The organism is Pseudomonas sp. 05L36 (assembly GCF_056398125.1).
Genome location: NZ_JBFTOU010000001.1, coordinates 115,344 through 230,686, shown reverse-complemented (window position 1 = coordinate 230,686; position 115,343 = coordinate 115,344). Strand labels below are relative to the sequence as shown.

At 53.6% G+C, this 115,343-nt stretch carries 98 protein-coding genes and 4 pseudogenes (1 of these 102 only partly in view); 52 read left to right on the top strand and 50 right to left on the bottom strand.

From position 1 onward, the window contains the following. Positions 1 to 43 precede the first annotated feature (43 nt). The 11 genes from AC1DKH_RS01050 to AC1DKH_RS01000 all read left to right on the top strand — a co-directional run bounded on the left by AC1DKH_RS01050 (position 44) and on the right by AC1DKH_RS01000 (position 12,239). Positions 44 to 271 carry an AbrB/MazE/SpoVT family DNA-binding domain-containing protein gene (locus AC1DKH_RS01050; protein ID WP_477797135.1) on the top strand — a complete coding sequence of 76 codons (228 nt, stop codon included), beginning with the start codon at positions 44 to 46 and terminating at the stop codon, positions 269 to 271. A gap of 327 nt (positions 272 to 598) precedes the next feature. Beyond that, positions 599 to 2,875 carry a hypothetical protein gene (locus tag AC1DKH_RS01045; protein ID WP_223441502.1) on the top strand — a complete coding sequence of 759 codons (2,277 nt, stop codon included), beginning with the start codon at positions 599 to 601 and terminating at the stop codon, positions 2,873 to 2,875. 418 nt (positions 2,876 to 3,293) lie between these two features. Beyond that, entirely contained in the window at positions 3,294 to 5,711 is a 2,418-nt protein-coding gene (locus AC1DKH_RS01040; protein WP_477797134.1) for a tellurite resistance TerB family protein, read from the top strand. Next, the gene (locus tag AC1DKH_RS01035) at positions 5,708 to 7,003 is read left to right on the top strand and encodes an ATP-binding protein (RefSeq protein ID WP_477797133.1); all 1,296 of its coding nucleotides are present in this window, start codon (positions 5,708 to 5,710) and stop codon (positions 7,001 to 7,003) included. Before AC1DKH_RS01040 ends, AC1DKH_RS01035 begins: the two co-directional genes overlap by 4 nt. Then, positions 6,978 to 9,221, top strand: a complete 2,244-nt coding sequence (locus AC1DKH_RS01030; protein WP_477797132.1) for a DEAD/DEAH box helicase — start codon at positions 6,978 to 6,980, stop codon at positions 9,219 to 9,221. Before AC1DKH_RS01035 ends, AC1DKH_RS01030 begins: the two co-directional genes overlap by 26 nt. A 115-nt stretch (positions 9,222 to 9,336) precedes the next feature. Then, a complete protein-coding gene (locus tag AC1DKH_RS01025) occupies positions 9,337 to 10,413 on the top strand; it encodes a DUF2971 domain-containing protein (RefSeq protein ID WP_477797131.1) in 1,077 nt (358 codons plus the stop codon). 141 nt (positions 10,414 to 10,554) lie between these two features. Then, complete coding sequence (locus AC1DKH_RS01020) at positions 10,555 to 10,764, top strand: hypothetical protein (protein ID WP_477797130.1); 210 nt, start codon at positions 10,555 to 10,557, stop codon at positions 10,762 to 10,764. A gap of 120 nt (positions 10,765 to 10,884) precedes the next feature. Next, positions 10,885 to 11,169: a DUF7693 family protein gene (locus tag AC1DKH_RS01015; RefSeq protein ID WP_477797129.1), complete on the top strand. Its 285-nt coding sequence runs from the start codon at positions 10,885 to 10,887 to the stop codon at positions 11,167 to 11,169. Positions 11,170 to 11,263: 94 nt separating this feature from the next. Next, positions 11,264 to 11,545: a hypothetical protein gene (locus AC1DKH_RS01010; protein WP_477797128.1), complete on the top strand. Its 282-nt coding sequence runs from the start codon at positions 11,264 to 11,266 to the stop codon at positions 11,543 to 11,545. 65 nt (positions 11,546 to 11,610) lie between these two features. After that, complete coding sequence (locus AC1DKH_RS01005; RefSeq protein ID WP_477797127.1) at positions 11,611 to 11,838, top strand: AbrB/MazE/SpoVT family DNA-binding domain-containing protein; 228 nt, start codon at positions 11,611 to 11,613, stop codon at positions 11,836 to 11,838. Then, positions 11,835 to 12,239, top strand: coding sequence for a hypothetical protein (locus AC1DKH_RS01000; protein WP_223616278.1), 405 nt, complete (start codon positions 11,835 to 11,837; stop codon positions 12,237 to 12,239). The genes AC1DKH_RS01005 and AC1DKH_RS01000 overlap by 4 nt, the downstream gene beginning before the upstream one ends. 84 nt (positions 12,240 to 12,323) lie before the next feature. Here AC1DKH_RS01000 and parS read toward each other — a convergent pair whose 3' ends face one another. Further along, on the bottom strand, positions 12,324 to 12,785 hold the full coding sequence (gene parS / locus AC1DKH_RS00995; protein ID WP_223616279.1) for a type II RES/Xre toxin-antitoxin system antitoxin: 462 nt from the start codon (positions 12,783 to 12,785) through the stop codon (positions 12,324 to 12,326). A gap of 870 nt (positions 12,786 to 13,655) precedes the next feature. Beyond that, entirely contained in the window at positions 13,656 to 14,024 is a 369-nt protein-coding gene (locus tag AC1DKH_RS00990) for a hypothetical protein (protein WP_223616280.1), read from the bottom strand. 201 nt (positions 14,025 to 14,225) lie between these two features. Here AC1DKH_RS00990 and AC1DKH_RS00985 point away from each other — a divergent pair, with 201 nt between their 5' ends. Together AC1DKH_RS00985 and AC1DKH_RS00980 are read left to right on the top strand one after the other, a co-directional pair. Continuing rightward, positions 14,226 to 15,797 (top strand): hypothetical protein, encoded by a 1,572-nt coding sequence (locus AC1DKH_RS00985; RefSeq protein ID WP_223616281.1) that lies wholly within the window; start codon positions 14,226 to 14,228, stop codon positions 15,795 to 15,797. Between the two features lie 445 nt (positions 15,798 to 16,242). Beyond that, positions 16,243 to 17,133: a Fic family protein gene (locus AC1DKH_RS00980; RefSeq protein ID WP_223616282.1), complete on the top strand. Its 891-nt coding sequence runs from the start codon at positions 16,243 to 16,245 to the stop codon at positions 17,131 to 17,133. Positions 17,134 to 17,300: 167 nt separating this feature from the next. Here the strand turns inward: AC1DKH_RS00980 and AC1DKH_RS00975 are convergent, their stop codons facing one another. Beyond that, the gene (locus tag AC1DKH_RS00975) at positions 17,301 to 17,924 is read right to left on the bottom strand and encodes a hypothetical protein (protein ID WP_223616283.1); all 624 of its coding nucleotides are present in this window, start codon (positions 17,922 to 17,924) and stop codon (positions 17,301 to 17,303) included. Between the two features lie 222 nt (positions 17,925 to 18,146). Between AC1DKH_RS00975 and AC1DKH_RS00970 the strand changes: the two genes are divergently transcribed. Then, the gene (locus AC1DKH_RS00970) at positions 18,147 to 18,350 is read left to right on the top strand and encodes a hypothetical protein (protein ID WP_317851344.1); all 204 of its coding nucleotides are present in this window, start codon (positions 18,147 to 18,149) and stop codon (positions 18,348 to 18,350) included. A 251-nt stretch (positions 18,351 to 18,601) separates the two neighbouring features. Continuing rightward, positions 18,602 to 18,811 (top strand): hypothetical protein, encoded by a 210-nt coding sequence (locus AC1DKH_RS00965; RefSeq protein ID WP_223616284.1) that lies wholly within the window; start codon positions 18,602 to 18,604, stop codon positions 18,809 to 18,811. 755 nt (positions 18,812 to 19,566) lie between these two features. Here AC1DKH_RS00965 and AC1DKH_RS00960 read toward each other — a convergent pair. The 5 genes from AC1DKH_RS00960 to glnT all read right to left on the bottom strand — a co-directional run bounded on the left by AC1DKH_RS00960 (position 19,567) and on the right by glnT (position 25,454). Next, positions 19,567 to 20,895, bottom strand: a complete 1,329-nt coding sequence (locus tag AC1DKH_RS00960) for an ammonium transporter (RefSeq protein WP_223616285.1) — start codon at positions 20,893 to 20,895, stop codon at positions 19,567 to 19,569. A 201-nt stretch (positions 20,896 to 21,096) separates the two neighbouring features. Next, positions 21,097 to 22,431, bottom strand: coding sequence for an FMN-binding glutamate synthase family protein (locus tag AC1DKH_RS00955; RefSeq protein WP_223616286.1), 1,335 nt, complete (start codon positions 22,429 to 22,431; stop codon positions 21,097 to 21,099). A 15-nt stretch (positions 22,432 to 22,446) separates the two neighbouring features. After that, positions 22,447 to 23,130, bottom strand: a complete 684-nt coding sequence (locus tag AC1DKH_RS00950; protein ID WP_223616287.1) for a GltB/FmdC/FwdC-like GXGXG domain-containing protein — start codon at positions 23,128 to 23,130, stop codon at positions 22,447 to 22,449. Between the two features lie 11 nt (positions 23,131 to 23,141). After that, positions 23,142 to 24,047: a class II glutamine amidotransferase gene (locus AC1DKH_RS00945; protein WP_477797126.1), complete on the bottom strand. Its 906-nt coding sequence runs from the start codon at positions 24,045 to 24,047 to the stop codon at positions 23,142 to 23,144. A gap of 72 nt (positions 24,048 to 24,119) precedes the next feature. Then, the gene (gene glnT, locus AC1DKH_RS00940; protein ID WP_223616289.1) at positions 24,120 to 25,454 is read right to left on the bottom strand and encodes a type III glutamate--ammonia ligase; all 1,335 of its coding nucleotides are present in this window, start codon (positions 25,452 to 25,454) and stop codon (positions 24,120 to 24,122) included. A gap of 235 nt (positions 25,455 to 25,689) precedes the next feature. Here glnT and AC1DKH_RS00935 point away from each other — a divergent pair, with 235 nt between their 5' ends. The 9 genes from AC1DKH_RS00935 to AC1DKH_RS00895 all read left to right on the top strand — a co-directional run bounded on the left by AC1DKH_RS00935 (position 25,690) and on the right by AC1DKH_RS00895 (position 36,130). Continuing rightward, positions 25,690 to 26,295 (top strand): helix-turn-helix domain-containing protein, encoded by a 606-nt coding sequence (locus tag AC1DKH_RS00935; RefSeq protein ID WP_223616290.1) that lies wholly within the window; start codon positions 25,690 to 25,692, stop codon positions 26,293 to 26,295. Positions 26,296 to 26,603: 308 nt separating this feature from the next. Beyond that, positions 26,604 to 27,470: a formyltetrahydrofolate deformylase gene (purU, locus tag AC1DKH_RS00930; RefSeq protein WP_223616291.1), complete on the top strand. Its 867-nt coding sequence runs from the start codon at positions 26,604 to 26,606 to the stop codon at positions 27,468 to 27,470. Continuing rightward, on the top strand, positions 27,467 to 28,372 hold the full coding sequence (gene folD, locus AC1DKH_RS00925) for a bifunctional methylenetetrahydrofolate dehydrogenase/methenyltetrahydrofolate cyclohydrolase FolD (RefSeq protein ID WP_223616292.1): 906 nt from the start codon (positions 27,467 to 27,469) through the stop codon (positions 28,370 to 28,372). Before purU ends, folD begins: the two co-directional genes overlap by 4 nt. Beyond that, complete coding sequence (locus tag AC1DKH_RS00920; RefSeq protein WP_223616293.1) at positions 28,354 to 29,595, top strand: FAD-dependent oxidoreductase; 1,242 nt, start codon at positions 28,354 to 28,356, stop codon at positions 29,593 to 29,595. Before folD ends, AC1DKH_RS00920 begins: the two co-directional genes overlap by 19 nt. Before the next feature lie 13 nt (positions 29,596 to 29,608). Further along, positions 29,609 to 29,914, top strand: coding sequence for a sarcosine oxidase subunit delta (locus AC1DKH_RS00915; RefSeq protein WP_477797125.1), 306 nt, complete (start codon positions 29,609 to 29,611; stop codon positions 29,912 to 29,914). Further along, positions 29,911 to 32,808 carry a 2Fe-2S iron-sulfur cluster-binding protein gene (locus AC1DKH_RS00910; RefSeq protein ID WP_223616295.1) on the top strand — a complete coding sequence of 966 codons (2,898 nt, stop codon included), beginning with the start codon at positions 29,911 to 29,913 and terminating at the stop codon, positions 32,806 to 32,808. The genes AC1DKH_RS00915 and AC1DKH_RS00910 overlap by 4 nt, the downstream gene beginning before the upstream one ends. Position 32,809: 1 nt before the next feature. Next, positions 32,810 to 33,400 (top strand): sarcosine oxidase subunit gamma, encoded by a 591-nt coding sequence (locus AC1DKH_RS00905; RefSeq protein WP_223616296.1) that lies wholly within the window; start codon positions 32,810 to 32,812, stop codon positions 33,398 to 33,400. Between the two features lie 106 nt (positions 33,401 to 33,506). After that, entirely contained in the window at positions 33,507 to 34,286 is a 780-nt protein-coding gene (locus AC1DKH_RS00900; RefSeq protein ID WP_223616297.1) for an IclR family transcriptional regulator, read from the top strand. Positions 34,287 to 34,741: 455 nt separating this feature from the next. Continuing rightward, complete coding sequence (locus AC1DKH_RS00895) at positions 34,742 to 36,130, top strand: aldehyde dehydrogenase family protein (protein WP_223616298.1); 1,389 nt, start codon at positions 34,742 to 34,744, stop codon at positions 36,128 to 36,130. A 166-nt stretch (positions 36,131 to 36,296) separates the two neighbouring features. On the opposite strand, the gene AC1DKH_RS00890 is transcribed toward AC1DKH_RS00895, so the two are convergent. Then, the gene (locus AC1DKH_RS00890; RefSeq protein WP_411740510.1) at positions 36,297 to 36,410 is read right to left on the bottom strand and encodes a hypothetical protein; all 114 of its coding nucleotides are present in this window, start codon (positions 36,408 to 36,410) and stop codon (positions 36,297 to 36,299) included. Between the two features lie 146 nt (positions 36,411 to 36,556). Between AC1DKH_RS00890 and AC1DKH_RS00885 the strand changes: the two genes are divergently transcribed. Further along, positions 36,557 to 40,003 (top strand): adenylate/guanylate cyclase domain-containing protein, encoded by a 3,447-nt coding sequence (locus tag AC1DKH_RS00885; protein ID WP_223616299.1) that lies wholly within the window; start codon positions 36,557 to 36,559, stop codon positions 40,001 to 40,003. Between the two features lie 117 nt (positions 40,004 to 40,120). Continuing rightward, positions 40,121 to 41,170 (top strand): patatin-like phospholipase family protein, encoded by a 1,050-nt coding sequence (locus AC1DKH_RS00880; RefSeq protein WP_414877389.1) that lies wholly within the window; start codon positions 40,121 to 40,123, stop codon positions 41,168 to 41,170. Between the two features lie 174 nt (positions 41,171 to 41,344). Here the strand turns inward: AC1DKH_RS00880 and AC1DKH_RS00875 are convergent. The 7 genes and pseudogenes from AC1DKH_RS00875 to AC1DKH_RS00845 form a co-directional block, all read right to left on the bottom strand. Beyond that, positions 41,345 to 41,593 (bottom strand): annotated as a pseudogene (locus tag AC1DKH_RS00875) (histone-like nucleoid-structuring protein, MvaT/MvaU family); the annotation flags it as partial. 113 nt (positions 41,594 to 41,706) lie between these two features. Continuing rightward, the gene (locus AC1DKH_RS00870) at positions 41,707 to 42,471 is read right to left on the bottom strand and encodes a hydroxypyruvate isomerase family protein (RefSeq protein WP_223616301.1); all 765 of its coding nucleotides are present in this window, start codon (positions 42,469 to 42,471) and stop codon (positions 41,707 to 41,709) included. A gap of 80 nt (positions 42,472 to 42,551) precedes the next feature. Next, positions 42,552 to 44,954 (bottom strand): efflux RND transporter permease subunit, encoded by a 2,403-nt coding sequence (locus tag AC1DKH_RS00865; RefSeq protein ID WP_223616302.1) that lies wholly within the window; start codon positions 44,952 to 44,954, stop codon positions 42,552 to 42,554. After that, positions 44,951 to 46,024 carry a WD40/YVTN/BNR-like repeat-containing protein gene (locus AC1DKH_RS00860; RefSeq protein WP_263294428.1) on the bottom strand — a complete coding sequence of 358 codons (1,074 nt, stop codon included), beginning with the start codon at positions 46,022 to 46,024 and terminating at the stop codon, positions 44,951 to 44,953. Before AC1DKH_RS00860 ends, AC1DKH_RS00865 begins: the two co-directional genes overlap by 4 nt. A 136-nt stretch (positions 46,025 to 46,160) precedes the next feature. Further along, positions 46,161 to 47,513, bottom strand: a complete 1,353-nt coding sequence (locus tag AC1DKH_RS00855; RefSeq protein ID WP_223616304.1) for a DUF1329 domain-containing protein — start codon at positions 47,511 to 47,513, stop codon at positions 46,161 to 46,163. Positions 47,514 to 47,537: 24 nt separating this feature from the next. Then, the gene (locus tag AC1DKH_RS00850; protein ID WP_477797124.1) at positions 47,538 to 49,190 is read right to left on the bottom strand and encodes a DUF1302 domain-containing protein; all 1,653 of its coding nucleotides are present in this window, start codon (positions 49,188 to 49,190) and stop codon (positions 47,538 to 47,540) included. A 105-nt stretch (positions 49,191 to 49,295) separates the two neighbouring features. Beyond that, the gene (locus AC1DKH_RS00845; RefSeq protein WP_223616306.1) at positions 49,296 to 49,712 is read right to left on the bottom strand and encodes a GlcG/HbpS family heme-binding protein; all 417 of its coding nucleotides are present in this window, start codon (positions 49,710 to 49,712) and stop codon (positions 49,296 to 49,298) included. Between the two features lie 431 nt (positions 49,713 to 50,143). On the opposite strand from AC1DKH_RS00845, the gene AC1DKH_RS00840 reads away from it, so the two are divergent. Then, positions 50,144 to 50,830: a GntR family transcriptional regulator gene (locus AC1DKH_RS00840; protein ID WP_223616307.1), complete on the top strand. Its 687-nt coding sequence runs from the start codon at positions 50,144 to 50,146 to the stop codon at positions 50,828 to 50,830. 138 nt (positions 50,831 to 50,968) lie between these two features. Here the strand turns inward: AC1DKH_RS00840 and AC1DKH_RS00835 are convergent, their stop codons facing one another. The 3 genes from AC1DKH_RS00835 to AC1DKH_RS00825 form a co-directional block, all read right to left on the bottom strand. Continuing rightward, entirely contained in the window at positions 50,969 to 52,606 is a 1,638-nt protein-coding gene (locus AC1DKH_RS00835; protein ID WP_223616308.1) for a bifunctional 3-(3-hydroxy-phenyl)propionate/3-hydroxycinnamic acid hydroxylase, read from the bottom strand. Positions 52,607 to 52,731: 125 nt separating this feature from the next. After that, positions 52,732 to 53,292, bottom strand: a complete 561-nt coding sequence (locus AC1DKH_RS00830) for a VOC family protein (protein WP_223616309.1) — start codon at positions 53,290 to 53,292, stop codon at positions 52,732 to 52,734. A 40-nt stretch (positions 53,293 to 53,332) separates the two neighbouring features. Next, complete coding sequence (locus AC1DKH_RS00825) at positions 53,333 to 54,184, bottom strand: fumarylacetoacetate hydrolase family protein (protein WP_223616310.1); 852 nt, start codon at positions 54,182 to 54,184, stop codon at positions 53,333 to 53,335. Between the two features lie 127 nt (positions 54,185 to 54,311). Between AC1DKH_RS00825 and AC1DKH_RS00820 the strand changes: the two genes are divergently transcribed. From AC1DKH_RS00820 to AC1DKH_RS00805, 4 genes are all read left to right on the top strand, one after another. Continuing rightward, positions 54,312 to 54,893, top strand: a complete 582-nt coding sequence (locus AC1DKH_RS00820) for an amino acid synthesis family protein (RefSeq protein ID WP_218534761.1) — start codon at positions 54,312 to 54,314, stop codon at positions 54,891 to 54,893. A 69-nt stretch (positions 54,894 to 54,962) separates the two neighbouring features. Further along, on the top strand, positions 54,963 to 56,078 hold the full coding sequence (locus AC1DKH_RS00815) for an alcohol dehydrogenase catalytic domain-containing protein (RefSeq protein ID WP_223616311.1): 1,116 nt from the start codon (positions 54,963 to 54,965) through the stop codon (positions 56,076 to 56,078). A 95-nt stretch (positions 56,079 to 56,173) separates the two neighbouring features. After that, entirely contained in the window at positions 56,174 to 56,725 is a 552-nt protein-coding gene (locus AC1DKH_RS00810) for a cupin domain-containing protein (protein WP_263294429.1), read from the top strand. 40 nt (positions 56,726 to 56,765) lie between these two features. Continuing rightward, complete coding sequence (locus AC1DKH_RS00805) at positions 56,766 to 57,332, top strand: NADPH-dependent FMN reductase (RefSeq protein WP_223616313.1); 567 nt, start codon at positions 56,766 to 56,768, stop codon at positions 57,330 to 57,332. A gap of 340 nt (positions 57,333 to 57,672) precedes the next feature. Here the strand turns inward: AC1DKH_RS00805 and AC1DKH_RS00800 are convergent, their stop codons facing one another. Continuing rightward, a complete protein-coding gene (locus AC1DKH_RS00800; protein WP_223616314.1) occupies positions 57,673 to 59,028 on the bottom strand; it encodes a dicarboxylate/amino acid:cation symporter in 1,356 nt (451 codons plus the stop codon). Between the two features lie 107 nt (positions 59,029 to 59,135). Then, positions 59,136 to 60,191 (bottom strand): tartrate dehydrogenase, encoded by a 1,056-nt coding sequence (locus tag AC1DKH_RS00795; RefSeq protein ID WP_223616315.1) that lies wholly within the window; start codon positions 60,189 to 60,191, stop codon positions 59,136 to 59,138. 136 nt (positions 60,192 to 60,327) lie between these two features. Between AC1DKH_RS00795 and AC1DKH_RS00790 the strand changes: the two genes are divergently transcribed. Continuing rightward, entirely contained in the window at positions 60,328 to 61,251 is a 924-nt protein-coding gene (locus AC1DKH_RS00790; RefSeq protein WP_223616316.1) for a LysR family transcriptional regulator, read from the top strand. A 158-nt stretch (positions 61,252 to 61,409) separates the two neighbouring features. Here the strand turns inward: AC1DKH_RS00790 and AC1DKH_RS00785 are convergent. Then, positions 61,410 to 61,552, bottom strand: a pseudogene (locus tag AC1DKH_RS00785) (transcriptional regulator); the annotation flags it as partial. Between the two features lie 162 nt (positions 61,553 to 61,714). On the opposite strand from AC1DKH_RS00785, the gene AC1DKH_RS00780 reads away from it, so the two are divergent. From AC1DKH_RS00780 to AC1DKH_RS00760, 5 genes are all read left to right on the top strand, one after another. Then, a complete protein-coding gene (locus AC1DKH_RS00780) occupies positions 61,715 to 61,924 on the top strand; it encodes a hypothetical protein (RefSeq protein ID WP_223616317.1) in 210 nt (69 codons plus the stop codon). Between the two features lie 191 nt (positions 61,925 to 62,115). Then, entirely contained in the window at positions 62,116 to 64,326 is a 2,211-nt protein-coding gene (locus AC1DKH_RS00775; protein WP_223616318.1) for an ankyrin repeat domain-containing protein, read from the top strand. Between the two features lie 96 nt (positions 64,327 to 64,422). Continuing rightward, positions 64,423 to 64,662 (top strand): hypothetical protein, encoded by a 240-nt coding sequence (locus AC1DKH_RS00770; RefSeq protein ID WP_223616319.1) that lies wholly within the window; start codon positions 64,423 to 64,425, stop codon positions 64,660 to 64,662. Continuing rightward, on the top strand, positions 64,659 to 65,885 hold the full coding sequence (locus AC1DKH_RS00765; RefSeq protein WP_223616320.1) for a B12-binding domain-containing radical SAM protein: 1,227 nt from the start codon (positions 64,659 to 64,661) through the stop codon (positions 65,883 to 65,885). Before AC1DKH_RS00770 ends, AC1DKH_RS00765 begins: the two co-directional genes overlap by 4 nt. A gap of 1 nt (position 65,886) precedes the next feature. After that, the gene (locus AC1DKH_RS00760) at positions 65,887 to 66,453 is read left to right on the top strand and encodes a dTMP kinase (RefSeq protein ID WP_223616321.1); all 567 of its coding nucleotides are present in this window, start codon (positions 65,887 to 65,889) and stop codon (positions 66,451 to 66,453) included. A gap of 316 nt (positions 66,454 to 66,769) precedes the next feature. Here the strand turns inward: AC1DKH_RS00760 and AC1DKH_RS00755 are convergent, their stop codons facing one another. Continuing rightward, positions 66,770 to 67,183 (bottom strand): DoxX family protein, encoded by a 414-nt coding sequence (locus AC1DKH_RS00755; RefSeq protein ID WP_223616322.1) that lies wholly within the window; start codon positions 67,181 to 67,183, stop codon positions 66,770 to 66,772. A 323-nt stretch (positions 67,184 to 67,506) separates the two neighbouring features. Here AC1DKH_RS00755 and wrbA point away from each other — a divergent pair, with 323 nt between their 5' ends. After that, a complete protein-coding gene (gene wrbA / locus AC1DKH_RS00750) occupies positions 67,507 to 68,109 on the top strand; it encodes an NAD(P)H:quinone oxidoreductase (protein WP_223616323.1) in 603 nt (200 codons plus the stop codon). Between the two features lie 232 nt (positions 68,110 to 68,341). Further along, a pseudogene (locus AC1DKH_RS00745) lies at positions 68,342 to 68,464 on the top strand (phenylacetic acid degradation operon negative regulatory protein PaaX); the annotation flags it as partial. A 37-nt stretch (positions 68,465 to 68,501) separates the two neighbouring features. Here the strand turns inward: AC1DKH_RS00745 and AC1DKH_RS00740 are convergent. Beyond that, positions 68,502 to 70,607, bottom strand: coding sequence for a DNA recombination protein RmuC (locus AC1DKH_RS00740; RefSeq protein ID WP_223616324.1), 2,106 nt, complete (start codon positions 70,605 to 70,607; stop codon positions 68,502 to 68,504). 406 nt (positions 70,608 to 71,013) lie between these two features. Between AC1DKH_RS00740 and AC1DKH_RS00735 the strand changes: the two genes are divergently transcribed. The 4 genes and pseudogenes from AC1DKH_RS00735 (at position 71,014) to AC1DKH_RS00720 (ending at position 74,830) form a co-directional block, all read left to right on the top strand. After that, positions 71,014 to 71,808: an NYN domain-containing protein gene (locus tag AC1DKH_RS00735; protein WP_223616325.1), complete on the top strand. Its 795-nt coding sequence runs from the start codon at positions 71,014 to 71,016 to the stop codon at positions 71,806 to 71,808. A gap of 384 nt (positions 71,809 to 72,192) precedes the next feature. Further along, positions 72,193 to 73,052: pseudogene (locus AC1DKH_RS00730) on the top strand (patatin-like phospholipase family protein). 261 nt (positions 73,053 to 73,313) lie between these two features. Continuing rightward, complete coding sequence (locus AC1DKH_RS00725; protein WP_218432298.1) at positions 73,314 to 73,523, top strand: hypothetical protein; 210 nt, start codon at positions 73,314 to 73,316, stop codon at positions 73,521 to 73,523. Positions 73,524 to 73,639: 116 nt separating this feature from the next. Further along, a complete protein-coding gene (locus AC1DKH_RS00720) occupies positions 73,640 to 74,830 on the top strand; it encodes a hypothetical protein (RefSeq protein ID WP_223545221.1) in 1,191 nt (396 codons plus the stop codon). 1,613 nt (positions 74,831 to 76,443) lie between these two features. Here AC1DKH_RS00720 and AC1DKH_RS00715 read toward each other — a convergent pair. After that, positions 76,444 to 77,661: a DUF3422 domain-containing protein gene (locus AC1DKH_RS00715; protein WP_223507687.1), complete on the bottom strand. Its 1,218-nt coding sequence runs from the start codon at positions 77,659 to 77,661 to the stop codon at positions 76,444 to 76,446. Between the two features lie 456 nt (positions 77,662 to 78,117). Between AC1DKH_RS00715 and iolG the strand changes: the two genes are divergently transcribed. Both iolG and AC1DKH_RS00705 read left to right on the top strand, forming a co-directional pair. After that, positions 78,118 to 79,110 carry an inositol 2-dehydrogenase gene (gene iolG / locus AC1DKH_RS00710; protein ID WP_223507686.1) on the top strand — a complete coding sequence of 331 codons (993 nt, stop codon included), beginning with the start codon at positions 78,118 to 78,120 and terminating at the stop codon, positions 79,108 to 79,110. A 25-nt stretch (positions 79,111 to 79,135) separates the two neighbouring features. Beyond that, complete coding sequence (locus tag AC1DKH_RS00705; protein WP_223507685.1) at positions 79,136 to 80,098, top strand: Gfo/Idh/MocA family protein; 963 nt, start codon at positions 79,136 to 79,138, stop codon at positions 80,096 to 80,098. 151 nt (positions 80,099 to 80,249) lie between these two features. Here the strand turns inward: AC1DKH_RS00705 and AC1DKH_RS00700 are convergent, their stop codons facing one another. The 21 genes from AC1DKH_RS00700 to AC1DKH_RS00600 all read right to left on the bottom strand — a co-directional run bounded on the left by AC1DKH_RS00700 (position 80,250) and on the right by AC1DKH_RS00600 (position 102,373). Further along, positions 80,250 to 81,524 (bottom strand): NAD(P)/FAD-dependent oxidoreductase, encoded by a 1,275-nt coding sequence (locus AC1DKH_RS00700; protein ID WP_477797123.1) that lies wholly within the window; start codon positions 81,522 to 81,524, stop codon positions 80,250 to 80,252. A gap of 320 nt (positions 81,525 to 81,844) precedes the next feature. After that, positions 81,845 to 83,455, bottom strand: a complete 1,611-nt coding sequence (locus tag AC1DKH_RS00695) for a purine-cytosine permease family protein (protein WP_223545222.1) — start codon at positions 83,453 to 83,455, stop codon at positions 81,845 to 81,847. Positions 83,456 to 83,843: 388 nt separating this feature from the next. Further along, complete coding sequence (locus tag AC1DKH_RS00690) at positions 83,844 to 84,731, bottom strand: alpha/beta fold hydrolase (protein ID WP_223507682.1); 888 nt, start codon at positions 84,729 to 84,731, stop codon at positions 83,844 to 83,846. A 42-nt stretch (positions 84,732 to 84,773) separates the two neighbouring features. Further along, positions 84,774 to 85,547, bottom strand: a complete 774-nt coding sequence (locus tag AC1DKH_RS00685; protein ID WP_223507681.1) for an SDR family NAD(P)-dependent oxidoreductase — start codon at positions 85,545 to 85,547, stop codon at positions 84,774 to 84,776. A gap of 179 nt (positions 85,548 to 85,726) precedes the next feature. Then, on the bottom strand, positions 85,727 to 87,163 hold the full coding sequence (locus AC1DKH_RS00680; RefSeq protein WP_223616327.1) for an NAD(P)(+) transhydrogenase (Re/Si-specific) subunit beta: 1,437 nt from the start codon (positions 87,161 to 87,163) through the stop codon (positions 85,727 to 85,729). Beyond that, a complete protein-coding gene (locus AC1DKH_RS00675) occupies positions 87,160 to 87,516 on the bottom strand; it encodes an NAD(P) transhydrogenase subunit alpha part 2 (protein WP_008047189.1) in 357 nt (118 codons plus the stop codon). Before AC1DKH_RS00675 ends, AC1DKH_RS00680 begins: the two co-directional genes overlap by 4 nt. Positions 87,517 to 87,527: 11 nt before the next feature. After that, a complete protein-coding gene (locus tag AC1DKH_RS00670; RefSeq protein WP_223507678.1) occupies positions 87,528 to 88,649 on the bottom strand; it encodes a Re/Si-specific NAD(P)(+) transhydrogenase subunit alpha in 1,122 nt (373 codons plus the stop codon). A 53-nt stretch (positions 88,650 to 88,702) separates the two neighbouring features. Beyond that, on the bottom strand, positions 88,703 to 89,764 hold the full coding sequence (locus AC1DKH_RS00665) for a Gfo/Idh/MocA family protein (RefSeq protein ID WP_223507677.1): 1,062 nt from the start codon (positions 89,762 to 89,764) through the stop codon (positions 88,703 to 88,705). An 84-nt stretch (positions 89,765 to 89,848) separates the two neighbouring features. Beyond that, complete coding sequence (locus AC1DKH_RS00660; protein ID WP_223507676.1) at positions 89,849 to 90,826, bottom strand: Gfo/Idh/MocA family protein; 978 nt, start codon at positions 90,824 to 90,826, stop codon at positions 89,849 to 89,851. A gap of 91 nt (positions 90,827 to 90,917) precedes the next feature. Further along, positions 90,918 to 92,081, bottom strand: coding sequence for a Gfo/Idh/MocA family protein (locus AC1DKH_RS00655; RefSeq protein WP_223507675.1), 1,164 nt, complete (start codon positions 92,079 to 92,081; stop codon positions 90,918 to 90,920). A 135-nt stretch (positions 92,082 to 92,216) separates the two neighbouring features. Then, the gene (locus tag AC1DKH_RS00650) at positions 92,217 to 93,938 is read right to left on the bottom strand and encodes an acetyl/propionyl/methylcrotonyl-CoA carboxylase subunit alpha (protein ID WP_223507674.1); all 1,722 of its coding nucleotides are present in this window, start codon (positions 93,936 to 93,938) and stop codon (positions 92,217 to 92,219) included. Beyond that, positions 93,935 to 95,533, bottom strand: a complete 1,599-nt coding sequence (locus tag AC1DKH_RS00645; protein ID WP_223507673.1) for a 5-oxoprolinase subunit B/C family protein — start codon at positions 95,531 to 95,533, stop codon at positions 93,935 to 93,937. The genes AC1DKH_RS00650 and AC1DKH_RS00645 overlap by 4 nt, the downstream gene beginning before the upstream one ends. Next, on the bottom strand, positions 95,526 to 96,311 hold the full coding sequence (locus tag AC1DKH_RS00640) for a LamB/YcsF family protein (protein ID WP_223507672.1): 786 nt from the start codon (positions 96,309 to 96,311) through the stop codon (positions 95,526 to 95,528). The genes AC1DKH_RS00645 and AC1DKH_RS00640 overlap by 8 nt, the downstream gene beginning before the upstream one ends. Positions 96,312 to 96,359: 48 nt before the next feature. Then, a complete protein-coding gene (locus tag AC1DKH_RS00635; RefSeq protein WP_223507671.1) occupies positions 96,360 to 96,650 on the bottom strand; it encodes a putative quinol monooxygenase in 291 nt (96 codons plus the stop codon). A 30-nt stretch (positions 96,651 to 96,680) separates the two neighbouring features. Further along, complete coding sequence (locus tag AC1DKH_RS00630; RefSeq protein ID WP_223507670.1) at positions 96,681 to 97,130, bottom strand: OsmC family protein; 450 nt, start codon at positions 97,128 to 97,130, stop codon at positions 96,681 to 96,683. A gap of 26 nt (positions 97,131 to 97,156) precedes the next feature. Then, complete coding sequence (locus tag AC1DKH_RS00625; protein WP_223507669.1) at positions 97,157 to 97,960, bottom strand: putative hydro-lyase; 804 nt, start codon at positions 97,958 to 97,960, stop codon at positions 97,157 to 97,159. A 32-nt stretch (positions 97,961 to 97,992) separates the two neighbouring features. Continuing rightward, positions 97,993 to 98,406, bottom strand: coding sequence for a GlcG/HbpS family heme-binding protein (locus tag AC1DKH_RS00620; protein WP_223507668.1), 414 nt, complete (start codon positions 98,404 to 98,406; stop codon positions 97,993 to 97,995). Between the two features lie 15 nt (positions 98,407 to 98,421). Beyond that, complete coding sequence (locus AC1DKH_RS00615) at positions 98,422 to 99,177, bottom strand: SDR family NAD(P)-dependent oxidoreductase (protein WP_223507667.1); 756 nt, start codon at positions 99,175 to 99,177, stop codon at positions 98,422 to 98,424. A 72-nt stretch (positions 99,178 to 99,249) separates the two neighbouring features. Then, positions 99,250 to 100,371 (bottom strand): acetoin dehydrogenase dihydrolipoyllysine-residue acetyltransferase subunit, encoded by a 1,122-nt coding sequence (locus tag AC1DKH_RS00610; RefSeq protein ID WP_223507666.1) that lies wholly within the window; start codon positions 100,369 to 100,371, stop codon positions 99,250 to 99,252. A gap of 5 nt (positions 100,372 to 100,376) precedes the next feature. Then, positions 100,377 to 101,384, bottom strand: coding sequence for an alpha-ketoacid dehydrogenase subunit beta (locus AC1DKH_RS00605; RefSeq protein WP_223507665.1), 1,008 nt, complete (start codon positions 101,382 to 101,384; stop codon positions 100,377 to 100,379). An 11-nt stretch (positions 101,385 to 101,395) separates the two neighbouring features. Next, positions 101,396 to 102,373: a thiamine pyrophosphate-dependent dehydrogenase E1 component subunit alpha gene (locus tag AC1DKH_RS00600; RefSeq protein WP_223507664.1), complete on the bottom strand. Its 978-nt coding sequence runs from the start codon at positions 102,371 to 102,373 to the stop codon at positions 101,396 to 101,398. Between the two features lie 358 nt (positions 102,374 to 102,731). Here AC1DKH_RS00600 and AC1DKH_RS00595 point away from each other — a divergent pair, with 358 nt between their 5' ends. Next, a complete protein-coding gene (locus AC1DKH_RS00595; RefSeq protein WP_223507663.1) occupies positions 102,732 to 103,625 on the top strand; it encodes a LysR family transcriptional regulator in 894 nt (297 codons plus the stop codon). A 639-nt stretch (positions 103,626 to 104,264) separates the two neighbouring features. Here AC1DKH_RS00595 and AC1DKH_RS00590 read toward each other — a convergent pair. Further along, on the bottom strand, positions 104,265 to 105,731 hold the full coding sequence (locus AC1DKH_RS00590; protein ID WP_223507662.1) for an APC family permease: 1,467 nt from the start codon (positions 105,729 to 105,731) through the stop codon (positions 104,265 to 104,267). A gap of 335 nt (positions 105,732 to 106,066) precedes the next feature. Beyond that, the gene (locus AC1DKH_RS00585) at positions 106,067 to 107,002 is read right to left on the bottom strand and encodes a LysR family transcriptional regulator (RefSeq protein WP_223507661.1); all 936 of its coding nucleotides are present in this window, start codon (positions 107,000 to 107,002) and stop codon (positions 106,067 to 106,069) included. A gap of 132 nt (positions 107,003 to 107,134) precedes the next feature. On the opposite strand from AC1DKH_RS00585, the gene AC1DKH_RS00580 reads away from it, so the two are divergent. Genes AC1DKH_RS00580 through AC1DKH_RS00570 form a run of 3 tightly spaced genes read left to right on the top strand, consistent with a single transcriptional unit; the run spans position 107,135 to position 109,716 of the window. Further along, positions 107,135 to 108,139, top strand: coding sequence for a threonine ammonia-lyase (locus AC1DKH_RS00580; RefSeq protein ID WP_223545224.1), 1,005 nt, complete (start codon positions 107,135 to 107,137; stop codon positions 108,137 to 108,139). Between the two features lie 39 nt (positions 108,140 to 108,178). After that, positions 108,179 to 109,249, top strand: coding sequence for a glutamate cyclase domain-containing protein (locus AC1DKH_RS00575; protein WP_223507659.1), 1,071 nt, complete (start codon positions 108,179 to 108,181; stop codon positions 109,247 to 109,249). Beyond that, positions 109,246 to 109,716 (top strand): RidA family protein, encoded by a 471-nt coding sequence (locus tag AC1DKH_RS00570; RefSeq protein WP_223507658.1) that lies wholly within the window; start codon positions 109,246 to 109,248, stop codon positions 109,714 to 109,716. The genes AC1DKH_RS00575 and AC1DKH_RS00570 overlap by 4 nt, the downstream gene beginning before the upstream one ends. A 48-nt stretch (positions 109,717 to 109,764) precedes the next feature. Here the strand turns inward: AC1DKH_RS00570 and AC1DKH_RS00565 are convergent, their stop codons facing one another. Continuing rightward, the gene (locus AC1DKH_RS00565) at positions 109,765 to 110,667 is read right to left on the bottom strand and encodes a LysR family transcriptional regulator (RefSeq protein ID WP_223545226.1); all 903 of its coding nucleotides are present in this window, start codon (positions 110,665 to 110,667) and stop codon (positions 109,765 to 109,767) included. 109 nt (positions 110,668 to 110,776) lie between these two features. On the opposite strand from AC1DKH_RS00565, the gene gcl reads away from it, so the two are divergent. The 3 genes from gcl to AC1DKH_RS00550 all read left to right on the top strand — a co-directional run bounded on the left by gcl (position 110,777) and on the right by AC1DKH_RS00550 (position 114,351). Beyond that, a complete protein-coding gene (gcl, locus tag AC1DKH_RS00560; RefSeq protein ID WP_223616329.1) occupies positions 110,777 to 112,558 on the top strand; it encodes a glyoxylate carboligase in 1,782 nt (593 codons plus the stop codon). A gap of 23 nt (positions 112,559 to 112,581) precedes the next feature. Next, positions 112,582 to 113,364: a hydroxypyruvate isomerase gene (gene hyi / locus AC1DKH_RS00555; RefSeq protein ID WP_223616330.1), complete on the top strand. Its 783-nt coding sequence runs from the start codon at positions 112,582 to 112,584 to the stop codon at positions 113,362 to 113,364. A gap of 93 nt (positions 113,365 to 113,457) precedes the next feature. After that, entirely contained in the window at positions 113,458 to 114,351 is an 894-nt protein-coding gene (locus AC1DKH_RS00550) for a 2-hydroxy-3-oxopropionate reductase (protein ID WP_223616331.1), read from the top strand. A gap of 190 nt (positions 114,352 to 114,541) precedes the next feature. On the opposite strand, the gene AC1DKH_RS00545 is transcribed toward AC1DKH_RS00550, so the two are convergent. Continuing rightward, positions 114,542 to 115,343, bottom strand: the end of a protein-coding gene (locus AC1DKH_RS00545) for a DUF262 domain-containing protein (protein ID WP_223616332.1). 1,154 nt of this gene lie beyond the right edge of the window; the window shows 802 of its 1,956 coding nt (coding positions 1,155–1,956); its start codon lies beyond the right edge, outside the window; its stop codon occupies positions 114,542 to 114,544.

Below are 115,343 nucleotides of genomic sequence, written 5' to 3'. Positions count from 1 at the left end.
GCCGACTTAGACGCAATGGAGATCACACGTGAGAAAGCCACCCATGAAAATCATCATCGAAGAATGGGATGGTGACGGTGCGATTCGAATTCCCGATGAGGCGTTACAGGAGCTGGAGCTTGATGTTGGCGACTCGCTGTATTTGATAGAGGAATTTGTCGGCAACACGCGCTGCCTAGTCCGGTCAAAAAAGCCTCAAATCGCGGATCGAATAGACGAGCTCACAGAAGCATGGGATAGCGGACAGCACAGTAGCGCCGAGGACAAATGAGAGAGCCATAGAGCGTTTTATCGATCTACTCACGACACGCTCCAGTAGGGTATATGACCTGACCATGGTCTTGAGCCAATAGGGAGCTTCTGCTGGGGAAGCTATCAGTTCCATCCCATCACCCTCAGAAGGCCATTACATCTGCCATATCATTAACAAGGTGGGGCATCGACTACTGGCAGGATGCTATTGCTTAGCAAGTACAGACCCTCGTACCATTCGTGATCAGGCAACCCACTCGCGTGGGGGCGGTCGAGGGCTTGATATTAGATAACGAAGCATCTGTGAAGGGACGACGCGCATTGAATTTCGCAAAGGTTGGCCACCATGGCTAACCGACAGCTTTCTCCAGACATCGTGTCACTGATCCACCACGTGGAGTTGAACGAGTCTGGATGGTGGAAAAAAGGCGTCAGCCAGATCGTAAAAGGCGTGCTTTGGAAGAATCATGGTGTGTCGCTGGGGTTGAATGCGCTTCATGACGCAATTCGTGCTGAGGCTCCCGGGGCTCTGGGATCCGATGATGAGCTTGAAAGGCAATTGCAGACACTTCATGATCAGGGAACTGTTTCGATCTTGCCAGGCCCAGCCTACAAGCTGACCGAGCGCGCTTTCAACGAACTTTCAGCTCAGGCGGCCACTGCTCATGCGGAGCAGGATGCGTGCGAGAAGGACTTCATTTCCACCTGCCGGGAGTATTGCCCAACTCTTGATCCGGAGCGGGTATGGAAAGACTTCACTGAAGCGCTTTCGCGAGCGATCCGCGTCAGCGGTGCCAACCTCTTCCGGCTCCTAGTCGGAGGCAAGCTGCAAAATGATTTCGACTGGCTGAATAACCTTTTCCACAAAGTGGACTCCGACAACCGAGAGGGTCTGCGTAAAGTGCTGATGTTCTTCTTCAACCCGGGAAACCAGGTCTGTCGAAGCCAGATTCTCCGTTTCATGACGGCTTACTTTTTTGCCGAGGCAACCCGCCTCAACCCTGAAACCCTTGCTGCCATTAACCAGGCACGTAAGGTGAAAACCATCAAAGTGGTGTTGGACACCAATTTCCTTTTCTCAGTGCTCCAGCTTCACGACAACCCAGCTGACGCAGCAGCGTTATCGCTTGTTGATTTGGCTCACAAGAGCAACGGGAAGCTGGATATAAAGCTCTACGTGCTGCCGAGCACTTTGGATGAAGCCAAGCGTGTTCTCATCGCACAGCTGCACTTAATAGAGCGTATACGGGTCACTCAGGCAATGTCCCGCGTGGCAATGACTCAGCCGCTACCCAGCATCGCCAAAAAGTTCTTCAGCACTGTAGCCTCGACAGCAAATCTTTCTGCCGCCGACTTCTTCCGCCCTTACATCGATGAGCTTAGGTTCATCCTAGAGGAAAAAGGAATAAGCGTCCTCGACGCTCATCCAAGCATCTACCACATACGCCAGGACGTCATTGACGATGTGATGCACGAGGTTGAGCGGGAGACAAAAGAAGTCCCTGAGAAACGTCGCAAAGGGTACGAGGCTTTGCTGCACGACGCCGTTCTATGGCATGCCGTCAATGACCGACGCCTCCCCAATCATGAGTCGCCTTTTGAAACTGAGTATTGGGCAGTTTCCATCGACTGGCGCCTGATTGGCTTCGACCGAGCAAAACGCGCAGCCAATCGCGCGAAGCTGCCGGTGGTACTGCATCCAAGCAACCTAGTACAGCTCATCCAGTTTTGGGTGCCTCGCTCCCCAGAGCTCGAGGAAAGTCTAGTTGACTCCCTGCGCCTGCCGCTTTTCTTCCAATCGTTCGATCTTGAAGACGAAAGGGCGACATTGAAGGTGCTGGAGTCAATTTCGAGATTCGAAAATGTCGGAGACCTCCCAGAGTCCGCCATCCGCGTGGTGCTGACCAATAGGGCGCTTCGCGCACGGATCAGCAATATCGAAGCCTCCAACCAGGAGGTATTCGAGCTGGTACATTATGAGCTGTTGAGCCACCACCGAGACGTTTCCCAACAGCTTGATCAAGCCAAAGCCGTACTGGAAGAAAAGGAGCAACACTTGCTCCAGGAGCGGGCCGCCCGCTCTGCTGTAGAAGGCCTGCAGGACACCACCGCCAAGCAGATCGCTGATCTCGAATCCGAGCGGCAAATAGCTGAGCAAAGGGCTCAGGATCTGGAGACTTCCCAAGCTCAGCTGAAAGAACACCTGCAGGAGGCTCGTGCGGCCACAAGCGAGATCCAGGCTCATCGAGACCGTGCCGATGGCGCTGAGCGATCACTGACACGTATTAAATACGTCGGGATTTTTCTCGTGCTTCCCCTCCTGCTTGGTCTGGGGATCTACTACTCCAGCAGCGCTCTAACACCTAATATGCTGCCGGTGATATCCACTGACACGAGAGTACTGTGCTTGCGACTTTTCGCAGCCATACTTCCTCAGACCTTAGCTTTCTGCCTCTCAGCGAGGTATGTCGAGTCAAAGCCTCATCTGAGCTCTTGGAGGCTGAGCAACTTCCTAAGTTGGGTCGGCAAGAAAGTCATCATTGCCCCAGCATTGATCGCCGGCGAAGGTATCTTTACGGGCGGGACATGGGATGGGATCAAGGCGCTTTTCGGCATCATTTAGTGCCTACATCCGGCGTATCTCACGGCGCGCCCGGCTTCCCTATACCGCCCCTACGACGATAGTCACCCCATACAAGGCTTCGTGCGCGGGGCAGGTGAGCGATATAGAAGCTCGCTGATCCGTCGTACCCTTTCGGCCCGCGCTCAAGGCATTGATGGGGAGTGATGAGTAGTGTTGATGTCTTGCACTTCGGACTATTTTTTCGAGAGCTCAGAACTGCAGACGTGAGCGTTCGCAGTGGTTATGAGCTATAGCTCGATCAGTGCATATATGCGGCCAGCATCATGGGCGGTGTTTTTGGCGTCCATCTAGAAGGCATTTTTCCGATCAATAGCTCTGCGAGCCCCATGGCTCAAGCCATTTAATTGTCGGATACTGCCATTACGCCAGCCCCCATCTTTCAAGGTTGAAATGACTCATGGCAAGGAAGAAGGCAAAAAACTCCAGCGGCACCGGCATCCTGATTATTATTGCACTGGCTTTTGGTGCACTCGCTTCGATCCCGAAGAACGCCTGGATCGCTGTTGGCATCGTCGCGTGCATCGGCGCCATTATGTGGTTTTTAGCCACTCGCACTAAACGACAGCTTGAACAGCTGCAAAAGTCTGCTTCAGTGACAACGCACCTGCGGGAGCCGCGAAGCAAAGACGTAGCCTTCTCCATGCATGAGGTTTCGTTGAGCAATATGTCTGAAGAAACCTCCGAATTTTATACCGTCCAACTCGGCTCCCCCCCTTCCCCTTCCTTTAAGATTCCAGATGCAAGCAAACAAAAATCCGATACTCGCTGGGTGCCGGCGGGCGAATCGGTCACTGTGTCTGGTTTTTCTCTTCCCGGCGGAATGCTCTATGTAGGAAGTGCGTTGGGTCGATACGATGCGCAAGAGCCGTCACTGATCAATCCAAAACTGCGGATAGCCAAGTCGTACGTCGACATCGAAGAGCGGTTGATGTCCTATTGGCCGAGTTTTCACTCCATCTCGCCAGAGGCTCGGCGCGGATACCTGCAGTGGCTAGAGAGCGGACGTAGTGATCCGCTGGCAGACACCGGCTATGTCTTTTTGTTTTTCTATGGCCTTGAGCGCCGGGCTCTCGTTGATGCTGTAAGCGATCCGCAGTTGAAGGCTGAGATTCCACTGATCGTCAAAGAAGTCCAGCGACTGCTGAGTATCTATGGGGACAACAGATCATTCAGGGGATATGCAGAAGGCTTTCTGGATTACCTGAGTAACACCACGGTTGATCCAAACCTTTACCTTGGCCCGCCTCCTAAGGTTGCTGCTTACAGCTACGAAATGCCACTGCCGCTGCGCATAGGTTTAGGGCAACACGCGTCCAACAAGCGACCACTCGGCGCCGATTGGGCATTGGCATGGGCACTAGCCGACCCCAACATCAGCAAGCGCACCCCGGTGACACGCTGCAAAGAAGTCTTTTCAACGCTGTTCAAGTTGAAATACGAAAGCTCCCACCCTGCGGGACTCATCCTGGCGCAGAACAAGACCAAGCTTAAAACCAGCTATCGCGCAGCCTCTGCTGTGCTAATGGCCCCCTCGCTTAGCCTGGGTGATATTCCTGATGTCATGGCCACTTCGGGAACACGTAAAATCCTGCAATTGCTGGTGGAGCTTTGCACTAGTGAGCTTGAACCCTTTAGCCGTTATCTAGGCCGAAACCCTGAGAGCGCAGAAGCCCTTGAGGGTCTGTTACAACTTCCGGTTACCCTTTGGCCAACCGCAGCCCGTACGGAGCTGGATGAGCTTCAAACCAAAATCGGTGATGATCTGATTGTCATGAGCTTTGGCGAACTCGCGGGTCGATTCAAGAGCGCTGGTGCACTGTCTCGTGACAAGGTTCTCGCCCTTGCCCGTGCACTGGAATCGCTTCATATCGGCATGGAGCCCGATGTGCTCGCTGGCAGCAGGACTCCGAAAGCTGAAGATCGTATCGCGCTGTTCGTAACCCAGCCCGAAGATGGATCACTGCGGGCCTCAGCGGCCTACAACGCGGCCTCAGTCACACTTGATCTGGCCAGCGCAGTCGCATCTGCGGATGGCGACACTTCCAATGAAGAGGTCACATTGCTTGCTCAGCACATCGACTCCTGGAGTCACCTGAGTATTGCCCATCGCAAACGTCTCAAGGCGCACTTGCAAATCCAGATCCAGCAACCACCGACGCTTGCAAGCCTGAAGAAAAAACTTGATCCATTAACTGTCGAAGCCAAGCGCACGATTGCCAGCTTCCTGGCCCACCTTGCGCAAGCTGATGGCATCGTCAGTCCATCGGAAGTGAAGCTTCTTGAGCGCGTTTACAAGGCGCTGCAACTGGATAGTCAGCTGCTGTACAGCGATCTTCACCTGGCTGCATCCGGAACGAGTATTACCCCCGCTAAACCTGCAACAAGCTCCTCTCTATCCGAGTCCGGAATAGTGTCAGCTGCCATTGCGAAGCAAGGCTTCGTGCTCGATCACGAGCGAATTGCTGAGTTGCAACGTGAAACGGCAGAAGTTTCGGCCCTCCTCGCCCAGGTATTCACTGACGACCAGGTTGATGAACCGGAACAGTCATTTGAGGCTGTGGAGTCGGCGACAGAAACGAGTGCTGACGTTGCCGGTCTCGATCTGGAGCATTCTGCGTTCCTGCGCTTGTTAATCTCGCGTGCTGAATGGAGCCGATCCGAACTTGAAGCCGCCGCCAGCGACATGGAACTGATGCTCGATGGTGCCCTGGAACAAATCAACGACATGGCTTTTGAGCGTTTCGACATGCCCGTCACCGAAGGTGATGATCCCATCGAAATCAATACAGACATTCTGGAAGAGTTAGCCCTATGAGCACTATCAGAGCCAAGGATCGCGACGCGGTTATCCAATCATTGCGTGCTGGCGTTGTTCCTCGCGTCGGTCAACACTTGATTCAGGTCGGCCGGGTGGGCGAACTCGATGCACTGATCAAAGACGTCAATCGCCTAGTCGAAAGCGGATCGGCATTTCGAGTGGTGATTGGCGAATACGGTGCAGGCAAGACGTTCTTTCTGAACTTGGTTCGAGCCATTGCCATGGAGCGAAAACTCGTAACCATGCACGCTGACTTAAACCCAGATCGCAGGCTACACGCCACCGGCGGCCAGGCACGCTCGCTTTACTCCGAGCTGGCCAAGAACATGTCTACACGCACGAAGCCCGACGGTGGGGCCATGCAAGGCATCGTTGAGAAATTTATCTCGCAAGCCAAAATAGAAGCCAAGGCGGCAGGTACAGACAGCGAGACTGTCATCCGAACCCACTTGGCTGAGTTAACCGAGATGGTCAACGGCTATGATTTCGCTGAAGTGATCGCAGCTTATTGCCGAGGTTTCGAGGAAGGCAACGAGCAACTCAAGGCTGATGCGATTCGTTGGTTGCGTGGCGAGTTCACAACCAAGACCGATGCCCGAGCGGCCCTAGGTGTACGAACCATCATTGATGATGCCTCCGTCTACGATCAGCTCAAGCTGCTATCGAGATTCGTCAGACTCGCAGGTTTTGGCGGCCTGATGATCTGCCTCGACGAACTGGTAAACCTCTACAAATTGGCCAACACACAGGCACGCAATGCCAATTATGAACAGATCCTGCGCATCCTTAATGACTCACTGCAGGGATCCGCTGAGGGGCTTGGATTTGTCCTGGGTGGCACCCCCGAGTTTTTGATGGACACTCGCCGAGGGCTGTTTAGTTACCCTGCCCTGCAATCGCGACTGGCCGAAAACTCGTTTGCCAAATCAGGACTGGTGGATCTTTCGGGGCCGGTCATACGCCTCACCAGCCTCACACCAGAAGACTTCTACGTGTTGCTTCAGAAGCTCCGTCACGTCTATGCCGGTGGCGATGCTGAAAAGTACTTACTGCCTGACGAAGCGCTTCCATTATTCATGGCGCACTGCAACCAGCGCCTGGGTGAAGCTTACTTCCGTACGCCGCGCACGACGATCACAGCCTTCATCAACCTGCTGGCTATTCTGGAGCAAAACCCTGGAGCAGATTGGCGCACCCTGCTTGGGGCTGTCGAGGTGGCGAAGGACTTGGGTGGTGACGAGGATACAAAAGTCGACGCGGACGATGAACTTGCCACCTTCACACTCTGAATCATCGGGCTTCGACCAGCTAGAATCCCGAATCCAGCGATGGATTTGGGCTGAAGGCTGGACGTCCTTGCGCGACGCCCAAGAAAGGGCTGTGCCTGTGCTGATCGATGCCGATCAGGATGTCATTATCGCCGCAGCAACCGCGGCGGGGAAAACCGAGGCCGCCTTCCTTCCCATACTCACCAATTTACTCAAGATCAATGACCCGCCCGGTTCGGTGCTGTACATCAGCCCGCTCAAGGCCTTGATCAATGATCAATGGGACAGGTTAGGCCGACTCTGTGAGCAGCTTGAAATTCCTGTAGTGGCTTGGCATGGAGACATTTCATCGAGCAAAAAACATCGCTTCCTGAAGTCGCCTGAAGGGGTGCTACTGATCACTCCAGAATCGCTTGAGGCGCTGTTCGTCAATCGAGGCTCGAGTCTTGCCGGGGTGTTCCAGAATCTGCGCTATATCGTCGTGGACGAACTGCATGCGTTCATTGGAAGTGAGCGAGGCAAACAGCTTCAGTCCCTGATGCACCGTGTAGAGCTCGTTGCCGGGCGTCGACTCCCCAGGGTTGGGCTTTCGGCCACACTCGGCGATATGACGTTGGCGTCAGAGTTTCTGCGCTCAGGAGGCGTCGACGGGGTGACTGTCATTGAGTCCAAAAACTCAAACCAGACACTCCAGGTGCAAATTCGCGGCTACATCCAGCCGCCCATGAATGAGCTCAGAAAGGCTCCCGTCCAGCCTTCTAATGAGGAAGGCGATGAAGACGAAACGGAAAACAAAGCAAGCCCAGACTTCGCTATCGCTGATCATCTCTACAAGGTATTGCGCGGCAGCAATAATCTGATTTTCCCAAACAGCCGGCAGCAGGTTGAATGGTATGCAGACCAATTGCGTAGGCGCTGTGAGAATGATGGTTTGCCCAATGAGTTCTGGCCTCATCACGGCAGCCTTTCGAAAGACCTGCGGGAGCAAGCTGAGCATGCCCTCAAGGCAGGTAATCAGGCGGCATCGGCCATATGCACCACGACGCTTGAGCTTGGAATAGACATCGGCAGCATCAAGACAGTGGTGCAAATTGGCGCCCCACCATCGGTGGCGAGCTTGCGCCAGAGACTGGGCCGTTCGGGCAGACGCCCGGGGGAAAACGCAATCTTGCGCGTTTACTGCAAGGAGTCTCCACTCAAAGATGGATCGAGCATTTCAGATCAGCTGCGCCAGGGATTGGTTCAGACCATTGCCATGGTTCGTCTTTTAATTGGAGGGTGGTTTGAACCTCCCCGGGCTCAGGGTATTCATGCCTCCACTCTCGTTCAGCAATGCCTCTCCATAATTGCTCAGTGCGGTGGCGCTTCCGCTGCTGATCTTTGGAAAAGCCTTATCGCTGAAGGAGCATTCCAAAACGTCGAGAGGTCAGACTTCATCAAGCTGCTTAAGTCGCTAGGGGAGCATGAACTCATCGTTCAGGAAAGTTCGGGATTGTTGCTTCCAGGGACAGTTGGAGAGCGCCTGATCAACCACTATGAGTTCTACAGCGCATTCACCAGTGATGAGGAATTCCGACTGGTGTGCGACGGGAAAGCGCTTGGTTCAGTACCCGTAAGCCGGCCGCTGACCAAAGATCAACGCATTATCTTCGGAGGCCGAAGGTGGCAGGTTCGTGATGTTGATCTCCAAGCCAAAGTCATCATTGTTTCCGCCGCACGAGGTGGTGCCCCTCCTCAGTTCGATGGTCTGGGTGCGATGGTGCATGACAACGTGCGCCAAGAAATGCGAGCCGTCTTGGCAGATCCTGTCCCCTGCCCATTCATTGATCGCGATGCCCAAGCGTTGCTCGACGAAGCTCGCAAGACGTTTAACGCATTAGGCCTTGGTGAACGCTACGTCATTGAGTCTGGCGGTAAATGCTATCTAATCAGCTGGCTGGGTGATTACGCCAACGATGCACTGCGCCTGTTACTCAATCATGTGGGCCTTTCGTGTGACAACGCGGGCTTGGCGATTGAGGTTGACGCCAACATCCATCGGATACTGGCCGCACTCAAGGAAGTAGGTGACCTGGATGCAAACGATCTCGATTCGATTCTTGCAGATGTAGAGAATATGCTGCGGGAGAAATGGGATTGGGCATTACCGGAGTCATTATTGATGAAGTCGTTTGCTTCAATATCGTTGGATATCTCTACTGCAATCGGTTTTGCGCAGAATCTGACTTTGGCTGAGTAAATTGATAGGCCTTGAAGGTATGCAGGTGTTACGTCGAGATGGGCCTAGCTCGAAGGAGTGATTGCAACAATCAACGCTAGTTTCCACGGATGTCGGCAAGTCCTCATACCGAGGTATGACGAGCTCACTGAAGCTTGGAATAGCGAGAAATGAGGCAGCGCCGAGGACAAATGAGGAAGCTAGAAGGCACCTCTTTGAACCAGCCACGTCGGACTTAAATGCAAACACGCTAGGAGCGCTGAGAAAAATGGAAGCAAGGATGGGGACTCCCAAACGGCTATACAAGTACAGAGCATTCAGCGCGTTAACTATCGACTTACTGGTGTCGGACAAGGTCTACTTCGCCGATCCCGCGTCATTCAATGACCCACTTGATACTAAGCCATGCGTTCATCCAGACCTGCCCATCGACCAACTCGAACAAACACTCCGAAAGATAATAGAGAACCGAATTGCCACCGAGATGACAGCCGCTGTTAGGTCGATAATGTATCGTGGCCCCAAAACTATGGATCACATTGAGCGACACAGCAGGCGTCAAGCTGAACGCATCATTGCTGACATAGCCTACAACGCAACCAATCCCGAATTCACAACTGCGCCTCCTGGCCCCCAGCTCCAGCTCTTGGCGTACCGCCTACAGGATGAGCTCCTTAAGGCATACGGCAGGGGTGTGCTTTCACTCGCGGAACGAAACTCCTGCCCTCTTATGTGGAGTCATTATGGCGACCAACACCATGGTCTTTGTATCGGCTACGAGGTTCCTCTAGATGTACAGCAAAATCTTCATAAGGTTCAGTACGGTGGTAGTCGGCTCATTGAGGCAAGCAAGGTAGCAGCAATGCTCGATGCAGACGAAACAGCGCGCCACGAGGTGGATGCTGCGGCATTGCTGCGCAAAGCATGGGATTGGAGGTATGAGAAGGAATGGCGACTAATAGGGCATCGTGGACTCGCAGACTCACCACTGGAGCTCGCTGAAGTGACGTTTGGCACACGTTGTATGAACTCGGTAAAGCATTCGGTGATTAAGGCATTAGAAGGACGGGACAAACCGGTCAAGCTGTACGAGATGCGAGAGGTTCACGGCACTTTTAAACTAAAGCGATTCCCGCTGAATGAGCAGGAGCTAACAGCCTCATACCCTCACCGTGCTCGCTCTGCATCTGAATGCTTTGAGCAGATAGAGTAAAACGGTAGTTCGGCCCCGCGCGGAAGAGCTGTGTTGACGCCCGCAAGGCTCAACTGGTCAGCCAAGACTCTACAGCGTCGCAACCGTACCCGACTGTTTCAGACCTTTTGCTACGCTGACCTCTTTCACGGAGGAATCACAATGTCGAACGCAGACCTGCTCCCTTCCCTACTCTTCAAGATCAATCAGAACCAGCTAGCCCTCGAAGCCGCGATAATGGAGCTAACGCTCTGGGTCGAACAGAGAGGATCAGCGGAGGTTGCCGACAACGTTCGCGGCGCTTTGAACACAATCAGCAAGAACGAGGAGTTCATCAATCTGACGCTTGCGGTGCTGATGTCGCCAGAGTGATAGGTTTCGAGTTTGTAAGGCTAGCCGGGCCTGGTTTGCCCGAAGGCGCGACCTCTCCATTCACGCCACTTCATACCGCAGCCTGGCTATGGGCAAGCGACGACGCGAGCGCAGAACACTTTGAACACGACCCCTCTCCTACCGGCCCGCGAGGTCTACCAGATGCTGACGGACGTCGCGCTCGGCAAACGCATCATGATGCGAAGCTCCATCCAGTCCGGGAGCGAGATCTACCACGGCCTCATGCCCGTGGAGATTGATGGCTGGTTACTCACCTTCTTCAATGACTGTGACACCCTAGACTACTGCGAGTACTGCAGGTCGCCTGATGGTAGAGTCGGGACGCTCGAACTCTTGCAGCGCGACGGAGCCGATCCTGTCGAACTATTTAGCACCTGGGAGTGAGAACAGCTTGAGCGACTGCTCGCTGGACTCTTAGCATGCTGCTCAATGTACCAATCGAATAGCTAGTTCTTGGCTTCCGAATAGGAGTTACAAATTGCTTAAACGTCCCGACAAAGACGCGCTCCGTGCAATGCTGGAATCGCAAGTTCAAGAAAAGCTGCAGCACGATCCAGACGCGGTAACGACTTATGCAGCCCAGCCTGTACCTGACCGAAAACCGTACACCAGCAAACCCACGGTTCAGGACAAGGCATTTCACAAAGAGCTCGAGCAGATGCGTGCAGACGCCGAAGCTGGAGTGATACATACGCCTAAGCGCGAGCCGGAGGACGGAGGCGCTCCTAGCCTTAAGCTTGATGATTATCCGGATTTGTAAAAGGTGTCGCCGAGCTTCTAAGGGGATTGAATGGCCTGCCGAACCAAAGGCAATGGAGACCACCCGTGAGAAAGCCACCTATGAGAATCGTGATCGAAGAATGGGATGGTGACGGTGCGATTCGAATTCCCGATGAGGCATTGCAAGAGTTGGAGCTTGATGTCGGCGACTCGTTGTATCTGATCGAGGAATTTGTCGGCAATGCGCGCTGCCTTGTCCTATCAAAAACGCCTCAGATTGCGGATCGAATAGACGAAATCACTGAGGCCTGGAATGGCGGACAACAACGATGATTGACACGAATCGTCTCTGGCAGCGCGAACGCAAACGGCGCTATGCATTATGGGATTTAGAAAGGCTGCATCCTGGCTCTGATCAAGCAATACAGCTCCTCGCGATTCTTGATGAAATTGAGCAGCTAGATCGTGACGACCCCATTGGCGATGCAGTCGCCATTTCGGTTGATAAGCTACGAGAATGCGTTCCAGAAACCGAGATCGAAGGAGTCAGCGGATCCCACTTCGTAGTCATGCTTGACGAGCACATACCAGAACCATGGAAAACTCGTTTCGAAGAAGCGAGTATCGGATCTACTCGATTGCGGCAAGGCTGTTATGCGAGAGATTGGCATCGCTTTTTACGACTATGGACAGCCGAGATGCAGCACCTAGCAGCGCATAGGGAGATGCGTTAGAACCTGATGGGGTATTCGTCAGCCTGAGGATTGTCAGAGGACGCCAGGATGATGGAACCCATCAAATAGTCCGCCTGCCGAGTCTCACACAAGAACTCCCCTCTCCAGCTGGCCGATAAGATCCAGGACAGCTTTCGTTTCCACCCTCGTCCTCAGCATGTCGATTGGACGCTTCGACCCGAGCCCTCGAACCGGCGAGCTCATCCATTCCGTTGCTGCGGTCTTATCGTTTTCGAAGAGAGAAAGGGCTTCGTCAAACAGAACTACCAATGCAACCAGGCGGTCGCTTTCTACGGTGTCGAACCGCCCTGCTTTCGCCCTACGGGCCATCGTTGTGGGAGACATGCAAATAGCTTTGGAGACAACCCCGCGCTGCACCTGCAAGAGGCTCGCTATCCGTTCAAGGTATTCGAAAGGCAGTCCTTCGCGAACCAGGTCATGAAGCATGGAGCCGCGTGACGGCAGCCCTAAGGTAATCCAAATGCTCTTTGGGATCTGGGGCCCTGGTTGGTATTCTTTGATCGATGACAGCACTTTCACCTCCATCTGAAAAACCTACCACCAAGCCGGGCCAGGTGGCCCGAACCAGCGACATCTCCAACCGTGCGGCAAACCTATAGGTTTATCCAAGTGTCGAGCCTACAAATTCAGGCTGGCAGCAGGTTTTCACCTCCAACCGTGCAATGAACTACAGGTTTACCCCAGCAAATTCTCCCCGCCGTAATCGTCGTTGTGGCACGTGCAGGAAATCCTGCTGCATCTGCAGCACGCTCGCTATCCGCTTGAGGAATTCGAAAGGTAACCGGGGCGAATGAAAAGCGCTTCAAGCACGGATGTATCCCGGTACAAGGCACCGGAATCCTGTGTACGCCGACCGGAGTTTGGTGAGCGTTTCCTGGCCGAAGCAGCCACCGGAATTTGGTGTACGGCCCGGGTTACGTGGCCTGCAGCCGACCGGAGTCGAATATCGGAGGTTTTATCTCCCGCCCTCCATCAGCAGCATCTCTGGCACCGGATCGACATAGGGCACCGGAATCCTGTGTACGCCGACCGGATTTGCTGAGCGTTTCCTGGCCGAAGCGACCACCGGAATTTGGTGAGTGGCCCGGTTTACGTGGCCCGCAGCCGGCCCGAGTCGAATACCGGAGGTTTTATCTCCCACCCGCCATCAGCAGCTTCTCTGGCACCGTTCGGTGTGCAATCGGCCTCGGCACCGGAATCCTGTGTACGCCGACCGCAATTTGCCGAGCGTTTCCTGGCCGAAGCAACCACCGGAATTTGGTGAGCGGCCCGGTTTACGTGGCCCGTAGCCGGCCCGAATCGAATATCGGGGGTTTTATCTCCCACCCTCCATCAGCACCATTCGCCTTCCATTCACCACTTAATGTGAGGGCCTCTAACGCAAAAGATTGTACGTTACTGGGTGGCTACACTCGAACCAGGAGATGGGCCTTCGCTGAAGGTGTAGTTGATGACGACATCATTTCTGATCAGGACATCCAGAGTTTTCTGAGTACCCGTTGTCGTAACCTTCATCGTCACGATATAGCTTTGCGCATGAGCTGAGCCGTTCGTGTATGTGTAGATCCACTTCTCGTCGGTTTCACTTACAGCACTTTTCGTGTAAGGCTCACCAAAGAGCGATTTCAGCTCCGTAGTTGTCGTCTTCCCCTTCTCTAACCTAGTCACATTTTCCGAGGAGAAGTCTCGGCCAGCGGTGTAGTGGGAAGTGGCGCAGCCCCCGAGGATGAAGCACATTCCAATTGCTACGATGAGCTTGTTCATGGTCGTCCTTGATGAAGTGAAAACTGGAGACTAACGTTCTCAGCACCAAAATGCCATTACGTAAAGGCAAGTTTTGACAGGTGGCAAGCACCCTTCGGGGTTGACGAAAGCGCCCGAAGTTACTTGGGCTTTTCCTAGGGGGTCAGGTCAAATTTTAATCGGTATAATCCACCTTATTGAGCATAGGGATGGATAGCACTGTTGGCCAAGAAGAACCGGGACGATTTCCTTCAATCTACTATCACAGTTATGCGTCAGCGAGCGGGCGAAGTTTGCTCAAACCCCGATTGCCTAGTACCTACCGCCGCTCCGTGCGGTAGTGACAAGGTCACGAGCATTGGCGTGGCGGCTCACATTCATGCCGCAGCACCAGGTGGAAAACGCTATCTCGCAGGAATGACTCGGGAAGAGCGGATACACATAGATAACGGTCTCTGGCTGTGCTCGAACTGTTCGATCATGATCGACAGAGACGTTGAACTGTTTCCCGCAGAACGGCTTTTTGAATGGAAGGTAGCCGCTGGTAATAGGGCCACTGAGGCACTGGGCAAAAGGCCTGAGCGCTCTGAGGATACGATAAGCAAGTTGATTGAGGCCCTGGATAACAGGCAACCTAAGCTCAACCTTGCACAGGCGATTGCTAAAGCCCACCGTGATCAGGAAGAGTTCCTTGAGCGGCTAGATCATCGCTTTGCTGTCACATCCCACCTTATCGACGGCAAGCCCTGCATCGAGATCAAGGCCAAGGAAACCGTAAACGTCCGACTCCAGGTAAGCACGACGCCAAACAAAGGGTACGCAGAGGGGTTCAGGAATCTTTTCGATCATGGTAAGAAGTTTGAGATTGATCTGCTAGATGCTTCCGTCCATGGATCTGATCTTCTCTCTCACCTTTTTACCGAAGACGCCAAGGTGGGTGGAAAGATGGTCTTTAGCCCGTCAACCCGCACTGCATCTGCCCGAATCGAACTCGTTGATCCGAAAACCAATCTGGTCGACCACGTGACAGTGGTGACGGGCGAGATTACTGCCGGCAAAAAGTCGATGCAGTTTGAGGGCAAAGCCTTTGAGGGTTTATTCACCGTTGGCTTCAATAAAAACCTTGTAGAGGATGGTTCGCCTCAAACCATCACCATGCATATCGACCTTGGCCAATGGGAGAAGCGACCACTGGCCTCCCTTCCGTACCTATCGAAGGTGGCAAAACTTTACCAACGCCTGGCAGACGGCTGGGAGCTCTCACTAATCATGGAGCACAAGGGCGACGTTATTTTCAGTGGCACAGGTGATTTCAAAGCCTGTGCAGATGACATTCAAGTACTCAACGCCTTCATGATTTACACAACGAGAGCACGCAGTGTTTCGATGCTGCTTCAAAAGCCAATCACATTCACCAAAGACATCACGTTCGACAGTCAGGAATTGACTAATCTCGAAGACATTCGCCGAATCCTAGAGAATCAAGGCCAGGTTCCAAGGGAAAATCTAACAAAGCCGATGATCGTCGATGTGATCTATGATGACAGCATCGATCAGTTTGAAATCTTGGGGGCAAACAGTCCAGGAACCTTGCGATTCATTGAAAGCGAACATGGGGCGGTTGCGGTTTTCGGTCAGGTAATCAGGCTGCCAAAAAGGGTTCTGCTTGTCGAAGGGTTTATTCCTCAGATCAAGCAGAAGAAGAGAAAGTGGAAGAACGGAGACTTCATCAAGCTGACCCTAAAGCCTATCGAAGGCTACGCTGTGACTAATCTCTACGATCAAGGTATTTGACAGAGTTGAAATCGGTGTAGGGTCAAGCTTTGCTTTGCGGATATCTGGCACCGTTCGGCGTGCAACAAACCAAACTATCGACATAGGGCACTGGAATCCTTTGTTCGCCGACCGGAATTTGGTGAGCGTTTCCTGGCCGAAGCGACCACCGGAATTTGGTGAGCGGCCCGGTTTACGTGGCCCGTAGCCGGCCCGAATCGAATATCGGGGGTTTTATCTCCCACCCTCCATCAGCAGCATCTCTGGCACCGGATCGAAATAGGGCACCGGAATTCTGTGTACGCCGACCGGAATTTGCTGAGCGTTTCCTGGCCGAAGCAACCACCGGAGTTTGGTGTGCGGCCCGGTTTACGTGGCCTGCAGCCGGCCCGAATCGAATATCGACCCAAACTCATCGGTGATGGCGGATGATGAATGAAACAATATCCTTTTATAGATATCTCAGATGACCGCTGATCAATGGCTTATTCCGTCCCTGCCCGAATCGATTCCTCCGTTGATACTGGCGAAAGCAGACGTGCTTGTAACGAAAACAGCTTTCCTTGCCGGCCTGCTCGCACCTGAAAGTGCAGCATGCTTGAGCAGACAGCTGAAGGTCTCTGACGCTGAGTACTCGAGGATCATCGACGGGTACAACACTGACCTGAAGGTGCTAGAAGACGCAACCAACTTGGCTAGCACGCAGTCCATATTGAGGGAAATCACCGAGCTTCGTCGACGTCTCATTGCGGCGCTAGCCCACCACCATCACCTAGTACAAACTCAACCGCTATCTGACGGTAATGGGGCTGTGGCGAGGTTGATCGTTCATATGCATTTCGCTCAGATCGGACTGCATCCGCACTTGTGGTCGCTGCCTCGTGGCATAGCTCGTAGACGGGAGGAGTATCAGGCTGCACTGGGCCTAACTGGTGGCACGCAAGGGAGACAACCTTCTGGTGGTTTCCAGCGAACAGACAAAGCCCTTCTCGGCTTCATCGCGTTCATGCTTGATGTCTGCCATGAAGAGGTCGACTACATGACTGCTGCCCTGAATCGCCGCAAGCTTCGTGAGTCTGTTACGAATGCGTTCAACACAAACTCACGCTTAACAGAGGCCGGGATCAGAGCAGAAATTGCACCAGCTTTCCTGGCGCTGTTGATTCAGGGTGCGCTTCCTCGCTCTGAGTTCAATACCTTTACTGGGCTTCAGTCTGAAGCAGCAAGCAATCAAGTCGGCAGGTTGATCGACATCGGCCTGGTCGTGAGTCCGCCATCTGATCTCCTCACACTTGAGATCGCCTTACCAGACTGGTTTGTAAGGGAGCTTCTTCCGGATTTGCACGAGATTTGGTAGCTCTGATCGTCAAGATGCAGCTTGGCAGATACGACAGATGCTTCGGGCAGCATTGCCGTTCAGGGTTTACGTCGAGCCGGGCCATGAGGCCCGAAGCAGCGACATTTAGAAGTGCCTCGACTAGCCACACATCGTACCTGCAGTCCCCCACGGCCCCGTCCTAATAGCTAGTAGCATACGAGATGGCCGTCTTCGTCTAAATACGGAGCATACACCGTGGAGACAGTCGGTTGCTCGATCTGAGCCGCCAGATACCCAGCAACCCATAGCTGCTCCACAAGCCAGAACGCTTCCTCAAAGTTGAGCCGGAATGTCCTATCGTCAATGCCCAAGCATGGAAGATCGAGATCATCATCCAAAGCAATCACGAGCTTGTAATAGTCAGGCTCGCAGTGAGGAAATTCTGGGCGCCGAAAAGACCCTGATGCGCAGAACTCAAATCCTTTGTTCCTTGATTCATAAATTTGCAAGGAATCACGTTTAGTCGATAACGTTCGCGATTGGATCAATTGATACCAGGTAGCATAGGTTGCCAATCGCGATATAGATTCCGCACTACCTTCGCATATTCCGAGGTTCGAGTAGGTCAATAACATCTTCGCCAGACTTTTAGACACCTCAGCACACTGCTGCGCGGTGAAGCAATATTCGGAATCGTCAATGAGAAATGACACTTGGCCATCTATCACTTCGAGCGATGCCAAGTACGCTCCATCAGTACAACCGTGCCGCTTCATCGAGTGCTCGACCACAAAGACGACTTTGTTTTCATCAAAGTTCTTAACCGCCATGAATCATCCACCAAGCAAGATCACATAAATATGTAATCGGCTTGCTGCCGGTCAAACTTGAATAAAAACTAACAAATTCCAGCTCACTGAACAATCGCACCCACTATCGTTCATACTGCATTTAATATAATGCAAAAGATGAAAACTCGTTATTACAGTCTGTCGGTCTTCTCGCCCATGGAGCGTAGAGTTTTGAACGCTTGATCTCACCATCAACTAACGATTCAGGTAACGACTTATGCAGCCCAGCCTGTACCTGACCGAAAACCGTATACCAGCAAACCCACGGTTCAGGACAAGGCATTTCACAAAGAGCTCGAGCAGATGCGCGCAGATGCTGAAGCTGGACTGATTCATAAGCCAGAACGCGAGCCGGAGGACGATGGTGCTCCAAGCCTTAAGCTTGATGATTATCCGGATCTGTAAAACGTGCCACGGAGAAGCTACAGGCGAGAACGGCTTGCCGGCTCATAGCAATGGAGACCACACGTGAGACATTGAATGCTGAACATCCGAGGCAGTTGGGAATGCTCGCATCGCGTAGTACCCAACGAGCCGATACACATCTCAGCCCCTATTCTGAGCTTCCAGGATGAGTTCCCAATTTGGAAACAGTGACCCCTGAGCCAGGAGCTGCACCCGCCTGCTACGCTGACCTCTTCCACGGAGGAATCACAATGTCGAACGCAGACCTACTCCCTTCGCTACTCTTCAAAATCAATCAAAACCAGGTAGCCCTCGAAGCCGCAATCATGGAACTCACGCTTTGGGTCGAGCAGCGAGGGTCGGATGATATTGGAGACAATGTGCGCGGAGCACTGGCAACGATCAGCAAGAATGAAGAGTTCATCAACATGACGTTAGCGGTGCTGATGACGCCCGAGTGACAACTTCTTCATGTCAGACAGTTATCAGCCAAGAACAGGTGCACGAAACGTGGACTTTTTGGCCCCCTCGTCGACGTCCCGCCCATCGAACACAATCCCCATATCGCAGTAGTGAATCAATGACACATCGCTGGTATTCTCGCCGACAAGTTCGTCATTCATTAAGGGATGGAGGCGAAAATAGAAGCTCCGAAGCCGCGAACCTTCGGGGCTTTGCTTTTTATGTTTGGGGCTGCGCTGAGCAAATCGGTCATTCACAGCTCGGAAAACTCTTTCTCCCTCAAGCTCGCACTCGATTGACCAGGAACTGTGCCCAGCCATCCTCAGCTAGAGGAACAGCCTGAAGGGCAGACCTGCTCCCTTCCCTACTGTTCAAGATCAATCAAAATCAGTTAGCACTTGAAGCCGCGATCATGGAGCTGACGCTTTGGGTCGAACAACGCGGATCAGCAGAGATCGCCAGTAATATTCGAGGTGCTTTGGACACAATCAGCAAGAATGAATAGTTCATCAATATGACGCTAGCGTTGCTCATGGCGCCAGAGTGAGCAGGTCTCAAGTTAGGTTGGCTAGCCGGGCCTCGATGGCCCGAACGAGCGACTAGCCGCCCTCCTCTTATACAGCCTGTCGACGCATCCTCACAAAGGTAGCGGTCTATCCTGAATGACCTGCTCCATGACAAATGTTGAGGGCAGCTGCTGCACATTGGAACGTGGCTGTCTAAGTCACACAAGGTGACTTAGACACTCGAGCGATTATCGATAGTTGTAAGCGCTCTCATTATGCTCGGCCAAGTCCAGGCCCATCTCTTCGACATGCTCGTCTGCGCGCAAGCCAATCAACGCCTTGACCACTTTCAGAATGATCCAGCTGGCCGCGAAGCAATAGACCGTAGTGAACAACACGCCCTTGATTTGCGCGACCACCTGAACGCCCATGGTCACGCCTTCGACTAGACCGCCAAGCGACGGCACGCAAAACACGCCGGTCAATACAGCGCCGATCATGCCGCCGATGCCGTGCAGTCCAAACACATCGAGGCTGTCGTCATAGCCAAAGCGTTTCTTCAGCACCGTGACACTCAGGTAGCAAAACACGCCGCAGAACAAACCGATTGCCAGAGCACCACCGACACCGACGTATGCACACGCCGGCGTAATGCCGACCAGACCGGCCAAGGCACCACTGGCCAAACCCAGCGCACTCGGTTTGCCGACCCTGAACCACTCGGTGAACATCCAGCCGAGGATACCGGCACAGGCGCCCAGTTGAGTGTTCAGCATGACGATGCCCGACAGCCCATTCAACCCGCCACCAGAGCCAATATTGAAGCCAAACCAGCCGACCCAAAGCATTGCAGCGCCGACCATGGTCAGGCTGAGATTATGCGCGGGCATCGGCGCGTTTTCGTACCCTTTGCGCTTGCCCAGCATCAAGCATGCTGCCAATGCCGCGACACCAGCGTTGATGTGTACTGCGGTGCCGCCAGCGAAGTCCAGCACGCCCCAGTTATGCATCAAGGCCCCCGCCCCGCCCCAGACCATGTGCGCCACCGGCGCGTAAACCAGGGTGAACCAGATCGCCATGAACAGCAGTGCAGCGGAAAACTTCATGCGCTCGGCAAAGGCACCCGCAATCAGCGCAGGAGTGATGATTGCGAAGGTCATCTGGAAGGTCACAAACACGCCTTCGGGGATGTCGCCCACCAAGCTTTCTGGCGTCATGCCCGCGAGAAACGCACGACTCAAGCCGCCGACGAAGCTATTGAAGCTGACTTGGCCCTCAACCATGTTGGTGGTGTCGACCACCATGCTATAGCCATAGATCACCCACAACACTCCTACCAGCCCGGCGATACCGAAGCACTGAGTGAACAGCGACAACATGTTCTTGGCCCGCACCAGACCGCCATAAAACAGCGCAAGGCCCGGCAGACACATGAACAACACCAGTACCGCCGCCGTGACCATCCACGCGGTGCTGCCGGTATTGAGGGTTGGCGAATCGGCCGCATGGGCCAGAGGAATGCAGGCGCCGAGCGCCAGTAATGCGAGAAGAGATTTGCCGGGTAGACGGTTAACCATTGTCGAAGCTCCTGCGATGAATGGAAAAGTGTCTGGCAGAAAGCGAGGTAGAAGAGACGGGCCTTGGTGGCCTCTTGTTGTGTAATAAATAGAGCTGTCTTTGTGGGAGCGTACTCGCCCGCGATGGCGGCATGTCTGACAACACATGTGTTGCAGACAAATTTCTATCGCGGGCAAGTACGCGTTGAAGCGGTTATCGACTCAGTACTGCTGGCCTGGGATCCACGAGGTTCCTGCCAGTGGTACCCGAGCCATAGCTGCCGATTCCACGGTCAAGGCCACCAGATCCTCGGGATCGAGGTTGTGCAGGTGTGACTTGCCACAGGCGCGGGCCATGGTTTGCGCTTCCAACACCAATACACGCAAATAGTTGGCCAATCTGCGTCCACCCTCGACCGGATCAAGCCGTTTCGACAGCTCCGGATCCTGGGTAGTGATACCTGCCGGGTCACGGCCGTTCTGCCAGTCGTCATAGAAACCAGCGGCCGAACCGATTTTCTTCAGCTCCTCGTCCAGACGCGGATGGTTGTCGCCCAGGGCGATCAATGCCGCGGTACCGATTGCCACTGCATCAGCGCCAAGTGCCATGGCCTTGGCCACGTCAGCACCGTTGCGGATACCGCCGGAGACGATCAGTTGCACTTTGCGGTGCATGCCCATTTCCTGCAGCGCCTGCACCGCCTGTGGGATGGCTGGCAGAATCGGGATGCCGACGTGCTCGATGAACACTTCCTGGGTCGCCGCAGTACCACCCTGCATGCCATCGAGCACGATAACGTCAGCACCGGCTTTCACTGCCAGCTTGACGTCGTAGTACGGGCGGCTCGCGCCAATCTTCACGTAGATCGGTTTTTCCCAATCGGTGATTTCACGGATTTCAGCAATCTTGATCGCCAGGTCGTCCGGCCCTGTCCAGTCAGGGTGACGGCACGCAGAACGCTGATCGACGCCGATCGGCAAGGTTCGCATTCCAGCAACACGCTCGGTGACTTTCATGCCCAGCAGCATGCCGCCACCGCCGGGTTTGGCGCCCTGACCCAGAACGATTTCGATGGCATCGGCCTTGCGCAGATCGTCCGGATTCATGCCGTAACGTGACGGCAGGTATTGATAGACCAAATGCTGCGACTGACCACGTTCTTCCGGGGTCATGCCGCCGTCACCGGTGGTGGTGCTAGTACCAGCGATGGTCGCGCCACGGCCCAGGGCTTCCTTGGCGTTGGCGGACAGTGCGCCGAAGCTCATGCCGGCAATGGTTACTGGAATCTTCAGGTGAATCGGCTTCTTGGCGAAGCGGTTACCGAGAATCACGTCGGTGCCGCACTTCTCGCGGTAGCCTTCCAGTGGGTAGCGGGAAACGCTGGCGCCGAGCAGCAGCAGGTCATCGAAATGCGGCAGCTTGCGCTTGGTTCCGCCGCCGCGAATGTCGTAGATGCCGGTTTCGGCGGCACGCTGGATTTCCTGGATGGTCAGGCGATCAAAGGTGGCCGACTCACGCAGTACTGGAGGGGCTTTTGGATTAGTGGAATCGCTCATGTTCTTGCTCCTGGATCAGTACGCGGAGGCGTTATCGACTTTGAAGTTGTACAGCTGACGGGCCGAGCCGTAGCGCTTGAAGTCCGAGGATTTCTCGTTGAAGCCTGCACGGTTCAGCAGCTCCTGAAGCTCTTCCAGATGCTCGGCACGCATCTCTTTCTCGATGCAGTCCGAACCCAGTGATTCGACCTTGCCTTTGACGAAGATTTTGGTCTCGTACAGTGAGTCGCCCAGCGCATCGCCCGCGTCGCCACAGACAACCAGTCGCCCGGCCTGGCCCATGAAGCAGCTCATGTGACCGATGCTGCCGCCTACAACGATGTCGATGCCCTTCATGGAGATGCCGCAGCGCGCGCCGGCATCGCCTTCGATCACCAGCAAGCCGCCATGAGCGGTAGCTCCCGCTGCTTGCGAGGCGCTACCTTTGACCCGCACGTAGCCGGACATCATGTTCTCGGCGCAACCCACACCGACGTTGCCGTGCACGGTGACTGAGGCTTTTTGGTTCATACCGGCGCAGTAGTAACCGGCGTGTCCCTGAATATCCACGGACACCGCTTCGTTGACGCCAACTGCCAGGTTGTGAGCACCGTTGGGATGCATCACCACCCACTCGCGCTCTTCGAGATTTTTAACTTGATCGTGCAACGCCTGGTTGAGGTCGCGCACGGTGGAAGTGGAAAGATCGATAGTTTTCATGTGCGTGCTCCTTAAGCCGACTCGCGTTCCCAGATGTACATGGTGGCGGGAACGGGTTCCCAGACTTTGGCTTTCTCGATACCTGGCAGGCTCGACAGCGCTTGGTACTCCGAGGCCATGGCGACGTAGTCGTCGGTCTCGGCGAGGATCGCCGGCTTGCACGCGATTGGATCGCGGATCACCGCAAAACCGTTACGGGTGCCGATGGCGAAGGTAAAAAAACCATCCAGTGCTTCCAGCGAACTGTCCAACGCAGTCTTCAAGGAGTCGCCCTGCTGCAGGCGCCAAGCCAGGTAGCCGGCAGCCACTTCGGTGTCGTTTTCCGTATCGAAGTTGATTCCTTCGCGACGCAGTTCCTGACGCAGACGGAAGTGGTTCGACAGCGAGCCGTTGTGCACCAGGCACAGATCGGCGCCGGTGGAGAACGGGTGACTGCCTTCCATGGTCACGGCGCTTTCGGTAGCCATACGGGTGTGACCGATGATGTGGCTACCCTTCATGCTACCCAAGCCAAAACGCTCGGAGATCTCTTTGGGTAAACCCATGCCCTTGAGAATCTCGATGCTCTTGCCCGCGCTCATGATGCGCACGCTTGGGGCCAGTTCACCCAGCGCAGCACGCACCACAGACTCTTCTGCCTTGACCTTCAGCACCACGGCGCTGGCGTTCTGGAACCAGTCCAGCGACGCACCGAGCTTGCCTTCCAGCGCTGCAATCAGCGCCTTGAAGTCATAACCTTCGGTAGTTGCCTGCAAGGCCAACTTGACCCAGCCATCACCCACTTCATCACCGTAGATAGCAAAGCCGGCGCTATCCGGGCCACGATCGGTCATGGCTTCGAGCATTGGCTCAAAGAGCTTGCCGAGCTGGGATTCCAGCGCCGGATTTTTGAGGTAAAGCCCCACGATTCCACACATATTCATAACTCCTGGGCAGAAGATGCCCAACCCATTGGCTGGGCATCAGAAACAACGGGTTAAACGGGAGGGTTAGAAAAATTCGGTGTAGCGATTAACTTCCCAGTCCGAGACGTGGCGGCTGTACTCCACCCACTCCATGCGCTTGAGCTTGATAAACTCGCCGACAATTTCCTTGCCCATCACTTCGGCAAATAGGGGATCGGCTTCAAGCGCATCGCAGGCTTCCTTAAGTGACTGCGGCAAAGTTTTAATGCCTTTCGCCGCAATGGCTTCCAGTCCCAAGCTGTAAAGGTTTTCGTTGCAGATCTGATCGGGCATCAGCTGCCGTTCGATACCATCCAGGCCCGCAGCGATGATCGCGGCACTGACCAGGTACGGGTTACAGCCAGCGTCCGGAAGGCGAAATTCGAGACGGCCGTAAGGCACACGAACCATGGCTGAGCGGTTGTTTGCACCGAAGGCGATGAAAGCCGGCGCCCAAGTGGCGCCGGACAGCGAATTGCCGACTACCAGACGCTTATACGAGTTGACGGTTGGTGCAGCAAAGGCACAAAGCGCTGGGCCATGGGCGAGCAAACCTGCCGCAAAGTGATAAGCCAACTTCGACAAGCCCATACAGTTCTTGTCAGAGGCATCGAAGAACAGGTTTTTGCTCTCGGCGCTGGCAATAGAGAGATGGAAATGCATGCCGTTGCCTGCACGCTTTGGATCAGGTTTCGGCATGAACGAGCAGATCATGCCTAGATCATTAGCAATCTCACCGGCGGCCATGCGAAAGAAAGTGAAACGATCAGCCGACTCCATCGCATCGCTGTACGTGTAATTGATCTCGAACTGGCCGTTGGCATCTTCGTGGTCGATTTGATAAATGTCGAAACCCACGGGCTGCAATGCTTCAGTGAGTTTTTCAAGAAACACTCTGGAACGCGACAGACCTTTGTAGTCATAGCAAGGCTTGTCCAGGTTGTCGCTGGCGTCGACCAATTGCAGCTTGCCACTGGCATCCCGGCGCATCAGGTTGAACTCGGGCTCCAGACCAGTGTTAAGCGTCCAGCCTTTAGCTTTGAGCCGCTCTACTTGCAGCTGCAGGACGTAGCGACTGTCGTAAGGCCATGGTTCGCCATTGACGTGGCCAATGCAGACAATGCGACCGTAGCCTGGTTGCCATGGCACCGGAGTCAGCGTTGACAGATCGCCCTTGGCCATGAAGTCTGGGCCATGCGGCTCCATACCCATGCCACTGATGGCAAACCCGGCAAAGCCAGCACCAGCTTCTGCAACCATCGGCAGGCCTGAGATAGGTACCGACTTCGTTTTGGCGGAACCATGGATATCCACAAACTGCGCAAGCACATACTTGATACCGTGCTTTTCAATCAGACGCTGGGTCTCTGCTGGTAACATTTTGTCTCTGCTCCATATTCCGATGGGGAAACTTACTTTCCCAATAGGAATGCAAGCTGCTTGCCAAAGTCGGGAATCAAGATCATTTCTCCTTTGTTGGGAGATTTTCTTCTGTTTATATGGGAATATTCATTTCCCTATAGGAATATTGGCTCGGGCACCTTACACCGAGCTCTGCATTTCGCACATTCCCAGTGCGAAATATTTTTTATTGAGCGGAAACAGTGCACGAGTAATGAATATGCCAACCGAAACACAGCCAAAATTGAAGCTTGAGCAGTATTTGGGCATTGAGATCAAACGGCAGCGGCAGGCTCAGGATCTGAAACTCTCAGACGTCGCACGGATCGCAGGTATCAGCCAGGGCATGTTGAGCAAGATCGAAAACGCCCAGGTATCGACTAGCCTCGATAATCTGAGTCGCCTGTGCGATGTGCTGGGGATGCCGATGTCCAAGCTATTCAGCCAATACGACCAGCCAGGTAGCAGTGCCCTGCTGGTCAAGCGTGATGAAGGGCTGGAGGTGGTGCGCCGGGGAACAGAGAAAGGCCACACCTATCATCTGCTCAACCACACACGCGGGCCGAAGAAAAGCTTCGAGGCGTACATGGTCACCATGGACGACGCCAGCGAAGAATTCCCCACCTTCTCTCATCCAGGCACCGAGTTCCTGCACCTGCTGGAAGGCGAACTCGTGTATCGCCATGGCAATAAGCTGTATCACATGGAGGCGGGTGACAGCCTGACCTTCGACGGTGACATCCCTCACGGCCCGGAAGAATTGGTGAGAGTTCCGATCAAGCTGTTGTCGATCATGAACTATGGCGCGCAATCGGATTAACCCAAACTCCTAGATAGACCAACGGCAACGAACCACTTACAGCGTTGGCCTTCGGCACTTCACATCACGGCGTTTCCCACCTGCATCGCAGGTGAGGACGCCCGTATCCCCCGACGCCTCGACAAAAAATATTTCCTGTCAGTTAAAAAAGTTTCCAGATAGATCTGGACTCGACGAACGCTTTCACCTATAAATCCCCTGCAAGAATAACTATTTCCTAATGGGAATTTTTATTCACATGAGAAAAAGATTTTTACCCCTGAATTTCGCCCTTTAGTCAGCTGCCGCCATTTATCTGAGGAAACGTGATGCAACACGAAAAGAACCATTTCATTCTCAAGATCAGTTGTCCGGCGACCTCCGGTATCGTTGCGGCGGTAACCTCATACCTGGCAGGCAACGCTTGCTATATCGGTGAAATGGCGCAGTTCGACGACGAGTTCAGCGGCAAGTTCTTCATGCGTGCCGTGTTCCGTTTCAACGATGGCCATCAGGGCGATATCCAGCAGATCAAGGACGGCTTCATCGACGTTGCCCAGGCATTCGACATGAACTGGGAGCTGCACGACACCCGCGTACCCATGCGCGTACTACTGATGGTCAGCAAGTTCGACCACTGTCTGACTGACCTCCTGTACCGCTATCACAAGGGCGAGATGGACATGACGCTCACCGCCATTGTCTCCAACCACCTTGACCTGCGCCCAATGGCCGAGCGTGAAGGCATTCGCTTCATCTACCTGCCGGTGACCAAGGACACCAAGGCTCAACAGGAAGCCGCGCTGATGAAAGTGGTCGACGAAACCGGCACGGAGTTGGTTGTTCTCGCCCGCTATATGCAGATTCTGTCCGATGACCTGTGCAAACAGATTTCAGGTAGGGCCATCAACATTCACCACTCGTTCCTCCCTGGTTTCAAGGGCGCCAAGCCTTATCACCAGGCTTATGAACGTGGCGTGAAATTGATCGGCGCCACTGCCCACTATGTCACCAGCGATTTGGACGAAGGCCCAATCATCGAACAGGAAGTACAGCGTGTTGATCACGCGCATCTGCCAGAGGATCTGGTCGCTATTGGGCGCGACACCGAAACCGTGGCGCTATCTAAAGCGGTGAAATACCACCTGGAACACCGGGTATTCCTTAACAAGGACAGAACGGTGATTTTCCGATGAACACTTCCAAACTCATCGATGGCAAAGCGGCCGCCAATCGCGTCTTGACGCTGGTCAAAGCCGATGTGCAACGCCTTAAAGCCGACGGCATCGAACCTGCGTTGGCGGTGATTCTGGTGGGCCAGGATCCGGCCAGCCAGGTCTACGTTCGCAACAAAATTCTGCGCGCCGAAGAAGCCGGTATCCGCTCACTTGAATACCGCCTGAGTGCCGACACGACACAGGCACAGTTGCTCAAGCTGATCACCGAACTGAACAATGACGACAGCGTCAACGGCATCCTTCTGCAGTTGCCGCTACCGTCGCACATCGAAGAAACCCGAGCATTACAAGCCATCGCTCCGGGCAAGGATGTGGACGGTTTTCACAGCGAAAACGTCGGCGGCCTGAGCCAGGGTCGCAACGTTTTAACGCCTTGCACCCCAAGTGGCTGCATGCAGTTACTGGAAGATGTCTGCGGTGACCTCAGCGGTAAACATGCGGTAGTCATCGGCCGCTCGAACATCGTTGGTAAGCCCATGGCCGCTCTGCTGCTCAAGGCGCATTGCTCGGTAACAGTGGTGCATTCGCGCAGTGTTGACGCCAAAAACCTGTGCCGTCAGGCCGATATTGTCGTCGCCGCCGTTGGCCGTCCAAGAATGATCGATGCCAGCTGGCTCAAACCCGGCGCGGTGGTGATCGATGTCGGTATTAACCGCATTAACGAGGATGGCCAGAGCCGCCTGGTCGGTGATGTCGACTTTGACAGTGCCCTGCCCCTGGTCTCTGCCATCACTCCAGTGCCCGGCGGTGTCGGCCCGATGACCATCGCCTTTCTGATGAAAAACACGGTGACTGCTGCTGAACAGCAAGCCCATGCACAACGCAGCTCCTCGGAGGCCCCATGCCTTTCAATCTCCTGAAATACGGACTCAGCTCGGAGTATCCCGTCGAGGTGGATCTGCCTGCGCCGAAAGAGCTCAAGTCCTCCTATGACGTGGTGATCATCGGCGGTGGCGGTCATGGCCTCGCCACCGCCTACTACCTATCGAAGTACCACGGCATCACAAACATTGCGGTGCTGGAAAAGGGCTATCTGGGCGGCGGCAACACCGCGCGCAATACCGCCGTGATCCGCTCCAACTACCTGACCAGCGAAGGTGTGCGTTTCTACGCCGAGTCGGTGCGGATGTTCGAAAGCCTGTCCAACGAATTCGACTTCAACATCATGTACTCCCATCGCGGCCAACTGACCCTGGCGCACACCGATGCCACAGTCCGCTCGTTCCGTCAGCGCGCCGAGGTCAACAAACACTTCGGTGGTCGCACCGAGATGATCGATCGCCAGCAAATTCGTGAACTGGTACCGACCCTTAATCTCGATCCGGGTCACTTACCCGTGATCGCTGGTCTCTGGCACATCGACGGCGCTACTGCGCGACACGACGCCGTAGCCTGGGGATACGCCAAACAGGCGGCCAAGCGTGGTGTCGAGATTCATCAGCTCACCGAAGTGCAGGAACTGGTCATTGAGAACGGAACCATCACTGCGGTGAAAACCAATCGCGGCACCATCAAGTGCGGCTGTGCGGTGCAGGCTGTGGCGGGCATGAGTTCACAGCTGATGAAGAAGGCAGGAATTCGCTCACCTATTCAGACCTTCCCGCTGCAAGCCATGGTCACCCAGCCCTTTAAGCCCTTCCTCGACCCACTCGTGAGCTCTTCTGCCCTGCATTGCTACGTGCAACAGACCAGTCGTGGCGAAGTAGTGTTCGGCGGCGGCTCCGACCCCTACCCGCTGTTCAATACCCGCTCGACGCTGGATTTGAAAGAAAGCCTGCTGGCTCACGCTATCGAGATGTTCCCGTTTCTGGCCAACGCCAAACTGATGCGTCAATGGGCTGGGATCACAGACATGACCCCAGACTACAGTCCGATCATGGGCCTATCGCCAGTGAAGAATTACTACCTCGACGCGGGTTGGGGGACTTGGGGCTTCAAGGCCACACCGATCTGCGGCAAGACCATGGCCGAACTGGTGGCCAGCGGCGGCAAGGTGCCGGAGCTGATCAAACCGTTTGGTCTGGAGCGCTTTTCCACCTTCCAGCAAGTCAACGAAATGGGCGCGACAGCGGCCAGTCACTGACGGAGAGCGACGAATGAAAGTCATGACTTGCCCGCTCAACGGGCCGCGCAACATCAGTGAATTCACCTATGGCGGCGAGTTCAAGCAGATGCCTGATCCTCAGACCTGCACCGACACTGAGTGGGCCGACTACGTTTTCAATAGCGAAGACTCCCTAGGCGTCGTGCGTGAATGGTGGATGCACAATCCTTCCAGCTACTGTTTCCTGGCAGAGCGCCACACTGGCAGTGACGAAATACTTCGCACCCTTGATCCAAAGGAAGTGTTCAACGTCCGCGTCGACTTCCATGCCGCCACCGCCAAGGAGAGCGTCAAATGAGCCGTCTACCCGCACCCATGGGCCTGCTAATCGACCGTAATCAGCCGCTTAATTTCAGTTTCGACGGCAAGCCATATCAGGGTTTCGAGGGCGACAGTATCGCCAGCGCGCTGCTCGCCAATGGTCGGTTTCTACTGTCCCGCTCGTTCAAATACCACCGTCCTCGCGGCCCGCTGACCATGGCTGGACAAGACGCTAACACGCTGGTGCAGTTGCCGAGTGAGCCCAATGTACTCGCCGACACCTATTCGTTGGAAAGCGGCATAGAAGTTACCGGGCAAAATTTCAACGGCTCGCTGGATAATGACAAGGACGCTTACCTCGGTAAGTTTTCCAAATTCATGCCAGTGGGTTTTTACTACCGCTCATTCTATAAGCCTAAAGGCATGTGGAAGGTGTGGGAGCCGATCATCCGCAAGAAAGCCGGTTTGGGCGTACTTGACCTGAAATTCCAGCCCGAGTACTACGACAAAGCCTATCTATTTGCTGACCTGGCAGTGATTGGCGCAGGCCCGGCAGGTTTGCAGGCCGCACTGACCGCCGCCAATTCCGGGGCCAAGGTGCTACTGATCGAGCAACAGCAGGTGCTCGGTGGTTCACTGACCTATGCCCGCTTCGATCTGGAAGGAAGCCGCGCCGAAACCCTGCGCCATGAGCTGGTTAACGCCGTTGAGGGCCACGCCAATATTCATGTACTAAAAGAAGCCACCTGCAACGCCTGGTTCACAGACAACTACCTGCCCGTGATTCAGGGCAAACGCATGTACAAAGTCCGTGCGACCCAGTGCCTGATCGCCAGCGGCTCGTTCGATCAACCGGTAATCTTCCGTAACAACGACCTACCTGGTGTGATGCTGACCAGCGCCGCACAGCGCTTGATGAAGCTCTATGCAGTCAAACCGGGTAACCGAGCGGTGGTGCTGACCGGCAATGATGATGGATACCTTGCAGCGCTGGATTTGCATGAGCAGGGAGTTGAGGTTTCTGCATTGGTAGACATGCGCACCAACCCGGCCGATCGCGCGCTGCTGTTGGCTCTGGAGAAACGCGGAATCACCTGTCACCTCGGCAGCACCGTGTTCGAAGCCTTGCACGAAAAAGGCATGCGCCATGTCAGCGGCGCTGATATCCGCAAGATCACCGGCCAGGGCCAAGTGGCCAACAGCGGGTTCATTCTGGACTGCGACCTGCTGTGCATGTCCGGCGGCTACATGCCGGTCTATCAGTTGTTGTGTCAGGCAGGCGGCAAGCTGGCGTATGACGATCAACTGGCCGAATTCACCCTCAGCGGCCTGCCGAAAAACCTTGGCGTCACGGGCTCGGCGAACGGTTTTCACGCGCTGGACAACGTACTGGCGGACGCCACGCACCGCGCGGCCGAGATCGTCGTTGCACTGAACCTGCAACTGACTGCCAAGCCACTGCCGCTGCGCGCCGAAGCGCAGGTCAACTTCCCGTGGCCGATCTTCCCGCACCCCAAAGGCAAGGATTTCGTCGATTTCGATGAAGACCTGCAAGTGCGCGACATCATCAGCGCAACCAAAATTGGCTATCGAGACATTCAGCTGGTTAAACGTTATTCCACGGTGGGCATGGGGCCATCTCAAGGTCGTCACTCTGCATTACCGACCGCACGACTGGTAGCGTCTTCGACTCAACGTAGCGTCAGCGAAACCGGCGTCACCACCGCCCGACCACCGTTCGAAGCGGAAAAACTCGCTCATGTTGCCGGCCGCGCTTTCGATCCGTACCGGCAGACTCCGATGCACAGACGACACTTGGATGCCGGGGCCAAAATGATGCCTGCGGGAATCTGGCAACGTCCGGCGTATTACGGCAAGGCGAACGAACGCGACAAATGTATGCAGGCCGAAGCGCTGCACGTACGCAACAAGGTCGGCATCATCGACGTTTCGACCCTCGGAGGTCTGGATGTACGCGGCCCGGACGCCGCCGAACTGCTCAACCGTATGTACACCTTCACCTTTCTCAAGCAGCCAGTGGGCCGTTCGCGTTATGCCCTAATGACCAATGAACACGGTGTAGTGATTGACGACGGCGTTTGCGCACGCTTCGCCGAAAACCATTTTTACGTCACCGCCACCACAAGCGGCGTGGATCGCATCTATCAACAGATGCTCAAGTGGAATGCGCAGTGGCGGCTGAATGTCGACATCGCCAACGTCACGGCCGCCATCTCGGCGGTCAACGTAGCAGGGCCGGATTCACGCAAAGTGTTGGAGAAAGTCTGTACCGATCTGGATTTATCGGCGGAAGGATTCCCGTATCTGGGCGTGCACCAAGGTACGGTGGCTGGGATCAAGGCACGTCTAATGCGAGTAGGTTTTGTCGGTGAACTGGGCTATGAAATTCACGTCCCTGCCCGGCACGCGTTGAAGCTCTGGGACGCTTTGATGGAAGCTGGCAAGTCGTTCGACATACGCCCTTTCGGCGTCGAAACCCAGCGTCTACTGCGTCTTGAAAAGGGGCACGTGATCATTAGCCAGGACACCGATGGGATGACCCATCCGGCCGAGATCGACATGGGTTGGGCGGTCAGCCGGAACAAACCGTTCTTCGTGGGTCGTCGCTCGGTGGACATTCTCGAAGCCCAACCGCAGAAGCGCAAACTGGTCGGTTTTACACTGCCTAAGTCCAGTCCCCTGCCGCTGGAAGGTCATCTGGTGCTCAACGGCCCGGACATCAGTGGCAACGTAAGCTCCTGCGAGTATTCGCAATCCCTCGGCCAGATCATTGGCCTGGCTTACGCCGGCTTTAATCAAAGCTCCCCAGGACAGCAGATTCCGATCCGCGTCGAGAACGGCGTAATTGTGCATGCCACCGTGGTGAAACTGCCTTTCTTCGACCCTGAAAACAAGCGCCAGGAGCTCTGACATGTCCAGCCTCAATGCAGAAAATCATATCGGGCTGAGCCCATTGCAACAATGCGCCGTGGTCGACTTGACCGAAGTGCCCAGAGTCGGCTTTCGTGGCACGGACAGCGCAGCGTATTTGCTGGCACGAGGCTTCACTCTGCCGGACTCGCCAAATCGTGCAGTGACTCAGGCGGACGGAAGCCACGTCGCGCGGCTCTCGCAAACCGAATACCTAGTCTTGGGAAGTTTACTAGATCGCGGTGAGCGCATTGCCGACGAAGAAGCACGTTGGGAAATGGATCACAATGCCAACTACTTGCTACCTCGCGAGGACAGTCATGGCTGGCTGGTACTGAGCGGAGTCCACATCGCCGAGGTCATGGCCAAGCTTTGCGGTGTCGACCTCCGGCCGCAGGCGTTTGCGCCTGGCGCCGTGGCACAGACGTCAGCAGCGCGTATCAACGTGATTGTGATCAATCTGGGTTCGGTAGCTACACCAGTTTTTCAGATCCTCTTTGATCGCGCTTCTCTGGACTATTTCAAGGGAGCATTGATGGATGCCATGAGAGAGTTCGATGGAATGGTAGTAGGCATCGAAGCGTTGGTCTGAAACTCACCGTAGGCGAAAGCATAAATTGTTGAGCAGGAAAACCTGCTCAACAATTCGTCTTTCATCCGTCGAATTACTCTCGCTCTTATCTCAATCGGAGACCACGATGACCATTCTCGACACACCAGATAAGGAGGCTGACTACAGTGTGCCAGCTCTGGCTCGGGGGCTAAGTGTGTTAGGACTATTCAATGCAACGACGCGCAGTCTGAACATCCACGAAATATCTGAAAGACTGGGCGTCAGTACTTCGGCGGTATACCGGATATTATTCACGCTCATCAACACCGGCTACCTAAATAAGATAAACACACAATACGAACTAGGCGCACGAGTCATCAGTGACGGATTTAGCTACTTGGCTAACCGAGATATTGTCGAAGTGGCTATGCCGCACCTCAATCTGTTGCGAGACCGCACTTCTCTGTCTTGTCATCTGACTATTCGTGAGCAGACCGACAGTCTCTACGTTTATCGAGCGTTTGCTGCTCAACGCCTCTCTGTCAACATACCCATCGGGACGCGAATCGCTTGCCACTGCACAGCCATGGGAAGAATGTTACTAACTGCGCTGGATGATATTGAGTTAGCGGCGCTCTATCAACACATTAGGCTAGACGACTATCCCTCACCGGCGCCTCGAACTCTCCCTGAACTTCAGACCTTGATCTCAAATGACCGTCAGCGAGGCTGGGTGCTGCATCGATCAGATTACTCAACCGCAATTGCTACATCAATCAAAGACCATAAGGGGGTAGTAACCGCAGCGATCAACCTCTCAGGCCCCGATGCGGTGATGGATCCCCCTGGCGCTCAGGATCAATTCAAGAACTTGTTATTGACATGCAGTGCAGACATCAGCCGCGAACTGGGATATGTATCATAATTGACGATCAAAAATTTGCGTTGAATGGGCGAAACAAACGCGGTTGTTTTATTATCACGGAAAGTAATGAATGGTTGCCCACTTAGCTGTATTGGCGACATTCCACTTGCAGGTTGCGATGGCAGCAACAAGCTAGAGATTTAGACATCCATGCATTCCAAGCTGCTTCATGTCTTCTCGGACGAACAATGGAGGCTCAAGTGCAGCGGATGGCAGTGTCTCAACCAGTTCAGGTCAGACTGAATCAGACTACGCAAAACATTACAACCAAACTCATAACTTCGTACAAATCATTCGTCTACATTCATACAAATGTCTGATTGCATTCAACACGACAAATATCGATGCTGAAATTTATTAACTGTCAGAATCCCCTTCTCCAGTTCTGATACTTGCTCTTTAAGACCAGGGGATTTTGAATACATCTTCAAATCCAACCACTAGAGAGCACTACGATGAGTTTTGATAGTATGGGAGCAGCAGTTTCGCTCTGCCCGACCAGTGGCGAAGAAATTGGTCGTTATTCTTATCAAACGCCTGGCCAATTGGACGCAGCGTTGACACGCGTACAAAAAGGCTTTGATAAATGGAGTGTCGTTGACATCAACGTCCGAGTGACAGTTTTGTTGAATTTGGCAACAGAGTTACGAAAGCAAGCGAACTCTATGGCCATAATGGCCGCAAACGAAATGGGAAAACCTATCGCGCAAGGACGCGCAGAGATCGAAAAATGTGCAGCGCTCTGCGAATGGTATGCGGAGGAAGGCCCTAAAATGTTGGCGCCTGAGCCAACTCTGGTTGAAGACGGCAAAGCTTTCGTGATGTACCGGCCGTTAGGGGCTGTTCTCGCGGTGATGCCTTGGAATTTTCCTTTCTGGCAGATCATGAGGGGCGCTGTCCCAATCATATTGTCAGGAAACCCTTATGTACTTAAACACGCTCCAAATGTGATGGGATGTGCTTATTTGCTTCAAGACGCTTGGCAACAAGCAGGTGCGCCAATGGGCGTCTTCGAAGTCATCAACGTTCCTCCCGCTGGCGTATCTAAAGCCATCGAAGACCCTCGAATCGCAACAGTTGCTGTTACAGGCAGTGTAAGAGCCGGATCAGCAATTGCCTCTCAAGCAGGTGCTGCATTGAAAAAATGCGTACTGGAGTTAGGGGGATCTGATCCATTCATCGTGCTTGCCGATGCGGATATTGAGGAGGCGGTTAAAGCAGCGGTCGTTGGGCGCTTTCAGAACACAGGGCAAGTTTGCATTGCAGCAAAGCGTATTATTTTAGAAAAAAGCGTGGCGAAAAAATTTGAAAAGAAATTCGTCGCAGCAGTGTCGGCACTGAAGGTGGGAGCCCCCCTAGACGAGGCAACCTACATTGGCCCCATGGCCCGCTTCGATCTACGCCAGGAGCTACATGAACAAGTTCAGGCCACGTTAAAACAAGGGGCGAGACTGCTTCTGGGTGGTAACAAGAGTGCGCTGCCAGGAAATTACTACGAGCCGACTATACTTTCTGGCGTAACTTCTGAAATGACATCTTTTAAGGAGGAACTCTTTGGCCCAGTAGCGTCGCTGATTGTGGCGGATGATACTGAACACGCTCTGGAATTGGCTAACAACAGCGAGTTCGGCTTGTCAGGAAGTCTTTGGACAGCGGACACAGAAAATGCAAAGCACCTAGCATCCAGAATGGTCACTGGTGCTGTGTTCATCAACGGCTATTCAGCGTCGGATCCACGCGTTCCAATTGGAGGGGTCAAAAAAAGCGGATTTGGACGAGAGTTATCGCACTTTGGCATCCATGAGTTTTGTAATGCACAAACTGTTTGGCTAGATCGCCGATAAGCAATGCAGTCCGTCCTGACAAAATGTCCCTGTTTTTGACGTGAAGGTCGCGTCGCCCTAATCCTCGTCGGCTCACAAACCACTCTCTAGTCTTGAAGGAAAGCACCGGTAACTTGAATCAACAAAAATGGCCCTCGATGGGCCCTTTCTTGTACTCAAACCTAAATCACTTGGTCAGCCAGGACTCAACCGTGTCAGAGCCGCATTCGGCCTTCCACTCTTTCAGCGTCCAGTGATCACAGGTCTTTCTCCATAAGCGAATTTTACTTCTCGATACCACGATACAAACTATCTTTGATACAGAGGGTTAAAAGGCTGCCCAAACGTACCGGCCCAATGACTTCAGCTTGTCCTTTGCCGGTTTGGTGTCACGCTTCCCGTCTTTTGACTGGTCTTCTTGAACGACTGCAAAAGGGAAGAGATCGTATGCGCTGCGCAAACTGCGGATTCGAGAGTCCCTCCGAGGCCAGCTTCTGTGAAGCGTGCGGCGTCAAGTTGTCCCGCTGCTGTCCGCGCTGCGGCCACGAGGCGAGCCTTTCCGCCAAATTTTGCAGTGAATGCGGCGCGCCGCTGACCGATGCGCCTGCTGCACCATCACCGCGCGCCGAGCCTGTTTCAGAGCCCTCTCCAGATCCCATTCATTACACGCCCCACCACCTTGCCGAGCGCATCCGCGCCGAACAGGCGGCTATGGAAGCCCGTGGTGAGACCGCCGGTGAGCGTAAAACCATCACGGCACTTTTTGCCGACATGGCCGGTTCCACGGCGTTGATCCATGACCTCGATCCGGAAGAGGCCCACCGCCTGATCGAGCCCGTCGTCGCGCTGATGATGGAAGCCGTCCACCACTACGAAGGCTACGTGGCCAAGACACTGGGTGATGGCATACTCGCGCTGTTCGGCGCCCCCATCGCCCATGAGGATCATCCGCAGCGGGCGTTGTATGCGGCACTGCGCATGCAGCAGGCGATACATCGACATGGCGACCGCATTCGCCTGGAGAAAGGCATTCCGCTGCAAATCCGCGTCGGCATCCATACCGGAGAGGCGGTCGTGCGTTCGATCCGCACGGACAATCTGCACACCGATTACGATCCGGTCGGGAACACGATCCACATTGCATCCCGGATGGAAGGAATCGCCGCACCCTCGTCGATCCTGGTGAGCGAGCCCACCTACAAGCTGGCGGAGGGTTATTTCGAATTCAAGGCTCTGGGGGCCGCCCAAGTCAAAGGCATTCCCGATCCCCTCGTTGTGTACGAGGTGCAGGGGCTCGGCGCGTTGCGCACGCGTCTGCAACTGTCGGCACATCGTGGGCTAGCCCGGTTTGTCGGCCGCCAGGTCGAGCTCGACCATCTGCATCAGGCACTCGAACAGTCCAAAGCGGGCCACAGTAAGGTCGTCGCGGTGGTAGGCGAGGCCGGTGTCGGGAAGTCACGGCTGTTTCATGAGTTCAAGGAGCGCTCGCGGCGTGGCTGTCTGGTGCTGGAGACGTTCTCGGTGTCGCACGGCAAGGCCTTTGCCTATTTCCCGCTCATCGAGCTGCTGAACAACTATTTTCAGATTACCGCCCAGGACGACGAGCGCCGGTGCCGGGAAAAGGTTATGGGCAAGACCCTGACACTCGAGCGAAGCTTCGAGGATCTCGTGCCCTACCTGCTCTATCTGCTGGGTATCGGCGAACGCAGTTCAGTGCTCGCGGAAATGGATCCTCAGATCCGGCGCGATCGCACCTTCGACGCCATCACTCAACTGCTGGCGCGCGAGAGCCGCAATCAACCGATCGAGCTGCTGTTCGAGGATTTACAATGGCTGGACTGCGAGACCGAAGCATTCCTCGCATACTTCATCGATCGCTTGACGAGCACCCCGATCCTGCTCCTCGTGAACTACCGGCCCGAGTATCAGCCTGTGTGGACGCGCGCGGATCATTGCAGCCAACTGCGGCTCGAACCGCTGGGCCCAGCCGAAGCACAGGCACTGCTCACAACCCTGCTTGGGGACGATCCCTCCCTCGCCCCCCTCAAACAGCTCATCCTGGATAAGACGGAGGGCAACCCGTTCTTCATGGAGGAAGTGGTACAAACGCTGGTCGAGGAGAAATTGCTGCTGGGTAAACCCGGTCAATATCGGATCGAACAAACTCCGGCTGCACTGCATATCCCCACCACCGTGCAGGGTGTACTCGCCGCCCGTATCGACCGGCTCCCCGTGGCGGAGAAGGAATTGCTGCAGACCCTCGCTGTCATCGGCAAGGAGTTTCCGTTCAGTCTGATCCAGTGCATCTGTAATGGGCAGGATGCTCGGACGGACGACAAGTTGTGTAATCTGCTCGCCCGACTGGAGGCCGCGGAGTTCATTTACCAGCGGCCCGCATTTCCGGAGGTGGAATATTCGTTCAAACATGCGCTGACCCAGGAGATTGCAGGCCACTCGCTACTCACGGAGCGGCGCAGCGCGCTGCACGAACGCACGGCGCAGGCCATCGAGACACTGTTCCCCACCCGCATTGCCGATTACTGCAGCGAACTGGCGCACCACTATAGGCTGAGCGGCAATGTCCCGAAGGCTGTGGAATACCTGCACCGTACCGGGCAACAGGCCCTCCAGCATTCCGCCCAACTCGATGCCATGCGTCATCTTGAAGCGGCGCTTGAATTGCTCAAGCATTTGCCCGACACGCCCGCGCGTGCTCATCAGGAACTGACGCTACTACTCGCCCTGGGGCCGGCCTTGATGGCCGTGCGAGGCTATAGTGCACCCGAGGTAGCGACCACTTACACCCGCGCACTGGCGCTGTGCGCGCAAGTAGGCGACGACTCGCTTTTCCCTGCGCTGCTGGGGCTGTGGACTTACTACGAGTTGCGGGCGGAATACGCAACTGCATGCGAACTGGGTGAACGCTTGCTCAGTATTGCTCAAACTGCGCAGGATCCGGACTTGCTCGTGGAAGTCCATGCGGCACTCGGGGAGACATTGTTTTTCCAGGGTGATCTGCGCAATGCCCATGACCATCAGGAGCAGGCGCGTGCCCTCTACATCCCGGAGCGGCATCGCGCACATGCCATTACCTACGGCGTGGATCCGGGCTACGCCCTATCGTTTTCGGCCTGGAGCCTTTGGTACTTGGGTTTTCCTGATCAGGCAAGCACGCGCAGCCGGGATACCCTTGCTCTGGACAAGTTGTCCCACCCGATTAGCTTGGCCTTCACCCTCTCTGCTACATCGATGCTCGCGCAGTTTCGGCACGACGTACAACTCGCCGAAGAGTGTGCAGATGCCGCCATCAAGCTTTCTCTCGAACGAGGGTTTCCGTTTTATTTGGCATGGGGGAATATTCTTCAAGGTTGGGCTCGCGCCGAGCAGGGAAACATTGACGAAGGAATCGCTCAGATAACCCAAGGTATCGCCAATTACCAGGCAGCCGGAGCAGAATTTGGATGTACTTATTTTCTGGCCCTGCTGGCCGCAGCGCACGGGCGCGCCGGACAACCCCAGGCAGGATTGGACACCGTGGCCGATGCTCTGGCTATGGTGAACAGAATAGGCGAGCACTTTTACGAAGCAGAGCTGTACCGACTCAAGGGTGCTCTTACCCTGCAATGTCCGGGTGAAGACCCACAGGATTCTTCCGTGCGACAGGAAGCACAAACATGCTTTCACACGGCGATCTCGATCGCTCGACAACAAGGGGCAAAGTCCCTCGAGCTCCGCGCCACAGTCAGCCTTGCACAGCTATGGGCAACACAAGACAAGGAGGCGGCCAGACAAATGCTGGCCGACATATACAGTTTTTTCACAGAAGGCTTCGACAGCGTTGATCTGCTACAAGCCAAGGCGCTGCTCGATGCATGGGCATCAAACGGGGGATGAACGATCGATGACGCAGGGTGCTGAATGGGGCACCGGCGTGTCGGCGGCGAGCCCGTGACGAGGAGAGGCACCGCAACAAATTCTCGATTCGGCTCAGCACCGACGAGGAGATAAAGAATGACCACGAACAACGGCCAGCCTCAGGGCAGTAACGAGCGAAAGCCGGTCGCGCTGGCGTTACAGGGCGGCGGGATGCACGGTGCGTTCACCTGGGGCGTACTCGATCGATTGCTCGAGGACGGCAGGCTTGCCATTGAAGGGGTCAGCGCAACCAGTGCCGGCGCGATGAATGCAGCCGTGCTGGCCTATGGCATGCTCCAAGGTGGTGACGCCGGCGCACGCCAGGCGCTGCACGATTTCTGGTACGCCGTGGCGCAATCCGCCGAGCGTTATAACCCGTTGCGCTGGATGCCATGGCTGAAAGGGACGCACAGCTTCGGGCTGGACTATTCGCCCATGTATACGTTCGCGGACATGACGCTTCGTATCTTCTCGCCTTACCAGTTCAATCGCCGCAACTTAAGTCCATTGCGGGAGGTGCTGGAGAGTCAGATCGATTTCGCCGCCATACGAAAGCAATGCCCGTTCCACCTCTATCTGTGTGCGACCAATGTCGAGACGGGGAAGATACGCCTCTTCACCGGCGAGGACGTCTGCGCAGAAGCGGTGCTTGCTTCGGCCTGTGTGCCAACATTGTTCCAGGCGATCACGATCGACGGGCAGCACTACTGGGATGGCGGCTATATGGGCAACCCGGCTATTTTTCCGTTGATTTACCATTGCAACACGCGCGATGTGGTGATCGTCCACATCAACCCGCTCGTCCGCCCGGGTGTGCCCATTACCGCTGCCGACATTCTCAATCGCATCAGTGAAATCAGCTTCAACTCGTCGCTGATGCGTGAGCTGCGCACCATCGCTTTTGTCACCGACCTCATCCAACAAGGCAAGCTTGATCGCAACGAAATGAAGGAGGTGCTGATCCACTCGATTAAGTCCGATAAGGCGATGTGCGCGCTTAGCGTTTCCAGCAAGTACAATGCGGACTGGGACTTCCTTTGCGGACTACGCGACAACGGACGACGCGAGGCCGAGACGTGGCTCACGGAGAACTACCGGAATATTGGCGAACGGTCGAGTATCGACATCCGAAGGGAATTTCTATGAACGCCGCCATAGGGCAGAAAAGGTGACTGGCGTCGGCACGGACGCTCGCGCAATGAGTGCGGTGCACGCATGAGTGCCGCATGGTGTGACCGCCCACTACACTAACGCCAGATCCAATGTCCCTCACTCTTCTACACAAAAGGCCCCTTTGGGCCCTTTGTACTCAAACCAAACTTACTTGGTCAGCCAGGACTCGACGGTGTCGGAGCCGTACTGCGCTTTCCACTCTTTCAGCGTCTTGTGGTTGCCGCCTTTGGTTTGGACGACTTCGCCGGTGTGCGGATTTTTGTAGATATTCACCTGACATGGTTTACGTGTGCCGACATTGGATTCGGTGGCTGGAACACGACGACCAGATTGCGAATCAAGCAGGCTGATCACGTTTGGCAGGCTGTAACCGTACTCAGCAAGCAAAACGCGTAGCGTTTGGTGCTCATCGTCTTATTTCCAAATCGATGAGGAACAGCACAGTCAACCAACCTCTCTGTTGCGTATGGATGTTCACATTTGAACCAACAACCCGCTTTACTGGCTTCTTAAATCGCAAAAAAACGATCAAGCCAGCTCATACCTTCGAGTGTGCCGATAGCAGGTTGATATTCACACCCAACCCAGCCCGTATAAAAATGTGCACTTATCGAATCAAGAACTCTAGGCAGGTTCAAATTACCGACATTAGGCTCATGCCGTCCTGGGTATCCGGCAATCTGTAAATGGTCGGTTTGAGGAAGAAGGAGGTCAATGCAAGCAAGAGGATCCAGTCGCTCCATCGCAGCATGATAAAGATCCAGAATTAGGCCTAGCCCTTCAAGTCTTTGCGTCCAGTTGACGGCCCCCGCCAGTGTTCGAATAAAATACCCAGGCACTGAAATTTGATTGATGGCTTCAATTACAACCTTTACGTCATAACGGGCGGCCTCCTCGATGGCCCAGTTCATGTTGTCGATAAATTGACCACTCGATACAGCGTAATTTGACTGCTCGACCACACCGGATAACACGTGAAGCAGTGGACTTCCTCCTTCCACGGCATATTCGAGTCCTAGGTTAAAATCCTTACGGAAGTCCCCAGCCTTTCCAGACTGAGCAGCCAGCCCCTTACTACCAGGTTGCAATGGCATTGTTGCCAGTACCTGTTGAAGGCCAGTGCGACGTAACTTTTCGGCTATTTCTGCTGCCGCCATGTCTCGTGGAAAACTGAACTCAACGGCTTCAAAGCCAGCGTCCCGCGCGGCGCTAAATCGATCCTCGAAAGGCCATTCGGTGAAGAGCAAGGTGAGGTTCGCTGCATATTTGATCATTCAGTTAGTCAAGTCGTTGTGTTTGAGTTGCACCACGAAAAGCGGATCCAGCGATCCTGAATCCGCACTCGTGCTTGAAATTACGCCGTTACAGGAAAAGATTTTGGTTTGAGCAGAAAGTGCGCCAGTGCCGGAACCAGTACCAGTGCGCCCACCATGTTCCAGATGAACATGAACCCGAGCAAGATGCCCATGTCAGCTTGGAATTTGATGGGCGACAACACCCAAGTGAGCACTGCAATGCCCAACGTAATACCCGTCATCACCACGACCTTGCCGGTAGACAGCAACGCAAGGTAGTAAGCGTCAGACAGGCTACTGCCATTTCGCAAATTGGTGAGTGTCACGCTGAGGATGTACAACGCATAGTCCACACCGATACCCACCCCCAACGCGATCACGGGCAGCGTCGCGACCTTCACGCCGATGTTAAGCCCGACCATCAAGGCTTCGCACAAAATGGAGGTCAGCATCAGTGGCAGAACCGTACACACAACCGCACGCCAAGATCTGAAGGTAATTAAGCAAAGCGCGATGACGGCGGCGTACACCATGAGCAGCATCTGCACGTTCGAACGCTTCACGACGATATTGGTGGCCGCTTCGATGCCGGCATTGCCTGCCGCATTGAGGAACTGGATTTGATCCGAATTATGAGTCGCCGCGAACTGTTCGACTGTCTGAACCACACTGGTGAGCGTGTCCGCCTTGTGATCCTTCAGATAGACATACACTGTCAGCAGATCGCAATTCTGGTTGAACAGCTCTCGCGGCGCCCGGGTGATGATTGCATTCAACAGCCCCTGGTTACGGGGTATCTCGTACCAGGTCATGCTGCCTTCATTCATGCCGGCCGCCGCCTGCTTACTCAGCGCCGCTAACGACGTCGTGGAGACCACTCCCGGTAACTGCTGAAGCTGCGCTTCCAGCGCATCAACTGACACCAGTGTTTGGTAATTGGCGCAGTAGTATTGGGGCGTTTTCACCATCACTACATACTTGTCGCTACTGGCGGAAAAGTTACTGACCATGAAGCGGTTATCGCTGTTGTAACGCGATTCAGGACGCAATTCCGGTGCCCCGGGATTCAGATCGCCGATCTTCACATGAAGGCTCACCGCAAAGCCTGCCACTCCTAGAATCACGGCGACGATGATTGCACCACTCGCCCATTTACGTTCGGTGAATCGATCCAGAAATGCCCAAAATGGATGGCGGGTGTGATAAGAATCTAGCTGCGAGAACTTGTCGTTCGCCGCTTCACGCTGTGCAGCTGCTTTGCTGACCCCGGTGAACGACAACAGAATCGGTAACAGAATTAGGTTCGTGAAAATCAGCGTCAGAACACCAATCGTCGCGGCGACAGCTAGATCCTGAATGACTGGGATTTTGATGATCATCAACACGGCGAAACCTACCGCGTCCGCCACCAGCGCCATCAGCCCGGTCAAAAACAACCGGCGAAAGGTGAAGCGTGCAGCCACGAGCTTGTCGGCTCCACGCCCGATGTCCTGCATGATGCCGTTCATTTTCTGGGCGCCATGACTCAACCCGATCGCAAACACTAGGAACGGAACGAGGATCGAGTAAGGATCGAGATCAAACCCCAGGGTGGGAAGCAACCCCAGCAACCAGACCACAGCGATAATCGAGCACAGCAGCACCAACAATGTGCTGCGTACGCAACGGGTGTACCAGAACAACACAATGCCGCAAATCACCAATGTCGCGGCGAAGAACAGCTGCATTTGTCGCATGCCGTCGATCAGATCGCCTACTACCTTGGCAAAACCAGTGATGTGAATTTCGATGTTGTCAGTTTCGTACTTCGCCCGTATCTGCTCGAGCTGGCCTGAAAGCGCGCTGTAATCCAGAGGCTTGCCGTCGTCCGATGTGATGTCCTGAAGAGGCAAAAGTACGATGCTGGATTTGAAATTTGACGCCACGAGCCGACCTACTTCACCCGATCTATCGACGTTCTGCCGAACCTGATCAAGACTTTTGGCAGAACCATCGTAATCGTCAGGTATGACCGGCCCACCATCGAAACCCTCCTCCGTTACGCCGATCCAACGGGTCGCCGGAGTCCACAGGGACTTCATATATGAGCGGTCGACGCCGGGAAGTAGAAACACCTCATCGTTGATTTTCTTGACCGTCTCAAGGTAGGCAGCATCAAAAATGCTGCCCTGTTTGGCCTCGATCGCAATCCTCAAGGTGTTTCCACCTTCCCCCAACTGGCCCCTGTTTTTCAGGTAGTTCTGCACGTAAGGGTGATCTGTCGGGATCATTTTTTCGAAGGCAGCATTAAGCTTCAGGCTCAGTGCCTGGTAGCCCAGTATCAGACTGAGCAACACGCAAATGCCCAAAATGATGCTGCGATGATTGAACAGAAGCCGTTCAACCAAGGTGCCAGAGGATGGGTCGAAAGCATCCGGCTGAGGGATGGTGTGATGCTCCGCAGAACGAGTATAGCTATTCATTGATCGTGCTCCGGCGAGTCCACTGCAACTGCGGACGACAGCATGCCGCGTGCACTACTGATGATCAGGTTGCCGTTCGCGGCTTGCGCCATGCCTGTGAAATAACTGGGTTGAGCAATCTGAAGGACAGCCGCTTTGGTATCGCCATTCGCGAAGCGCAACACCCTTCCCGACTCATCGGTGAGCAGCACCGATCCATCGGCAAGACGCAACCCACTGGTCAATGTGACGGGTTGTAAGGTGTCGAGGGGCTGCCAGGTATCGCCGCGATCCTTGGACTCAAACGCTTTGCCGCGAAGCCCAAACGCCAAAATGGAACTGCTGTTTGTCGCCTGGAGCCCGAACGTCGTGCCCTCGTAAGGGGACGCCAGCGGCTCGAAGGTTTTTCCCTCGTCACTTGAGCGCAACAGAGTGCCCTGCTCGCCGGCGATGAAGAGATCCCTTCCCACCCGTTCGATGCTGTAGAGATGCAATCCATTTGGGTTATCGATACGGGAACGGATCGATTGCCAGCTGAATCCGCCATCATGGGTGACAAACGCCAGACCGTAAGCGCCCACCACCAGTCCATTTTTGGCATCAAGGAAGAGAAGATCGAGCAGCGGTTTGTCTGGGCCATCGTCCACGAGTTGCTGTGCTTGAGCTAAACGCTCTTGCGCCTTTTCAACGTCCTCGGAGCCTTCAGTGGCCAGCCTGGTTTCCTGTAATTCGATTTCGGCCGCCTGGACGCCGTCCAGTTGCTTGCTCCAGCTCAGTCCACCATCCCGAGTGTGCAAGACAACCCCGGCATGTCCGACGGCCCATCCCTCGACATCGTCGATGAACCGAACCTTGACCAGCGTCACGCTGACAGGGGAATCAACTTGTGACCAGCTAGTGCCATTGTCATCGGAAACAATGATGAACCCTCGCTCTCCGACTGCCACCAGGCGTTGCCCTGCACGCGTAACGCTGAGCATCACTGACTGCGCAGCCATTTCACTCGTGATTGCAGGCTGTACCTGCAATCCATCTGGTTGTGCAACTGCTGTGCTGGAGAAGTATGCCGGCATGATCAACATGCTCAGCATGAGTGTCCTGAGCGGATATTTATGGAAAAGTCTGGGTATTTGAATGCGCATTTGAGAGCCTCGAAGATGCGGTTCAATGGGCGCAGCGTTACTGACACTGCGTCCATGGAACAAATTGAATGAGCCGTTTCGAGGTTCAGCGCACCGACCCGGACGCTACCGCATTACCGGTAAAAAAGTTCTCTGGTTTGCGCGGGATAACGCTATAGGTTTCGCCGTTCAGGCCCTGCACGACGCTGTACGTCTTGGCTTGCAGGTTGTAAATCACCACAGGTTTCACCACTACCGCAGGAATGGAAGGCACTACAAATGGCAGCACTTGTGAGACTCGCCACAGTTTGCCCTCAGCGTCATATCCGTCTACTAGCGACACTGTCCAACTGTCCTCATCAATGAAGAATTTGCGCTTAGGTACTGCATGGCGTTTGCCCGGTGCAACCGTGGCCTCCAACTCCCAAACGCGATGGAGCTCCCAGCGCAATTTGTCTGGATTGAGGTGATTAGCCACGAAGGCGTCGTCTCGTTTTTCTGCGTTGAACTTGTTGTCGTTGTAAGGGATATACATTTCTTTTTTGCCAACGAGCTTCCAGTCATAGCGATCTGGATGGCCAATGAAGCCATGCACCTCATCAAAGTAGTTAGCGCCCGAGGCTACAAAATCGGGGGTGTCATAGCCGACAGTGGGAGCACGTCGCACACGGCGTTGTCCGACTAGATACTGCCAGGCCTCTCGCGGTTCCTGGACATTGATACTGTCGTGCGTCACAAGCGACTCACCCGCTTTAAACGGTGGCTCGTTGGTCAAAAAGCGCAGCAGCGCATACTGCCCCGACCATTTATCAGCACTTCCGTCTTTGAAGTAATACGGATATTGCCAGTTTTCGACCCCACGGCTTGCTAACGTCCGGGTTCCGTCAACATTACCAATGACGTTGGCGTACCCCATCTGAATTGATTCCGCCTCTACGCGCAGAAGGAAATTCCAGATGACCTCATTACCAGTTTTTGGAATAGGAAACGGAATGCCACCGTAACACCCTTCCACTGACAAGCCGTTGCTGGTCGTCTTGCAACGGGTCGCATTAGCGAATGTATTTTGATACACGCTATCCGGTGCTGCAGCAGTACGGTGGGTTGGGTAAATATCCAAATGGAAGGTGTCGGGATATTTGGCCAACAGCGCCTTCGTACCTTCGCTCAATTTGTCTGCGTACTGCGCAGCATTTTTGGCGGTAATTTGCAGAACGGGCTTCTCGCCTGGGAATGGATCTGCTGGCATATCTCCAAACTTAGGGCCAACGACATCTTTGGTCAGTCCGCCTGTCCACGCAGGAATGGAGCCATCGGCGTTGCCGGCTTTTTCGGCGCCCATTGGCGTCAATGTAGTCTTGAGCTTCGCGGCCTCGTCGGGGGACACCGCTGCGTATACGCTGTTGGCACACATCGAGATAGACAGGGTGGAAAGCAGTAGCAGTTTAATTTTTGTCATTATCAGGGCCCGCCTCTTCTTTGCTTAAAAGGTTCGCTGGATCGAAAACGCCACGAAATCTCTGTCTTTCATGTTTTGCTGGTAGGTGAACGAGTTGGAGGAGTTGATGACAGGCCCCGCCTCACCGAAGAAATTGGTGTAGCTCAGGGACGCGTACCATTGCTTCTTRTAATCAGCCTTGAGACCTAGTGTCAGATCCCCACCATGCTCTGGGCCAAATGCCTGAGGTGTGACAGATGAGCGCCCGGATGGGTTGTAACCAATGGTGATTGGGGCTTGAACGTCGATGCCTGGGAAGACCTGAAAGTACTGAGGTTCAAAGGTGAACCGCAGTGCGAAGGCATCACGCGTTGTGTTGGGATCCAGCTGATCGGCATTTTTGGTCACGCTCAACCGACGGTTGAATGCAAGCTCGCCGACGAATGAAGCACCATCCCAAAGTGCCGATCCGCCATAGACATTGACCATCGACACTTGGGCATGCCACGAGCGACCAATGGGGTAAGCCGGATTGGAATTGTTGTCGGAATCCAGGCCGGTGATGATGGTGCCACCGACACCCGCCAATGGCGTATCGACCCTGATAGACGTTTCACCGGCAATGTTCGCTTCGCCGACCAAAGTACTGAAACTTGCGCCAAAGACCTTGATGTCCTCGGGATAAACGTTGACGAAGGTGTCATCTGCTCCAGGTACCAGTGGCGCTGGCCGGAAGTAAAAAACCGGCGTTTTTTCGTGGTATTTGGCCGCGTATAGACCGAACTCCCAGTCCTCGATAGCAAACTTCAGCTGAGCGCCAAACTGACCTGAGTCCTTGGCATCAATGTCCTTGCCGTGACGTAACGAACCAGTAGGGAAAAAAACGCGCTCTCCCCCATCGCCGACAAAGTCCGCGCCGCTGAAGTAGCTTCCCGCTGCAGGAAGACGGGTTTTGTTCCACTCGAATTGGTAGTAGGCACCGACGCTGACTGTATCGCTCAACTGCCAGTTGCCCGAGACCTGCTTCGTTGGCATCAGAATCTCTTTGAACTGGGAACTGGGTACTGACTGCAGCTTCACTAAGTCGACGGTGGATTGCGCATTCGCAATACCGTTGGCACCGAAGAAAAGGCTTTCACCGTAAATTTGTGTGAACTGCCCGAATCTGCCAGACAACGAAGTACTACCGATTTCCTTCGAGCCATAGACGAAGGCATCGAGGATTTCAGTGTTCGTTTCGTGGATCCGACGTGTGTCACTGGTGAACTGATCGTGATCGACGCTCACCGAGTTGGCGGTGCCGGGTGAGTCGTTATCGTTGTCATGACTGTAAACGTTGTCGTACCAGGAAGCGGCACTTAGACGCGCCCCGACATCTTTGTACTTGATGTCAAATTCGGAGAGCAGATCCAGTCGATTGGAGATGAGCCCGCGATCAAAATTTCGATCGCCATCATCCAGGTTCGGGTTGGCGTTGGACGTGCCTGGAGCTGCAGCGACCTTGCTATCGAGCTTGTTCACTCGCCATGCATTGCTGTACTTGATCGTGTTGTCCCAGGTCGCCGAAAGATCGGGATTGCCGGTGTCAATCTGGAAGGCTTGCGATTGCATTGAAAGACTTAACAGCATCGCTGCGCTGACTGCACAGGCGATGCTTGAAACCGGCAACGGGCAGAACCGCTGGTTGGCTGTTTTCATGAAGATGTTCCTGTTTTTTTGTTTTTGTAAAAGGTCATCCATTCGCAGCATTGGCTGCTAATAAATCAGGTGCCGCGTACCGTTCTTGCTCCGTCCTTTCTCGTTCTATCGGTCTTGATGGGTGGTCAACGCTTGCAAGCCAACCTCCACAAGAACGATGTCCAGTTGCGACGTCAGACCGCTGACGCCGAACCCGCCTACGACCTCATCCCCAACAACAATTGGAAGTCCTCCTTCGATTGGAAAAACACCATGAATCATCGAAGCACCTGACCGACCTTCGGCGACCATGTCCTCAAAAAACTTCGTCGGCCGACGTGTAAGAGCGGCACTGCGGGCTTTATCAATAGCCGTTTGGACAGACGAGACGGATGCGCCATCAAGCTTTCTGAACGTCATGAGGCAGCCCGCCTCATCAACCACGGCCATGGAAACCTTCCAGTTTTCCCGGGTGGCTTTTTCCATGGAGGCCACAAGCATCAATTCGGCGTCTGCCAACTCGAGTACCCGCTTCGTTTTCATCACGCACCTCTTGAGCCTATGGTTTGTGGTCAGCCTATGCATGGGATAATCGTGCGTAAAACAATATTTACTGCACTGCAAATCACTTTGTGCACAAAACGTAATCCTGGGCAAATTCAAAGTCAAGGAGATTCTCGAGCGCAAGCATTTCTACGCATCGACGCGGTGAGACGTGAATGGGCATCCGGTGTCGGCCGGCTGGGGGGGCTCAAAGGACGGAGAGCGCTAAAAGCAGTAGGAGAGGTGAATCTGGAGGGGGGCAGCCAGCAGTTATAGGGCGCACGGCGAATCAAAGCCGCTGAAAGAATGCTCAACGATTTTCTGCTTGCGGCTCGTTAAAAATCATGAGCAATTTTGACATTCAGCCTTTGCACTAAAGAAGGTTTTGCGCATAAAATCGATTTAGTGCAAATTTTAGGATGACTCCGACCATGATCACCTCTCCCGGCAGTCCGCTGATCGATGTCGCGTTGACGAAGATGAAAAAAGCGATTGTTTGTTGCGAGCTGGCCCCGGGCGAAAAACTCAAAGTGGCCGAACTGTCCAAAACTTATGGACTCAGTAGCTCCCCTATTCGTGAAGCCCTCAATCGACTGACTCAGGACGGTGTCGTCGAAGCCAGCGATAACAAGGGGTTCAGGGTCGCTCCGATTTCCACGACAGACTTTCGCGACATTACGCGATTGCGCTGCCTGCTCGAGTGCGAAGCGCTAAGCGATGCCATTCAGTATGGCGACGATGCCTGGGAAGCCGATGTGCTAGGTGCATTTCACCGCCTGAACCTGATTGAGAAAAAACTCGGAAGCGGTGTGCTCGTACTCGATGATGAGTGGTCAATCCGGCATAAGGCTTTCCACTTTGCGCTGTTCGCGGCCTGCCCATCATCGTTGATGTTGAAGATGGTGGACTCCCTGTTCGACAGAGCAGAGCGCTACAGACGCTTCTCAGCCAAGCAGCGCCAGACTCCAAGGCACAAGGGAAATGAACATCAAGAGCTAATGAATGCTGCGCTTGCACGCGATTCTGAGAAAGCGGTGACGCTCTTGCGCAATCACATCCAAGGCACTTTGGGCCGAACTGTCGAGGCTATAGAGCGCCAACAAGCCACGCTCCAATAACTGAATCAACAGCCTGTCGCCCCCCACTCGGGGCGACACTCGATGTTCTCTACGTCGAATTCAAGCTCAAAAAAACCTTCGCATCGCAACTGCTTTCGTGGACAGTGCAATGCGAAGGGTCTACTGCCCCTTGCAGATTTACGCCTGCGCAAACCTGATTGTCGTGTCGCAAACTCCGCCATTACTCTGCCTAGCCTGTTCAGGCTCCTTGCACCACAAGGCAAGCTCCATTCCCTCTAGCAGTTCCATCGCCCAGGCGACAGTGACCGCGCCGCCATACACGTAGTGATCCGGTCGCACGATGACCACATTGCAGCCTCGACACTCAAGCCATTGTGCCAGTACGCCGTCGACCTCTTCATAGTCATCAACAGTGCGAGCAGCAGTCTGCTGAGAGGTGACCAATCGCACGACCTGAATGGGCAGACCTTTAAGGGATTGGCTGCTGCGCAGACATCTCAGTAACGCGCTAGCATCAAACCCAGGCGCAATCACCACTCGAAAGGATTGCCCGGTAAATTCATCCAGCAGAGCTTTTTTACCCGTATTGTTGATGACCATTGGCTGAGGAAACAGCTCACCGGCAGGAGCGACTTGCGCGACAAAACCTTGCGACAATCCAGGAATCAGCGTTTGTCTGATGGTGCCTCCCGGATTTTCCGTCATCTGCTGGATCAGTCGCGCGTCCCGGATTGCTGCTCTCTCGTTGTCACGCTCACAGATCACACCACCAAACTCTTTGGCTGCCATGGTGGTTTGGCGGACATGTGGAATCCGTTCGGTTTGGTAGGTATTCAGGAAGGCCGGTGCTGCCAGACCTCCTTTTACCAGCGCGAGCTTCCAGACCAGGTTCAGAGCATCGCGGATTCCCTGACACATGCCTTGAGCCAGGAAGGGAGGCGTCATGTGTGCGGCATCCCCTAGAAAAAACACTCGATCGGACTTCCACTGTTCCAAAATCAGTGCATGGAATCGATAAGCAGAAGCTCGCCAAAGCTGATAGTCGCCCTCAGGCAACCAACGAGAGATCAGTTTCTTGATCGCTTCTGGCTGGGAAATTTCCGTCGGTTGTTCGTCAGGATTGATCATGAACTCCCAACGCCGATGTTGGCCCGGCCCGACGACAAAGGTGCAAGGTCTAGCCAGCTCGCAAAACTGCACATTCGTCTTTGGTAGATGCTCACCCGCACCTTCATTCAGGATCACGTCGACGACGAGCCACGGCTCATCGAATGCGAGATCCTCCATTTTCAACCCTAGACGGGTTCGGATCGGGCTGGTGCCCCCATCACATGCCAAGACATATTCCGCAGTCACAGTGCGCTCGGTTCCATCCTTGGATTGGATGAGAACATCAGCTTGTACACCTGTGGAATTAACCGATAAAACTTCCGAACCGAGCTCTACCGTTACAGACTTGAAGTCCGAAATTTTATTGCGCAGCGCACGCTCTACAGGTGGCTGCGAGAATACGTAGTTTGGTGCCCACCCCAACGGAAATGGAGGTTTCGCGGCATCAATGCGTTTGATCAGCTGAGAACCGGTCGTGCGGTACTCCGAGGGACGATAAGGCATGACATGTTCGGCAATGTCATCGGCCAAGCCAATGTTACCGAACACACGCATCACTTCGTGATCAAAACCCATGGCCCTAGGGTTCGTGTACACCGTCTCGGACTTATCCACGACAAGAGCGCTCAGCCCCCACATGCCGGCGAGATTTGCGCACAGAGCCCCCACTGGCCCCATTCCAACAATGATGACATCGTAGTCCATCGTCTACTCCGCTTTTTGTTTTTCTCTACTACGACTTCTGGTTGATGAGCAGACTTTTGCACTACCATCAACCAGGCTTCAACGACCACCGATTGGAGCAGGCTATGTAGCCCCTCCAAATGCCATTAGCCGATACGAACGCGCTGCTCTTCGATCTTCGCCCGAATAGATTCCTTCCATTGCTCGCGAGTCTGGAAACCGGGACGGCGCCTGCACATGGCCTCGGTCTGGGCGAGGATAGCCTCAGTCGGCATCTCGAGATCGAGCGGCTCCTTGCAAGGTTGTGCAGTGTAGAACGGTGCATCGACATACATTTCGATGGGATTGCCTTCAGGATCTTTGAAGTACATCGACCAGGCGTTACCGTGATCCACCTGAGCAATTCCTTCAATGCCGCTTTTCTTGGCGAATTGATAGTACGTCTTCAGGTCGTCGAGGGAGTTCAGGAGAAACGAAAGCTGATTGATCGGGTTGAACGGTAGGTCGACAGGTTTGCCGTCAAAGAGAACGACCTGATGATGTAACTCAGGGTTCTGAGTCATGAAAAACAAACGGTGACCTGTTGAGGCGACCCCCTTGTCACTTACGATGAAACCCAAAGTGCGGCAGTAAAAATCAACCATCCGATCGAGGTCTTCGCAAAACACACCGGAGTGGGTGAAATTGATTGTAGGTAATGCTGACATTTGGAACCTCCAGTTTTTATGATTGTGTAGAGGACAACGCTTAGGCTTCGTCAATAACGCCGTTCGACAGCGTGCCAATCTCAGTAATCACCACTTCAAAAACATCACCTGGCTTCAGAAAAATCGGTGGATTACGTTTAAAGCCAATACCACTCGGAGTACCAGTTGCCAGAATGTCTCCAGGGTTCCATGGAAGCGCTTTCGATACATACGAAATCAAATGAGGAATGTCGAATGCAAGCTCCGAAAGGCTGCCCTCCTGCAGTTGCTCGCCATTAAGTACCCCCCGCACAACCAGCTTTCGGTAGTCGGAAATTTCCGATGCCGGAACGAGCCAAGGGCCCAGAGCACCGGTTTTTCTGAAGGTCTTACCCATGCCGTACTGGTGCGTATGGAACTGCCAATCGCGGACGCTGGCATCGTTGAAGCAGGTGTAACCCGCAACGTGATCCATCGCGTCCGCCGGATCAATATGCGCCCCCCCCTTCCCGATCACTACCGCCAATTCGGCTTCGAAATCAAATTGCTCTGAGACTCGAGGCCTTACCAGCGGCTCACCGTGGGGCAAAAGAGTTTCGGCAAAACGCTGAAAAATGACCGGAAACTCGCCGACCTTTCGGCCCGCCTCTTCAGCGTGAGCAACATAGTTAATGCCTACGCAAATCACCTTTCCAGGATTGGGGATTACTGATTCCAACTGGATACTTGAAAATGGATAGTCAGGCCGCACAGCCTCTAGGATCTGGCGCGCCTCCTGAAGCAAGGATGGGTTGCTCAGAAAAGTCGCGAGATCTGGAACCTCCGAGAAACGGTTGGTCAGCTCAACCACTCCGTCACCGGACACGGCGCCGAAATGGGCTTCTCCTTCTTTACGGTACGAAATCAGCTTCATCTTGCCTCTCCTATTTTTTTGTGCACAAAAACTAACTTCTTGCACCATACATCATTAAATGCATAATGCAAAAGGCCGGTTTAAAAAAATAGCGAGCCCATGAGGCTCTCGGTTCTGGAGGTTACGCATGTCGCTTGTGATGGTTCGTAAGGTCAAGCTGGACGTTGAAGAGGTATTCCACGAAGGCGGGCCTCGTTTGTCAGCCCCGTTGCGGATTGCAGTGGCCACCGCTGTGGTCGCCAATCCTTACGCAGGTAAGTATGTAGAAGACTTGCTGCCGTTTATGCAGGAACTGCGAGCCTTGGGTGCAGAGTTGTCGGAGCAACTGATCCATACCCTGGGCGGAGCTAAACACGTACAGGCCTACGGCAAGGGCGCAATCGTCGGTGAAGACGGTGAGTTAGAGCACGGCGCTGTATGGCACGAAGCAGGTGGCTGGGCAATGCGCGAAGCGCTTGGCAACCCGAAGGCGATCGTCCCTGCGGCCAAGACTATTGGTGGCCCAGGCTGCCGAGTGATGATCCCACTAGGGCATATCCAAGCTGCATACGTTCGTAGCCATTTCGGTGTTGCTGAGATGACCGTATGGGACGGCCCTCGTCGTGGTGAAATTGCCTTTGGCCTAGCCATGGCTACAGGCGGACGGATACATGCACGATTGGGCGGTCTAGCTGCCTCCGACGTAAAGGGCGAAGACGGACTGCGTTAGTGCCCTAGATTTGAAGCGTGCTCCAAAGGTTAGGTACCACTACAAAAACAATATGTGTTGGAGAACATCATGACTGCAAAAACTATGCGCGCTGCACGTCTGTACGAAGGCGGCAAACCCATGGTCATCGAGCAAGTTTCTGTACCCGAAATTCGCCCTACCGAGGTGCTGGTCAAGGTGAAAGCATGTGGGATCGTCCCAAACCTGCACAACATTCTCACTAATTGGGTTAAGTGGTTCCCTCAAAATCCGCTGCCGAAACTTCCTGCCATTTTCGGGCTCGATCCATCAGGTGTCGTCGAAGCAGTAGGTGCTCAAGTCTACGACTTCAAGGTCGGCGACCGTGTGTATGTCAACCCGGGCCGACACTGCGGCTCCTGCCGAGCTTGCCGTGCGGGTAACACAATTGCCTGCACCGCCTATACCTTCAACGGCTATTTTGGCTTTACGCCGAAAAGCCCGCGCATGTTCGAAGACTACCCCTACGGCGGCCTTTGCGAGTACATCCCGGCCCCGCAATACAGTCTGGTCAAACTGCCGAACAACATCAGTTTCGAAACCGCCGCGCGCTTAGGCTATCTGGGCACCGCCTACAAGGCGTTGCTCAAGGCCAACGCGGGCCCCGGTAGCACTGTTCTAATCAACGGGATCAGCGGCACACTCGGTTTAGGTGCAGTCGCTCTAGCGCTGGCCATGGGGGTACGAAAAATCCTCGGCACTGCGCGAAACCAGGAGCTGTTCCAGAAGGTGAAAGACCTGGCAGCTCCGGGCCGGATCGAAATTCATACCCTTGGTACGATTCCCACCAATGAATGGGTCTTTGAAGTCACCCATGGCGAAGGCGTCGATGTGGTCATTGATGCCCTGGGCCCAGGGGCTCCCCACGAAAGCCTGACCCAAGCCCTTAAATCTCTCCATCGCGGTGGCCATCTGGTCAACGTCGGCGCCATTGCCGGTGAAGTCCCAATCGACCTTCACTGGATCATGGACAACGACATCCAGATCAGCGGGTCGGCCTGGTTCACTACAGGGCAAGGCCAAGCCATGGCTGACATGGTTGAGTCCGGTGTGCTGGATCTCTCATTTTTTGAAAACACGGCCTTCAAACTAGAAGACGTCAACAACGCAATTACCGGTATCGAAAACCGCCACGGTGGCTTCAGCAACTACGTCATCTGTCCTTGATTAAGCTCGGCGAGCGGCGCGGTTTAGGCCGCCCCTCGCTGTCTTTCAGTTGTCAGTACGCCTGCGCTTTTTGATTATTAGTCGAGTAATTCAGAATGAAAATAAGAAGAATCGTGACCGGCCATGACGAACATGGAAACTCCGTGTTCATTTCTGATGATTATGCTCCACGAGCACAGTCCTTTACCTTGATTCCTGGGCACGCTATGGCCCAACTGTGGACGACTTCAGCACATCCGGTTTGTCTTGAGCAAAGGAGCGACCCCACGCTTGACTACGCGTCGCTAATTCCGCCACTGGGAGGCACCAGTCTCGCCATATTTGATTTTCCACCTGACTCGATCATGCAGAACCCTATCGATGGTGTCCGGGCCTATGAGGAACTGGGTGCTGCACTGCCTGGTTTGATTGAAAGCTTTGAGCCGGAAAATCCGGGTATGCACACCACTGCCACCATCGATTACGGAATCATTTTGGAAGGTGAAATGTGGCTTGAATTGGATCATGGCGAGACCCGCCTAGTGAAAGCCGGCGACGTCGTTATTCAAAGCGGTACTAGACACGCGTGGCGCAATAAAAGTGAACGAATTGCCAGGGCGCTTTTTGTGATGATAGGTGCATCGCTCCCAGGGAAACCTGGGCTGTAGTCTTACCGAGGCCAAGCCCTCTCTTGGCTCAAGGAGTTTTATGAGCACTTCAACTCTCCGTTTAATCGGCATATCCGGCAGCTTGCGCTCAGCATCAAACAACACTGCGATACTTGAAACACTCGCGTCTCGATTGAGTCATCAAGCAGAGCTGAGCCTCTTTCCGTTGAACGATATCCCCCTGTACGACAGTGATCTCGAAACGGACGCGTTACCGAACTCAGTGGCAGCTCTGAAGGAAGCGATCTCACTCGCCGATGGCTTAATCCTCTGCTCACCTGAGTACAACTATGGCACTTCTGGTGTTCTGAAAAACGCACTGGATTGGGCCTCTCGTCCTGGCTTCAATTCACCTCTAAAAAATAAACCCGTTCTGATAATGACGTCTTCACCAGGGTTGCTCGGCGGGGTGCGTGCCCAGTCTCAGCTGCGTGAGACGTTATCAGCCACGCTTTCCAAAGTGGTTTGCTGCCCCCAAATTGTCATTCCTAACGTCAACCAAAAGATGCAGAACGGCAGATTCATCGACGAACCAACGATTGAATTCATACTCACAGCAATCGATGAGTTGAAAAGGGAAATCGATCTAGAGACAGAGCAGTATTGAGATGGCTAGCAGATTCAAAGCGATGAAGCAGAGGTGAAAGCACCTTATTTTTGAGGCGAAAACTGATCCAGAGATGTACTTTTTCCTCGTCATCGACAAGACATTCAGCTACTTCACCAGAAATCGTTTAGCTAATCACCTTGATCAACAAAAAGGGCCCTCAAAGGGGCCCTTTTGTACTCAAACCAAAATCACTTGGTCAGCCAAGACTCAACGGTAGCGGAGCTAAACGTGCATGAATACCGACTTCAGATGTGACCATCTCTCAGCGCAAGATGCTTGGAATAGGAAATGCTCAATCAAAATGGCACTAAGCATCGCGTTGGTCAGCACCAGATATTTACACTCGTGAAGCTTTGTTAAGGCTGGGCAGCAAGGGACTGCTCGTTACCGAGGAAGGAGCATGAACAACGTCTGCCCGAACCACCTCAGGCTTTTGCTCTTCGACCTCACCATTGAGTGCCTTGTGCATCTTGACTGTGTCCAGCGCCCCGACCCATTTGGCAATCGCCATGGTGCCCACACCATTGCCGATGGTATTGGTGATTGCCCGCGCTTCCGACATGAACCGGTCGACGCCCAGCAACAACACCATGCCCGCAACGGGAATGGTGCCTAGGGACGACAAGGTGGCGGCCAGAATGATGAACCCAGAACCGGTGACACCCGCAGAGCCCTTGGAGGTGAACATCAGCACCGCCAGCACGATCAACTGATCGGTCAGGGTCAGCGGCGTGTTGGTAGCCTGGGCAATGAAAATTGCGGCGATGGTGTAGTAGATCGCCTGCCCATCCGGGTTGAAGGTGAGACCGGAAGGAATGATCATCCCAGCAACGGGTTTGGATACTCCGGCCTTTTCCATCTTGGAAATCATCTGTGGCAGCACCGATTCCGATGAGCTGGTACCGAGCACGGTGAATAGTTCTTCCTTGATAAACTTCAGGAACTTCCACAGGCTGAAACCGCTGTAGCGGCAGATCGGGCCGAGCACGAAGATCACAAACACCGCGCAGGTCAGGTACACACAGGCCATCAGCTTGCCCAGCGAGAACAGCGAGCCGAAACCGTATTTGCCGATGGTGAAGGCAATGGCGCCGAATGCGCCAATCGGCGCCAGGCGCATGACCATGTTGACGATGCGGAACATGCCCTGCATCAGGCTATCCAGCGTGTCGACGAACGCCTTGCCGCGCGGCCCTACATGAGCTAGGGCGATTCCCAACAGAATGGAAAACAGCAGGATCTGCAGCACATTGCCCTTGGCGAAGGCATCCACGATGGTGTCGGGAATGATGTTCATGACGAAGTCCATGAACGATGCATGTTTCACGACCGAGGTGTAGGTGGCCAGGCTGGAAGTGTCGAGGGTAGCAACATCGATGTTCATGCCGGCGCCGGGTTTGAACACATCGACCACCACCAGCCCGACCACCAGCGCCAGCGTTGATACCACTTCGAAATAGAGCAGCGCACGAAAGCCGACCCGCCCCAGCTCCTTCATGTTTTCCATGCGGGCGATGCCCGTGACCACGGTCAGGAAGATCACCGGTGCGAGGAGCATTTTGATCAGTTTGATGAACGCGTCGCCCAAGGGTTTGAGTGCAGCGCCGGTTTCAGGAACGAACACACCGACGATGGCGCCGAGGATGACCGCGATGAGCACTTGTACGTAGAGTTTGCCTAATATTCTTTTCATGACAGGGCCCTGATTTTTTATTGTTGTCAGGAAATGCCAAGGAGTCAGATCCAGTGATCTGCCCCTTGGCGTTGTGCCGCAGTACTACTTTGAATCGCTGGAAGATATCAGCGGTTGATCAACGCGATGACCGCATCCGTGATCTGGCGGGTGGTGGCTGTACCGCCCAGATCCGGGGTGTGCACACCGCTTTCGGTCACGGCTTCGATGGCGGACATCAGCTGTTTTGCCGCAGCGGCTTCGCCCAGGTGTTCGAGCATCATCGCCGCCGTCCAGAAGGTCGCAATCGGGTTGGCCACCCCTTTGCCAGTGATGTCGAAAGCCGAGCCGTGGATCGGTTCGAACATCGAGGGGAATTTGCGCGACGGGTTCAGGTTGGCGGTTGGCGCGATGCCCAGGCTGCCAGACAACGCGGCAGCAAGGTCGGACAGAATGTCGGCGTGCAGGTTGGTGGCGACGATCACGTCCAGCGTGGAGGGTTTGAGCACCATGCGCGTGGTCACGGCGTCGACCAGTTCCTTATCGATTTTAACGTCCGGGAAGTCCTTGGCCACTTCGTAGAAAATCTCGTCCCACAACACCATGCCGTGACGCTGGGCGTTGGACTTGGTGACCATGGTCAGGTGTTTGCGTGGGCGGCTTTGCGCCAGTTCGAACGCGAAACGGTGAATGCGCTCGACCCCGGCACGGGTGAACACCGACACCTCGGTTGCCACCTCCTCTGGCAGCCCCCGGTGCACACGACCGCCGTTGCCGGAGTACTCACCTTCGGAGTTTTCCCGCACCACCACCCAGTCGATCTGGTCACCATTGAGCAGCGGGCTTTTCACCCCTGGCAACACGCGAGCCGGACGCACGTTGGCGTACTGATCGAAGCCCTGGCAGATCGGCAGGCGCAGGCCCCACAGGGAAATGTGATCCGGCACGTTGAGCGCGCCCACGGCACCGAAGAAAATCGCGTCGAAGGTTTTCAGTTCTTCCAGGCCACCCTCAGGAATGTAGTACCCGTTTTTCAGGTAGTTATCCGAGTTCCAGTCGAAATGTTTGAAGTCCAGGTCGAAGCCAGATTTTTTCGACAGGGCTTGCAGCACCTCGACGCCAGCGGCGATCACTTCAACACCGATACCATCGCCTGGAACCGCTGCAATCTTGTATGCGCTCATGGTCAACTCCACTCTCGTAACGTTCTTGTTTTGCCTGTCGAACGGGCTGTTCAATCAGGGTGTGAGCGGAGTATATGTAGTGAACAAATAGGTGTGAGTTACTCAGAATCACTACATAAATAACTTTGAGTTACGAATGAACCCAACCTTGGATTTGTCATTTTTTTACCTTCTGGCCAACAAAGGCAGCCTCGCCGCGACGGCTCGAGAGCTGGGCATCACGCCACCCGCGGTGAGCAAGCGTCTCACCGCGCTGGAGGCTCGATTGGGCGTCCGCCTGGTCAATCGCACCACGCGCTCAATGAGTCTGACTTCAGAAGGCGAACTGCTTTTCTCGCATGCCGCTCGCATCCTGACGCAGATCGATGAGGTCGAGCAGTTGATCAACAGCAGTCGGGCCACACCTAAAGGTCTGATCCGGGTCAACGCGTCGCTGGGCTTTGGCCGTCGTTACATCGGCCCGGCCCTCGGCGCGTTCTTCGCACAGTACCCGGAGGTGGAAATACAGCTGGAAATCAGCGATCACCCGCTCGACCTGACTACTCACGGGTTTGACCTGGGCATACGCTTCGGTACGCTGCCGGACGCCGCCTTCCATGCACGCAAGATCGCGTCCAATCGCCGATTGTTATGCGCCTCACCGCTGTACCTGGAAAAACAAGGCGTGCCTCAACGCCTGACGGATTTGCAGCAACATAACTGCATCTTCCTGCGGCAGAACGAAACGCCCTACGGCGTGTGGAGCTTTACCAACGGTGGGCGCACGCAAAACATCAAAGTGCGTGGCGCTTTGGGGTGCAACGACGGTGAAGTTGCCCTGAACTGGGCGTTGGAAGGCTACGGCATTTTGCTGCGGGCCGAATGGGACATCGCCAGATATGTGCGCAGTGGCCGCTTGCGTTTAGTGCTTGAAGACCAGACACCGACCCGCGCCGATGTTTATGCGGTTTACCCACAACAGTTACACCTGTCGGCTCGAGTGCGCAGCCTGATCGATTTTCTGGTTGAGCGCTTCAAGCACATCGATCACCTGGATGAAGCGGAGTCTATACATGACTGAACAGCGTTTGACGGCACCCACTTCAGTTAAAGCGATTGAGTGGTAGAGATCTGTTGCCCCTGCCACGCGGACGCTTAAAAACTTCAAAGCTGTTTCCATAGTTGGGAAAAATCCAATAAAAAAGGCCCTCGAAGGGCCCTTTTGTACTCAAAACAAAGTCACTTGGTCAGCCAGGACTCAACAGTCGCGGAGCGGTGCTCGGCTTTCCACTCTTTCGAAGTCTTGTGATTGCCCCTTTGGTTTCGAAGACTTCGCCAGTGTGAGGTTTTTTATAGATCTTCACTTGGCATGGCTCACGAGTGCGGACGTTTTCAGGGATAGGGCCGAGTCACACATTACTTGCTCCACCTTCAATGCTGACCATCCAACGTAAATCACAACACGTTGTCCGCATCTTGATTTGATCCCCCAATCTCTCAGCTATAGCTCCTGCTACGCTGACCTCTTCCACGGAGGAATCACAATGTCGAACGCAGACCTACTCCCTTCCCTACTCTTCAAGATCAATCAAAACCAACTCGCCCTTGAGGCTGCCATTATGGAGCTGACGCTGTGGGTCGAGCAGCGCGGATCAGCGGAGGTAGCCGGCAACGTTCGTGAGGCTTTGGACACAATCAGCAAAAACGAAGCCTTCATCAACATGACGCTTGCGGTGCTCATGACGACTGAATGACTTCTACCTGACAGACAGCAATCGGCAATAGCGGTCAGTCATGAGCGTCAAGTGCCCACTTGGACTACTTTTAACTGACGAAGTAAAGCGTAGGGCAACTTAGTGTCGCATCGGCGTGCGGCTTTGCGAGTATCAATTCTTTTGCTTACCCATCTAGGGATTTCGCGGAGTCCCCACTGCAAGGATCAAGGATGAGCGACCTGGCCATACAGCCCACTCCGAGTAAATCTCTTCGCCATGTAATTACGGCTTCTGGATATCGTCCTTTTTTCACGCAAAAAGGGCTGGACAAAGATCTGGATGATCAAGCCGATGAGAAGCGCCCGGGCAGCAACTTCGATCTGTTCCAAAATTGCCTGGCGCAGTGGCTACGCGCTATACGCGACGACTGTGGTGCCGACTGGAGTAATCTGATCGAATCTGCCTGGCATCGGCACAGTAACCTACTGCGGTCATTGGCACGTAACACCGATACTACTGGAATGATCGCAGAGCCTGCTCAACATGCTTTTTTCAGACTGTTTGTAGTTCCTGAGCTTTCAGGGATGATCCGTCGTGCCAGCCACGAAGTATCCCTGCTCGATTTAAATCAATGGTGGGTAGCTCCCTTTGCCACCTGGCTACAGGCTGCCGCTCTGCAGACCATGCTCCCTGTAAGGCAGTTGCTGGAGCAGCTTGCCAATCATCTGAATATCGATGAGCGCACATTGGAGCGCTGGCAGCACGGTGGCCCGATAAAAAAGCCGATGTGGCCCTACCGATCCACGACACAAGCCATGTTTCACGGTAGCGAACTTGTCGCTAAAAAGTCGGAACATCTCACCGGCTGGTTGGCCATGGTTGTAGCGCTGCAGTCGCTGCCTGCCGACTTGCGTGACGTCATCAAGCGTGACTTCCATCTGCATGGCCAGCGCCCCCTTCAAAACGAGCAGCAGTTTATTTCCCAGTTGAAGCGTGAGGCCGCTGATCGTAATAGCCTGCCTGTAAGTGATGAGGCGGCTCGCGTACTGGCTGACCTTGATCGACTGTTTGCCGATGCACGGGGCAACGAACAGCCGATTCGTGATCGACTCAATTGGCTTCGCGCCCTTTGTGAACGGAGCAACCCGTCTCTAAGGGCTACTCATGAGTACCTCTGCTCGTGGCTCTGCGCAAGGCTAGATGCCAATCTCGGAGAAAAGGACAACGCACTCAAACTCTATAGAGCTGCCTGCCACAGCGCGTGGTGGAGAGCTGGCCCAAACCAGCATGGGATCCTGCACGAGGCCCTGTGCTACGCAGTTGGTGTAGGCGACAAGGTTCAGGCCAATCACTATTGGGATAAATGCTTTCTGCTGGGATTGAACAAGCCGCCGAAACGGGAACTGGACGAGCAGAAAATGCAGCATCTCTCAACCGAATTCGAGCGTCTGTTTACGGAGCAAAAGGCCAAAAAACGCGTTCCACCTGCAATGCGAGTTGTGGTGCTGAACAAGCCTTTCTCGCTATCAGCCAAAGAGCTTGCCAACCCCAACCGTATCAGTGCCCAGTCCGATGGACAGGTTCGCTATACAGCGCTGATGAATGCTGTGCTGTTGGGCACGCTCGAAGATGTGAAGCAAGCTGTACAAGCGGGGGCTGACCCGAACTTGATTATTCCGGAATCCGGCGAAAACGCACTGATCATGGCGCTGCGTCGAGCTTATGACAGAAAAGACCCGGACATCCTGAAGTACCTGCTGACACTGCGCATCAGCACTGAAACGGCCAACTACCCTGCCTCAAGCGATCGGGAAACGCCCCTACAGATTGCCATGAATATGGGCGATGCCGAGGTCGTCGACAAGCTGATCACCCTCGGTGCGGATGTCGAGCAGTCTTGCTTCACCTCACCCTGTGCACTTGTTTATGCCATGGCGCTGCTGCACGACAGCATGCATGTGAGTGACCCCGCACAGCGGGACGCCTATCTTGATGGTCGCGTCCCGGCAGACGCCTTTGATGCCAAGGCCGGCGCGGTTCTGGACTGTGAGCTGCCAGCTAGACGCCAGGCCTGGATGTCGGATTTCGAAGCGCCGCGAAAGCACTTGATCTACGAGGCAGTGACCTCGTACTACAGACGCCCCGTCAATGCGAGGCGCCAAGTGGTCATGATATTGTTGGAAAACAAAGCCGATCCAAATCGGCGCTACGAGGACTTCAACGGGTATCAGGATCTTTGGACGCCTACGCTGTTTGCCGCTCAGATTGGGAACCTGGATGTTCTCAAGGCCATGATCAAGGCTGATGGTAATCCTTGGCTTTCGCTGGACAATGAATCTCCTCTGAACGTGAAGGACGCGCTGTGGGTTGCCGCCGTCTACAAGCGGCATGCTGTTGTCGAATACCTGCAGATGCAGCTCCCACGGCGCCCCGCCTGCTGATCGGTCATTTTTGATTTTTTCTTTCGGTCGCCTGTCGGGCTTGCCCCGCGCTTCCGCTGCATCGTTCGCGTAACGCAATACAGCAGGGGAAAAATCATGTACTTCAGCAAGAACAAAGACATCAATGAACTCGTACTGAAGCTACTTCAACAAGGCTGGACGTATGCCAATGGCCGGCACTACAAGCTCTTCCCGCCTAATGGCTGCGGCATGGTCATCGTGCCCACCACACCCGGTGACCGACGTGCCTTCCAGAACTTTCGCCGTGATGTCCGACAACGGCTACGTGGCCATGCCGAGCGATACCGGCATGCCTGGCAGAAGGTGATGCCATGAAGCAGGTCATTCTGGTATCGCTGGATTGGCGCAGGCCACAAGATGGTAAAACAGGCTTAGGTATCGCCTCGATTGCCGCGGCCCTACAAGCCGCGGATGTTCCGTGGCGGATCATCGACGCACAGGTGAATTGCCCGACGTTTTCCCAAGAGCGGACATTGAGTGAGTTGCGCCTGGCAATTGCCGAGGCTGGCCCCGGGTGCCTGGTCGGCTTCGGCACCTACGTGTGGAACGACCCCGAGGTTCGCAGTTTGATTCGCCTGATCAAAGGTACAGGAGCGAGTATCGCTCTTGGTGGCCCACAGGTTTCCTACATGACCAAAGGGCAACTGGAAAGTACTTACCCAGAAGCCGACTATTTCGTTCGCGGACAAGGGGAAATGGCCATGGTTGCACTGGCTCAAGGCGTGTTTCCCAGCGAATGTGGAATACATGTTGCTGGCACTCCTGACCTAGGCCTCAAGGCAGATCATGATCTGCTGGATTTACCCTCGCCGTACCTGCTGGGAACAGCCAAAGTTCGGGACAACATTCGTTGGGAAACCCAGCGTGGCTGCCCCTTCAAGTGTTCATTCTGCCAGCACCGTGAACCGGGAAAGCGGCTCAAGCATCAGTCGTTCGATGGCCAGCGCCTAGAAAGGGAGTTAGCGCTATTTACCGCAACAGGGGTAAAGCGTATTTCAGTACTAGATCCGATCTTCCACACCAATCAGACACGTGCCATTGAGGTTTTGAACAGCATCAAGGCAGCCGGCATAAATGCCCAGTTCTCGCTGCAGTGCCGCTTCGAAACCTGCAGCACAGATTTTCTGGATGCACTCGAGGGGCTGAACGTCACTTTGGAGTTTGGCCTGCAGACGACCGTGGAAGCGGAGTATCGGGCGATCAAAAGACCCAACCAAATGGAGATCGTTTGCAACAGGATCCGCCAGCTACAACAGCGGCAGATCGACTTCGAGGTTTCCCTGATCTACGGTCTGCCAAATCAGACGCTGGACAGCTTCAATGCCAGCGTTGACTGGTGCTTGCAGCGGCACGTCCCTCGATTGAGAGCATGGCCACTGATGCTGTTGCGGGGAACCCCGCTGTATGAGCAGAAGCAACTGTTTGGATTCAGGGAAAGCAGCGAACAGCGCATTCCCATCGTAGTTGCCAGCAATAGTTTTTCCGAGGCAGAACATGCCGAGATGGCATGCATTGCCAAATTGCTCGAGGAGAATTGAAATGGGGAGTTTTGTTGCCATTGAGGGGCTGGATGGCGTTGGGAAATCCACAGTAGTTAAAAGACTGGCTGAGATCTATTCAGGCCATGCCATGAGCACACCCGGGCCTGCGCTACGCGGAAGTCGCCCTGTTGTACTTGAAGCATTTGCCCATGATGAGCTGGCCAAAGCGCTCTTCTATGCGGCCAGCGTATCGAGCGAGGGAAGGCAGGCAATCAGCCTGGCAGAGAGCGGAAAATGGGTATTCATGGATCGCTACTGGGCCTCGACACTTGCCTATGCGAAAGCTCGTGGTGTCATGGCTGACCTGGACGCGCTGAGCAAGAGCCTGATCCCGCCAGACATAACAATATTGCTATTGCTTGACGAACCGGAGCGACGACATCGTCTGCATACCCGAGGGGCTACTGTGGAAGATATGGAGACCCTGGATCCATACTTTCGCAAGCGAGTCCTCGACGAACTTCAGGCCCGTGCCAACCTTGTAGTCAACATCAGCGGGCTTTCTGAAATGGATGTCTCAGCAAAGTTAGTCCGCGCCATTAAGGATAATCTGCCCGTGCACTGAATTGCTCCGAATTGTCTGGGCACCATAAACGACAGCTCTGGGTTGGTTACTGTCCTAAGCGGCGGTTAGCAATTGGCAAGATACAGTCGCGCCTAGATAGCCACCCTCCACTCATGCAACCTGTCGAAGCATGTGCAGGACGCCCCCCACCACTCTGCTGACGCACCGTGACAAGTCGGGTCGTGTCAACCGTCCTTGCCCGGGAAGCAATCATGGATTTCCAAACGCGGCCTAGGCGTCATGCGGTGCCTATGGTGCAAGACAGTTGGGGCGCCATGCGGGATTTACTACGTGCCCTTCCCCACTACACGTGCTGCTATCTGCCATCAATCGAATACTTGCCAGGGCCTGTAATGCCCAGCAGCAGCAAACCGCCCATGATGCTGAGGTTCTTGAAATATTGGGTCATGTTGGCCGCGCGCTCTGGGTCAACCATAGTCCAAAAGTGATGCCCGATCAGAGCGGTACCGAGTACGAACAAGACGTAGAGAAATGCGAGTGGGCGGGTGTAGAAACCCACAACGATCGCTATAGCAACAAAGAGCTCCATGACGACCGCAACCCCCGCAGCTACCATGGGCATGGGCGCGCCGAGTGAGCTTATGTAAGCAACGGTACCGCCAAAGTTGGTCAGCTTGCCCCAGCCGGAAATGATGAAAAGAATCATCAGAAGGATGCGAGCGAGCAGGATGATCTCGTTTCTCTGATTCTCAAACAGGTTGTATCTCATGGTGTTCCGCCTGTGGGCGCGGGAGAGGATACGCAAGTAAGTTTGGTATTGAAGCTTTGCGCATACTTTTAACACTAGCAGCTGCTTGGCAACCTGCTCTGGGACGAAGAGGGACAATAAAAGCGTCTCTGTCTGCCCAGCAGGTAGCATAGGGAGCTGCTAGCGTTAAATCCGCACTCCGTCAAAGTCTCTGCAGTCAGGTGGGTGTGAGCCGCAGTTTTGTTCGTGACCAAGCGCTACACCTGCCGCAGTTGTTCGTTGGCAGTGGTGTAACCCAAGATCTTCCTAATCCATCGAATGGTGCTTAATCCAGGAGAAAAATCATGGCGAAGGTACTGGTTCTCTATTACTCAATGTACGGTCACCTCGAAACGATGGCTGGCGCAGTGGCTGAGGGTGCACGATCCGTACCCGGCACCGACGTGACGCTCAAGCGTGTCGCTGAAACCATCCCGGCCGAACAGGCAGCAGCCATCGGCGTCAAACTTGACCAGAAGGCACCGGTGGCAACACCTGACGAGCTGGGAAATTACGATGCCATCATCTTTGGTACACCGACGCGCTTCGGCAATATGGCGGGACAGATGCGCACGTTTCTCGACCAGACCGGCGGACTGTGGATGAGCGGCGCGCTGGTCGGGAAAATCGGCAGTGTCTTTGCATCGACCGGCACCCAGCACGGTGGCCAGGAAACTACTATTACGTCGTTCCACAGCACACTCCTGCATCAGGGGATGGTCATCGTGGGTGTGCCTTACAGCTGCGCAGGGCTGACCAACATGAGCGAGATCACCGGTGGTACGCCCTATGGCGCGACTACCCTGGCAGGCGCTGACGGTAAACGGCAACCGTCACAAAATGAACTGGATATTGCCCGTTTCCAGGGTAAACACGTCGCCGAGCTTGCAATAAAGATCGCGGGTTAACGCAAGGACATAAATGGGCACATGTTGCAGGACAGGAGTCGAGCTCCGCTGGCCTGTGGAACGCCGGGGCAGATTTCACTACCGCGCCGCTGATGCTCGCAGGTGGCCTGGCGATTCTGCTGGTCTTGCAGTGAAAGCCTTGCGCGTCGGCAGGCATTGAAGGAGACGTAAGCGTTTTTGGATTCAGAGGAGCGACGTTGTAGCGAGGTCGCTCCTCATCCTGTCAATCAAACTGACCTCCAAGGCTCTGCGTTTGCAGGCGCGCGCGAGCTGGCACATCGAAGAGCTGATGACGTATTACAGCGAGTTCATCGAGCTGTACCGGCCATCTGCGAGTTTAGACATAGAAAACCTCCTTTATTCGCATGGCGCAATTAGTGAATTTGTTATGCTCATGATGCAGCTATCAATACCTCAGCTACTTCAATCTCTGCAAATTCCGCGACAGTACTGCTGAGTTCTAAGTTGGCACGCTCAACTAGATCAGCTGGTAGCTCTTTCTGGACAGACACACCCAGGTCTTTAAACTCGGCGGCTTGTTTAATCAGGTTCCCTCTTCCGATGTACAACTGACCGAAGGCCTTGTCGTAACTTTCACGAGCTCTGTTCAACTGGCTGCCTACCCCCTGCATGCTGGTCAGGAAGCCATTGAGCTTGTTGTAAAACTTCTCAGCTCGGTTGGCCAGCTCAGCGGTGTGCTTGTTCTGATCTTCAAACCGCCACAGCTGGCGGACGATGTTAAGACTGGTCAACAGAGTGGTGGGTGTGGCAACCAGCACGTTACGCTCGATAGCCCGCTGGAATAGGGTTTCGTCGTACTTAAGGGCTTCGACATAAGCGGATTCGATCGGAATAAACATTATCACCACCTCGGGTGAGTTCAGGCCAGGCAGCTTGAAATAATCTCGATCAGCCAACTCATTGACCCGGTCACTCACCGCCTTGGTATGGGCCGCCAACGCTTGACCGCGTTCCAAGTCGTTGTCGGCGTTCACATACTGGGTGTAGGACATTAACGACGTCTTGGCATCGATGATCAGATGCTGTTTTTGTGGCAGATAGACGATCGCATCGGGACGTTGTCGACCCTCTTCAGTGGTGAAGCTGACTTCCCGTTTGTAGTCGATACCGAGTCGAAGGCCTGAATTGTCCAGTACGTTCTCCAGCATCAGCTCACCCCAGTTACCCTGCACCTTCTTCTGGCCTTGCAGGGCGGTAGTCAGCTTGTCGGCCTGATCGGTGATTTCCTTGTTGAGCGTTTGTAGGTTCTTCAGCTCGGTTCTGAGCTCGACGCGCTGCTCCGCATCTTTAGCGTGAATATCCTCCACCTTCGCCTTAAAGCCTTTCATTTCGGTATGGAGTGGGTTGAGCAAGTTGGTGATGCTCTCTTGGTTCAACTCTTTAAACGCCTTGCCTTTGCGCTCCAGAACCTCGTTGGCGAGGCGTTCGAACTCTTTGGTCAATTCCTCGCGATTCTCCTGCAGCAGCTTCAACTGCGCGTCAAAGTGCTGCTGCTTTTCAGCCAAAGAGGTTTTAAGCTGGCCATGGGTGTTGTCCAGTTCCGCATATCTGTCTTGTGTGGTCTTCAATTCGATCTTGCACTGCTCCCACCACGTTTTGAAGTTGGTGAGTGCTTCCTGCTTTTCTTCCAGTTGCGTCTGCGCTTTCTTCAGCGTCTCGCGAATTTCAGCCAGTTGAGCAGCAGTGTGCTTTTGCGCTGCGTCGGCGGTCGCCAGCTTTTCATCCAACTGCGCGATGCGCTGATCTTTCTCTTCGATACGCTCCTTGGAGGTCGTACCGTTAATGACAAGTTGTTCTTTCAACTTGTTCGCCGATTCCTGTGCCGTAGCGCCGACCTCACGGGCCTGTTTTTCTGTTTTACGCAGGGCCTCGAGTTCGGCTTTCTGGGCACCCCAATCACGCTCAAAACGCTCTTGAACGACCTGTTTCTCTTCGAGCTGGGTCTGGGCTTGTTTCAGTGCCTCGCGACTTTCGGACAGCAGCTTCGCCGTGTTGGCTTGTTGTAGCTCTGCGGCAACCTGCTTTTTATCCAGATCTAAAATGCGCTGATCCTTCTCTTCGAGGCGTTCTTTGAAGGCGGTACTGTTACTGGCTAACTGGTCTTGCAGCTTGTCGGCCGCCTCTTGTGCTTTCGAGCTCGTCTCTCTGGCCGCTTGTTCGGATTGTCGCAAGCGATCTATCTCAGCTTGTTGGGCGACCATATCACCCTCAAGGCGGTCGATCCGTGCCTTGCTACTATCCCGTTCCGTTTCCAACCGCCCATAAGCAATATCCAGTACTGCTTTCTCTCTAGACAAGGTGCCAAGTGTGGCCTGCTGTTCCGATAAATCTGCCTGGACACGCGTCAAATCGGCCTGTGTCACTTCCAGATCAGTCCGTAGCTGCTGGTGGTTGCGCTGGGCACGCCAACTGGCGATCGCCCAAGCCGCGATGAAGGTAACCAATGGCAGTACGATGAGAATCACCAAATTTTCCATATCCATTCTCCTACGTCCAAGTTGTAATTATTTAAGGCGAATGAGGTCACAGGTCTTTAGCGTAGCTGACCCCAAAGATAAAAAAATTGTTCTACAAGATGCTGAAGGACGTCGCGCTTGATACTCGAATGAGGAGAGCCTGCGATCAGTCCGGTAATGAAATCTATAGCGGCCTCATGTCAGTTGAAATCAATGGCTAAATGCTTATGTTTTCCAATGACTTGCGACAGCTTTGATTACTGCGAGGATTGCAGGTCACACGAGGGGGGAGTTGGTACACTTTAAATCTGGCAGCGCAACGGCGCTGATCCGGGCGTACTTCTTAGTGGGTGGGAATACAAGCGACCGAAACCAAGATTAGTCTCTCGTTTGCAGGTATGGTGACGCTTTGACTCAAGGATGAACCATGGCCACGCACACCTCCAATAACGCTCAGAAGCGCCTCGCAGTGCTGATCGACGCCGACAATGCCCCAGCAGCAATCGTCGAAGGCCTGTTTGAAGAAATTGCTAAGTACGGTGTCGCCAGTGTCAAGCGTATCTACGGCGACTGGACTGGCCCCCATCTCGGCGGTTGGAAGAAAGTCCTGCTCGATCACTCGATTCAGCCCATCCAGCAATTCGCCTATACCAAAGGCAAAAATGCCACCGACAGCTCGCTTATCATTGATGCCATGGACTTGCTATACACCCGCCGCTTCGATGGATTTTGCCTAGTATCGAGCGACAGCGATTTCACTCGATTGGCTTCTCGATTACGTGAAGAGGGTTTGACCGTTTACGGGTTCGGCGAAGAGAAAACACCCAAACCGTTCGTGGCCGCATGCGACAAATTCATTTACATCGAGTTACTACGTGAGGATGTCGTTGCGCCTACCAACGGTGAGCCTAGTACCGCTTCCGCTGCGACCCCTGATGTGGCCAAACCAGCAGTTGCTGAGCCTTCCAAAAAGCCTAAAGCACCGGTGGGCTTCATCGCCAAGATCATGGACGACATTGCTGACGAGGATGGCTGGGCACATTTAGGCGCGCTGGGCGCGAACATTACGAAACTACGTCCTGAGTTTGACCCACGCACTCATGGCTTCAAAAAACTCAGCGACCTCATCAAAGGCTACCCGCAGGCGTTTGAGCTACAGGCCAGAGGCACATCAGGTGGCACGGCAGTGATGTACGCTCGTCACAAGCAGCCAAGCAAATGACAGCTTCGGCATGTGAAACCTTGTATGGGATAGGTGTGCACCGACTTAAGAATTGTTAGATAGCGCAGTCGTGGATTCCCGTTCCAAAAGTACGTTTTGAAGGCGCTCCGGGTTAAGTCGCTGACTCCCAACCTCGGTTTCCTCTTGAGCCTGATAGGTGTTCTGGAGACGTAGTTTCTCTTCGTTGTCATAGACGTTCAATCCTATGGGCGCGGTCTCGCAGTAGAACCGCGCTCCGTTATGCATTGATCCCGTTTCCATTGGAATTCAGCGTCATCCGGAACTCCAAGCTTGCGACGTCTCAATCATGTGGCAAGCACCCGGAAGTAACGCCGACCTGCCAGCTACACTAATTCGATACATTTCTGCACCGAGACTTCCGCCATGGCGACCAAAACCGCAATCGTATTCGCTGGCGGCGGCAGTTTGGGGGCGGTGCAGGTGGGTATGTTGCGGGCCTTGGTCGAGGCCAATGTTCGATTCGACATGGTGGTTGGCGCTTCGGTAGGCGCTATCAACGGTGCCTACTTTGCCGCAAGACCCGACTCCGATGGCGTCGAGGCGCTCGCCGGATTCTGGCGCGGGTTGAGTAAAACTGACATCTTCCCCCTCTCTTGGTTCGATACCTGTAGAGGATTGATCAAACGGCGTGGCTATCTGTTGCAGCCGTCGGCCTTGAATCGGCTGCTGGGTCAGGCACTGCCCATTCACCGCATTGAGGATGCGGTGCTGCCCCTATACATCGTCACCACCAACCTGCTCAGTGGTGCCGAGACCGTTCTGTCCAGTGGCGAACTTGAGCAGGCGTTACTGGCCAGCGCTGCCATCCCACTGGTGTTCCCCTGCGTACAAATCGCCGATCAGTTCCTGGTTGACGGCGGCGTGGCAAGCAATACACCTATCTCGACTGCCATAGCCTTGGGCGCCACCAACGTCGTGGTAATCCCCACCGGCGTGAGTTGCGCCCTAACACAACCGCCCCGAGGCCTGGTCGCCTTAGCCCTGCACACCGTCAATTTGATGAGCATGCGCCAACTGGTGAGTGACATCGAACACTTCCGCACTCTCACCAGCCTGCACATCGTCCCGCCTTGTGCCCTGTAGATGTCTCGGTGTTCAACTTTGACCAGACCGAGTCTTTGCTGCAGCGCGCCTATACGCAGACCCTCCGGTGGCTGGAACGTGGGGGGCTCGAACGCACCAAGGTACCTGGTACCCTGACCATCCATTCACATGCCCAATGAGCATTGAGTAATGTGAATTACCTATAAAAGAGGCCCTCAACACTCTGTGCAATGTTGCGAGAGTACCTGGAGAGGTTGAGCATGCCCCGCTTCGATGCTGACCTATGCCAAGTGTCCCGCGAGCACTACATCACTGGGAAAGCCGCGATCAGTTTCCAGCTAGTGGGGTCACGCGGACTCAAGATTGTGTTCCGCCCTTCTGAAAGCGTCACACCTCATTTTTCCTCCTGCTACGCTGACCTCTTCCACGGAGGAATCACAATGTCGAACGCAGACCTACTCCCTTCCCTGCTATTCAAGATCAATCAGAACCAGCAAGCCCTTGAGGCTGCTGTCATGGAGCTGACACTCTGGGTCGAGCAGCGTGGATCGGGTGAGGTTGGAGGCAACGTGCGCGGTGCGCTGGAAACAATTACCAGGAATGAGGAGTTCATCAAAATGACGCTCGCGGTGTTAATGACACCGGAGTGATCCCTCTCGGTGAATAGCTGGATGTTACGCCCCCGGGCATCTCTCGCAAGATTTGACTTGAGATTGGAGAGAGGAAATCTACGCTGGTATCGGAACGCCAAGCGCCGGGTACCTATATGTACAAGATCGTAAACTTCACTCCCAGCGAGCTGTTCGACAAGGCTTGGGAAACACCTGTCTTGAAGCTGGCCCAAGAAATAGGCATATCAGACGTCGCGCTGTCCAAGGCCTGTCGGAAAGCTGGCGTAGCCCTGCCCCCTCGAGGGCATTGGGCAAAACCAGTTTCAAAACGCCCAGGCAAACCTAAGCCTCCCGTCGGCGGACAGCCCATCAGCTTCAGAGTATTGGATCGAAGCACACTTCCAGTGCAAAGCGCTGCGCCTATAAAACCGAAAGCAATCCGTTCAACCATCGAAGTACCTCACACCCTCCTTGCGCCTCACCCACTGGTGATCAAGTGGTTGAAATGCGTTAAAGCGGCCAAGACTCATGAAGGCCATCTCGTGACCACAGGCAAACATGTGCTCGACGCGAGAATCTCCTCCGAACTCATTGATCGCTGCGCAGTGATTTTCGACACCCTAATCAAAGAGAGCGAGGTACTCGGCTACATATGGAGGGTCACATCGGACGACAAAACGTTGGTCGAGGTCGACGGCGAGTCCCTGGCAATCAAACTTGCTGAGCGCTTGAGTAAGCAAATTATCCCGCCTCCACCACCAACGCCACGACGGCGTACTGCTCGATGGGAACCTGATTTCTCGTTGCTGCGCGCGCCTCAGTTTGAATGGTCTTCCACTGGCGAATTAAGCCTGCAGATTGACGCACGCACTGATTACGGGAAGCGGAAAAACTGGTCGGATACTAAGACCGGGAAAATCGAGGAAAAGCTTACGAGCATCCTTGACGGTTTCGGGGCGATTGCTGAATCCGTGAAAGCGCTGCGCTTGAAGAATGAAGAGGATCGTCGGGAGCGAATGGCTCAAGAAGCTGTGCGACTTGAGCGCGTCAAGAGTGAAGAAACTCATAGACGCCTGCGCCATAAACTCGTCAAAAATACAAAACGTTGGGAGCAGGCTCAGCGACTGAGAGCATTCATCCAGGCGACCTGCAATGTCAGTGCTACTACCTCAGAGCACAGCCAGCAACAAACTGCACTATGGGCAGCTTGGGCTACATCGCAAGCGAACCTACTTGACCCTCTTCACCCAAACACTTCATCCGTCACTTCGCTCACCGTCGATATCGAAAGCTGGTTCAACGGCTATGGAATGACACGTGCAGAAAAGGACTGGTGGTCAGAATGAAAGAAAGCTCCGGAATGAGCCGAATATCCGAGGTTTTCACTACCTAAGCCTCCGTCATGCACATTGCTTTTCGAATCTACCCAACGCCCATTTTTCCACCCTCTAACGCTGGCCAACGTGGTGCCTACCAGCTGCTACTGTGGCCTTATCTGCTTCTGAGCAGTCTTGGCCCAGTACCTGATCGATGGTTTTACTGGAAGCGTGGGGTCATGCGCGAGCCTCTCAATGAATGAGCGCACGAGGTCGAAGGTATCCATCTCTCTGGATCGCGCGGCGACTTCCTCAGGATTTCTGAAAAATGGGATTCCTGTGATATTTGTAGGAGCGATCTGTCCACTCGCTGTCCATAGGATGTGGGCCGCATGAGCTGAAGCATATCGCTCCTTGTCCTTTGGTTTCGTGTCTCTGGATCCACGCTCAATCCCAAGCACGGTCTCGTCGAACAAGCCTTGGAGGGTGTCGGATGTAGCCATCAGCTCCGTCGTTCGATTTTTTGAGAATTATCAAACCAAGGTTAAAGAAGGCGATCTCCTTGCTCAGGCAGAGGTCAGTGATGTCCGAAAACTTTGCGACGCCCTATTCGCCTCAAGAAGCCTGCATGACTGAGTCCGACCAAACTGTTGTCGTGGTGCATACTGCTTGGGCGCAGATTAAGCCAACTGAATCGCAGCAAGGGCACTTGGCATAAGTATTGCGTTTGAAGCCTATGTCATCCATAGGTACTTTTTGCATTCGAGGTTGCCATGCACTCACTTAACTCGATCGCTGGTATCAGGAGATATCGTATCCAGGATGAAATGCCTAACGGCTTTGGGGGCGGCATGATCGGCATCAGCCCTGTTTCGATAGATATAAGTCTGGAAAAGCAGCAGGTGCTAACTGAAAAACCTGAAGGCACAATGTCGTGGGCTTGCAATTCATTAGGGCGAATTGCATCCCGCATTTTTAGTCGGTGGCGCTGACCGCAGATAGATTGAAATGTGTAGAGCAGAAGCAGAACGTGCAGGTGTGCTGGACGGCCGTTACCTTCAAGCACACACCGTACACAGGGAAAAGTTCGGAAGGTATAAAGACGCTCCATTTGACTGCTATACGCAGCTCATGCGTGGAGAAATTTGAGACTTCTCGCAATGACTAGAAAGCCGACGAGGCATGGTCTGAATGTTTGATCAGTACCCCTGAATGCTCACTGTTGAGTCATTGTTTCCGACCACCCTTTTCTTCGATACCTGCTCACTCCCCTTCCCTTCAACGCGTCAGTGCTTTCTTCGAAGCGTTTCGGCAAGCTCCATTTGTAGCGCTCAAGCAATTCCGTCTGAATACTATTGGGGAGCGAAAATGAATCTCCGTTCTCGTGAGTTTCCCCTCGGCCAACATTCGATAGATGCCTCAAAGCGTATTTCGTGAAAGTGACTGGGACTGCTAGACACACTTATCAACGCTCCACACCTTGAAAGCACGGGCCTAGCTACCTGTATAAGTTCTTTGAGCGAGGAGGCCTGCATGACACGCCGCACAGAACGCGCCCGATACAATTTCCAGCCTTGCTCAGTCGCCTTGACTCGATAGGTTTGCATCAGCCTGCCATCTTAAGCGGAGTAAAATTGGTTGCCTCAATGCTCTTTGACCTTCTTGATACGGAGCACAATCAACGTAAGGATGGCAATGGCGAGAGGTGTTGCGACCACCAAGGCCTCTCGCTGAGACAACGGCACGCCGAGTAGGTGCAAACCCGAGTAACCAAGCTTCAGCAAACTGAGTAAGTAATAGGTGATGGCGATAATCGACAGTCCTTCTACCGCATGCTGAATCTTGATTTGGGCATCCGCACGGGCATTCAAGTTTTTAAGAATTTCCGAGTTTTGCTCCTCCATTTCCACCTGGACTCGTGCCTGCAGCAGATCGCCTAGGTTTGCCACGCTTTTAGCCAAGTGCTCCAGTCGCTGTTCAGTCGCCGAGCAGTACCTGACCGTTGGTTTGAACCGACGCTCGATAAACACCCCGAGGCGCTGACAATCCCCTACGTGACTTTCACGCAACTCACTCAGTCGCTCGGAAACCAGTTGTGCATAGGCCTGAGTAGCGCTAAAGCGGTGACGGGTCTTCGCACTACTGCTGACCACTTGGGCCGAAAGGTTGGAAATATCAGCGAGAAGAGCTTTCGCATTGTCTCCATCGACAACGGCGTTACGCTCAGAGAGGGTCACCAACGTCTTCTCATAAATATCAAGCTGCGGACTCAAGGTCTTGACCGTGGTCAAGGATAACGAGGCCATCATCCGGTAAGTCTCGATTTCCAAAAGGCGGCGTATCATCCGCCCCTGACGGTAGGCATTCAGGTGGCGATTGATGAACAACATATGGTTGTTGCCATCCTTACTGAGACGAAAATCGCTCCAGACCACTGCATCACCACCACCTACGCACGAGCCACACGGATCCTTGAAACCATAACGGGACAGATCCAGGTCGATCTCACCACGTACTACGATCTGCATTGAGTTGATAAGCACTGGCAAAAGTACTTCGACCTTTTGCGCCAATGCCTCAGGCAAAGTTGTCCAAGTCAGGTCACCCCGGGATGAAGTGACCACCATAGTCAGAGTAAAAAACTCAGCGTGGCGTTCCCATTTCAATGCGTGGCCATCGAGTTGGGTAATGCCTTGGGTGGCATTCAGATCGAGGTTGTCAGGGAAGCACCTCAGCAGAAACGTATTGCACTCTTGATCACTACCGAGGAACGCCAGATGAAACACATGAGCTGGCTCATCGAAGTACAGTGACGGGCGTGCGTGCAGCTCGTTGTGAAGGTTTTTACGTAGCGGATGCATTCTGGAATGACCACGCTTTAGTTGAATTAGCATTCGCGATCAGTGGTTACCCATTGCTCGTGAACGTAGCCAAACGCTGATCGGCCTACGGAATACCAAAGCATGCCGCCATTTAATTGCACCGGCCTAAGGACTTTTACAGCCTTAATTCAGCGACCAACACTATATAAATAAAACATAGCCATCAGCAGAGCTAATTTTTAGCTGTGAATGTTCAGAGCACAAACTTATAACCGTCAACACTTATGAAAAACTGAACTGCAGTAAAGCACACTTAAACCAACACGCCAACCACTAAATAATCAAACCGACAAACGAAACAATACTGAAAACTTAAACTTTTCACACCTCATAAAAAAATACGATCTCAGCCACTATTGATGCCGTTAATCAGCACTGCCACCCTGACACAGCCTGCCGAAACAGATCCAACCAACAAAAAAAGAGACTTTCATAATGATCAGAGTAGGAATACTCGGCTGCGGTCGAATTGGAAATGTACATGCTGCAAGCTTGCTTCAAATCCCGTCCGCTAAACTCGTTGCGGTAGCAGATGCAGTGCCAGAAGCCGCGTCGACTTGTGCAAAACGATTTAATGTTGAGGCACGCTCTGTTGAGGACATCATTTACGGAGCTGACATCGATGCAGTAATCATCGCCTCACCATCACCCACTCACTTCGATCTGATTCACGCTGTCGCAGACGCCAAAAAGCCAATTTTCTGTGAAAAGCCGATAGACATGTCGTCTGAACGGGTGCGGCTGTGCATTGCAAAAGTTGAGGCAGAAGGCGTGCCATTCATGACCGCGTTTAACCAGCGCTTCGATCCTCATTTCGGTGCCCTACAGCAACGCCTGGCGTCTGGTGAAATCGGTAACGTGGAAACAGTCACCATCACATCCCGAGACCCTGCCCCACCACCGATCGAGTACCTCAAAGGGTCTGGTGGGATTTTCCGCGACATGATGATTCATGACTTCGATCTCGCTCGCTTTCTGTTAGGCGAAAATCCCACTCGGGTCTTTGCGACCGGTTCAGCGCTAGTCGATCCTGCCGTTCGAGAGGTGGGTGACGTCGATACTGCAGTTGCAGTGCTGATGACCAAGTCGGGAAAAATATGCCAGATATCCAACTCTCGTCGGGCTACCTATGGTTACGACCAAAGACTTGAGGTGCATGGATCTGAGGGGATGTTACGTGTCTCAAACGTGCATGAATCACTGGTAGAGAGTGCGACCAATACGGGCTTCTCGATGCCTGTCGCCAAACCATTTTTCCTTGAACGCTTCGGCCCCGCATATTTGGCTGAGATGCAGCACTTCATCAACTGCATCACTAACGGCATTGCCCCCACCCCTAACGCCAACGACGGCTTATGCGCACAACTGATTGCTGATGCGGCAACAGAATCCCTAGCGCGCGGTGAACCCGTCGACATCAACTACTGATTGCAACAGAACAGGGGGAAACAGAATGAAAGTAGGAATTCTTGGGCTCGGTAACGTAGCCGAACTCCACGTTACTGCCCTGCAGGAAATTGATCCCGCAGCCTACGTCGGAGGCTGGGGTAGGACACCTGCGAAAACCGCTGCGTTTAAGGAGAGGTTTGGCGGAGAGGTTTACGCTTCTCCTCAAGCACTCCTGGCAGATGAAAGCATCGATGCAGTGTTCGTGTGCACAAATGCCGAAACTCATTTCTCTTTAGCAAAGGAAGCTTTACTGGCTAAAAAACACGTCCTTCTAGAGAAGCCAATATGTGACACCCCAGAGCAAATTCGAGAGCTAGCTAGCATTGCGCAAGTAGTGAACCGGGTCTGCATGCCGTCGCACAACTATATCTATGCAGAAACAATGCGGCGAGTTAAAGCCCATATAGACAAGGGGCATTTGGGTGAAATTGTAAATTTTTGGGCGATTTACAATAAGCGTCACCCCGCTGAAATGGGGAAGCCCGATTTAACAATGCACGAATTGATGATCCATCATACCTACAGCATGCTTTACTTCCTGGGCCGCCCACAGCGGGTCTTTGCTACAGGATCAAATGTGCATTTCAATGATCCTCAAGCACATGACCAGTTAATGATCGTCGCTGAATATGAGAACGGTACCATTGCCAACCTATGGGGCAGCTTCTCAGCAGACGACCGCAGTCGTGAACCATGGTCGGTGTACTTCAAACTCATTGGTAAAGCTGGTTCGACCGTCGTTCCCTGGGACACCATGAGGTTTGGAGAGGCAAGACTGCCGTTCTGGGACGATGGGACTTACTGGGACAGTTTTTACCAAGCCCAGAAATTCTTCCTTGGAGAATGCTTGGCGGAAGGCAAAGCACCGTTGTCAACAATGAATGATGCCTACGATGCGGCAGTGGTAATGGACGCCGCCCGTCAATCCATTCTTCAAAGACGCTCAATCGAAATCAACTACGACTAGAGCTCTGGGTGAATCGCCACCATCGGTGCGTTCAGCACCAAGGGGTACATGTCTTTCTGTACCCCTTTGTCTTTAACCCTCCGAGGGTATGATCAAGTCAGTCCTCATGACTGCCAGACAGACATCGATAAATATACGAGCACCGCTTCATTTAATGCAGCTTAAGCCGAGGCCGCGTCTTACGCTGTAACCACTCGGCAAACGCCTTAAGTAGCATCCGCGGGGCCCCGTAGAGTGATGCCTGGTGCAACCGATAAAGCGACATGTAGAGGGTTCGTGCGACAAGCCCTTCTGTGACCTTCTTGTATCCAAGCAAGCCGGTCAGCGTACCTACAGCATTGAATGACGCCATCGAAACGAGAGTACCGCGATCTTCATAATTGAATTTCAAAGGCGATCCGCCGGCAATCAACCGAGACAAGCTCCTGCTAAGCATTTCCGCCTGCTGGTGAGCTGCTTGTGCTCGAGGTGGAACAAATCCGCCCCCCTCGTCCGAAATTGGGCATGACGCACAGTCGCCGATGGCAAAGATTGATTCATCTAGAGTCGTCTGCAATGTACGGCGTACCAGGAGCTGGTTGATCCGGTTTGTCTCAAGCCCAGCTAGTTCCTTGAGGAATGCCGGTGCTTTGATACCAGCAGCCCAAATCGTCATATCTGCACTGACGATGCTGCTGTCAGCTAAACGTACGCCCTCAGCAGTGACTTCCTTCACAGCCGTGCTTACGCGGACATCGATACCAAGATCAGTGAGTCCGGAATGGACAGTTTCGCTTACGTCTTGATTGAGAACAGGTAGAACGCGCGGCCCGGCCTCCACCAAAGTTATCTTTAGGGTTGACGGCGAAGCGTGACGAACACCATATCCCTCGATAATACGAATGGCATGCTGAAGCTCTGCACACAGCTCAACACCGGTCGCTCCCGCTCCCACAATTGAAATTCGCAGAGGGGTAGATTTGTCCGTGGCATGTGCACGCATGTAACGAGAAAGAAGCAGCTTGTGAAGCTTCTCAGCCTGGGCGCGACTATCCAAGAAATGGCAAAACTCCTGAACACCTAGAGTCCCAAAATCGTTGCACTGACTGCCAACCGCCATAACCAAGGTATCGTATTGAATCTCACGCACCTCGGAGTTCGAGGACTTAAACGTTATGGTTTTCTGGTCACGATCCAAGTCAACCATACGACCATATTGGAACGAAAAGTGATTCCATTTTGCTTGAGCGAAGTAGTTGAGCTCATCAATGCTTGGATCCAGTGATCCAGCAGCCACCTCATGAAGTAATGGCTTCCAAATATGTGCCAGATTTGCATCAACCAACGTGATCTCGGCGTTTTTGCGCTTTCCGAGTGTTCTCCCAAGTTTAGTCGCCAGCTCAAGTCCACCTGCTCCACCACCAACAATTACAACCTTATGTTTCATCATCTCACCTAAGACTAATACAAGCACTGATGCTCACAAAAAAGCCAGCCGCAGTAATTCAGCTAAAAATGGCAGATAGCGACAAAATAAAACATTGGGATCTTATTTATTTTTTGTACAAAACAATCGATTCAACACTAAATCAACCGCAGACGTTTTTATTTAGTAAAAGCTCGACAGCATAAAACCTCATCCTGAAAACAGGATAAGGTTTACGGCCAAACACAAATCCAAGGACAGCTGAGTTTCCGTTTGTGAGATGGCTCACCCAATCTCAGGTTACGAGATGAAGTGGCCATCCAACTGATTACTAATCACTTTTATCTCAAGCCTTCCACACCTGACTGATTTTTTGACAGCACACTCAACTGATGAGATTCCAGTTTCACGGATTTTAGGAAGTTCTGATTTCCTTCAGCACACCCAGTGCAGATAGCTTGCTGACTTGCCGACGGATCCCTGTCCATTTCAATGGCACTGTAAGAGCGATCGCAGACGTGGCACTCAATGTGCTGGCGCCACACATCCTGCACTTCCTCACGAAGCTCAGCCAAACGCACAAGCGGTCGACTTTCCGCTAATTTATTGATAATCCAATAGCTCGAAGCTGCGAGAATCGCAATCAGTATTGGCGCGATCTCCACATACCAGGCGCCCTTATCTCCTAACTCGATCAACGATATTCCGACAGCGGTTGATAATAGAATTGCCCACGCACCAGGCATGATTGCCTTCACTCTGCCAGGGCGGAATTCGTCACTTTTGGGGTCTGGATATAGAGCGTAATGAGTCAGGAGAATCGCGACCCAAGATGTAACTGCAACACCCTGCCATGCCAACGCTTTGAGCAAATAGCTGAAGACATTTGTCAGCATCAGTAGGTAAACACATGCACCGACGAACAGTACCCATACGCCTCGAGACCATCGCAGTCCGAGTCCTCGCGCTGCAAACCCTGCCATATTTAAAGATGCCATATAGTAATTGGCGGTGTTGATACGAGTTTGGCTGATCAGGATGAATAACAAACCCACCAAGCCTGAAGACTTCAGTACGGCTTCAGCTATCCCTTGCTCACTGGCCTTCAGACCAGGAAAGACTGTGTCCATAATGAAGATGCCAGCCAGTCCGTTTACAGCATAGAGCGCAAAGTAGAATACTGGCCCGAAAGTGATAACTCCATGGAATTTCGCATCCTCAGGCTTGCCAAATCGAGAGAACTCTGCGGTCACCATCATGTTAACGCAGATTCCCATGTAGACGATGAACGCCCACAACCACCCGGGCATACTGGTATCCAACGAAGGCTGTATAGAGAGAAAGTCTGTCGAAAACCCAAAGCGGTTGCCCGCCATGACAATAATCAACAGCAAGCCTCCAACATACAGCGGCAATAAAGCTCCGTTGAGTTTGTCCATCCACACTTGTACCCCACCCATAACGAGCGGCATAGCATAGAGAACCACCAACAAATACCACCATCGAATGTCACTGTCTGGTGCAAAATACTGTTGAAATGCAACAGCGATGATAGAGCCTTCAAAAACTGCGTAATAAATTGCAGTGACAGCAAACAGCAGCGACGAAATGATTGCGCCTGCGTTACCGAAAATGCCTCTGGAGAGCAGGGCTACCGAAAGTCCATTTTTTATAGAACGCTGACAGATAATGTAGTTTATCAATCCGTAGAACAAAATCGACAATCCAATGCCAATCAATGCACTACGAGTTCCAACTGCCTGCGCTACAGCCACGCTAATATAAAGATAGAACAAAGCACTGAGCACCGACCAAGATGCCATTGCCAGACTCCAACGGCCAGATCGCGCGGCGAGAGGAACTACATGCCGAGAATAGTCTTCTGCCGATTGCTCGGCCAACACTCGCGGGTCATCATGATAACTCACCTTTATCTGGCTGACATTCGTCATTATTTTATCCCCTATTAGATATATCCAACTTACCAAAAGCTTCGCAATAAAATCCCGCGCTAATTACTTCCACGTACTCTGAGATTTTTACGTGAGGTGCGCCCATATCTCGCCGAGGAGTCTAAAGCGCTGCACGAGATTGTTTCTGGATCATTTTGGGACACAAAAAAAAGCGACTCACAGCGGCAGCCGCGTGAGAAGACAATTAATCAGATAAAAAGGCTAGGAGCCGCAGCAAGACGAACTCCTAGCAAAGCCATGTAAAGCGTAGAATGTCCCTGTGAAAAGCCTGCAGCAGTCTCACCACTGGCACGTTAACGACTGACCTTTCCCCAAGCCGCTAACGTTCAGTAGACATCCTCTTGCTCAGTGCAGCCCCCGCAAGGCGTCACAGATCAGAGAAGTACTTCACCAGTTCGTTGACCAGCTGCTCAGGCTGCTCTTCTGGGATGTAGTGACCGCTGCGCACCATGGTGCCGGTGACATTAGTTGCGATTTTTTGCAGCTCACCTACCAAATCAGGCATCGAGCCTTGGTCGGCACGCACCGCGAGGATCGGGACTTGCAACTTGCCTTTCTTGGTCAGCTCCCGGTTCTGGTCGGCGGACACGGACATGGCGCGGTAGTAAGCCAACCCGCCCTTGAGTCCATTGAGCTTGAACACACGCAGGTATTCTTCAAAGTCGTCTTGAGTGAAAATCTGCGGGATTGCAGCTTTGCGCTGCAGATACCATTGCAGATAAATGTGCTCACGCCCTTCCAACAAGGCTTCTGGCAAATCTACAAGGTTATGGAATCCGCAATGCCAGGTGCGCCAGGCGACATTGGCGGCCCAAGGAAGGTTGTCAGGCAAACTGATTCCTGGAATACCACAGTCCAAAATAGCCCAACCGGTGACCTTGTCACCGTAGTTTGCGCAATAGGGGTAGCTAACCCAAGCACCAAGATCGTGCGATACTAATGAATGCTTATCTACCCCGATCTTGTCCATCAGACCGCGCAGAAGGCGAGCGATATTGGCGGTGTCACAGTTGGCAGGACGATCCGAATCACCCTGACCAGGGAGGTCTGGTGCAATAACGCGGTAGTGTTTACCCAATTCAGGTAGTACTTTACGCCAAGCATACCAACTCTGCGGGAAGCCACAGACCAGCACCATCACTTCGCCATCTTCAACGCCGCCACTGACGTAGTGCATACGCACGCCATCTACGGTTTCAAAACCGCGTTTGAAACCTTCGACGCCGCAATCCGGCCATTCACGCTTGCTAAACATCATGTTCACCCTTGCAAGTTTTAAGATAGGAACCGCTATTATTTAGAACGGGTCACGGGCAGCAGCTAGCCAACCACCATCCATGACATACTCACTACCGTGAACAAAGTCGGCTTCATCCCCACCTAAAAACGCGGCCAACTTGGCAATTTCGCTTGGCTGACACCAGCGGCGTGCAGGGAATTTTTGAAGAGCTGCGGCCATATCAGGAGAGTTCACCGTGACAGGATCAGCCATGGCCAAAGGTGTAGCGGTAGCACCAGGGCAAATGGTATTGACTCTGATGCCACGAGCACCATATTCGAAGGTTAGCTGCCTCGTGAGGCCAATCACGCCATGTTTCGAAGCCGTATAAGCGGTGCCACCACCAGCTGCACTGAAACCTGACGTTGAAGACGTATTAATTATCGCGCCTTTCTTTTGCTTGAGCATTTGGGGAATTACAGCGCGGGCCATAAGGAAAGGCCCAGTCAAATTCACTGCAATGACTTTATTCCACTCCTCTAGCGACACTTCGTGCGCAGTGGCATGACCATCGAGAATCCCAGCGTTATTACAAAGCAGATCGATACGGCCCCACTTCTTAATTACAGCATCGATCGCTTCTTTTACACTTTCAGGGTCACTAACATCCACACGATGCGCAAAAGCAAACTCAGGATTTGTCAGTTGAGCGACAGATTCTTCTGCAGCCTTCAGATTTATATCTAATACAGCAACATATGCTTGGCGAGAAACAAACTCGGCAACCATTGCCCGCCCCATTCCTGACCCTGCTCCAGTAACAACAACCACACGATCTTTATAATTGTTCATAGTGCGCTCTCAGTCGGAAATTAGTTCATTCGAACAGCTACTAAAAAATCCCTTACATCATCCACAAGGCTCGTTTGATATTCAGCGATCCAATCGACGTAGTCCAATCTCCATTTGCGATATTCGGCGATAAGCTATTGTTATCAGCGAGCGGGGCTCGGACTGATGGGCTCAGTGAACTACGCAACCGCCTTGACCATATCCTCAATAGTCTTTTTCGCGTCGCCGAACACCATCATGGTCTTGTCCAGATAGAAGAGTTCGTTGTCCAGGCCGGCGTAGCCGCTTGCCATCGAGCGCTTGTTGACGATGATGGTCTTGGCCTTGAACGCTTCGAGAATCGGCATGCCGGCAATCGGTGATTTCGGATCGTTCTTCGCCGCCGGGTTGACCACGTCGTTGGCGCCGAGCACCAGCACCACATCGGCCTGGCCGAACTCGGAGTTGATGTCTTCCATCTCGAATACCTGGTCATAAGGTACTTCGGCCTCGGCCAGCAGGACGTTCATGTGGCCCGGCATACGACCGGCAACCGGGTGGATCGCGTACTTCACGGTCACGCCGCGATGGGTCAGCTTCTCGGTCAGTTCCTTCAGCGCGTGCTGTGCCCGTGCGACCGCCAGGCCGTAGCCCGGAACGATGATCACGGTGTCGGCATTGGTCAGCAGGAAGGTCGCGTCGTCAGCCGAACCGGATTTCACCGGACGGGCTTCTTTCGCGCCTGCCGGGCCGCCTGCGTCAGCTGTATTGCCGAAGCCGCCGAGCAGTACATTAAAGAAGGAACGGTTCATCGCCTTGCACATGATGTACGACAGGATCGCACCGGACGAGCCCACCAGCGAACCGGCGATGATCAGCATCGAGTTGTTCAGCGAGAAACCGATACCCGCCGCTGCCCAGCCGGAGTAGCTGTTGAGCATCGACACGACCACTGGCATGTCCGCGCCACCGATCGGGATGATGATCAGCACGCCAAGCACGAAGGCCAGCGCCAGCATCACGGCGAAAGCGGTGTAGTCACCGGTGAGCATGAAGGTCACGCCCAGGCCCAGTGTGGCCAGGCCCAGCAGCAGGTTCAGCTTGTGCTGGCCGCTGAACTGTACCGGCGCACCCTGGAACAGGCGGAACTTGTACTTGCCCGCCAGCTTGCCGAAGGCAATGACCGAACCGGAGAAGGTGATTGCACCGATGGCCGCGCCGAGGAACAGTTCCAGGCGGTTACCGGCCGGGATCGCGTCACCGAGTTGCTGGACGATGCCCAGCGACTGCGGCTCGACCACGGCAGCCACGGCGATGAACACCGCGGCCAGGCCGATCATGCTGTGCATGAAGGCGACCAGCTCGGGCATCTTGGTCATTTCAACGCGTTTGGCCATGATCGAGCCGGCCGTGCCGCCGATCAGCAGGCCGACGATCACGTAGACGATGCCGTCATGGGCCAACTCGGAACCCAACTTGTAGATCAGGCCGACTGTGGTGAGGATCGCCAGGCCCATGCCGAGCATGCCGAACAGGTTGCCACGACGCGATGTGGTGGGATGCGAGAGGCCCTTGAGCGCCTGGATGAAGCAGACCGAGGCGATCAAATACAGGGAAGTAACCAGGTTCATGCTCATGCTTGCTGCACCTCAGCCTTGGCTGCTGCGGCTTTGGCTGCCGGAGCTTTTGCCGGAGCCGCTTTTTTCTTGAACATTTCCAGCATGCGCCGGGTGACCAGGAAGCCACCAAACACGTTGACCGCGGCCAGGGCCACGGCCAGGGTGCCCATGGTCTTGCCCAGCGGGGTCACGGTGAGGGCGGCGGCCAGCATGGCGCCGACGATCACGATGGCCGAGATGGCGTTGGTCACGGCCATCAGTGGCGTGTGCAGTGCAGGTGTGACGTTCCAGACCACGTGGTAGCCGACATAGATCGCCAGCACGAAGATGATCAGGTTGTAGATACCGTGAGAGATCAGCATGTCTTCCATTGTTTTTATCCTCAGCTGTTCTTGCGCACGATCTGGCCGTCGCGGCACATCAGGCACGCGGCGACGATATCGTCTTCAAGGTTGATCACCAATTGTCCGTCTTTGTCGAACAACAGTTTCATGAAGTCCAGCAGGTTGCGTGCATACAGAGCCGAGGCATCGGCGGCGACTGCGGCTGCCAGATTGGTCGGGCCGACGATGGTTACGCCATGTTCGACGACCACTTGATCGGCGACAGTCAGTGGGCAGTTGCCGCCTTGGGCCGCAGCCAGGTCGATGACCACTGAACCCGGCTTCATCTGTGCCACGGTTTCCGCGCTCAACAGCGTCGGCGCCTTGCGGCCCGGAATCAGTGCGGTGGTGATGACGATGTCGGCCTGCTTGGCGCGTTCGTGCACGGCCACGGCCTGACGCTGCATCCAGCTGGCCGGCATCGGGCGAGCGTAACCGCCAACACCGACGGCGCATTCACGCTCTTCATCGGTTTCGTAAGGCACGTCGACGAACTTGGCGCCGAGGGATTCGATCTGCTCCTTGACCGCGGGACGTACGTCTGAGGCTTCGATCACCGCTCCCAAACGCTTCGCTGTAGCGATGGCCTGCAGGCCAGCCACGCCGGCGCCGAGAATCAGCACGCGCGCCGCTTTCACGGTGCCCGCAGCGGTCATCAGCATCGGAATGAAGCGCGGATAGTGGTGGGCGGCCAGCAGCACAGCTTTATAGCCCGCGATGTTGGCCTGGGAAGACAGTACGTCCAGGCTCTGGGCGCGGGAGGTACGTGGCGCCGCTTCCAGGGCAAACGCAGTGATACCGCTCGCGGCCAATTTGGCGATGGTTTCATTGCTAAACGGGTTGAGCATCCCCACTACAACGGCGCCACGCTTGAACAGCATGAGCTCATCGTCGTTAGGTGCGACCACTTTGAGGACAAGGTCAGCGCCAAAGGCATCGCTAGCCTCCCCCACACTGGCACCAACGGCCTCATAAGAGCTGTCCGAGATACTGGCGGACAAACCGCAACCTCTCTGAACAACAACTTGATGGCCAGAAGCGACAAGTTTTTTGATCGCTTCAGGTGTCGCAGCAACACGCGTTTCGCCAGCTGCAGTCTCTAATGGCACTCCGATATACAAAAAAAATACTCCCAATAATTTACTTTTCTAGACAGGTTTTTTTAGCCCAGACGTCAGTGGCTAACACCTTTTTCAATCATCCGAAGTGTGCCTTTTGATGGCCCAACACGAGGAGACTTCGGATATAGTCGCTGCGGAACTCCAGAAGCAGCCGCGCGCTCAATAGCAAACAAGACCTCAAGATCAGCAAGGCCTTCTTCACCATTTGGGCTCGGCTCTACCCCTACCTGAATACACTCAGAAAAATATGAAATCTGGCCAGCGAAATGATCGAAATGCGGAAAGCTAACAAATTCACTTTCATGTGCGTTCTTGAGTTTCATCGCCATTGATGTCTCAAATCGAAACCCTGGATCCATGCATAGAGTGCCGTGTGTTCCGACGACTCTATAGGTATCAACAGAGTAGGCTCCAAAACTACAATAAAACTGGGCCATCCGATTATCTGGAAACTTCAAAGTAACAGCTATTGAGTCATCCAAGCTTGAGAAGCGAGGATCATCTGCGCGGCGAGTACTCATCGCCGATACTTCAATAGGCTCTGCATTGAATATATGCCGCGCGGCATTCACACAATAAATACCAATATCTTGTAATGGCCCGCCCCAATGCTCGACATTCAGCCGATGATTTTCCGGATCACTTTGGAAACTAAATACTGCCGAAAAAAACAAGGGATCCCCAATGCGTCCATCGCGGACTGCATCAAGTGCTGTAATCGTACCGATATCGTGATGAAGCCGGTAACTGGTCATTAAAAATACACCTGATCTCTTTGCAGTAGAGATCATCGCATCCGCATCGGGCAGCGATGTTGCTATCGGCTTCTCAACAATGACGTGCTTTCCAGCATTCGCAGCTTGAATTGCAAAAGATGCATGAAGAGGATTTGGCAGAGCGATGTAAACTGCATCAATCAGATCGCTTTCGACCAACTCTTCGTATCCCTCATAATCGAATACGTGAGGAATATCATATTTTCGAGCCAACTCGCTTGCACGTTCAGGGCTACCTGAAACCAACGCCGTTATCTTCGAATTACCAGTAAGATTTACAGCGGGAATAAAAGCAGTTTGCGAAATCCAACCTGCCCCTACGACGGCGTATCGAATCACCTTGACCACCTCTAACTAATTATTGTCTTATGGTCAGACATGGCTAATTAAAGCCAACAAAATTGATGTGCTTCTTCGACTAAATCAAGAATAGAACTCAGGCCGCTCAGCAACGCTCAGCTTAATAGTCTCGTCAGCACTTACCGACGCAACAATCCGTTCAGCTACAGCAGTAGTTACATAACCATCCCATGCGGATGCGCCATGATTTTTTCTACCCGATATCACGGTATCCACCCAGGCTCGCGACTGTGCTTTGTAAGCTGCCCTGAACCTTGGAATCCAATTACTCGGTACAAATGAAGATTGGGTTCCCATTTTATTAAGCAACGTCGATGCAAATGGTGGAAGAGCTAACGTCCCTTCACTCCCTACTAACTCGGCCTGTACCTGGTAGCCGAATTTGCAGTTCATGAATAACTCCGTTGACACGATAGATCCGTTAGCCATACGGGCTACAATCATCATCGGATCCCCCTTGTCAGAGGACACGACCCTCACCGAGTCAAGCTCACTTCCCAGCACCCAGCGAGCAACATCTATTTCGTGAACGAACGCGTTTGTCACGAGCATCTCGCCCGTCATCCACTCAGGCGCCACTGGATTGCGGTGAATGTTGTGAAGGATCTCTGGTGCGCCAATCACGCCTTCATCAAAGTTGGTTTTCAAATCCATATACCCTGGATCGAAACGGCGCATATAACCCACCTGCACCAGGCTTTTGCCTTTCTTAATTTCGGCGTCGACAATTATTAGCGCCTCTGCGCTTTTCATTGCCAAGGGCTTTTCACAAAGAACAGGTTTCCCTGCTTCGATACAAGCCAATACGAGTTCAAAATGCGTGGAATCAGGAGATGCGATCACAACAGCATCGACATCATACGAGTGAATTAACTCCAATGGGTCTTTGAAGACACGTCCTTTTCCCACGATATTTCGTGCCCGAGCCTCATCGTAATCGCAAACAGCAGTCAGAGTGCTGCGCGGTGTGTCCAGCGATAGAATTCTACCGTGCTCGGAGCCCATGACTCCTGCACCAATCAAACCTATAGAAACGCTCATCTCCTAGTCCCCCAGAAACATCAACATGGATATTTTTCGGATGACAGCAAGCAGGCGCGGTTTACGCGCCCACCTCGGAATGCGTCGAAGGTTACTTAGACGGCTGCTCGATGTTTTCCCACTCACCACTCACGCCGGAGTTCAAAATCGCGTCAGCAATACGCTCAATTTGAAGCCCATCGTTGAAGTTTGGCGATGCCGGGGTCTTTTCAGCGATTGCCTTCAAGAAGTTGTACCATTCGATCGATTTAATATCGATGTAACCTTGCCCCATACCAGCAACAGGCCAAAGTTTGTCACCGAACGGCTGATGAGGGCCGGAGTAGATGGTACGGAAGCCAAATGTATCTTTAGGATCATCGGCGAACGCAACACGAAGCTCGTTCAGACGCTGGTAATCGAATGCAATCGAACCCTTGGTACCGTAGATTTCGAAGCCAAGCTGGTTGTGATGACCCCAAGCATTACGAGTTACCTCTATAGTGCCATACACACCATTGGTGAACTTGATCATGGTAAGTGCGGCGTCATCCACATCGACCTTGCCACGCTCAGAGGAAGCTTGTCCTGCTGGGCCAAAGAAACGACCCTCGGGCAGCGGACGCTCGTTAATAAAGGTCTTCACAATGGAGTTCACCGAGGAGAACTCACCTACCAACAGACGCGCGGCATCAATAACGTGAGTACCGATATCACCCAGCGTACCTGAGCCAGCTTTGGCCTTGTTGAAACGCCAGGACAGTGGGAGCTCTGGATCAGCGCCCCAGTCTTGCAGATAGTAGCCACGGAAATTCAGGATGTCGCCGATACGACCTTCATCAATCAGACGCTTGGCCATCTGAACTGCCGGGGTATGACGATAGTTGTAGGATACCATGGTGATTACGCCGGTTTTTTCGGCAGCTGCCTGCATTTTCTCGGCATCTTCGACAGTCATGGCCATTGGTTTTTCGCACATGACATGCTTGCCCGCCAGCGCTGCGGCGATGGCGATCTCGGCGTGAGAGTCGTTCGGGGTACAGATATCGATGATATCGATATCCGGGCGATTAACTACATCGCGCCAGTCCGTAGCGTATTCAGAGAATCCATATCGCTTTGCTGCGTTTTGTGCCAGCTCCTCATCGATATCTACAATCACCTTTCGTTCAATTTCTACCGGCGCACCGAAAAGAATTGGAACGACTGCAGTAGCAATGGAGTGGGCTTTGCCCATGAAGCCAGTCCCGATCAGCGCGACATTGTATTTTTTCACGATCCATACTCCGTTGGGCCGACGTGTGCGTCGTAGCCCTGCTTCAGATTAAACAACTCCAGAATTCAGGAAGCCCAAATACTGGTTCTCCAGCGTAGGGACGCATCAATGAAACACGCCCCTCTGAAACTGAGCTCAGGCATCAAGCGGGGTAATCTTTGCGATTTCCTGCCCTAGCGATACCAGTGCGCCCACACTTGCGGACAATTTGATTGTTCCGCTGAGTCGAGCAACTACTTTGGTCTCCATTTTCATTGCTTCAACCAATGCAACTGCGTCACCCGCCTGCACGATTGCCCCCTCCTCCACCAGCCATTGCTGCAGTGTTCCGGGAATAGGCGCCTCTACTGAGGCAGAGTCACCCACCTCTTGCGAACCTTGGACAGACTGTTGAGGCGAATTACCCGCAAACAATCCGGGAGGTAGACCAAGCTCATGCCGCTTACCGTCGATCTCGATGAAACAGCGAATAAGGTTACTTTCCGCTGGCTCCACCCGACTTGCAGGTGTGACACCCTTGAACTCGGTTTCGATCCACGTTGTATAAACGCCGAATTTTTCGGTGCCATTGAACGCTGGCTCATCAATCACCGCACGGTGGAACGGCAATACCGAGGCGACACCGGCAATCTCAAACTCCGCCAGTGCACGGCGTGCCCGATTGATTGCCTCCTCACGCGTATCACCTGAAACGATCAGCTTAGCCATCAAGGAGTCGTAGAGACCTGGAATCATTGACCCTGATTCCACACCAGTGTCGAGTCGAACACCGGGGCCGGAGGGTGCACGGAATTTCTCTATGCGACCTGGCGTAGGTAGGAAGCCACGACCTGGATCTTCAGCATTGATTCGGAACTCGAAAGCATGCCCACGGACAATGGGTGTTTGAGTGAATGAGAGCGCAAGCCCATCTGCTATTCGCAACTGCTCTACAACAATATCCACCCCAGTAGTGACCTCAGTCACAGGATGTTCTACTTGGAGCCGTGTATTGACTTCCAGGAAGGAGATTGTCCCGTTCTGCGAGAGTAGAAACTCTACGGTGCCAGCTCCGACATATCCCGCATGAGCACAAATAGCTCGTGCGGAATCATGAATCGACTGGCGTTGCTCTGAAGTGATAAACGGGGCAGGTGCCTCTTCGACTAGCTTTTGATTGCGCCGTTGTAGAGAACAGTCTCGAGTTCCCAAAACAACCGTATTGCCGTGGGTATCGGCGAGCACCTGGGCCTCAATATGCCTCGGCTGATCTAGGAACTGCTCGGCATAACACTCACCTCGACCAAAAGCCTCAGTGGCTTCTCGCACAGCTGAGTCAAAGAGTTGGCCTACCTCTTCGAGGTTTCGCGCGACCTTCATCCCGCGACCACCGCCACCAAAAGCGGCTTTGATCGCAAGCGGGAGTCCAACTTCTTTGGCGAACTCTACCGCCTCGCGAGCGTTGGCCAGTGGGCCTGGTGTGCCCTTAACCAACGGAGCACCAACAGCTTGAGCAATCCGGCGAGCTTCAACCTTATCCCCCAAAGCATTGATAACGTCAGGCGATGGCCCTACCCAAGCGATGCCGGCATCTATAACTGCCTGAGCAAACTCTGCTCGTTCGGAAAGGAATCCGTATCCAGGGTGGATAGCATCAGCGCCGGCCTTGATGGCGATATCTACAATTTTCTGAATATTGAGATATGTGTCTGCGGGACGCCCGGGGCCAAGGCCATATGCCTCATCTGCAAGCTCCACATGGAGCGACTCGGCATCAACGTCGGAGTAAATCGCAACAGATTTGACTCCGTAATCACGTGCGGCTCGGATGACTCGAATGGCGATCTCGCCACGATTAGCAATGAGTAGCTTCTTCATCGATCAAATTCCTTAACCTGCGGATCGAAATTGGCAATCAGGTTGAAACGGACTCGCACACCGATTGGAAGCTGTGCTGCCAGGGACAAATGATGATTAGCGACGACCGCAATTACTGGATATCCACCAGTGATCGGGTGATCTGCCAAGAACAGTACGGGTTGACCATTGCGTGGTACCTGAATCGAGCCTCGAGATGTCCCCTCAGATGGCAGCTCTTCTACGTTATCGCGTTCGAGCCCAGTCAACCCATGAAGCCGAACACCTACCCGGCTGGATTCGGGCGTAACTGTCCATGACTGCTCGACAAATGTACGAATCGCTTCCGGTGTGAACCAATCCGTCCGCGGCCCCAAAATCACATCCAGTACAACCGTATCTGAGCCCTTTGGGAGTAATGGAGTGGCGAGGGGATGAGCATTAACAGCAGAGCATGAACCGTGACGGGGAACTATCACATCACCGGTTTTGATCGGCGCCGGGCCAATCTTTGCCAGCGTGTCCGTAGACGATGAACCCAAGACCTCGGGGACTTCATAGCCACCGCGCAATGCGAGATAGGTGCGCACACCAGTAGGAGGTGCTCCCAAGTTAAGGGATTCACCTGCATCCAACGCGAAAGGCATTTCATTGGATATCAGTAGACTGCGTCCATCTACAGTAAGGATCGTAATTGGGGCTGGTGCACCTGCAATAGCAAGCGTAATTGGCACATCAGTCCGAAGTGAGAAACCTCCGTATGTAACCTCAATCGCAGCTGTAGCAGGAGGGTTGCCTACCAAGCTATTGGCATCTCGCAACGCCTCTTGGTCTGCAGCACCTGACTGGGACACACCCTGGTGGGCATTGCCTGGCCGTCCAAGATCTTGAAAAAGCGCTGGGCGATCGGAAGCCAGAACCTTGAGTCCCAACCTGTCCGTGTTTTTTGCCACGTCGCATGTTTCATTCGACAGTACGGGGGAACCCTCAGCCTCCGTTATTGCTCTGAACCTAACACGATCCCCAGGACTGAACAGAGCGGCTCGCTCGCGGTTTACATCCCACATTGGGACGTTGGTAGTACCGAGCAGTTGCCATCCACCAGGAGTATCCGAGGGGTAGATGCCACAGAACCGACCCGCCAGTGCGACAGATCCTGCTGGAATTCGTGTACGTGGACTATCGCGGCGAGGGACTTCAAACGCCGGATCGTCACAAGTCATGTAGGCGAAACCAGGAGCGAAGCCTGTGAACGCCACAGTGAAGGTGGCCTCGGAGTGCCGCTGAATAACTTTGTCTACCGTCCATCCCAAGTATTCGGCAACGTATGAGAGATCCTCTCCGTCATATCGCACAGGGATTTCGACTAGCGCACCAGACCGCTCAACCAAGTCTTTCAGAGTGACGGTAGAAATGGCCTCGTAAAGATCCCGTGGTAATGCGACCAGCGGGTCGTAAGTCACTAACAACGTACGAGCGCCAGGTACAATCTCGACGATCCCTGGAATAAGGGCGCTCGCAAGAGCCTCGAACAATTGGATCGTAGTATCGAGATCATCCAAATCAATGATGAATCGATTACTTCCCGCAGGCAGGAACTGAAGTGTCTTAGCCATTGTTCGCCACCTCTTTGCACTGAGTGAAGCTGCGGAGCTGAACGCTGTTGGAAACAAAAATATCCTTCAGGACTCGAGCAGTTTCGACCGCTGCCGGGTTATCGCCATGAACACAGATTGAGCTTGCTTCTACTGGCACGAGACTCCCGTCGATAGCTTCAATCAAACCCTCACGAACCCAGCGGAGCATTCGCTGTGCAATGAGTGTTGGATCGTGCAGCACGGCTCCTGCACGGCGTCGATTAACCAATGAACCATCAGGGTTGTAAGCCCTATCTGCAAATGCCTCACAAACGACATGGAGCCCCTCCTCGCGTGCCTGCTTTACAATAGGGGCTCCAGCCAGCGCGAGAAGGGTTAACTGAGGGTCGACCGCCTTGATCGCCGCAATGACATCAGCGCCCTGCCTGTGATCCTTGGCAATGGTGTTATACAAAGCACCATGCGGTTTTACATAGCTGATGCGAGTACCTGCAGCCACAGCTAACCCTTGAAGCGCACCGATCTGATAGATGACATCACCAATCAACTCTGCGCTTGAAGGTTCCATTGACCTTCGACCAAACCCCACCAGATCTCGATAGCCAACGTGAGCGCCAATCGCCACACCTCGAGCAACTGCCTCTTTCAACACCGCGAAGATCCCCGCGGGGTCTCCCGCATGGAAGCCACACGCAATATTGGCGCTGGTGACGATGTCCAACATCGAAGCGTCGTCACCCATTTTCCATGCGCCGAAGCTTTCACCGAGGTCGCTATTGAGGTCGATACTTACCATAACCCAACACACTCATTGTTGATCACGTTGACGAACTTTCTGAGCTACTTACAAAAGCTTGTACTTCGCCATGGTCGTAGACTTCACGAGATGACCGTATTTCTCACCGAATGCCTTCATGTTGTCAGTGCTGCCATGCAGCTCAAGCGACTTTTCATCGTCCCAAATTTCGTAGAACAAAAATTCTCCTGAGTTCTCTTCCGAGACATGCAAATCGTACTTAACGAAGCCAGGCTCAGTCTTTGCGTAACTAACCAGCTCCAACAAGGCCTTCTGGAGCTCTGCTTCCTTACCTGGCTGAGCATGAGTCACCGCAACAACAAACAGTTTATTTTTCATTTACTTCACCTTCTCGTTGACGTTTGTAAATCAAGCAATCTCAATAGCGACTTCAGTTTTAATTGAGTTTGCAATAAAGCAGCCTTTATGAGCGCGATGATGCAGTCGCTGAAGCGTTTGGTGATCTGGCTGTTTGGTTGATGAAAATTCCACTCTCGGGCGTAATACTATTTGAGAGATCCAAAATCCACCTTCCCCACGTTTGGTAACGAAACCTTTCGCAGAGTCGCTATAGCGACTAACTGTGTAACCTTGCCCTTCACAAATCGCCAAAAAATAAAGCATATGGCAGCTAGCAAGTGCACTCACCAACAACTGCTCTGGATCTGCTTTCTCAGGCGACCCCATATAGTCCGCGGCGGCAGAAGCAGGAATGGTGATCTCATCACCGATATGCACCTCTAAGTCGCGACTGTAGGTATCCGCCTTATCGCGATGCTCCGCGGTGACCCATACAACCTCAGCATTATGCTCTGACATATATCACCGCTTTAAAAAATTACTGATTAAGCAACAGAAAGATTAGGCACATCCGCAGGAAGATCCGTCACAAGCATGTAACCTGGCTCATGAGTAATCGCGATATCAACTCCTGCTTGCTTAATCGCCATTTGAGGTGTGACTCCACATGCCCAGAATCCAAAGATGTCCCCATCTCGGTAGACAGGTTCGTCGCCAAAGTTAGGCTTGTCTATGTTTTCGATGCCGATCTGAGCAGGGTCACCGATATGAACAGGAGCACCATGAGCAAGTGGAAACTGATTGGACAACACAATCGCGTCAATTGCATCCTTTGGCCGGAACGCCCTCATCGATACGACCATGGAGCCCTTGAATGGGCCAAACTCCTTGGTTGGCAGATTAGTGACATACATGGGAACATTGCGATTAGCAGTAATGTGCTGAATTTCAATACCCGCGTTCAGAATAGCGTTCTCAAATGAGAATGAGCATCCCAAAGCAAACGTTACAAAATCGTCGCGCCAGACATCAAGCAAGCTATCTACAGTTTCGGTGTGGACACCATTCCGATAGATTCGATAACGAGCTACATCAGTTCGTATATCAATTTGTCCAGCTAGTGGTAGACCTGGGTCACCTGGTTTTCCCATAGCAACGAGCGGGCAACTTTTTGGATTCAGGTCGCAGAAGATTTTGAAATCATCAGCAAATCGCTTCGGCAGAATCATAAGGTTAGCCTGCATGAAACCGTCAGCAAATCCGCTGGTCGGTACACGCAAGCTTCCATTGCGAATCATCTGCCTTACTTCGGCAGCAGATTTCGCTTGCATTTCTTTGATCGGATCCATGATGGGATTCCTACCGTTATATTATGAAGTGCTTACTTCGTTTGAAGTACGGCAACCATGGCAGTCGCAATGGCCACATCAGCTTCTTCTGGCCCACCTGAAACGCCAACGCCGCCTACTACATTGCCATCTACTGTCACTGGAAGACCGCCACCAAAAACCACAAATGGCCGCGCACATGAGCGCTCAATACCGTACAGTTCTTGCCCTGGCTGAGAGAGCGACATCCAAGTGCCGGATGGCTGTCGCAAAGCGGCCGCGGTATACGCCTTGTTATTGGCGATCTCAATCGTCCCGAACGCAGCATCGTCTACACGAACGAAGCCAATCAGATGACCACCAACATCAACGATTGAAAGCGATGACCGTTGATCCAACTCTTTAGCTTTCTGAACCCCTGCTTGAAGAGCGGCCATGGCCACTTCATGAGTAATCAGTGCAGTCATTTCAAAGCTCCAGTGTCAGTTGTAAACACCACCGCAAACGTTAATTGCTTGTGCGGTCACGTAAGAAGACTCGTCCGATGCCAGGTATACAAAAAGCGGCGCAACTTCATCAGGCGTAGCTTCGCGCCCTAGCGGAATCGAGGATTTGACCAGTGACTCCTGCTTCTCCTTACCACCAATAAAGTCAATGACCGGATCATTGAAAGGTGTGTTGATCCACCCCGGGCATACGGCGTTAACACGCACGCCATCCTTTGCAAGCTCAATGGCTAACGTATTGGTGAGTCCGATCACTGCGGATTTGGATGAGGAATAGCAAGAAAGTCCAGGTGCTCCTCGTTTGCCGGCAAGCGAAGACATCAAAACAACGGAGGACTTCTTAGCTTCCCGAAGGTATTTTAGTGCCTCCCGAATAAAGATAAAGTTGGCTCTAACGTTAATGGAGTAGACTTTATCCCACGCCTCAGTTGTGAACTCTTCAAGGCGCCCAGAAAGTTGAATTCCCGCATTCAGACAGAGAGTATTTATCCCACCCATCCATCCAGACACTTCATTGACCACATCACGAATTTGGGACTCGTTGCTCAGATCTGCGCGAAAAAACTTAACTACTCCATGGAAGCGCTTTTCCACCTGCGCACCGCGCTCAGCGTCAATATCGATCACCGCCACCTTGGCGCCTTCTTCAACAAAAGCCTCCAAGATAGATAACCCGATATTAGCTACGCCACCCGTTAAAAGAACGAGTTTACCCGTCAAGCGATTGGCCATAACAACCTCGCAAACTTCAAAATCTTCTGGTATTCATCAGCATGCAAGTTACATGCTGATGACCACATATAACTAAAGAGACTTACTGATATTATCCAAAACAATGGAGTTAACTTCTGAAGAAGCCTCCATTTGTGGCATATGACCAGCATCTTCAATTACGCTAAACTTCGCATTGGAAGGAATTTGCGAACCATCTGGCAGTGGAACGATCTTGTCTTTACCACCCCAAATCAATGCAACTGGGCCAGCGAAGTTCGCGAGAGTTTCCGTAATCGAATGTCGCTGCCCGTCGCCGTCAACAATTGTATCCCTGATCGCTGCAAGCGCTTCCGGCACACCCTCAAGCCGCTTGAAGCGGAGGGTACCCTCAATCATGTCGTTGCTTATTTTCGAAGGATCGGCCAGCAGACGCTCCAACACATCCTTCAACGGCTTACGACGCTCTGCAGTGATGAAGTCATCCAAGAACTCCTTATTGATGACCTTGCCGAGGCCAACAGGAGCGATCAGTGTTATCGAGGCAACCCGTTCAGGCTGATGCGCAGCGATTGCTGCAGCTACAGCGCCGCCAAATGAATGAGCTACCAAATGCAACTTGCCAGGAGCGGAAATCTCAAGTGCCCGCTCAATCGAGGCCACCAGGCTTGGGAATACATCGCTCCCCTGAGTCGGCGAAGAGGCGCCATGACCTGGTAGGTCTACCGCGACAACTCGATGCTTTTGGGCGAAGGCGTCCTGGTTAAAGAGCCAGGTTGAGACATCCCCACCAAAACCGTGCAGCAATACCACATTGCTATCCGACTCAGCCCCTAGCGTGAGGACATTAACCACTGCCCCATTACCCACATCGACCGTTTTGATCGATGCTGCATTTGAATCCTCTTCCTCTTCTGCGCCACTCGCACCAGCGAAAGAAGCAATAAATGCATCAATGTCCTCATCGCTCGCGGACGCATCCGCGATTACGCCAACCAGAGCTCCAACCGGTGCAGTCTCACCGGCCTCTACGACGATACGGCGTAGAATGCCACTCGCCGCCGACTCAACCGCATTGGTAGTCTTGGTAGATTCAACTTCGATGATTTCCTGGCCACGCGAGACCTCGTCACCTTCGGCAACCAGCCAATCGCTAACGATCCCCTCGGTCATAGTCATCCCCCATTTGGGGATCGTTACAGCTTCAATCGACATACCTCTTACCTCTCAATGATCGACTTGACCGCCTTGATGACCGCGTCCGCATTCGGCACATAAAGGTCTTCAAGATTGGGTGCGTAGGGAACTGGCGTATGTGGCGCAGTAACCATTTTGATAGGCGCACGAAGCGAGTCGAAGCATTTATCAGCGAGCATTGCGGAAATGTCAGCTGCCATACCACAGCGGGGAGTGGCTTCGTCAACAATGACGACTCGACCGATCTCCTCTGCGAACTCGATCAGCGTGTCTTCATCGAGAGGCGAAGTGGTACGAGGATCAATCACACACGCAGAAATGCCATCCGACTGAAGTTTCCGAGCAGCTTCTTCAGCAATTTTAACCATTCGACCGATGGCAACGATCATCACATCCTTACCATCGCGTACGACCTTGGCTTCACCGAACGGCACAGTGTACGAACCGTCGGGTACTTCACCCATGGTGTCGTACAGCATCTTGTTCTCCAGGAAAATGACAGGGTCATCATCACGCATAGCCTGAAGCAACAAGCCTTTAGCGTCGTAAGGGTTCGACGGTATAACAACTTTCAGCCCTGGGAAGTGCGTGAAAATCGGGTAGAACGCCTGGGTATGCTGTGCTGCAGAGCGAGTACCAGCGCCGTAGGTAGCACGGATCACCAACGGAGTTCGGGCGCGACCGCCGAACATATATCGGAACTTCGCGATCTGGTTGACGATTTGGTCTAGACAAACGCCAGCGAAGTCCACAAACATCAGTTCCGCGACGGGGCGCATACCTGTCAGAGCGGCGCCTGCCGCAGCGCCGATGAAAGCAGTTTCACTGATCGGGGTATCGCGAATTCGTTCGGGGCCGAACTCACCAAGCAGACCACGCGTCACGCCGAAGGCGCCACCCCAGGCATCCTTGACACCATTGCCACCAGCACCACCAGTCAGGTCTTCACCCATCATGATCACACGCGGGTCGCGAGCCATTTCCAGGCGGAGAGCATCGTTCAACGCCTGACGGAAAGAAATTTTAGCCATTGAAGCGCTCCTTACTGATACTTCACGTAGACGTCAGTGGTGAGTGCAGATGCCGGTGGGAATTCGGAGTTACGAGCGAATTTCACAGCCTCATCGACAGCAGCGATTACCTCAGCATCAATTGCCTCAAGCGCAGAACCTTTAACAAGATCCTCAACAGAAACTTTGTTGCGGAACTTGATTAAGCAATCTTGTTCCTGACGCATGATTTTCTTTTCTTCAGGAGTGCGGTAAGTATCCGGATCTCCACTGTAGTGGCCGTAGTATCGAGGAACATGGACATGAAGTAGCGACGGCCCGCCACCTGCACGTGCTCGCTCGATGGCTTCACCGGCGGCGGTATAGACCTTGAACACGTCTGTTCCATCAACCTCTGCAGATGGAATGTCGTACCCCTCAGCACGGCGCACGAAGCTACCGGCCGAGACGAACTCGTTCGCTGTAGCCTCACCAAATCCGTTGTCTTCAATAACGAAAATGATGGGAAGCATCCAGATCTTAGCCAGGTTGAGACTTTCGGCCATCGCGCCTTCGTTCATGGCCCCGTCACCAGCAAAAGCGATAGCTACGCGGTCGGTCTTCCTCAGTTTCGCGCTGAGTGCCGCTCCGCAGGTAATTGGCGCACCGCCAGCAACAATACCGTTAGCACCCAACATTCCCTTGCGCAGATCGGCAATATGCTGAGAACCGCCCTTACCACCACAAGTACCGGTCACACGGCCAAATAACTCGGCCATCATCGCGTTGATATCACATCCTTTGGCAATACAGTGACCATGACCACGGTGAGTAGAGGAGATATAATCCTCATCCGAAAGATGCATGCAGACACCTACAGCGCTTGCCTCCTGGCCAGCATAGAGATGAGTACTGCCAGGGATATCCCCCGTACCCATCTCAGTCGCAATACGCTCTTCGAAACAACGGATGGTTTGCATAGTTCTGTATGCTTCGAGCAGTCGCTCGTGGGGCAAATGCAGCGAGAACATTCCACTTCTCCTCATTTGAATACTTGGTTACTTATATTTCTTCTAGTTTGGCAGCTGCCGGAAATGTCCTTGAAACGCTCCTCAATCAGACGCATGAGGATTGATACGAGCAAGCTTCCGGCCACCTGCCTGTTGATATCAATCGTCGCTCGGATGACTGATAACGTCCAATTGCGATTATGGATTGCCTCAGATAACGTGCACCTATCACACGCCCCTCAAGGGCAAAGCGTGCTAGAAGCTCCGCATAGGTAGACACTCCCCTGTCATTTTGCTGTAACGTGTCTACCCCGGCACCTGCAGGCCAGCCGATAGGCGCGCGAGCAGACCAGGCGACTCAGCAAACAAGAGGCCAGCCATGATTGATCTAAGAAGCCTACAAACCTTCCATGCAGTCGCACTGCTTGGCGGTTTCCACAAGGCAGCAGAGAAATTGCACACCTCACAGCCAGCCGTCTCAGCTCGTATTGCACAGCTGGAACAGCAGCTGAAGGGGCGCCTATTTGAACGAGATAAACGCGGTTGCTACCTGACGACGCAAGGGCGTGAGCTACTCAACTATGCGGAACGCATGCTTGCTCTTGAGACAGAGATGGTAGAAGCGGTCGCTGGGAGGAAGGGCTTAAGTGGCACCGTGAGCCTGGGCGCATCAGATACGATCGTCCACACTTGGCTATCTGACCTTCTAAAGCTACTTAATCAAGAGTACCCAGAAATCACATTAGATGTTGTGGTAGACAGTACCGCCAACATGACTGCTGGACTGACAGATTGCACACTGGATATTGCACTGCTCATGGGGCCGGTTAATGCCGGCAATGCGGAAAACCTCCCACTCTGCAGCTATCCGATAAGCTGGATAAAATCTCCTGATCTAGAAATTACCAGCGACCCTCCAAGTCTGCTCGAGTTGGCCGCATATCCGATCATCACGTTTGCGAGGAATACTCGCCCCTATTGGCAGCTCAAAGAGATGTTTGCACGCGAAGGAGTCCATAAAGCGAGGCTATTCTCGAACTCCTCTCTTTCTTCGATCGTCCGTATGGCCGTTGATGGCATAGGCATCGCTGCGATCCCTGAACATGTTGTGCTTGAAGAAATTGCTAGCGGAAAGCTGCACGTTATTGAGACCCCCTACGAGATGCCTGTGATGTCCTTCACAGCGAGTTTCACCGAACGCGCCGACATGCCCCTGAACCGGATCGTTGCCCAGCTTGCACAAAAGGTGGCAGCTGCTTACTGGCGGGTATAAAGGCTCATCACGAGCTGCCGATAAAGACGCTCTTGATCCGCATGAAAAAGAAGTCGCTATACCGGTAACAGTACGCCATAAGCTTGATGGCGTTTATCCGACCGTTATTACCTTCCAGCCATCCGTGTGGATCGGCCAGCGAACCCGACTGCCAATGTCCCCCAGCAGTCCTTTAGCCATTTGGCAAATTGAATCCGGGCAGGTATTCACCTTCATGAGCGGGGCGCAGCCATTGCAACCCGACCTCAAAAGGTGTTCGGTGTCCACTGCGTCTTGAGCTCGATTTTCATCAAGTACGCTGTCATCAACGAGTGGTTGGCTGACAGCAAACTCTCAAGGGAAACTGATGCTTTTGTATTCTAGGAGCTTTGAATTGTGCAGCAACAAGCATCGCGCCCGCTTGACGACTCTTCGAATGGGCCTGTCATGACGTAGTAATGGGCCTTCGGCGGAATGCTCATCACTAGCCGTAGGGCTCGCCGTATTAGTCACCAAATGGCCAAACAAACCGGCCGACTCACTTGCATGCAAGCCATAACGAAAAATGCTCCGCATCTTTCGATACGGAGCATTTTCTTAGGGCACCGCGCAGCTCGCTAAGTTTTCACACAGGCTGCTGAGGCTCCGTTTTTACTACTATCAAGGGTGACTACGACCCAATCTTTCATAAACTGCTGGCCGATTGCGCTTGAAGTATTGAGCAAGCGCCATCCCCGCAAATAGAACACCAACCAAGCAATACAACAACCAGGTGCGCTCCCCAGGCTCCCCTCCTACCAACAGTTCGAAGTGATAGGCAACTAGACCCACTAGACCGATGAAAAATACCGAAGAGATTGCTGGTGCCAAAAACGCTTTTGCGAAACTGATACCTTCGTACCGACCTTTACGCAGGTACCAAGTCAGGGAGGACAGGTTGACCACTGTCATCAAAATGATGACACCCGACGTTCCCACACCAGAAAGTTGGCCATAGAGCAGCTCGGGCTTTGCTCCAATCACGATGAATGGAAACAGTACCAGGAGCACCATAGTGGAGACTGCCATTGAAGAAGCGAACGGCGATCCGTGCTTAACGTGGATGCGGCTTAGCGGTTTAGGCAGCGCACCATCCGTCCCCAGGTTGAAGAGATATCGAGCCAGAACGTTGTGAGTCGACAGAGCAGAAGCGAAAGCCGATGAGAGAACAAGGACAGTGATGATCATCTGAAGCCGAGGGTCGATGAATCTACCAAAGGCATTTGAAAACATCGTGGCCGGGGAGTCGGTTGCAACAGCCTGAGCGCTTGGGCCATAGGCCATAATCAATGCATAAACGCAGATGGTATACATGGCTCCGATGAACAGGATGGAACCATAGGTTGCACGAGGGATCGTTGTATCAGGATCCTTAAGCTCGTCACGATAAAGAGCTGTCGCCTCAAAGCCCATGAAGAACGAAACAACAAATAGCATGGAAAATGGAATATTGACGCCTTCCTTCGTAAGTTCACTTGGTGAGAATGGAGTCATTGCAGCCAGTGTAGTATCACCGCCTACCTGCAGCACACCAAATGAGAACCCCAAACACACTACAATTTCTGCCAACATCACCCACAACAACACCTTGGCTGATAACTCAACATGGAAATAGCCAAGAATACCGACCACCGCCCAACAACTTAACGCGTACGCATACCAAGGGAATGCTGAGCCCGTCAGACTCGTCTGAAGTTCAGCACATGAAACGCCAAAGTAGGAAGTGACGCCAGCGAGCAACACAAAATATGATACTGCCGCAGTCAAACCGGCACCAAGCCCTGCCGACTTACCCAGACCATAACTAATAAATGAATAAAAATCTCCAGATCTCTTCACAGCATTATTCAACGTGACGTAGCCAATACCAAACAGCAACATCATCACCGAAACAAAAACGAAAAGTAGTGGACTACCCACTCCGCCAAACATTAAAGATACAGGGATATATCCAGCCACTGTAGTCAGTGGCGCCGAGAACGCCAAGACCGTCATCGCCAGGCTTAACGAACCCATATTCCCTGATAATTTTTTTTGGGAGGTAGCAGGCTCGCTGATGCTCTCAGCAGCCCCGATATTTATAGCCATTTCCTTTCTCCTGCGAAATAGTGGGCGAACAACCTTCGTAATAGACAGTAAAAAAGTTATTACTAGCGGCCATACGCCACAGCCTTTTGTTATTTTGGGATACTCGGCTTAGTGCACACAACTCGTTATTGGCCACAGCAAATTCGTAAAAAATTTTGTGATCCAATCAACATTCAACCTCCTGTTGAGCGTGCTCATCGCGCTGTGGTTCATCGTCGCGCTGCCTAACGATAACGTCCAATTTTCATTAACGATTTCGACTGATAAGCAGATTTTATCAGCCAACAGGAATGTAGCTATCAACCTTAGGTGAGCATGCCATTTTCGCTCTTAACTCAGCGATCATAAATGTTCGCCACATCCTCGTCACAGGTGCCTCCAGCCATGTTGGCGGCGACCTCTGAAGCTAGGCCTACCATCCTAAGCGTGGCAGGAGAGGCGTTTTTCATGTGCCAGCTGTACACGACCATGGGTGGAGGCGGTGTGACTGGCAGGATCTCAAGTTCGCCGCGCCCAAGCTCCTCGGCAACCAACAATGCTGGGATAACCCCGATTCCGATGCCATTGCGGATTAGCGCGATCAAGGCGGATATGGAGGGCGTGCTGGAAAGCTGAATTTCTGTTGGATTGATCCCGTACTTAAATGCCATACGCTGGACGGTGCGAGTGGCTTCATCGTGCGGAGCGGTGTTACTCATGGGCGTCAAGATTTGGTAGGAAAATATCGACGACTCGTCCCTCATCTCTTTAATCAGTCCAGTCTTCGCCACCCAGTGCGTGCCTAGCGAGATCATTTTTTCTGAGATTGCATGGGGATTTTGTGGCTGACGATCCAGGGAGAACACTAGATCAATCTCTCCCCTATTGAGCTGCTCCAACAAATCGACTGTAAGCCCAACTACCCAGCTGACCGAGATTTTTTTGAATTCGGACTCAATACGCTTTACTAGCCCTGGCAGCAACGTATAAACCGCTGCTTCAATCAGTCCGATTCTAACTACCCCTCCAACCTCGTTTGCTTCTAACGCCGCAGCTCTAAACTCATTCAGTGCTGAAATAGCTGCTTCTGCATAAGGAAGTAGACGTCGACCTACATCCGTCAAAACCAACACCTTGTGATCAGAAGTGAATAGTTCTACACCAAGTTGTTCCTCAAGACTCTTAACGCGCATAGACAAAGCTGAAGGGGTTGCATGCAAACGATCCGCCAGTTTCCTCAAATGCGGCATATGAGCAAGCTCAACAAAAGTCTCTAACAGCTTAATGTTCACTTTCCCGCCTCCAGCACTTGTTCAATTTTGCTTAACAGGAACACTTAGTATTTCTGAGTTTACAGAATTATTAGCCTGTTCATACACTCGATGCAGAGTTAACGGAAATGCCATCAACACTTGGAAACCAATATGTCCAATATCGAAAAAGGCACACGACCAGTCCCTCCTACACTCAAAGACATCCAGGAGGCAGCTCATCGCATCAAGGACTTCGCAATCCGCACCCCGCTCATGGAAAACCAGGAGCTCAACGAGATTGTTGGTGGCCGTCTGATTTTCAAACCTGAAGTTTTGCAACGAACGGCATCCTTTAAGTTTCGTGGTGCTTGCAATCGACTGCTTCAGCTGTCTCCAGAACAAAAACGCGCTGGAGTCGTAGCCTTTTCGTCAGGGAATCACGCGCTTGCAACTTCTGCAGTAGCTCGGATTCTGGGAATACCCGCCACCATCATCATGCCGGCAGACGCCCCTCAAGCCAAGGTAAAGGGTGCAAGAGCCAACGGCGCGAAAGTCATTCTCTACGATCGTCAGAAAGACGACCGTGAGGCAATCGGTGCAGAAATCGCTAATCGTACCGGAGCAACGATGGTTCCTCCTTACGATGATCCCTACGTCATCGCTGGGCAAGGTACCGTCGGCTTGGAGATCATGGAAGACCTCTCCGCAATGGGAGTCGAAGCCGACAGCCTCATTGCCGCCTGTAGCGGTGGGGGCCTTATTGCCGGTCTAGCAACTGCAGTTCGCGCGAAGAGTGAGCGGACTCAGGTCTATGCGGTTGAACCTCAAGGCTTCGATGAACTCGCTCGTTCTCTTGCGAGCGGAAAGCGCGAGCGTAACGCCCCTGAGGCCAAATCCATCTGTGATGCATTGCAGGTAGTTACACCAGGTGAGCTGACGTTTGACATCAACCACCGACTTCTGGCTGGCAGCCTCGTTGTTAGTGACGACGAGGTTCGCAAAGCAATGCGGGTCGCCTACGACAGACTGAAATTGGTGCTAGAGCCAGGCGGTGCTGTTGGCTTGGCAGCAGTGCTTGAGCAACGCATTCAAACACGCGATCGGACGACTGTGATTGTCCTGAGTGGCGGCAATGTCGATCCCGAGCTCTACGCCGAAATCCTGACCGCCCAGTAATGCCAATGTCCTCTCTAACCGCGAAAGGGATTAGAAGAAATGTTAAAGCCTGAAAGTGCACGCTATCAGCGAGTGTCACAGACCATCGATGAATTCATGAAGATCGACTTCACAGGCGTCGGTCTGATTTCGAACCTGTATGCCGCGCTGCAGAAAAACCAACCTGGTTATTGCTGCATGGGTGCTGCAGAACGCTTGGTGGAGGCTGCACGCTCTAAGCCAAATCAGCCGATCGTTATTGCTACGGGCTTCCCCGAAGGTGGCGGTGTTCCCGAGACTGATGGCCCCATTGGCGCAGCTCTCCTTGCCCGAGCGTTGTTTCTGGGTCTCGGTGTAATGACCGTGATTGTGATCGACGAAGATTGGGTCGAGATGATGGAGGCCACATGTCGAGGCGCGGGGCTGGCCCCACGACTGCTGCCGGCCTCCGGAAAGGCCGAGGCTATTGAGTATCTACGCCCGATCTATATCAAACCGGTTTCGAAGGAGAAAAACGCCTGCCATCGAGCTGCGGATGACCTGCTAGACATTACGCAACCTTCCCTGCTGCTTTCGATCGAGCGTCCTGGCTGTAACTCGAACGGCCTTTACCACGGCCTTGGTGGCCGACCATTGGATGGCATGGTTGGTGACCTTGATTACTTGTTCAACAAGGCGAAATCTCGCGGAATCATGACGCTTGGCATTGGAGACGGTGGCAATGAACTGGGCATGGGCGTAATCGCCAAGGAACTCCCGACCTTCTCACCAAAAGCTGTGGATTGCGGAACCCCGGGACGTGGCGGTGTAGGCGCTGTCACAGCAGCAGACTGGCTCGTGATCTCGAACATCTCCAACTGGGGCGCTACGGGTATCGTGGCAGCGCTTTCGGCTCTTCTCGAGAACCCATTTGTTTTCCATGAGCCAGAGATTGAAACGCGAAGCACCGAACTTTGCATTGCTCACGGTGGCGTCGATGGAATGTTCATGGGGCCTGAGCCGGCACACGACGGCATCGCCATGCGTGAGTACGAAGGAATGGTGAGATCTCTGCGCGGTAGCGTCATGCGTGCGATGGGGCACTCAATTAACTGGAAAGGCGATCAAGGCGACTGGAGGCAGATCAAATGAGTTACCGCACTTTTACCGAAGCACTTAAAGAGCTGAATCTGGAATTGCCGCCTTGCAACGCTCCCCGCGGCAGTTACGTCCCAGCGGTCAAGGCCGGCGACTTACTGTTCGTTGCTGGGCAGGCGCCACGCGTAAATGGTGAGCTCAAGTTTTCCGGGCGGGTTGGTCGAGATCTGACCGTGGAGCAGGGTCGTGAAGCAGCGCAGCTTTGCGCGCTTAACATTCTGGGCCACCTAGCCCAAGCCACTGGCGACGACCCATCCAAAGTGGTGACGGCCGTGAGGTTGGCAGGCGTGGTCAATTGCGCTAAGGACTTCACCGCGCATTCTCAGGTACTCGATGCTGCCTCTGATCTCATAGCAAAAGTACTGGGAGCCTCGGGACAACACGCCCGGATTGCAACTGGTGCCTCTTCCCTACCATCGGGTATGGCCGTTGAGATCGAAGCTATCTTCCAGCTGAAGTGACAATCTGGGGCGGCTAATCACCGCCCCTTTTCACGCTGAGCTGCGCCATCACAGCCAGTAATCAGGATGCTGATAAACACCCTTCAAGTAGTCTATAAAATGCCTGACCTTCGCCGGCAGAAATCTCTGCTGAGGGTAAACCGCCTGGATGTCGTAGTCATTCAAGGCGAACTCATCCAATACCGTAACAAGCTCGCCACTCTCCAGTTCTCTGCGAATCTCCCAGATTGAACGCCAGCCAATTCCCAGCCCCTGCCTCATCCAAGAAAAAAGTAACTCACCATCGTTGCATGCCAGGTTCCCATTCACTCGCATAGCAATTTGTTTTCCATCCCTTTGGAACGTCCATCCCCGCGGCTGACCGCCCTGTAATGTGAAGGCCAGGCAGTTGTGATTTGAGAGCTCCTCCAAGGTTGTCGGCCGACCATGTTTAGCAAAATACTCAGGCGTACCGCACACCACTCTTCGGTTGGTAAATAGCTTTACGGCGACATAGTTGGGGTCGGTTACCCAGCCAATTCGAATGCTGAGGTCGTAGCCCTCCCCGACCAAATCAACAAGGCTATCCGTGAGGTTGAAAGACAGTTTTAGATTTGGAAATTTCTCATGGAAACCCAGCGCATGAGGAGCTACGTGCAGCCTTCCAAATGCAGCAGGCGCAGAGACTAGCAGGTTGCCCGAGACGAGCTTCGCGCTGTTGCTGATGCTCGCCTCCATGTCATCGAACTCCCGCACCAAATACTTTGCCCTTTCCAGCAGCTGCTCTCCCAGCTCTGTCAGATGCAGGCCTCGAGTCGACCTGTGCATGAGTTTTACCCCCAGCCGTTTCTCGAGCGAATCCAGCCTCCTTCCCAGCATCGCGGGGGTGACACCCTCGCTGAGGGACGCTGCAGCAAAACTGCCTTTCTGGGCGATCTGAATGAAGCTTTGGAGTTCTGTTAGACGCGCCATTCGATACCTTTTATATCGGCAGAAACTAATTTATGGGGCTTCAAGGCCTGCACGTGCTGCTCCACACTGGACTTCAGTATAAAAATATTGTTATTCCGGAGGAATTGCTATGCCGAAGATGAGAGCAATTGACGCAGCCGTTCTGGTAATGCGCCGTGAAGGGGTTGATACCGCGTTTGGCATCCCAGGTGCAGCTATTAACCCGCTGTACTCTGCGTTGAAAAAAGTCGGCGGCATTGATCACGTCCTCGCGCGTCACGTTGAAGGTGCCTCGCACATGGCCGAGGGCTACACCCGCACCAAGGCCGGCAACATCGGCGTGTGCATCGGCACTTCCGGCCCTGCCGGCACCGACATGGTTACCGGGCTCTACAGCGCCTCGGCCGACTCGATCCCGATTCTCTGCATCACCGGCCAAGCACCCCGTGCCCGTATGCACAAGGAAGACTTCCAGGCAGTCGACATCACCAGTATCGTCAAACCGGTTACTAAGTGGGCAACCACCGTTTTGGAACCGGGCCAGGTGCCTTACGCGTTCCAGAAAGCCTTCTATGAAATGCGCTCCGGCCGCCCAGGCCCGGTGCTGATCGACCTGCCGTTCGACGTGCAGATGGCGGAAATTGAATTCGATATCGACGCTTACCAGCCGCTGCCAGTGGCCAAGCCAGCCGCTACCCGCGTTCAAGTAGAAAAAGCCCTGGCACTTCTCGATCAAGCCGAGCGCCCATTGCTGGTGGCCGGTGGCGGCATCATCAATGCCGATGCTAGCGACCTGCTCGTGGAGTTTGCCGAGCTGACCGGCATCCCGGTCATCCCTACCCTGATGGGCTGGGGCACCATCCCTGACGATCACCCGCTGATGGTCGGCATGGTCGGTCTGCAAACCTCGCACCGGTATGGCAATGCCACGATGCTGAAATCCGACGTGGTGCTGGGCATCGGTAACCGTTGGGCCAACCGTCACACCGGTTCGGTCGACGTCTACACCGAAGGCCGTAAGTTCATTCACGTCGACATCGAAGGCACTCAGATCGGCCGCGTGTTCACCCCGGATCTGGGCATCGTTTCCGACGCCGCTGCCGCGCTGACCGTGTTCATCGAAGTTGCTCGCGAATGGCAAGCCGCGGGCAAGCTGAAAAACCGCAACGCCTGGCTGCAAGACTGCCAGCAGCGCAAAGCCAGCCTGCAACGCAAGACTCACTTCGACAATGTACCGGTCAAGCCGCAACGTGTTTACGAAGAGATGAACCAGGTGTTCGGCAAGGACACTTGCTACGTCAGCACCATCGGTCTGTCGCAGATTGCCGGCGCGCAGTTCCTGCACGTCTACAAACCGCGTCACTGGATCAACTGCGGCCAAGCCGGCCCTCTGGGCTGGACGATCCCTGCGGCGCTGGGCGTGGTCAAGGCCGACCCGACGCGCAAGGTTGTCGCACTGTCAGGCGACTATGACTTCCAGTTCATGATCGAAGAGCTGGCTGTGGGTGCGCAGTTCAACCTGCCGTACGTCCATGTACTGGTGAACAACTCGTATCTCGGTTTGATTCGCCAAGCGCAACGCGGCTTTGAGATGGACTTCTGTGTTCAGCTGGCATTCGAAAACATCAATGCTCCGGAGCTCAATGGCTATGGCGTAGATCATGTGGCCGTTGTGGAAGGGCTCGGCTGTAAAGCGATTCGCGTACACGAGCCTTCGGAAATTGCTCCTGCACTACGAGAAGCTCAGCAGATGGCGGAAAAATTCCGCGTCCCGGTCGTCGTTGAGATCATTCTTGAGCGTGTGACTAACATCGCAATGGGTACAGAAATCAATGCGATCAATGAATTCGAAGAGATTGCAGTCACTGCCGATGACGCCCCGACTTCGATTCTGCCACTGAGTCAAAACTAAGTTTTCAGCAGAAGGAAAGCCCCATGCCCCGTATCGCAGCCAACCTCTCGATGCTGTTCACCGAACATGAGTTTTTAGCTCGTTTTAAAGCCGCGTCTGATGCTGGCTTCAAAGGAGTCGAGTATCTCTTCCCATATGATTTCAGTGTCACCGAGATTAAACAGCAGCTCGACGCCCACGGCCTAACCCAGGTGTTGTTCAACCTTCCCGCTGGCCATTGGGCCAAAGGGGAGCGTGGTATTGCATGCCATCCCGACCGCGTAGAAGAATTCCGTGCTGGCGTCGACAAGGCCATTGAGTACGCAAAAGTTCTGGGCAACACCCAGGTCAACTGCTTGGCTGGTATCCATCCTCTGGGAATGGGCTTCGCCACCGTGCACAAGACCTTTGTCGAGAACCTCAGGTTCGCCGCCAGTAAGCTCAAAGCGGCTGGGATTCGCTTGGTCATGGAAATGATCAACACCCGAGATATCCCGGGCTTCTATCTGAACACTACTCAGCAGGCCCTCGAAATCCAGGCCCAAGTAGGCAGCGACAACCTGTTCCTGCAGTACGACATTTACCACATGCAGATCATGGAGGGTGACCTGGCTCGCACCATGGAAGCCAACCTCCAACTGATCAACCATATCCAGTTGGCAGACAACCCTGGCCGCAATGAGCCAGGCACTGGTGAGATCAACTACCACTTCCTGTTTGAGTGGTTAACTCGTATCGGCTACCAAGGATGGATTGGAGCAGAGTACAAGCCGCTTACTACGACCGAGGCCGGCCTCAACTGGTTAAAGACTCACAATGTAGTTTAAAGAATCGCCACATTTAGGCGCTTTCCGATTCCTTCAATAAAGCCGCGTCCTGCCAGAAGGACGTGGCTCCAGAAATGATAAGAGGCAACCCACATGGCGAACATTGGCTTTATCGGCACAGGCATTATGGGCCGCCCAATGGCTCTGAATCTGCAGAAAGCTGGCCACAAGATCTATCTCTCAACTCATCACAGCTCCGCTCCCGCAGACCTGCTCGAAGGCGGAGCCATTGCGTTGGCCAGCCCAAAAGAGGTTGCTCAGAAAGCGGAGTTCATCATTGTGATGGTGCCCGACACTCCTCAGGTAGAAGGAGTGCTGTTCGGTGCAGACGGCGTGGCAGAGGGTATCGGGCCTAACAAAGTGGTCATCGATATGAGCTCCATCTCCCCGTCAGCTACCAAGGTGTTTGCTGAGAAGATCAATGCTACTCAGGCGACTTACCTGGATGCTCCGGTATCCGGTGGTGAGGTTGGAGCCAAGGCAGGCACTCTTAGCATCATGGTGGGCGGAAGCTCAGAGACATTCCAACGTGCCCTCCCCTTGTTCGAGGTCATGGGAAAAAACATTACACGTGTCGGCGGGAACGGTGACGGCCAGACAGCGAAAGTTGCTAACCAGATCATTGTCGCGCTGAACATCCAGGCAGTTGGCGAAGCCCTGCTGTTCGCAGCTAAAAACGGTGCGGATCCAGCGATGGTGCGACAAGCCCTAATGGGAGGCTTTGCATCTTCAAAGATCCTCGAGGTTCATGCTGAACGGATGATCAAGGGAACGTTTGATCCTGGATTCCGAATCGGCCTGCACCAGAAAGATCTGAATCTGGCGCTACAAGGTGCCAAAGAGCTAGGACTCAACCTGCCAAACACATCAAATGCTCAGCAAGTTTTCAACACCTGCGTAGCACTGGGCGGCGAAAATTGGGATCACTCGGCATTGGTGAAGGGCCTGGAGCACATGGCTAACTTCTCCCTGAGAGACGAAAGCTAAACACTCCTTGTATACGGTAGGCATGGAATCAAAGTCAGCAGAAATCTTAGCTGGCCCCTCCGGGAGCGCGATCAGGGTGCTCCCTTCCTCAATACGCCGTTTCGAAAGGAACGGCGAGTCATCCGGCTGTACGTAGAGCCGAAGCTCCAATGCAGCTTGGCGTGCACAGAGTTTCAGTTGTTCTGACTCTTTATCCCTGACCTTGACCATAATGACTGGCGATCAAGCCCAACATCTTTTTTTGATGCCCCTCAATCGCTGGCTCATCCCAATCACGCTCAGCCTTGGCATTAAACATGTGGGCGAGCTTGAGCGAGTCGTATCGACTTTTGCCTTTGAAGTCTTCTCGCTTTTTCCCAACGCTCTGATTGCTATAGGAAGAGTTCTCACCAGGACTTAAAAGCACCAGATTGCCGAAACTGTCCAAATGCTTCGCATCCATGAGGCGGCCAAACTCCTCCTTTCTTGGGTGGACGTGTTCTACAGAATTCTTTGACGTCACTCGATAGCCACCCAATTTCTTTGAGTCATAGAAATTGAAACGGCCACGCTCACGCCACAGAATGTATTCGAGCTTCTGAAACCAGTAATGCTCAAAACGTGTTCCTTGAGGCACGTTCAAGTCTTCAAGGACACTACCGATGTCGCGCTGAGCAGGACGCTCCCCCATCAGCAGCATGAAGCTGGCATCTTTCTGGCTGTCTTCAGCCAGTGACAATTCGTTATCAATGCGTTCCAACAGTGTGACCACGCGCGCTTGCGTTTTGGCTGTCCCGGCCACCAGTTCTCCAAGGAAAGGCGTCAACCAGTACTGTGCACTCCGTTCGCCAGTGAAATTTCGCACACTTTGGAGCTGGCTCAGATCGTTACTCTCCAGGGGGGTACGAGTGAGCCGGTAACCTTCTTCAGACTGCTTTAGCTGGACGTTAGTCTGACGTAGATACCAAGTGTCGCTATCGGGCTCCGGCAGCCATTTCACCACCCAACGGTCA

Bases quoted from the DNA above. Each gene is read 5' to 3' on its own strand.
- AC1DKH_RS00575 (WP_223507659.1), top strand. From the start codon at position 108,179: ATGTTAAAGCCTGAAAGTGCACGCTATCAGCGAGTGTCACAGACCATC.
- AC1DKH_RS00715 (WP_223507687.1), bottom strand. From the start codon at position 77,661: ATGCATCCGCTACGTAAAAACCTTCACAACGAGCTGCACGCACGCCCG.
- wrbA (WP_223616323.1), top strand. From the start codon at position 67,507: ATGGCGAAGGTACTGGTTCTCTATTACTCAATGTACGGTCACCTCGAA.
- AC1DKH_RS00645 (WP_223507673.1), bottom strand. From the start codon at position 95,533: ATGGCTAAGACACTTCAGTTCCTGCCTGCGGGAAGTAATCGATTCATC.
- AC1DKH_RS00810 (WP_263294429.1), top strand. From the start codon at position 56,174: ATGAAAATAAGAAGAATCGTGACCGGCCATGACGAACATGGAAACTCC.
- AC1DKH_RS00660 (WP_223507676.1), bottom strand. From the start codon at position 90,826: ATGAGCGTTTCTATAGGTTTGATTGGTGCAGGAGTCATGGGCTCCGAG.
- AC1DKH_RS00885 (WP_223616299.1), top strand. From the start codon at position 36,557: ATGCGCTGCGCAAACTGCGGATTCGAGAGTCCCTCCGAGGCCAGCTTC.
- AC1DKH_RS00705 (WP_223507685.1), top strand. From the start codon at position 79,136: ATGAAAGTAGGAATTCTTGGGCTCGGTAACGTAGCCGAACTCCACGTT.
- AC1DKH_RS00765 (WP_223616320.1), top strand. From the start codon at position 64,659: ATGAAGCAGGTCATTCTGGTATCGCTGGATTGGCGCAGGCCACAAGAT.
- AC1DKH_RS00755 (WP_223616322.1), bottom strand. From the start codon at position 67,183: ATGAGATACAACCTGTTTGAGAATCAGAGAAACGAGATCATCCTGCTC.
- AC1DKH_RS01040 (WP_477797134.1), top strand. From the start codon at position 3,294: ATGGCAAGGAAGAAGGCAAAAAACTCCAGCGGCACCGGCATCCTGATT.
- AC1DKH_RS01050 (WP_477797135.1), top strand. From the start codon at position 44: ATGAAAATCATCATCGAAGAATGGGATGGTGACGGTGCGATTCGAATT.
- AC1DKH_RS00770 (WP_223616319.1), top strand. From the start codon at position 64,423: ATGTACTTCAGCAAGAACAAAGACATCAATGAACTCGTACTGAAGCTA.
- AC1DKH_RS00935 (WP_223616290.1), top strand. From the start codon at position 25,690: ATGAATATGCCAACCGAAACACAGCCAAAATTGAAGCTTGAGCAGTAT.
- AC1DKH_RS00680 (WP_223616327.1), bottom strand. From the start codon at position 87,163: ATGAGCATGAACCTGGTTACTTCCCTGTATTTGATCGCCTCGGTCTGC.
- AC1DKH_RS00565 (WP_223545226.1), bottom strand. From the start codon at position 110,667: ATGGCGCGTCTAACAGAACTCCAAAGCTTCATTCAGATCGCCCAGAAA.
- parS (WP_223616279.1), bottom strand. From the start codon at position 12,785: ATGGAGGTGAAAGTGCTGTCATCGATCAAAGAATACCAACCAGGGCCC.
- AC1DKH_RS00760 (WP_223616321.1), top strand. From the start codon at position 65,887: ATGGGGAGTTTTGTTGCCATTGAGGGGCTGGATGGCGTTGGGAAATCC.
- AC1DKH_RS00650 (WP_223507674.1), bottom strand. From the start codon at position 93,938: ATGAAGAAGCTACTCATTGCTAATCGTGGCGAGATCGCCATTCGAGTC.
- AC1DKH_RS00845 (WP_223616306.1), bottom strand. From the start codon at position 49,712: ATGAAAACGAAGCGGGTACTCGAGTTGGCAGACGCCGAATTGATGCTT.
- folD (WP_223616292.1), top strand. From the start codon at position 27,467: ATGAACACTTCCAAACTCATCGATGGCAAAGCGGCCGCCAATCGCGTC.
- AC1DKH_RS00740 (WP_223616324.1), bottom strand. From the start codon at position 70,607: ATGGAAAATTTGGTGATTCTCATCGTACTGCCATTGGTTACCTTCATC.
- AC1DKH_RS00840 (WP_223616307.1), top strand. From the start codon at position 50,144: ATGATCACCTCTCCCGGCAGTCCGCTGATCGATGTCGCGTTGACGAAG.
- gcl (WP_223616329.1), top strand. From the start codon at position 110,777: ATGCCGAAGATGAGAGCAATTGACGCAGCCGTTCTGGTAATGCGCCGT.
- AC1DKH_RS00910 (WP_223616295.1), top strand. From the start codon at position 29,911: ATGAGCCGTCTACCCGCACCCATGGGCCTGCTAATCGACCGTAATCAG.
- AC1DKH_RS00965 (WP_223616284.1), top strand. From the start codon at position 18,602: ATGTCGAACGCAGACCTACTCCCTTCGCTACTCTTCAAAATCAATCAA.
- AC1DKH_RS00675 (WP_008047189.1), bottom strand. From the start codon at position 87,516: ATGGAAGACATGCTGATCTCTCACGGTATCTACAACCTGATCATCTTC.
- AC1DKH_RS01025 (WP_477797131.1), top strand. From the start codon at position 9,337: ATGACGAGCTCACTGAAGCTTGGAATAGCGAGAAATGAGGCAGCGCCG.
- AC1DKH_RS00605 (WP_223507665.1), bottom strand. From the start codon at position 101,384: ATGGCTAAAATTTCTTTCCGTCAGGCGTTGAACGATGCTCTCCGCCTG.
- AC1DKH_RS00975 (WP_223616283.1), bottom strand. From the start codon at position 17,924: ATGGCGGTTAAGAACTTTGATGAAAACAAAGTCGTCTTTGTGGTCGAG.
- AC1DKH_RS00700 (WP_477797123.1), bottom strand. From the start codon at position 81,524: ATGAAACATAAGGTTGTAATTGTTGGTGGTGGAGCAGGTGGACTTGAG.
- AC1DKH_RS00820 (WP_218534761.1), top strand. From the start codon at position 54,312: ATGTCGCTTGTGATGGTTCGTAAGGTCAAGCTGGACGTTGAAGAGGTA.
- AC1DKH_RS01020 (WP_477797130.1), top strand. From the start codon at position 10,555: ATGTCGAACGCAGACCTGCTCCCTTCCCTACTCTTCAAGATCAATCAG.
- AC1DKH_RS00880 (WP_414877389.1), top strand. From the start codon at position 40,121: ATGACCACGAACAACGGCCAGCCTCAGGGCAGTAACGAGCGAAAGCCG.
- AC1DKH_RS00610 (WP_223507666.1), bottom strand. From the start codon at position 100,371: ATGTCGATTGAAGCTGTAACGATCCCCAAATGGGGGATGACTATGACC.
- AC1DKH_RS00795 (WP_223616315.1), bottom strand. From the start codon at position 60,191: ATGAGCGCATACAAGATTGCAGCGGTTCCAGGCGATGGTATCGGTGTT.
- AC1DKH_RS00805 (WP_223616313.1), top strand. From the start codon at position 56,766: ATGAGCACTTCAACTCTCCGTTTAATCGGCATATCCGGCAGCTTGCGC.
- purU (WP_223616291.1), top strand. From the start codon at position 26,604: ATGCAACACGAAAAGAACCATTTCATTCTCAAGATCAGTTGTCCGGCG.
- AC1DKH_RS00595 (WP_223507663.1), top strand. From the start codon at position 102,732: ATGATTGATCTAAGAAGCCTACAAACCTTCCATGCAGTCGCACTGCTT.
- iolG (WP_223507686.1), top strand. From the start codon at position 78,118: ATGATCAGAGTAGGAATACTCGGCTGCGGTCGAATTGGAAATGTACAT.
- AC1DKH_RS00580 (WP_223545224.1), top strand. From the start codon at position 107,135: ATGTCCAATATCGAAAAAGGCACACGACCAGTCCCTCCTACACTCAAA.
- AC1DKH_RS00690 (WP_223507682.1), bottom strand. From the start codon at position 84,731: ATGTTTAGCAAGCGTGAATGGCCGGATTGCGGCGTCGAAGGTTTCAAA.
- AC1DKH_RS00860 (WP_263294428.1), bottom strand. From the start codon at position 46,024: ATGCTGAGCATGTTGATCATGCCGGCATACTTCTCCAGCACAGCAGTT.
- AC1DKH_RS01000 (WP_223616278.1), top strand. From the start codon at position 11,835: ATGATTGACACGAATCGTCTCTGGCAGCGCGAACGCAAACGGCGCTAT.
- AC1DKH_RS00915 (WP_477797125.1), top strand. From the start codon at position 29,609: ATGAAAGTCATGACTTGCCCGCTCAACGGGCCGCGCAACATCAGTGAA.
- AC1DKH_RS00615 (WP_223507667.1), bottom strand. From the start codon at position 99,177: ATGGCCAATCGCTTGACGGGTAAACTCGTTCTTTTAACGGGTGGCGTA.
- AC1DKH_RS00640 (WP_223507672.1), bottom strand. From the start codon at position 96,311: ATGGTAAGTATCGACCTCAATAGCGACCTCGGTGAAAGCTTCGGCGCA.
- AC1DKH_RS00775 (WP_223616318.1), top strand. From the start codon at position 62,116: ATGAGCGACCTGGCCATACAGCCCACTCCGAGTAAATCTCTTCGCCAT.
- AC1DKH_RS00870 (WP_223616301.1), bottom strand. From the start codon at position 42,471: ATGATCAAATATGCAGCGAACCTCACCTTGCTCTTCACCGAATGGCCT.
- AC1DKH_RS00635 (WP_223507671.1), bottom strand. From the start codon at position 96,650: ATGAAAAATAAACTGTTTGTTGTTGCGGTGACTCATGCTCAGCCAGGT.
- AC1DKH_RS00790 (WP_223616316.1), top strand. From the start codon at position 60,328: ATGAACCCAACCTTGGATTTGTCATTTTTTTACCTTCTGGCCAACAAA.
- AC1DKH_RS00815 (WP_223616311.1), top strand. From the start codon at position 54,963: ATGACTGCAAAAACTATGCGCGCTGCACGTCTGTACGAAGGCGGCAAA.
- AC1DKH_RS00895 (WP_223616298.1), top strand. From the start codon at position 34,742: ATGAGTTTTGATAGTATGGGAGCAGCAGTTTCGCTCTGCCCGACCAGT.
- AC1DKH_RS00865 (WP_223616302.1), bottom strand. From the start codon at position 44,954: ATGAATAGCTATACTCGTTCTGCGGAGCATCACACCATCCCTCAGCCG.
- AC1DKH_RS00900 (WP_223616297.1), top strand. From the start codon at position 33,507: ATGACCATTCTCGACACACCAGATAAGGAGGCTGACTACAGTGTGCCA.
- AC1DKH_RS00590 (WP_223507662.1), bottom strand. From the start codon at position 105,731: ATGGCTATAAATATCGGGGCTGCTGAGAGCATCAGCGAGCCTGCTACC.
- AC1DKH_RS00955 (WP_223616286.1), bottom strand. From the start codon at position 22,431: ATGAGCGATTCCACTAATCCAAAAGCCCCTCCAGTACTGCGTGAGTCG.
- AC1DKH_RS00830 (WP_223616309.1), bottom strand. From the start codon at position 53,292: ATGTCAGCATTACCTACAATCAATTTCACCCACTCCGGTGTGTTTTGC.
- AC1DKH_RS00725 (WP_218432298.1), top strand. From the start codon at position 73,314: ATGTCGAACGCAGACCTACTCCCTTCCCTGCTATTCAAGATCAATCAG.
- hyi (WP_223616330.1), top strand. From the start codon at position 112,582: ATGCCCCGTATCGCAGCCAACCTCTCGATGCTGTTCACCGAACATGAG.
- AC1DKH_RS00620 (WP_223507668.1), bottom strand. From the start codon at position 98,406: ATGACTGCACTGATTACTCATGAAGTGGCCATGGCCGCTCTTCAAGCA.
- AC1DKH_RS00550 (WP_223616331.1), top strand. From the start codon at position 113,458: ATGGCGAACATTGGCTTTATCGGCACAGGCATTATGGGCCGCCCAATG.
- AC1DKH_RS01035 (WP_477797133.1), top strand. From the start codon at position 5,708: ATGAGCACTATCAGAGCCAAGGATCGCGACGCGGTTATCCAATCATTG.
- AC1DKH_RS00695 (WP_223545222.1), bottom strand. From the start codon at position 83,455: ATGACGAATGTCAGCCAGATAAAGGTGAGTTATCATGATGACCCGCGA.
- glnT (WP_223616289.1), bottom strand. From the start codon at position 25,454: ATGTTACCAGCAGAGACCCAGCGTCTGATTGAAAAGCACGGTATCAAG.
- AC1DKH_RS00600 (WP_223507664.1), bottom strand. From the start codon at position 102,373: ATGTTCTCGCTGCATTTGCCCCACGAGCGACTGCTCGAAGCATACAGA.
- AC1DKH_RS00950 (WP_223616287.1), bottom strand. From the start codon at position 23,130: ATGAAAACTATCGATCTTTCCACTTCCACCGTGCGCGACCTCAACCAG.
- AC1DKH_RS00800 (WP_223616314.1), bottom strand. From the start codon at position 59,028: ATGAAAAGAATATTAGGCAAACTCTACGTACAAGTGCTCATCGCGGTC.
- AC1DKH_RS00920 (WP_223616293.1), top strand. From the start codon at position 28,354: ATGCCTTTCAATCTCCTGAAATACGGACTCAGCTCGGAGTATCCCGTC.
- AC1DKH_RS00855 (WP_223616304.1), bottom strand. From the start codon at position 47,513: ATGACAAAAATTAAACTGCTACTGCTTTCCACCCTGTCTATCTCGATG.
- AC1DKH_RS00625 (WP_223507669.1), bottom strand. From the start codon at position 97,960: ATGGATCCGATCAAAGAAATGCAAGCGAAATCTGCTGCCGAAGTAAGG.
- AC1DKH_RS00980 (WP_223616282.1), top strand. From the start codon at position 16,243: ATGACCGCTGATCAATGGCTTATTCCGTCCCTGCCCGAATCGATTCCT.
- AC1DKH_RS00905 (WP_223616296.1), top strand. From the start codon at position 32,810: ATGTCCAGCCTCAATGCAGAAAATCATATCGGGCTGAGCCCATTGCAA.
- AC1DKH_RS00825 (WP_223616310.1), bottom strand. From the start codon at position 54,184: ATGAAGCTGATTTCGTACCGTAAAGAAGGAGAAGCCCATTTCGGCGCC.
- AC1DKH_RS00960 (WP_223616285.1), bottom strand. From the start codon at position 20,895: ATGGTTAACCGTCTACCCGGCAAATCTCTTCTCGCATTACTGGCGCTC.
- AC1DKH_RS00685 (WP_223507681.1), bottom strand. From the start codon at position 85,547: ATGAACAATTATAAAGATCGTGTGGTTGTTGTTACTGGAGCAGGGTCA.
- AC1DKH_RS01030 (WP_477797132.1), top strand. From the start codon at position 6,978: ATGAACTTGCCACCTTCACACTCTGAATCATCGGGCTTCGACCAGCTA.
- AC1DKH_RS00780 (WP_223616317.1), top strand. From the start codon at position 61,715: ATGTCGAACGCAGACCTACTCCCTTCCCTACTCTTCAAGATCAATCAA.
- AC1DKH_RS00945 (WP_477797126.1), bottom strand. From the start codon at position 24,047: ATGTGTGGAATCGTGGGGCTTTACCTCAAAAATCCGGCGCTGGAATCC.
- AC1DKH_RS00570 (WP_223507658.1), top strand. From the start codon at position 109,246: ATGAGTTACCGCACTTTTACCGAAGCACTTAAAGAGCTGAATCTGGAA.
- AC1DKH_RS00990 (WP_223616280.1), bottom strand. From the start codon at position 14,024: ATGAACAAGCTCATCGTAGCAATTGGAATGTGCTTCATCCTCGGGGGC.
- AC1DKH_RS00720 (WP_223545221.1), top strand. From the start codon at position 73,640: ATGTACAAGATCGTAAACTTCACTCCCAGCGAGCTGTTCGACAAGGCT.
- AC1DKH_RS00835 (WP_223616308.1), bottom strand. From the start codon at position 52,606: ATGGACTACGATGTCATCATTGTTGGAATGGGGCCAGTGGGGGCTCTG.
- AC1DKH_RS01045 (WP_223441502.1), top strand. From the start codon at position 599: ATGGCTAACCGACAGCTTTCTCCAGACATCGTGTCACTGATCCACCAC.
- AC1DKH_RS00735 (WP_223616325.1), top strand. From the start codon at position 71,014: ATGGCCACGCACACCTCCAATAACGCTCAGAAGCGCCTCGCAGTGCTG.
- AC1DKH_RS00630 (WP_223507670.1), bottom strand. From the start codon at position 97,130: ATGTCAGAGCATAATGCTGAGGTTGTATGGGTCACCGCGGAGCATCGC.